Source organism: Nostoc sp. FACHB-892 (genome assembly GCF_014698795.1).
GTDB lineage: Bacteria > Cyanobacteriota > Cyanobacteriia > Cyanobacteriales > Nostocaceae > Nostoc.
In genome coordinates, this window is sequence record NZ_JACJTR010000015.1 from 1 (window position 1) to 115,343 (window position 115,343).

Sequence of the window (115,343 nt, forward strand, 5' to 3'; positions counted from 1 at the left end):
CTGATTATTAACAACAAACATCTCCAACCTCTATTCTATCGTCAAAACTATCTGGATTTCAAAACTGGCGATCGCACGCTATAAGCTAGTCACAGAGATACTTAGACAGTTTTCGGAGATGTCTTTTGATATTCTGGAGGAATTAGGGAGTTCAGAAATTAAAGAGAATTAATTATATTAATATGTGAATAAATTCCATAACACAATTAGATGAATTGCTTCAACCAGATTTTTGATGATAAGTTAGAATAAAATTAACCAAATTTTCAAGTAAAGCCATGTCTGACTCAGTTCAGTATGTCACTAACGCACAGGGAGAAAAAGTTGGAGTACTGTTAGATTTAGAAACTTACCAACAGCTAACTAACTTATCTGTAGATTCAGAATTATTGATTGGTTTAAATCTAGATGAGTTGCAAGCTTTGGCAGAAAGTTATTTATCTCCCAAAGCTCAGATACAGTTACAGGAATTATTAGTTAAAAATTCTAAGAATGATTTATCAGATGATGAAACTGAAACCTTAGACAGATTATTGGCACAGGTTGACCAATTAAATATTCTTAAAACTAGAGCTAGATATACCTTAAATATTTTTAAAAATAAACAGCAACTAGCGTGAGTGTTTACATCCCTGTTGAATTAAAAAAGGAAATTCGTAGTTATTTTGCTGATTGTTGTGCTTACTGTCGCACTACTGAAGGTCTAACAGTCACTACTTTTGAATTTGAGCATATCATTCCCTTGTCTGCCGGTGGGGGAACTATATTTGAAAATCTATGCTTGGCTTGTCCATCTTGTAATCGTTATAAAGCAACTAGCCAAACAGCAATTGACCCTAATACTCAAAATGAGGTTAAATTATTTAATCCACAACAGCAACTGTGGGCAGACCATTTTACTTGGAGTGAAGATGCTACAGAAATTGTAGGACTTACAACCCTTGGTAGAGCAACAATTTATACTTTGAAAATGAATCGTCTGCAATTAACTCGTGTGCGGAAAATGTGGGTGAAAATGGGTGAGCATCCACCAAATATTTGAGTAAGTGCAAAATATTGAAAGCAAGTTGTAGCGCTATAAAGAAAGTTGTAATAAATATTTAGAGAATTGGGAAAGTTGTTAATCAAATGCTGAACTTGAAAAAATCACGATCGCAGATTCTGCTAATGTATGCGCTATTGGGAGCGATCGCACTGGTAATGCTCTTTCCTTTACTGTGGCTGGTTAGTACAGCCTTGAAATCGCCTACAGAAAATATTTTGCAGTCGCCGCCACAGTTATTGCCTGCCTCACCTACACTAGATAACTTCTTTAGTGTATGGAACTCTTTACCTTTTGGACAATATCTCTATAACAGCACTTTGGTTTCAGTGCTAACTGTTGGCTTAAATTTATTATTTTGCGCTTTAGCTGCCTATCCGTTGGCAAGATTATCATTTGTCGGGCGAGACTGGATTTTTGTAGCGATTGTCTCTACAATTATGATTCCCTTCCAAATCGTGATGATTCCCCTTTATATTTTAACAGTCCAGTTGGGTTTGAGAAATAGTTATTTAGGGATGATTTTTCCGAGTTTAGCTTCTGCTTTTGGCATTTTTCTATTACGCCAAGCTTTTATGAGTGTCCCCAAAGAGATAGAAGAAGCTGCGCGGATGGATGGCAGTTCGGAGTTAGGTTTGTGGTGGTATGTGATGTTACCAGCAGTTCGCCCAGCGTTGGTAACTTTAGCTATTTTTGTATTTATTGGTGCTTGGAGTGATTTTTTGTGGCCTTTAATCGTCATCCAAGACGAAAATTTATACACTCTCCCCTTGGGAGTCGCCAAGCTGGCAGGCACATTTTCTCTTGACTGGCGCTTGGTAGCTGCTGGCTCAGTAATTGCGATCGCCCCAGTATTATTATTATTTTTGTTTTTACAACGTTACATTGTCCCCACAGAAACTGGTAGTGGGGTCAAAGGTTGAATAAGAAAGTGGAAATCAGGGAGACGCAAGAACGCAAAGAAAAGCTAATGACTAATGACTGATTCAATAAGCCCCGGTTTTTTTTAAAACTACCCAGATAGTTTTAACAATCAGACTCAGGTCATAAGTTATAGACCACTTGCATTGATAATCTATATCCATCTTGACAATGGTTTCAAAGTCTGTAATGCTAGAACGTCCATTAGCCTGCCATTCTCCGGTAATGCCTGGTTTGACTCGCAATCTATCCCAGTGGTGTGGATCGTAATTGCTGACTTCATCAGGAGTGGGTGGACGAGTACCAACTAAACTCATGTCCCCTATCAGAACATTCCAAAATTGGGGAAATTCGTCTAAACTAGTACGCCGCAAAAACTTACCAACAGGAGTAATGCGAGGATCGTCAACAGATTTAAAAATGTGACCTTTAGCTTGGTTTTCAACCAAATGCTTGAGTTTGTCGGCATCGACGATCATGGAACGGAATTTCCAAATGCGGAAAGTTTTTCCGTTCAAACCACAGCGAATTTGGGAATAAAATATTGGGCTTGGCTCATGAATAAAGGTAGCAATCGCCAAAGGAATTGCTACCATAAATGTAATAATCAGCCCTACAATGGCTCCAATAATGTCAATTAATCGTTTTCTTACGCTTAAGGTTGACGGGTGTAAAGGCTGTTGCGAACAATTAACTGAATAAAGATAAAGGTGATTCACAAGGACTAACTTATCTACAACAGGACTTTTTGATCAGTAGTGTAGACATGAACACAATGTTTAGTCGATTTTTACTGCTTTTGTCATTACCACCGAGTATTAACATACACAAAATTTAAACAATATAAAAACTAAAAACCTAAAGTTTACAGAATCTTTTAATTAAGGTGGTAGATCGTAAAATTACAGTATTTTTTTCATTCAATAGAAATATACAGAACTTACGCACTGTACAAAATAACCATCTTATGTGTCAAGGTAAATACGTTGTTTCAGGCTTTGATTAATAACTCTTGATTGGCTGCGATCGCCAAAATAACATTGAAAAATCTAGCTATAAGCCTTGAAAACTATACCTGTTACTTTGGGTTCTCTGTCAATGCGTAAGTTTTAATATTGTGTTCTGGATACACATCTAAAATATTACAGTGTTGAGAGCAGAAAGCCCATCAGGATGTGACCGACTCAGAAAGACACATCCATGATGCACTAATCTCAATGATTAACCTCTAAAGCAAAATTCACTAAGTATGGTTCCTCCAGTGATTGCTGATTACTAGCTTTGATCGCATCTAGATAGCGGCGCAAAGATAACAGTTGTTGGGAATTGGGACGATAAGTAAGACTCCCTTGTTTTTCAAAAAGTGGTGCTGTAGCGATCGCCTGATAGTCAGGATTTTCTTGCGAACTCTGAGTGAGCCAAGTTGAATCTGTAACTGAAGGTATCAAACCCGAAGGTAGTTCACCTTCCAAAAAAGCCAGTAGGCGTTGCTGACAAGTGCGAGTATTGATCCCACGACCCTCAAATAGCTGGATAACTTCACCAAAAGATAAAGGTCGGTCTGGTAGCAGCCGCAGCAATTCTGTAAATAAGAAATAATCCGTGTATTGTTGCCTGGGTATATCTAATATCTGGGGATGCAGAGGCAGCATCGCCAAACCATAAGCAACGCGACTGCAATTAGGAGCGCCGTTTTCGCCAAGATACAAATCTTGAATAATCTTGGCACCGGGGAGTTTTTGCCGTAACCATCGGTTTACCGTCCCGACACAAGCCAACCCACCAGTCAGAATCGCTTGATTAATGGATTCTGTGGGGATGCCACGAGCTACCAACAACTTGTTGAGTTCTCGGTTTAAGCGACGCACAAAGGGGACAAATACGTGGCTTTCTAAGTCTCGTCGCTGCAAAATCCATTGCTGATCGGCCAATTCCAGGGTAAAAGAATCTTGGTGTTGCAAAATCAGCTTTAGAGCTAGGGCGGCATCTAATACCGCCTGTCCCAGTAGAGAACTTTCTAGACGCTGCTGGAGGCGAATCCGAGCGGTGATATCTGGTTCCCCGACTCTTGGTAGTTCTAATTCTTCCAACCCTAAACTCTGCCAACGCATTTGGTCTAAACCGGGAATTGACGGTTGCCATTGCCAAGGATTACTGATGATAGTTTTGCCATCACTTGGTGTTTCTTGGCGTGATTGCCGAGATTTCGGTGGCAATAGCAGCTGGCAGATAATATCTTGTTCAATTCCCTTGCTAGCATAGGCAAAACTATGGAGCATGAAATCATTGTATGTCAATTGCACCAATGTTTCTGGGACATCAACTAGCAACATTTCTGTGGTAGATGTTCCAATGTTAATGACAAGGGTATTGCCAACAATGGGATGTTCACTGGTTTTTGCAGGATAAGAACCCTGAGGTTGGCTTAATTTTATTTGCTCACCGTTAGCAGCATCGAGTTCTGGGAGTAAACTAGCGATCGCTTCTTCTACAAAAAAGACTTGCTGCGGATGTTGGATGAGTTTACTGGTGAGTAAAGCTTCCCGTACATTGAAGCGGTATGGTTCCGACCAACTAGATGGACATGTGCAAATTACACCAGCAATATTATTGATAATCTTGGGAAAATCTTGTTCGCTGATCCCCACAGCAGCAGCCATTAAACTAGGGGTGGTACAAGTTTTTTCGGATTTGAGGGTTAATAGTAGCTTAGAGAGCGATCGCACAATCCAAATCAAAGGACCTGCCGAAAATTCATTTAATTGCAAAACAGGTTCCCATTTCTGCCGTTCACTCTTGTAGGGAATGGCTACTTGTAAATAGGGCTTTAACTGCGCCGAGTAGAGATTATTTGTTGTCGCATCTGCTGTTGATCTCCGTGTTGCAGGAGTAGTGACCGAGCGATCGGGCACTTTATCTTGGGCAACAGCCGCAGGTGCTGTCTGTTCATGTACTTCAATACTTTCGTTTTCTCCGTGGGGAACAGAAGCTGTAGGCAGATAAACTTCTGTTGGTAAACGAAATGATTGTTGAAAGGAAGTTGTTCCCGGCGGATTTTCTGATGACCAGTAGATAGGATGTACAACAAAAGTCGAGCGATTTAATAATGCGGCAGAAATTCCTGTTGTACCTAAATCAATTCCTAAATACCAGACTGATTCCAGAACATTGAGCGATTCTGGATTATTGATGGAGTTGGAAATTGGAGGTAAAGAACTTTCTTCAACAGGAGTTATAACTTCCTTTTTTTGTTCAGTTTCTACCTGGGGAACTGCCAAACTGGAGAAAGCAGCAGTTGAAGTATTTTCTACTATTTGAAGATTTTCTGTTTGCGGTTCAGGGGGAGTTGTGGAGATTGTGTCTTGAGTTTTATCATTTAGTTCTGAGAAAATATCCAAGTTGTTAGCTGGCTGGGACTCAGAATTTAGCTGCTGATCAAAATTAGCTAAATCCCGATCTAATTGCTGCAACTGTTCTTCATCTAAAGAAATATCAAGTACGGCTGGAGCTTGGTTTGACTCAACAGAAAGCAAATTTTCTTGTGGCGAAGCAGCAACGTAGTTATCTGAAGATAGTTCTGGTTGATCATCATTAATTAATACTTCTGGTGTGGCGATACCTTGGGTAGGCTTCTCTTCTGCTGCGCCAACGAGACGCTGCGCTAATGCCAAGGCAATTTCCTCTGCTTCTGGAGTAACTGGTGCTGTAATTATGGCATCCTCCGCAGAGAATGACACTTCTAGCAGTTCCTGATCATCGCCTGCATCAGGCAATAGGTCAGTTAGGGTATTAATAGTATCAACACTAGCTGGCTGAGTGTCGATTTGCGCGGGAAAACTGTCTGTTTGTGGCAGAGAGTTGCTAAGAGGCGAGTTTAGGTCAGTCTCCTCTGCAAAAAATAGTTCTTCCTGTGGTTCCGATGATGAATCTGTGGTTTCCACTAAAGTCTCTTGCGATGAAAAACCCATATCTGATGTCACAACAGGAGAATCCACGGTTGCAGGGACAGATGAACTTTCAGCGATGTTCAACGTTGATTCTGAGGCAGTGGCAACCTCAAGACTTGGATTATTAACATCACCAGTACCAAACAAACTGGCGTAAAGCTGATCTACTTCATCACCTATTAACGCAGAAATATCTTGCGATAATTCCGTCGGGGTTTCAGAAGATTCAGACGAGTCTAAGCCAAGCTGCAACATCACTGCATCTAAATCTTCTGTGAGAGTAGTCTCCTGTTGCTCAGAATTAATTGTGACTGAAGAAGAAGTTTCTGATTGTATAAACTCCAAGGGTTGGGCTGCAACTCCAGCAGGGATCTCGCCTGGGTCAACTAATGATGGTTGTGGATCAGATTCGACCTCAAGGAAAGATGGCTGGGAGCTAGGGGATTGTTGCTGCAAATGCTGGGTCAAATTGTTGATAAAGCTGCCCATCAACTGTTCGCCTTGCATTCCCTTGCTATGCATTCTTGCTAGTGCTTGCGACAGGGATTCGTCATAAGTATTAATGTTGCGCTGTAGTGCTTCAAATACTACATTCACAGTCCCATCTAGTGATAATAGGTGTTGATCCAACTCCCTAGCCAGCTGGGTTAACCGCTCCATACGGTCTGGTGATTCTAATAAAGGTTGAGTTGCAGAAGTTGCTGGTTCTGAGTTTGCAGTATTTTCTCCTGAAGAACTGGCGGAATTTTCCCACGTCTGTGCTAGTAGTGGTGTTAAAGTTGGCACAAGACGACTCATGAGTACCTGTAAAAACTCAGTAATCACCTGCTCTTGGTTGGTCAGCTGCTGCGCTAAGGAGTAATTTTGCAATCGCCTTTGCTCTAGCTGCCGAATTTCCTGTACAAGAGTGGCTCGCTCTTGCAAGAGCAATTCTAATTCCGATCGCAATGGCTGGATCAAGCTCGAAAATTCACTTTTTAATTGTTCTGCCCCAACAGTACTCTGTTCCTGATAGAATTCGAGCGGCGGCAATGGATACTGATTATTATCTTGGTCAAGAAGTTTTGTGAATAAAGGCGATGGCGGTTCTTCAGAAGATTGATCTGGGATGTCGCTCTCTAATGCTTCTTTTTCTTGTAGTCTCACCAAGAAGTTGCGAATTCGTTCTAAAACCTCTTTATGCTCCTGCGCCTGACCAGGCAGAAATCTAGACAGGCGCTTGCCACCACTGGCAAGTAAGTTGTCAATGTCTGCGATCAGCTTTTGAATTTCATCTGCACTGGAAGTCACTTTTATCACCTTACCTAAAAACGTCTGTCACCTAATGTGACAATTACTTTACAATCACCGTACCCCTACGGGGATCTTGCTACGCGCAGCGTCTCCCATAGGAGAAGTTTTGAATGGCAAAAGCCGCTGCTTGTGCTTGTGACTGTCATTATGTTATGGATTACCGGGAGTCGTGGCAATCTTCAGTCAGCGTTTGTTTAAGAAGCTTAGTTTTGCAGCTCATTAAGTTGCCTATTTTTGAAAATCGCTGAAATACCTGAGCAATAATTTACTCCCTTTAGTATCATTAGTATTGTTTGCCTATATTTTTAACTAAACCAGCAGAAGTCTCTCGCTTACCTGATAGGAGAGTGATAGGATAGCAGTTTTTTTAGGAACATCTAGCATAGTTTAGTTTTCTTTTTGAAAGGGAGCTGTGCTTTGATAGCTTAAGCTGAAAATGGCGGTCTTGTTTTTCGTGTGTATATAGCACCTTCAATAAAGATGTCGTAATGGAAGACCGATATAGCTTGCAAGCACAGGCTAATTCCTGGATGATCACGTCGTCGGCTCCCTTTTTTCAAGGGTTGCCAGAAACTGCTGTGGAATCAGCCCTGCTCCATCTTGCTACCCGCACTCACCCAGCCAATCAAGTGATTCTACTGGAAAATGACTGGGGTGGTTCTGTATATTTTATTCTGGACGGATGGGTAAAAATTCGCACCTACAATCTGGAAGGAAAAGAGGTAACACTGAATATTCTTGGCAAAGGGGAATTGTTTGGTGAAATGGCAGCGCTAGATGAAGTCCCTCGATCCACAGATGTGATTACCTTGACCCCAACGGTAATTGGTAGTATGCCTGCTCAGGATTTTGTCAAGTTACTTCATATAGAACCCTTGGCGGGAGTTCGATTGGCGCAACTAATGGCACGACGTTTGCGGCAAGTAAATCGCCGATTGCGGTTGCGGGAATCTGATAGCCAGTCACGAGTGGCAGATACGTTGCTATTTTTGGCAGAAGGACAGGGAAAAAAAGGGCAAACAGGAATCGAAATCCCCAATTTACCTCATCGGGAATTGAGTAGTTTGAGCGGACTGGCGCGGGAAACTGTGACACGAGTGTTGACAAGGCTAGAAAAAAAAGGCTTGATTAAACGGGATCAAGACACTATTTGTATTCCCGATTTGTCAGCCTTAGAAAGAATGATAGTTTAAAAACTTGTCAGATATGAGTATTTTAGATTCTCTGCCAAACGAGCCGGAGGAAGATCCATCCCCTGAGTCTCCAACTCCCCACAATCATTGGTTAGACAAAGAACAGCAGTTAATGCCTCCTCAAATCAAGGCTGATGCGCCCTTGAGGATGGTAGAAACGGCGTTTTTAGCCAGTACTGCGAGCTTGATTTGGTTTATTAATTTCTACTTTCCCTTAGGCCCAGTTTTACGGATATTTTTTCCGGTGCCGATCGCTCTAGTTTATCTGCGTTGGGGCAGACGTGCGGCATGGATGGCAGCACTCACTTCCGGGTTACTGCTAACGGTACTGATGGGACCAGCCCGCAGTTTGCTGTTTGTCATGCCCTACGCGTTCATGGGTGTGCTTTTGGGAGCGACATGGTATCGTCGTGTTCCCTGGATTGTTTCTATCACCTTGGGTACGTTGTTGGGTACTTTGGGAGTCTTTTTTCGGCTGTGGTTGCTGTCTGTTCTGTCGGGTGAAGACTTGTGGATTTATGGAATTACCCAGGCGACTAGGATCATAGAGTGGGTATTTTTGAAACTGAGTTTGTTGGCGAGTCCCAGTGTATTTTTGATTCAAGTGGTGGTGATCGCTCTAATTTTACTCAACAACTTTATTTACCTTTTTTTGGTACACCTAGCATCATGGTTGCTTTTTGATCGTTTGGGTAACCCCATTCCCCGTCCACCACGCTGGGTACAAGTTCTCATAGATTATGAAGGATAGTTATTGGTCATTAGTCACTTGTCATTAGTCATTTGTCCTTGGTTAAATAATGAGTCCTAACTAATCACCGAAGCTCCATGCCCAATTCCCAAATTCGTATTTATACCCAAAAAGCACAGGGTGAAGAATGGCTACGACGGTATAGTGGTTCTCTACCCATATTTGCCTGTGTTTTAGGATTTACTGAAACTGGTTTAATTCCAGCGATCTCAGCAGCAGGTCGCACTCCAGAAGATCGGAAATATACTGCTTGTGCCGATGCTGAGTTTTTGTACTATGGCCCAGAACATAAAGCCCAATATCCCCTACCACCATTAGCGGCTGGGGCTTCGCCTGTGCTGATTTCTCGCGCTGTCTTTGAGTCACTAAAAATACCAGTTCATTTGTTTAATGCTGGTTTACCCCAGCCTCCTGCTGTGCCAGTAATTGATTTGGGTGGCGCTCCTGCTCAGTGTTTAAGTGGAGGTGCTGCTATGGAAATAACAACAGTACACCACTTGTTTAAACAAGGGTTACTTTGGGGAGAACACCTTGCTGCCAATATCCAGCAGGGGTATCTGATTATTGGTGAGTGCGTCGTCGGAGGTACTACAACTGCCCTGGCAATCTTAACTGGTTTAGGTATAGATGCTGCCGGAAAAGTCAACAGCAGCCACCCTGTTTGTAACCACGCGCAAAAGTGGGCACTAGTGCAAGCTGGGCTGGAGAAGATGATGGGGAGCAGGGAGCAGGGAGCAGGGGGAGATGAGGGAGTAAGGGGAGATGAGGGAGTGGGGGGAGAAAATTTTACTTTGTCCTCGTCATCCTCCTCATCTTTTCCAGTTAACCCCTTGCAACTCGTCGCTGCTGTGGGTGATCCGATGCAAGTAGTGGTAGCTGGGATGGCGATCGCTGCTAGTCGTAGTTGTGGTGTAATGCTTGCTGGTGGTACGCAAATGCTGGCGGTTTATGCGCTAATAAGTGCGATCGCTCAAGCTTATGTCTTATCATGGCAACCAGAAGAAGTAGTTGTAGGCACAACTCGCTGGGTAGCAGAAGATCCTACTGGCGCTACAGTTGACTTAGCCCTCAACTTAGGAAAAAGTAACTTAACTCAAAGTGGAGAAACCCCTCCCCTATTAGCAACTCATTTGAGCTTTGCTGATTCTCGTTATCCCCAACTGAGAGCTTATGAGCAAGGCTTTGTGAAAGAAGGTATGGGCGCTGGAGCGGCTTGCATAGCCGCCCATCTTAGTCAAGATTGGCAGCAACAACAGCTTTTAGCAGCCATTGAAGCCCAACTTGAACGGCTAAGTACAGCATTTGATTAATTACATAGCGAATTAAATTCGGCAAGACTCTACGCCCCACCAAAGTTATGGGCGGAGGTTTCCTTTGCTTATATCTCTCTACGTTTAAAAACGCTACAATCTTACGCAAAGCTTTACTTAGCCAAATCAACAATTAATAATCTAATCGTTATTCAAATTGCATCTGCGTGTTTCACGAATTTTTGCTCTCAGGAAGCCAGAAACTTCTGACTTCTCTGTGCGTAAGAGTGTCTTTCTAGCAATTTGAACATGCAACTTTGTTTACCTTCTTGTTTTTCAGGAGAATTATCTGATGAAATTAGTAAAAAAGCTTGCTATTGCTAACGCTAGTGCTGTTATCGCTATTACTGGTGTCGGTGCATCTTCTACGGCACAAGCTGTACAGCTATTTGATTTTCAATACTCTTTTCCCAGTTATGAAGCAAATGGTACAGGAATTTCCGCTAGCGGCACTCTTACCACCACGGATTTAGATCCTATAAAAAACAATTACACAATCACAGGAATAACTGGAACAAGGACAATTCAAGGAATTTCCGAGACAATCATTGGCATACTCTCACCAGGTACATACGGAATCAATGATAATCTGTTGAATGCGAGTAGGCCGGTGTTAACCCAGAACGGTTTTTCTTACCTGGTTTCTGGAGGCGGAGAAGACGGAAATGGAAACGTTAACGTATTTTATAGTAGTTTCAATGAAGGTTATTCAGAGCTTTCAAGCGATGTAGATTATGGTAGCTTTAGTGTCATACCACGTCCTGTTCCCGAACCCTACACAGTAACTGGCTCATTGGTTGCTCTTGGTTTTGGCTGGTGGATGAAGCGAAAGCAAGCACTAGCTTCCCAGAAGAAGCCCCATAAAATATCTATCTGTTAGATTCATAGTGCATCTGCAATATAAATTGCATTAAAAAAATGGGTTTGCTATCCTACTTTTACAGTAATACCAAGTCGCGTTCATGATATCTCACTAGACGACTTGGTATTAACATAGGATATTAGCTGTAACTAAAATTAAAAGCTTCCTGGATTGTCATCAAGTGCTAGCAAGAAATTAATCAGGTCTGTTTGCTGGGTGGAATTATATCCAGACTGTCTATCTACGTAGAAGTAATGACCAGTGCCATCAAGGTTACTACGCACTAAACTAGGGTTAGCTTTGTTAGCTTTCACAACTTTTGCACGAAGATCGCGATCAACCAAGGCACGCAAGCTGTTAGCTGGATCGGCAGGTATACCTTGACTGAGAGTGCCAGAAAGCCCTAAGCCAGTCTTGTCAACAACCGCGATCGCATTTGAGTCAACTTTCAGGCTTCCTGCTCGTACTGCGACACCACCATCATGCAAATATGGTGCGCTTAAATAAAGACCACGCAAAGAAGTAGTTTTGTAACCGCCTTTTGGCAATATACCTTTGGGTAGAGTTGTGGGGCTATCGGAGATACCCTGTGTTGGTACATCCAGCACTTCAGCCTTAGCAGGTATGGGAACTGGAGTGTTGAAAGTATATAGCTTGGGTGGTACTAACAAATTACTCAGCCCCAAGCGAGATTGGGCACGAGCGGGGTTAGTACGAATTTTATCAATTGGATGAATTTTGTTGTCGGTGAAGAAAGGTGGAATATGGCAAGTTGCACAATTAGCTTTCTCAAATACTTTTGCACCACGTTTAACAGAATTGCTGTTCAAGGCTTGCCAATTTTCCGAAGTCTGGTTGGCAGGTGGTACTAAGCTATTTTGGAAAGCAGACATAGCGTTGTCAGCAAATAAGAAAGTGCCACTAGCAATATCACCAGGCTTTTGAGTATTTGGGCTGAAAACCAAACCGTTGTAAGTAAATAAACTGGGACGTAGGTTTGGGTAATTTCCTGTACCAGGAGCAGGAATTTGGTCTTCTAATTCTGCTTGTATAGGATTCGGTGCGATCTTCCGCAGCCATTCTGAGGGTTTTACTATCACTCCTTCTGGTAAACGTAGGCTGGGAATGGCAGCGTTTTGCAGAAATGTACCAATATAAACCTCTGGATCAATACCAAGGGTTTTTGCACTGAGTTGAGCAGCTGCCGACAGATTGATTTCCGAAGAATGAACACCATTGCTGACAGCGGTAAGTCCCGCAAACGGCCCCACAGCAAACTGTCCATCAAGGAAATAAGGATGATTCTTAAATGTGAATATACTGGGTATTTGAGTAGTATTGTTGAGACTATCTGATGAACTCTCAAAATTACCAAAAGGCACATCCAATACTGCATCGTCGAAAGCTTTTTCAAACTTTTCAGGATCGGGTAATTCTACTTTATTACCTTTACTATCCAGAATAATTTTTCCATTGCCTTTGTATTGTGGATCTAGGGGATTAAACTTTAACCGCGAAAACCCTGCGGCTGAATTTGGTGCTAAAGCAACCAGCAGAGGCGTAGCAATTTCGCCATTAGGTACTCCCAAAAGACGTTCACCCTTCTTTGAAAGAGATACATGGCACGCAGCACAGCTAATATCAATATTAGGTGTGATTCCTAGCCCAATAGGAAAAGTTCCTCCCTTTTCCATTTTTAAGCCTGTGTTTACAACAGTTCCTTTGGGAAAAGTTCGACTACCTAACGCTATATCTTTCTCAAGAATAATTTGTAAGTTCGTTGTCGGTTGACCTTGCAACTTAACTATTGCTGTCTGTAATTCTGGCAAAATTTTAGCAATGCCAAGTCCAAAACCAAATGCCCCTTGCAACCCAAATGTGTCACCAATCTTACGGTTGAAAAATATATCTTCACCTTGTGCTATTAATTCTTTAGTAATTTTAACTGCCCCTACCCGTTGATAAGAAATAGGGTTATTAGGATTGAGTCCCTTATTTGCAACTAGTTGTGATGCTTCTTGAGGACTCAGCAGTTTGCCGAAATAGTCGTAATAGCCTAGCGGTTGAGTTGGAGCAGGTTGTAAAAGGTTTATCTTAGCGAAAGCTGTTTGGCTTGTTGTCAACCAATTTGATCACAAAATGCCAAAAACACTAATGATAAAAACGCAGATTAATAAAAAAAGCTTGGTTTTTGAACCATACAGTACCCTAAGAGCGCCAGTCTTAGGGTTGTTTTTTTTATATTTCATAGTGAGGTACTCACTAAAAGCTATAACGTAGATATATCATACTCTTACGTAAATATATGTAAGAATGTGTTTAAGTTTTTTATCAATTTTATGGCTGGATTGGTTACTTATACTTGTAAGTATATAAATCTATCTTACTAATAATATTTATTGCTATAAAGCTTAAGCTTATTGAGAACTAAAAACGAAAAATTAAGGTTTTCAAGCAGATTTTACGAAAAGGAGTAGGAACTTTTAGAATAGTGGGATAGGTTCATGGACATAAAGCCATGATTTGACATTGAATCTAAAGGCTTGCCTTCCCTACCCCCAGCCATTTTTTTAATTCATTGAACTCAGGTGAAATTTAATAAATTCGGTGGGTTTAAGTCCCTCGGTTCTATAACCGACAAGTTTTGTGGCGGGGTCTAAATCCCCGTTACAAAACTGTACTTTCGACTTCCGACTTCCGACTTATTTAATGAATTCTCTCTCTAAGTAATTGTTCTTCCAAGGCAGCAATGCGATTGTATGCTGCTGTTAACTGTGCTGTGAGTCGTTGTATTTGAATTTCTGGTGTTATATTATCTCCACCTTGACGATGCATATCTAAATAAATGCCATCTATCAAAACATCCTTGTGTTCCATTTCTGGATTTAAATTGTTACGTCTGAACTGGTAGCCACCAGTTGCGGCATTTTCCTGCTCATTATGCTTTGCTTGTGTATTTGCTAAAGAACACTCTGAGAAAGCTTGAGCGACTTTACCATCAAGCTGCTCAATCACTTGGCAGAGCGCATCCAGTTTTTCGCTTAAAGTCAGGATTTGCTTCTGTAATGGCTCCATTTAATACCCTCATCCGTACATTTTCTATATGTTATTCAATTTAGTCTCAAGGTTAACAATACTTATGAATTATTTAAGTATTGATAATTTTTGATGGAAACGTGACATCTAAATCATTATTTCTAAATATAAGCAAAGTTTGACCATAAGCACTACTAAGGCTATTTATGGATAAAAATTCATCTTTAGATATGAGTTTGGCGAAAAACTCGTTAATTTGAGCCAATATTCAAAATTATCGGTATTAACAAGAAAAAATATCGATAATTTTCCAATTCCACTTTTTCAACTAGTCAGTCTCTGGTGAATCTCTGCTTAATATTAGGTATAATCTAAAATTTAAAAATCCAAAATCAATGGATCGAAGGTCTTTTTTGCTAGGTACAAGTACATTGGCACTTTCACAAGTGCTTTTTGGCTGTGGTGGAAACAACGAGACGGAACTCAAAGTACAGTTATTAAAAGGTTCTATACCTGGTCAGGTTGTTAATCAGTTCCAAAAAGGTTTGCAGCAACAGGTGCAGTTAAAGTTTGCTCCAGTTGAGCAGATACAAGATTTATTTCAGCAATTACAAAATTGGCAGCAGAAACCAAAAGCCACCGATGAACAGGGATGGAGGCGCTTTATACCTTTTAGGCAAGGTCAAAAACCGACTGATGCAGACCTAGTGACGTTGGGAGATTACTGGTTAAAAGCAGCTATTGAGCAAAAACTGATTCAACCACTCCAAGAGGTACAGGGAAACGAATTAAAGCAGTGGTCTGCTTTAGATGAAAGGTGGAAACAACTGGTAACGCGCAACGACCAAGGTAACTTAGACACTCAAGGAAAGGTGTGGGGTGCGCCTTATCGGTGGGGTAGTACGGTGATTGTTTATAACCGTGACAAGTTCCGAAAATTGGGATGGACGCCTAACGATTGGAGTGATTTGTGGCGAGATGGAGTAGATGGAGTGCGGCAGCGCATTTCCCTATTGAATCAACCACGAGAAGTTATTGGTCTGGTCTTAAAGAAGCTAGGAAAATCTTATAATACAGAGAATCTTGACCAAGTACCCGACTTGGAAAAGGAATTACAGACATTAAACCAACAGGTGAAATTATACAGTTCCAATAACTACTTGGAACCTCTAATTATAGGAGACACTTGGCTAGCAGTTGGTTGGTCAAGCGATGTATTGCCAGCTCTGGGACGTTACCCGCAACTTGCCGTAGTTATCCCCCAGTCAGGAACAGCAATCTGGGCAGACTTGTGGGTACGCCCCGCAGGTATCACTAAGGATACTTTATCAGTTCAATGGATTGATTTTTGTTGGCAACCAAGCACAGCTAAACAAATTTCGGTGCTGACCAAAAGTAATTCGCCAATTTCTACAAATATTGTCGCTTCCGATATTCAAGAACCATTACGGAGTCTGTTGCAGACCGATGACGAAGTTTTTGATAAAAGCGAATTTTTGCTTCCCTTACCCCCATCAGCAATAAAACAATACGAGTCTTTATTCGCCAAAATTAAGATTTAATTGGGGATTGGGAATTGGGTATGGTTGGTTATTCTCCTTGTCCCCTTGTTCCCCCATTCCCACTCCCTTTTCTACAAAGAACGCTGTAACCCTATCTTGTTCTTAAGATTCGTTTGGATACTGCATGAAGCTGGACTTGTACTAAAGTTGCAAGTGTAGGTTGCCAAGGGTTCTTTTTGATAATTAAATACCCGGACATTGTAGCCAAAGTTACGTGCAGCGCTACCCAAGCGATTTACGAACTCGTAGCGCTCTATAGAGTCTAGTAAGCTCCAAATTTGCTGGTTCACGAGCAAGTCTACTCTTGCAGGCTCTTTCTCAGAAGCTGGATATGCTATCCAATTATCCAATAGCTTTCTCTCAGAGTTTTGTTGTGCCCACCATAAACTGGGAACGGTTAATCGTTCTGGATTAATTGTGTTAGCTGTGATTACATAGTTTTTTGGCTTGGTCAATAAGTCTAGTTCTAAAGGCGCACTAGAAGGCGACGGTATTGGGGGGGTTTGCGCTAGTGAGGGCGGGACTAATAAAGTTGTGAGGCTAATGGTTAATAATGAAAATGATCTCTGACGATGGCTGCGCCAACGCCTGCCGTAGGATGCCCAAAGGGCTGTAGCGCAATCGCACAATTTAGGTATATGCATAACTAATTTGTAATTCGTAATTCGTAATTAAGGCATAAGTCAAAATTCGCACAATTTAAACTTTAATGGCAACGATGCGAATTCTTCGATAATCTGCTGTCCAAATTCCTTGTTGATACAACGTCGGTTTGAGATATTCGTTCACGACCCGAATTACTTGTATTTGTTGCTCATCAGTTAGTCCTACTAAAAAAGCACTGGCGAACATCTGAATCCAGTTTGCCATACCTGCTTCTCCTTCTGCTAAAGGAGTTGGGCGAGCAAAAAGCATGGCATGAATGACATCAAAGCCTTGCTGTTCCAGTAAGCTGGCGTACTCGCCAATACTAGGAAAATACCAAGGATTTAGGGCTTGTGCAGAAATATTAAGTGCTTCTAAGGCGCTTTCTAGAGCTGTGGCGATCGCTTGCACATTTCCCTTACCACCAAATTCTGCCACAAAACGGCCTCCGGGTTTTAGTGCTTGATGTATGGAAGCGATGGCACTATCTGCTTCTTTCACCCAATGTAATACAGCGTTGGAAAATACAGCATCCAATGGTTTATCTACTCGAAAGTTCCTAGCATCAGCAACATCAAAGCAGATATGGGGATAGTTTTGCCTCGCCTTTTCTATCATTGCGGGTGCATGATCAACTCCCAGTACTTCAGCCCCAGCTTGGGCAATTTTTTCTGTGAGTTGTCCAGTACCACAGCCTAGATCCAAAATCAATTCTCCTGGTTTAGGGTTGAGGAATTTTAGTAAGTCCTCACCATACTGCCAGACAAAGGCGTGTTTATCTTGGTAAAGGGCAGTATTCCAATCATTATTGGGTAAAGAAATATTAGTCATAAATAATAATGGTCGTTCTTATTAGATCATGACAGAAAAGAGTTTGCTATTTCGTATCATTTTGTAACTCTAATACTTGCTGAACATATTTTTATGCTAGGAAGAATCGCCTATCTAAACATAAATATCGCTTACTATAATAAAAGTGATTGCTTGATTAGATAAATCTTTTGTTTCGGCGATATATTTATAGCGCTTGCTGATGATAATTAATGGCTTTTTCCTTTTCGTCTAATTGCATATGCTGTTTTACAAGATATTAGGTTGACTTGTGTCAATCCCAGCAACCTTGGTTTGGTGCCGACAGTTATGCTTGAAATTTATTGCTTCATCGTCTTTAAACATTAACCGCAAAAAAGTTTATGAACACCGAACAAGATAATGGAAATCCGATTAAAAAAGCTACAGAATCCCCGATGGCAAAGCTAAAAGCCCAGAAAAAGTCCGCAAAAAAATTCAAAAAACACACGAGTGAAGGTGAAGGAAGTTCTAAATTATCCAGTCAGCTTTACGAAAAAAAAATAGCCAAGCTGCAACTAGAACTGGTGAAAATGCAGTATTGGGTGAAGTTTACAGGTGCCCGCATCGTGATTCTTTTTGAAGGACGGGATGCCGCAGGTAAGGGGGGTACGATTAAACGGATTGCGGAGCCGTTGAATCCGCGTGGTTGCCGTATCGTTGCTTTAGGAACGCCTAGCGATCGCGAAAAGACCCAGTGGTATTTTCAACGCTATGTGGCTCACCTGCCAGCTGCGGGTGAAATTGTTTTGTTTGACCGCAGCTGGTATAACCGTGCTGGGGTAGAACATGTGATGGGTTTTTGCACAGAAGAACAGTACAACAATTTCATCCAAGATTGTCCAGAATTTGAACGGATGTTGGTACGTGAGGGCATCATTCTACTGAAGTATTGGTTTTCTGTCAGCGATGATGAGCAAGAACGGCGCTTTCAATCCCGAACCACTGATCCAGCACGGCGGTGGAAACTGAGTCCAATGGATCTCGAATCGCGCGATCGCTGGGTAGAATACTCTAAAGCTAAGGATGTCATGTTTGCCCACACTAATATTCCCGAAGCACCTTGGTTCACCGTCGAAGCAGACGACAAAAAACGTGCTCGCCTGAATTGTATTTACCACATCCTCAGTAAGATTCCCTACGTGGATATGACCCCCGAACCTCTAGAACTGTCCCCCAGGAAGCCTGCTGATACCTATGTCAGACCACCCCTAAATGAACAGTTTTTTGTACCACAGATTTATTAGGGAACTCCAAAAAATAAATTTTCCTCCCCCTGCCCCCTTTCCTCTTTTATGACCGCAGTGCAGACACTCCCATAGGGCCACGAGTTACGCCCAATTGATTTTGCAGTTTCAACTCACGCCAGAGTTGGGAACCTGTAATCTCACCTTGCAGTAGTTGATTGTAGCAATCTATTGTTTTACGCACTTGTTCTGGGGTTTCATTCACAAACTCGATGCGAAAGTGACTTAATCCCAATTCTATGAGGCGCTGTACGTACTCTGCTCCCGTTTGAGCAGTGCCGTTAAATACAGTATTGCGGCAACCTACATCCGCCTTGAGGACGTGTTCGCTGCCAACGCGGTCTTTTAATTTTACTTCCTGCTTTTCACAAGGTCGTCCACAGTTGGTGTAGTCTGTACCCGTCGAGAGAAAGGCACAAAAAACACAATGTTCCATGTGAAACATCGGCATATGCTGATGGATTGTCACCTCAAACCACTGGGGCGGACAACTGGTGAGCAGGTCTTGTAGTTGGGTAATATTCAGGTCATAGGATGCCGTGAGTCGTTCCAAAGCAAAGCGTTGCTGAAAGTAGTCTGCTGTTAAGGGATTAGCAACGTTAAGTGAGAAATCTCCGATACAACGGTCTTCGGCAAAGAATTGCAGTTGATCATAGTTCCGTATCAGATAGCCATCTGCCTCACAGGCACGTACTTGCTGCAAAATCCAATTTTCTCCCGGTTTAGTAATTCGGGGTGGTGCAACCCAAATTGTGGGAAACGAGGAGTGGGGAGTGGGGAGTTGGGAGTTAGGAGTTAGAAGTGAAGAATTGTCTGCTTTGTTTTTTTGCTGTTGTTGGCGCACCATTTGCACGGCTTCTCGGTAAGCGCGGGGGTCTTCAAATTCACAGTACAGTGTTTCAATACCAGCTTTGAGTGCGGCTTGAAGTTGCTTGAGGTTTCGTACTAAGACTATGAGTGAAGGAGATGAGAGGGATAAGGGAGATGAGGAGGGTAGTAGGTCTTGAAAAGAGACATCAGAACGTAATTGCCAACGTTTGGGTTGACTTCGCAATTCTTCCATCTGCACCACAATTTCCCGCCGCATCCGGTTCAACTCACTTACGGGCAACATAATGGCACCGTTAAGGTGATTGGTTAGTCTTTCTAAAAAGAAAGGTGTGTTACCGAGACGACCGAATTGTTCTTGTAAACGGTCTGTATGTAAGGGTTTGGTGTGCGCCTCAACCAAAGAAATTGCAGACTCTACTTTTACAATATTACCGAGTTGATCACGAGCGATCGCAATCAGTGGCTGACCAACTTCTCCATAAACCTCTACATCAATCGGACGCTGAAATTGGGGATTCTCGCCTGCAAAACTCTGACGCAATTGCTTATCAAGTTCTGGATCGCTGGTTTTCCAAATGCGATCGCCTATATGCACTCGGCGCAGGTTCAAGTCATTTCGCCCAAAGGACAAGATAGATTCTTTACCTTTGGACACCACAGCATAAACCCGGCCGCCTTCTTCCTTTGCCTCTGGATGACCGCAGTCAAACACAATTCCATCCCCTGGTTTTACAGGCGCTTCCAGTTTGACTGTTACCTGTTCGTTTTGAATGCGGCTGACCTCACCTAAATAAACCCCACGTTTTTTACCAAAGCGGGCGTGAACTAGTTCCTGATTATTAATCCCGCCAAACCAGCCTGTGTAAAGTCCGCGAGAAAATGCCATTTCTAGGTTGTAGTGTTCTTGATCTGATTGACCTCTCCCCCAGCCCTTCTCTGTTTCGGAGAGGGGAGCTTTTATTTCCCCAACGCTATTAGGGAAGGGGGTTAGGGGGTTAGGTCTTTCCACTTCCTCCATCACCCCATCCAAAGCTTGCCGATAAATATGGGTGACATTAGCAACATATTCTGGAGCTTTTAGGCGACCTTCAATTTTAAGACAAGTTACTCCTGATTTGACCAAATCTGGCAGAACATCTAACCCTGCTAAGTCTTGAGGACTAAGTAAATATTTGCGTTCTTTTAAATTCACAACTTCGCCATCAGCGATTAAATCGTAGGGCATCCGGCAAGCTTGGGCACATTCACCTCGGTTTGCAGAACGTCCGCCTAAAGCTTCGCTAGTCAAACACTGACCAGAATAGGCCACGCACAAAGCACCGTGAACAAAGACTTCCAAGGGCAGCGAAGTTTCCTGTTGGGCAATCTGCTGCTGAATTTTATTGATTTCCTGAAGAGAACATTCACGCGCCAGCACTACCAATTGACAACCGAGGGACTTGGCAAATTCCACCCCAGCCGCACTGGTGATGGTCATCTGGGTGGAAGCATGAATGGGAAAATCGGGTGACAGGTGACGGATGAGCCGGCATATACCCACATCTTGGACAATTACCGCATCCACACCTGCGGCAATAATTGTGCGGAGATATTGCTGTGCTTCTGCTAATTCTTTGGGAAATATTAGTGTGTTGACAGTGACATAACCCTTTACGCCGCGACGGTGGAGGAATGCCATCAATTGGGGTAAGTCTGCCTCAGTAAAGTTTTGTGCCCGCATTCTGGCGTTGAAGCGATCCAAACCGAAGTAAATCGCATCTGCCCCATTTTCCACAGCAGCTTTAGCACAGTCCCAGTTACCTGCTGGCGCGAGTAGTTCAGGACGTTGAGGAGAGGTTTGGGAGAAAGGGCGATCGCTTTTCATCAGATTTAGGAGAGGTTAACTAGCACCATAGTGATTTTATCGAAGTTATTGGGGAAATGAGGGGAAGGGTGCGATGTCTAACGACAAGCCGCTTTGCGTCTACGCTATCTCCTCCGTAGCAATTTAATTCCTAGTTCAGAGAGGGCAAAAACAGCATATGATACTCAAAATAAATATTGTGTATACATTGCCCGCTAAAAATAACTATGCTGAAAGCGTAAATTAACTATGTTGAAAGAATCTAAACGTTTAGTGTTATGCGATTGTGATAGAGATTTGTTTATGTCAGTCATGCAAAATCCGCCAGAACTGAAAGGAAAACTCAAATCTGCTATTCACAAATATAGGCAGAAGTATGACAAGGGATTGAAAGCTGGTAAAACCTAGATATGTAAGTTAGGCGATCGCTTTTCATTAGACTTAGGGTTAAGTAGTACCATAGTGTTTTTATCGAAGTTGGTGGGAAATAATGGAGAGGGGGCGATCGCTGTCACTTTATCCCAAAGAAATACCACTAAATTGTTGGAATAAACTGGTAGCGTAAGAATCAGTCATACCGGAGATATAGTCTGTAACTCTAAGAATTTTATTATAGGTATCTTCGTCTGAATTCGGATTATTATATTCTTTGGGAAGCATATGATAAACCAAATTGCCTTTCTTGCTATTGTGCAGGACGGCATTAACAAATTCAGCAAATAGTTTCCCTAAAACTTCATACCCGGCAATCTGGATACTAACAACATCAGAATGTTGGAAAACAGCCGCGCGAGTTTCCTTTCCAATTTCTTCTAGGTGGTTTACATAAGTGCTTAGAGATAACAAGTCTTTATCAAACTCTCCAGAAAGTATATCTTCTTCATGTTTCAGGAAAATATCACTTGCCTCATTTATGAGTTTATTGATAGCTAAAGCCCGCAATCGCTTAACTATTTCTGTATTGCTTTCACCATGTCCTTGAATATCTTTATTTGCAATATTTGCAACTACATTCAGTAATTCCTTAGTTTTGTCAAAGGGGATGTAACCCATACGATGGCCATCTTCTACATCAACAATTGAGTAACAAATGTCATCTGCTGCTTCAACAAGAAAAGCAAGCGGATGTCGACACCACCATGCTGCATTATCATGACAGCGAATTAGACCAACCGTTTCTGCTACTTCAGCAAATAAATCTTTTTCTGCCTGGAAGAAACCATATTTTTTAACACTTTTACCTGAGTAACCGTTAAAAATAGATTTTGGTAGAGAAGATTCTCTAGGGTACTTTGTGAAAGCAGCTAAAGTTGGGCAGGTTAGTTGCATTCCGCCTTTTCTAGGGGGCATTTCAAGCTTGGTTAGAATACGAAAGCCTTGTGCATTACCCTCAAATGAATCAAAGTCAGCTTTTTGAGACTTGCTGAGAAGTTCTTCTCCTAAATGGTTAACAGTGTTGTACCACGATTCAAATACTGTACGAATAGCGTCCTCTCCAGAATGACCAAAGGGAGGATTTCCAATATCATGAGCTAGACAAGCAGCAGATACAATATCACCAAAGTCTGAAGCACGCAACCCATCCTGATTAAAGTCGTATTTTTTTACAATTGCCTCACCCACTATTCTGCCAAGGGAACGACCGACGCAAGACACTTCAAGGCTATGAATGAGACGAGTACGAATGTAATCATTTGTGGACAAAGAAAAAACCTGAGTTTTATCTTTGAGACGACGAAAAGGTGAGGAAAACACTAGGCGATCATAGTCTCTTTGAAAGGGAGTACGATCAAACTGAAGATTTTCTGCATCAGTTTTGCCAAGTCTTTTTGGTGTCAGGAGTTTCTTCCAATCCATCATTGCTGTGTTACGTGAAAGTAGGTTGGACAATGCCCCTTAGCTAGAAGCAATGGGCAATGCCACATTGTAACCATACTTATTCAAAAGTAAAATTTATTCTATAATCTTAAATTAATTTAAGTAATAACCACATTTACCATTACTCTAATCAAATCAAGCGATCGCACCTTACCCCAATTCCTCAAGATCAGCACTTTCCCCTTCCGACTCAACAGGCTCAAACTTCACCTTGTTGTATAAATCCTGTAAGGAAATCTCAAAGGGTACGGTTACAAGTGCGATCGCTTCATCTTCTTCATCATATTCACGAAGCGTCCATTGCTTTTTACCGATTTTAGAAAATTGATCTACATGAATCTGAGTTTGGTCAATTAATAGATATTCTTGGAAAGTAGAAAGAGTTCGGTAAGCCTGAAATTTATCTTCGCGATCGTAGCCTTTGGTAGATTTTGATAAAACCTCAACAATAATCTGTGGATTCAGAATTACATCCTTCCGGTTGTTAAAAAACTCTGGTTCACCTGCCAGAATCATCATATCTGGATAGGTATAGGTAAGCTTTTGAGGTATCCACAGACGAACATCACCCATGAAAACTTCGTAATCTTGCTGGCGAAACGCAAAATTTAAGGCAGCACTTAGATTCAGCGAGATTCGATTGTGATTTGCTGTTCCACCCGCCATAGGAATTATTTGCCCATCAATGTATTCACTTTTGTACTCAGCAGCTTCTTCTAACTCTAAATATTCCTCTGGAGTATAGTATCGCTGTTGTGTTCTTTGCATAATTTTATCGGGTAGCAATGTTTAACGATACGGAGCGTCTAGTGACCCATGTTTACCGAACAGGTTAACATGGTTTGATAGATGTGTTATGTGCTTTGTACAAAGTGAGCGTAGGCGCAGCCCACCGTAGGCATCGCTATCTCAATTTACAAAAATTTCTAGCTTCTTTTCCTATTGATAACCTGCTGCTTGTAACAGAAACAACTTGGCGTAACGTCCTCCTACCTCTAACAGTTCTTCGTGAGTTCCTTGTTCTATAACTTCCCCGTTTTCTATTACTACGATTTTGTCAGCCATTCTTACCGTCGAGAAGCGATGGGAAATCAAAAGTACCATCTGATTTTGAGTAATAGCGCGAAAATGATTGAAAATCTCAAACTCAGCTTGGGCATCTATTGCTGATGTTGGTTCATCTAACACCAAGATATCTGCTTGCGATCGCATAAAAGCACGAGACAAAGCAATTTTCTGCCACTGTCCCCCAGAAAGTTCCTGTCCTCCCTTAAACCAACGACCAAGTTGAGTCTGGAAGCTTTGGGGTAATTGGTCAATAAAAGATTGGGCCATGCCTTTTTCAGCAGCAGTTTGCCAACGGTTTTTGTTTTCAAGATGTTCTACGTCGCCCACGCCAATATTCTCACCCACAGTGAACTGGTAGCGGACAAAGTTCTGGAAAATCACACCAATGCGACGCCGCAGCACATCCACATCCCATTCCTGCAAGTCCAAGCCATCTAAGAAAATTCGCCCAGAATCTGGCGTGTAGAGTCGGGTAAGTAGTTTGATTAAGGTAGTTTTACCGGAACCGTTTTCACCGACAATTGCCAGTTTCTCTCTGGGTTTCAAGTGCAGCGAAATGTTTGTCAACGCTGGCTTGGAACTTCCTGGATAAGTAAATGATACGTTCTCGAAACGGATACCATCTTGCGGATTTAAACCAATGGTTGCTTTACCCCAAGACTTTGGTACTTTCTCTTCCAGGAAATCGTAGAGATTTGATAGATATAGGTTGTCTTCATACATCCCTCCAATAGAAGTGAGGGCATTGGAGAAAGTAGACTGTCCTTGGCGAAATACAGTGAGATACATTGTCATATCGCCCAAAGAAATCTTACCTCGAACTGTTTCTAGCACAATCCAAGCGTATGCTACGTAAAAAGCGCCAGTACTAACTAAACCTAAGAGATATCCCCACACTCCTCGCCGCAGAGTTAAATCGCGGTCTTCGCCATAGAGTTGATCAAACAAGTTGCGATAACGTCCTAGCAACATCTCTCCCAACTGGTAAAGTTTGACTTCTGTGACAAAATCTTCTCTTGCTAGCAGATTTTCTAAGTAGTGCTGTTGACGAGTTTCTGCCGCACGCCAACTAAACAAGCGAAAGCCTTCCCCAGCAAACTTTGTTTCGGCAATAAATACAGGGATAGCTGCCAAAATCAGCATTAGCACCGCCCAAACTGAGAAATTTACTAGCAAAATACCGTAGGTGAACAGGGAAAGAGCATTTTGCACTAACCCAAAGGTGCGGTTTACTAAAGAGAGGGGACGAACAGATGCTTCTCGTCGGGCATTGGTCAATTTGTCATAGAATTCTGAATCTTCAAACTGCCTGAGATCCAGTGTCAGCGCCTTTTCTAAAATGAGTACATTTACCCGTTGACCCAATAGCGCCCGCAATAACGATTGACAAATGATGATTCCCCGTTGACCGCCTGCTAGTAAAATTACAGCGATCGCTTCTAATCCTACATAAAATAGAGACGGATAAATATTGACAAAACCATTATTTTGTGAGTTAACTTGAGATGCAAATACCACTGCATCCACAATTAACTTACTTATGTAGGATATCGCTGCCGGTAAAAGACCAGCAACTAAAGTTAAACTAGCCAGAAGAATAGTAAGCGATCGGCTAGTAGTCCATACTAGGCTTATAGCCCGTCCACTGTAGCGGAAAACCGTCAGTGATTGCCGCAGGATATTTCTTTTTTTTTAATCTTCATCTTTCTTGCCGCGCGATACCCCAGGTTCAGCCGATCTTCCTAACTCTATATTAACGTGAGTCTCCAGAATCACGTTGGTATTACTGAGTCACGCTTTATGGCGTCAAGAAATCTAAATGGTCTCCGGATTTGGAGAGTAAATCTTTTAGGGTGCCTTGGAGAAGCAACTTGCCTTGATCGAGTAGCACAATCCAGCTAGCACGGTTAATTACTCTAGGACGGTGGCTAATCAAAATAGTGGTTTTGCCCTGCCGATAATACAAGAGCCTATCTAAGACTTGCGCTTCGCTCACTGGATCGAGTCCAGCAGTCGATTCATCCAAAATTAAGACTGGGGGATCTGTTACTATTGCTCTAGCGATCGCCAGTCTTTGACGTTGCCCTCCAGAAATATTTGCTCCAAATTCACCTAATACAGTTTGATATTTGTCAGGTAGTTTACTAATAAATTCATCAGCTTCAGCAATTTGACAAGCTTGGACAATTTGCTCAAACGTCGCATGGGGAGAACCTAAGCGGAAGTTTTCAACAATCGAGCGACTCCAGAAATGGGCCTCTTGAGGAACAAGGATAACTTGCTGCCGGAGGCTATCTAAGGATATATCTTGCAGATTATATATGCCAAAGCGAATATTACCAGACTGAGGTTGATATAAACCAGCAATCATTTTAGCGAGGGTACTTTTACCACAACCTGATTTACCAATCAGAGCGATCGCTTCACCACCAGGAAGTGTGAGGGACAATTCCTCTAGTAACTCCGGTCTGCCGGGGTAGTGAAAGTTGAGATTTGTGGTAATGATGTCTGCATCGCTAGGAATTTGAGTAAAAGGCTTTTTAATATCGCCTTGATTTTCCGGAGTGGAATCAATAACTTCTGCTAGACGTTCAGTAGCTGTTTTAACCTGAGTATATTCATCTACAAATCCGATGAGCGTCCCAATCAAGGATAGAAAATTATTATTCATAGCGTTAAAGGCAAGCAGTTGACCGATGCTTAATTCCCTGCTGATTACGAGACTACTTCCGAACCAAAGCAAGGCAACGCTGCCGATTCTAAAAACTAACCTTGAGAAACTGTTGTTGACAATATCAATTTGAATTGTGCGGAATGTGTGGTTTGCCAAGCGGCCAAATCGGCTTTGGAATTCTTCCCAAAATTGGGGTACTGCTGCTGTAGTTTTGAGTGTTAATGCACCCTTAAAAGTTTCTACCATAACGCCTTGGTTTTGTGCGTCCAAAACCAATACACTACGAACTTTTTGCTGGAGAGTAGGGAAGAAAATAAATGTAGATACCGTCATTGAAACAGCAATAATGATGGCAATGAGGGTAAGTTTTCCGCTGTAGAATAGCATGAAGCCTAAAGAAACTACTGCTATAAATAACTCACTTGGTAAACTTACAACAACTTGTGAAACTAGCTGGTTAACTTGTTGAATATCTCGAAGCCTGCTGACAATTTCGCCACTGCGACGGGATTCATAATAAATCAGCGGCAATCGCAGAATTTGTCGTCCAAATTCCAGCACTAACCCTAACTCTAGGCGTTGAGCAAAATGAGCTATCAGGTTATATTGAACTAATTCCAGACTACTGCTAACAACGTACATTACCACAACAGCGATCGCTACAGCATTCAGCAGCCTTATATCGCCTCGGATTAGCACTTCATCTGTCAAAATTTGGATCAAAAATGGAGAAGCTAAAGAAAGCAGACCGACTATTTGGGCTGAAACCAAAGCCTGCAAGATTATGGCTCGATAGGGCCACACGCGCTTAATAAACCGCTCTAAGCCGCTAATTTTATCGTCGTCTTGAGTATAAAAGCGAACGGAGTCTGGCTCTAGTACAAGCATCACCCAATTTATCCAACCCTCCATTAACTCCTTTTTCGAGAGATAACGGATGTTTGCAGCTGGGTCAGCGATCACATATTTACCGCCTTGCCTACCGTACAAAACAACCCAATGGATGCCTCTCCAATGCATAATCGCTGGCAGTGGCAATTCACCTTTGTCTACCATCTCCAGTGGTGCTTTGACTCCCCGAGCATTAAAACCCAGTGCCTCTGCTCCCCGCTTTAGACCCAGCAATGTAGTCCCTAGTTGCCCGGTGCCTACAGCCTCACGAGTGTGGTTGAGGGTAAAACTACGTCCGTAATGTTTGGCAATAGTAGCAAGACAAGCAGCTCCGCAGTCTTCTTCACTGTGCTGGCGAACATTTTTGTATTTCATCAAAGTCTTAAAACCTTTTTAAGCCCTCGATTAATGGACGAAAATTAACTAAGGGTAGATTAAATGATCGACAAATTATGCTTTGGAATAGCCCTTAAGGACGTTAAACCCAAAAATTAGGAGCAGTTTTATCAGAAATTGGTTTCAAGTTTTATTTATTTCTATCTAAACTGCAAAAATCTTTCAGCTAACACATCAATTTATATACTTTTGGGAGTGCAGCCCTGAGAAGTTGCACTCTCATAATGTTATGTTCTTGTACTTATACTGTTCACCTTTGGTGGTTCCAGCACCAGTACTGAAGGTACGCGTGTTGGCTCTGCCAATCGCAGTAGTCCATAGCCGATACCTGCCAAGCCTGTCATCAACCCAGGAGATTCCACACCTAATGGATTCCCACATAGCCAGCCTTGCTTGCTGATGCTATCGAGGATCGCACCTGCAAGGCGGTTCACTTGAGAACGCAACTGCGAATCGCCAAGAATTTCACTAGCCTGCAACAGCAACTCCAGATTGCCCAAATCGCCATGACATAAGGAGTGGTTGCTACCAAATCCCTCAGCAAGGGTAGTCTTGAGTGCTGTATCAATCTCGGCTCTGGTCTCGCTGTCATCAAGATGGTGCAGACAACGCAAACGAGCTAGCCCAATTCCTGGCGCACCATTACACCATGCTGTCATACAGTGCTGGTGATTATTGGTAGCTGCGTCTGATGTGTCTAATTCCCGTAGGTCTAGCCAATTCGCCTCCTCGGGACAAAAGAGACTACGTTCGTAGGCGATCGCATCCAGAGCTGCTGTCCGAAAACGTTCTATATTGGTTAGTGCAGCCAGTTCCAAAAGTGCCCACGCTATTCCGGCTGCGCCATGAGAGAAACCAGTCAATGGCTCTTTTGCCATTCCTGGTACAACCCAACCAATCCCCTTTTTCATTGACTGAGCACGAGCAATCAGATAATCCCCACATTTAATTGCAACAGCAAGTATACGCTCAGAGGAAGTGCAACGATATAAGACAAGCAAACTGCTAATACACCCACCTGCACCGCTGAATATGTCAAGTCGTTCATCTTTCTCAATTAGAGGCAATAGAAGGTCAACACCTGCTTCAGCTTCAGCTAGCAATGCTGGATTATCCCAAAGCACACCTAAATGAGCCAGCGTGTACAGCATTCCGCCCCAACCATCAAAGCCACCAATCCAGGTAATAGATGATTGACGACGCTCCCATTGACGGCGCATTGTCGCTAACGTTGTTTGTGCTAATGTGCTACAGCGTGACTCTTGGGTAATAGCACCCAAATACCCTAAGAATAGCGCCACCCCAGGTAGACCATCGTAAAGGTCTAATCCCAACGGCAACAAAGACCAGTAGCGTTCTTTCTCGAGTGTCAAGCCGAGCCAGTTGACATTGTTCTCGCTATGAAGCGCTAGAGCTTCCAGCCGCTCTCCAATGACTTGGGCAGCTGAGTACAGTTGCTCATAATCTGCAATGGTTTCTAGTTCAGTGAGATGATAGTGGCTTTGCTTTTGATCTACACCTACAAATAGTGTGGTCAGAGAAGCAGAGATAAACCAAAGTTGGCGTTCCAAATCCTGGTTACTGAGCTGCCGTATATGATTTTTAACAAATTCCAGCCCTGGTTGAGTCAGAATATCGTTAATCTGCTTGTTAGAACTGCTCCAGATATCGCTTGAGCTAGGGTGAGTCACGAACATGGGAATATCGCCCTGTAAGAGGTCTTCTAGTTCAGCCGGGATGATCTTAACTAGATCGGGGCTATTTTCGATTCCGCCCCAAAGGCGATCAAAATAGCGATCGCGCTCAAGTCCGTTACGTAAGACATCAGGATGAAAACTTTCTTCCAGTAGCCGAGCATAAGTCCGCGTTCCCCGAAGGATGATCCGAACTTCATCTTCAGCAAAGCAGTCCAAAGGTCCTTGCTTTGACAACAATTCATCCCGGTGCTTCAAGAGCAACTGATAAATAGCGGTGAATCCGGCAATGAGCGCTTCCGTGTAGTCGAGTAAATTTACTTCTGTGCCGTTAAGATTTGGTCGGTTCTGCCTCCCTGGCATTGCTACCCGTTCGCGCGCGCATTAGTCGCATTTCATCCGTACCCATTCCTTCCCAATAGGGGCGGCGATGTGGGGTTAGTTGGCCTTCTTTTCCACCCAATCCGCTAATATCAGTACCTTCATATTCTGCATTCGACCAAACACGCTCGGGCAGTAATCCCACCCGCAAAACTGAGTACGCCATCGAATCGAATGCAAATTCATCTGCTTCTGCGATATCAATTCCTTTAGGGTTCGGGTGGAAGAGTGATTCCAAGTCAATCAAGACGGGATTTTCACCTGCTGCAATCAAGTTTTCATAGTGAAAATCTGTTGCTTGTATTGCATATAATAATGCTAGATAACCGCCCTGCCGCTCGTAGAAGCGCTGAATCTCTTCTAAAGAAGTGCAGCCTTGGGCAGCAATAAATTCTACCCAACCATAAGTGCCGCGATCTAAGATTTTCAGTGTCCGAAATGGAGGGCGATCGCTTTTCTGGTTAATCCAAGTTAATAGCTCTTGAAAATGCACATCGACAGCTAGAGACTTTGGCTTATAAACTATCTGAAAGCCAGAACTAAAGTTTGCAACTAGCACTGCTCGTCCGCCCCGGTGCTGATCGCCTTCACCACCGTTTATTTCTACCAGCAAACCTGCATCATTCTCCGAACTAAAAGTAGCGCGGATAGCCTGCCAATCTGCACACAGGTGATATAAAAACTCCAGACTAAAATTAACCCAGTGATCGATGCGAATCTTTAATTGACGAGCTAGGACTGGGTACTCGTGGAGGAGGGCAATTGCTACATCTCGCTCTTGCAAACGCTGTAAAAAACTTTCAAATCTTTCTTCAGCCGTATCGCCATTGAGAAGTCCTTGCAGACGAGCCACGTTGAGTTCTAGCACCATTGTGCGCTCTAACATTGAGAGCAACGACCCTGGTAGATTTTCAAAAAGTACTTCTTCAATGGTGCTGGGATCGTAGGGCAGATCCGAGTACATTGACTCAAGTGCCTGTACCTCCTCATGCACGCGATCGCAAGCCTGGTTAATAAGCGGTTCAATCACACTTAAAAAACCACCCATTTCGTAATCTTCCAGTATTGTTAGTAAAGGAAGCTGATTTGAGCTAGGGGGACGAGAAAAAGCCTGGGCAAGCTCAACTAACCATGTTGGCGGTTCAGATAAGCGATCGCGCACAGCCTCAATTGGCTCCCCAAGGAGGTAGCGAAATTCATCCTCAGTCATGCCATCTATTGCCAGACGCTGCTCAAAGTAAGAGCTTGTTGTGAATGGGGGTTGCGATCGCCAGCGCTGCATACGTCGTTCAGCAAGATCGGCATTTACTTCCACATTCGGAATATTGCCTCGGACTGATCGCAACGATGCAAGGCGTTCTTTCAAGGTGAGCGCCTGATACCAGGCAGACACTTGAAATTCGGGTGAATTCATAACATTAATGTCCTCTTACAGGACATATCTGCGTGGAGGTTATTCACAACGCACTATCAACGTCAGTGGAAGGGGGTCACTGTGACCCCCTTCTAGCGCACTAATCAACTACGATGATTGGTGCGCTTAAGTACCTAGACAACCTGCTCTTGTTACTTAGTGGCTGCTATGGTGTTTGTGTTTCTTGTGTTTCTTGCCATCGGCATTACACATAGAAGTAGTTTTACCAGTCTTACCCCAGCCGCCAGGCTTACACGACGAGGAGCTACCCCCCCCTCCTGCAAGCGTGCTCATATCTATATCCGACAAGTTCAACCAGTCCAACTGGGGAGTCAGGTAGCAGCGCACGCTGGGAATCGCTCAGGCTCAACCGATAATCTTCATCTTTCCATGCACGAATGATATCTAAGGAAGACATGATATACTCCTTAATTAAGTAATGATGTTGTTGTTGCGTTGTTTCCTGAACTACGAAGTAAGTTTTTGGATATTAGGCACAGCAGCACCTGGAGGAGCACTCAAACACTACATCCCAGTGTTTAGAAGTGCTTCTTCCTTCCTCAACAAAAGCTCTTCTTCTCAACCAAGTGCTTTCTTACTTGGTCTGAAATTGAGAGAATTCATTAAGGTTTTATAGAACCTGAGAGTGCTTTTACATCTCTTTAGTTCTTACCTAAGTTCTTACTTCAAATTTCTTGAATACAACTGGATCAATTCGTCGCTTAATAAGAATTTTCTTGCCAAAACCTTCATTTATTGGGCTTGACAGCCTTTATTAAGCAACCAGGTTTGACCTCCCTTCAGATTAGCAATTACTTATACTCTGATAAAACTTATTTAGTTAAGAAAGATGTATATAAGAAGTTATTAATTATAATTTTTGAGTATAAAACTTACGATTAGCTTTTAAGTGTAAATGCTTATATATAATAATATTATGAGTTTTTTAATAAAAAACCTAATATTATTGAACTTTGTATAAAGAGCGTATTTTACTAAATCAATATAAACTTTGATATTATTTATACTCGTTATTATTAATATGTATAAATATATTTAATAAAACGATTTTTGCCAATAGTGAAATTCATCAAGCTTTACAGGCTTTGAAAAAATACTAATTCTTTGGGTATATAAGCTATTCTGATGAATAACCCTTTGATTAAATACATCTGCCTACAGACACACACTTTTGCCAGAAATACTCAAATAGCAAGTAAAGCGTTGAGATAATAGGACTTTCAGAGATTAAATTCTCCCAAATAATTATTAGCTGATTATCTAAGCAATAATGATAATCATTATTTTATAGGATGTTTTATTTTTTGGAAGTCCCTTACTCCTCTTTCCTTGCAGGGAAGCGGCTGTTCTTGTTAGGTCTGTATTCCATGCAATTAAGAACCGCTATAAAAATCAAAAATTGTCAACCCCACAATCTCCTACCTAATTTCCCACTTAATTTTTGGTGAGCATCTTCCAATAAAGCTGGAATATCTAACTTTTCTGGACACCGAGGCAAACAGTCACCGCATTCCGTACAGCGATTGGCTTTCATTCCGGGGAACCAGTGACCGGCATTTTCAAACATTCCGTAACGATATTGCCCATAATCTTTCATGTCGTATGCTACTACAAGATTACGTAACCGCAATACCTCTGGAATATTGATATTTTCTGGACAGGGCAAACAAGCATAACATTGGCTACACTTATCAGTTTCCAAAGCAACTTTTTGATGATTTTCTAACCGCTGAAAAACAGAATTTTCTTCTGATGTTAACTCTCTATCATCGTCAGCAACTTGCAAAGATTCTATTAATTCATCTGGGTTAGCTGGCCCTATACTCAAAGTATTAATACGGCTGTCAGCAAGTAAAAATCTATAGTTCAAGTCTAGGGGTGAATACGGAAGACACAGGTCTTTTAGAGTTTGGGGTGGTGTGTAGAGGCGTCCCCCTTTATCAGCAGGGGAAATAATGAAAATGCCCATGTCCTTCTCGGCAGCTAGTTGAATCGCTGGTGCGTGTCGTTGGAAAAAATAGTAATAATGCAGATTGACAAATTCAAAAAAATCTGTGTTGATTGCTGCCTGAATTAACTCTAATGGCCCGTGGGTGGAAAAACCAACGTGTCGGACTCGACCATCAGCAACAGCTTCTTCTACGGCTTGCATACAGCCATTTTTGGCTTTCACCCATTCTAAATGTTGCCAAGTATTTAAGCCATGAACTGCCAAGCAATCCAAATAATTTAGCTGTAATCGTTCTAGAGATTCGTCGATGCACCGACGCATGGTGTCAGCATCTGCTGTGGCTGAGATTTTGGTAGTGATGTAAAGCCTTGTTCGGGGTACTGACAACCCAGCTTTTAGTGCCCTACCAAGATACTCCTCACTTTTGCCGTAACCCCTGGCAGTTTCTAGATGATTAATTCCTAACGCTAAGGCTTGTTCAATGGTTTGGTGAGCATTTTCAAAAGAAGCCAGGTAGCGCATTGTTCCCAGAGAAAAAACGGAGAGGCGCAGATTCGTTTTCCCAAAGCGTCGGTATTGCATCTTTAACAAAGAGTTAGGAGGTAGGGAGTTAGGAGTTAGGAGTTAAAAGTTAGGAGTTGAAAGAAGTAATTCATAACTCTTAACTGCTAGCTTTTTTTGCTTAGGAGTTAGGAGTTGAAGCAAAATAACTCATAACTCATAACTCCTAACTCATAACTTATAACTTTTTTAGCTGTCGTCATTACCAAAGCGCTTAATCAAATCTTCAGGACGGAGATTGGAAATAAATTCACGGAAGGCTTGCTGTTCGGCTTCATCTGCATCACGATCAACAGGGATAGAAGCATCAGCAATCACTTCTTCCATTACCCAAATAGGAGTATTTGTACGCAGGGCAATAGCGATCGCATCGCTAGGACGCGCATCAATTTCTTTTTTGACCTCGCCTTGCTGGACGATTAAGGCTGCATAAAATGTATCCTTTTGCAGGGAATGAATAATCACCTTTTCTAGAGTCATGTTCCAAGTCTCTAGAATATTCACAATCAGGTCGTGGGTTAAGGGTCTGGGAGGCTTCTGATTCTCCAGCGCACCCATAATTGCCCTAGCCTGTTCCTGACCGATGTAAATTGGCAAAGCCCGCCGATCTGAAGAATCTTTCAAAAGGACAATTGGGCTGCGAGTTATGGCATCTAATGCTATGCCAGCGACTTTCATTTCAATCATTGCCTAAGCCTCTACAATGCTTTGAGAGCCTTGAATGCTGTGTAACAAATAGCACTCCTTTTTAGGCGGTTTGTTGACAGTAATAAACATAAGCATTCGTTCTCTATAATTGCTTCTATTAAACTCCGAACTTGTGGTGAAAACCAGAGTAAGTCAAATTGGTCTTCTTAGACAATAACCTTCTTACCCAAGTATGCCTTGTGAAGGATGCTAATGTGTTAATATTCCTATACGAAAAAAAGTCAGAAAATATACTTGAATGTCGGAGATTTATGTGATAAATACCAATTGATTTCAAGCAAAAATAGGCAATAAATAGAGATAGTTTGACAAAAAAGCCGTGTTTACAGGATTAATCCAGGCATTAGGAACGATGGAACCCTTGGGGGGCGATTCTTGGCAAATTACTTGTGTCAGCCAACCGGGTGAAGTAATTATGCAAGATTTGGCTTATGGTGACAGTGTTGCAGTAGATGGCGTTTGCCTGACAGTAGAAAAAGTTTTAAAAGACGGGTTTATTGCCACGGCTTCACCGGAAACTCTACGCCGCACGACGTTGGGAGGTGAGCAAACGCAACAAAGATATGTCAATTTAGAAGCGTCGCTAAGGGTAGGCAGTAAAGTTGGCGGTCATTTTGTGATGGGTCATGTAGACGGAATCGGTCGATTGCTAGTGGCAGAACAAACGGCTAGTTCTTGGGAAATGACCTTTATTGCATCCGAGGCGATCGCACGGTACATTGTCCCTAAAGGTAGCATAGCTGTTAATGGCATCAGTCTTACAGTAGCTGCATATGAACCAGAACTGTCTCAATTTAAGGTGGCAGTAATTCCCCTCACTTATGCCGAGACAAATCTTCGCTATTTGGTTTCTGGGAGTTTGGTAAATCTAGAAGGGGATATTCTCGGCAAATACGTTGAAAAATTCCTTGACCCTGGAAACTCACACACCAGAGCTACTGATGAAACTAGTATGGATGGCATTACACCCTCATTCTTAGCAGAACACGGGTATTTGTAACTAAAAAAGTTAGAAGTTAGAAGTTAGAAGTTAGGAGTTAGAAGTTAGGAGTTAGGAGTTAAGAGTTAGGAGTTTTAAATTCATAACTCTTCACTCCTCACTCCTAACTTTCTTCTAACTTCCTGGTTTTTGGCTTACCTGAGTGGTTTGTAAGCCTAGCACTAACTGACTGAGGCCGCTTTGTAACTGTACGCCTGGGTCAGTAGCAACCCACCCATTCGGTGACAAATGACGGACTTCAAAGTGCAGGTGAGGGCCTGTGGAGTTGCCGGTGCTGCCAACTCGCCCAATGACAGTTCCAGGTTCTACCCACTGACCGGGTTGAACAAAGATTTCTGACATATGACCGTAGAGAGTTTGTTGAGCCGATTTGTGATTCAGGGTAACGGTTAAACCATAACCGCCTAACCAGTTAGCTGTTTCCACTTGACCTGCTGCTGCTGCCAAAACTGGCGTACCTGCGGGCGCACCTAAGTCTGTACCAGTATGGAAGCGTTGATTACCTGTAATTGGATGAACTCGCCAACCAAATACAGAAGTAATGGAAGCCGGAATAGATAGTGGATACATCATTCCCGTACCACTATAGGCGACTCTCCCCACGTAGGGGATTTGCGGCAATACTGATGCTAGAGAGAAGTCATAAGCTACGTTACTGGGGCGGGGTGCAATGTTGCCATCTGCCATTGGTGGCGGTAAAGTCCCACCAATGGGTGCGATGGGAGTTGCACTCACTCTTGTGGGGCTAAATTCGCCGGGACTCGGGATAAACCGATTAGGGCGAAATGCACTCTTGCTGACACCGCTAGAACCACTTTGAGCAGCACGCCATCTGCTGGTGTTGCCAGTAGTTGCAACTTGCCGCACGGGTGGAACTACTGGTAATTTTGCGTTTTGACTTCTTTTAAGCCAATTAGGTGCTTTACCATTAGAATCAGCTACACTCCTTTGAGGTGCTTTGGCACAAACGCCGCCTAATACGCTTTGTCCTGACGGCAAAATGGCTCGACAACCACTGGAGCGTTCTGTGAGAATTACGGAATTTGGTGCTTGATAAGTAGCTGTGGCACCACTGTCATAACTATTAGGATCAATATAGGCGTTACTATAATCCTTGGTTTTCCCGGCCGTTGCACTGACAGCGCTGTTCGAGTTATTTGATGGTTGAGCAACTTCTGGGAGTTTTTCAGGTAAAGAGCGAATAGAGGTATTGGGTTTTTCCTGTCTTACCCTTGCAGGAGTAACCTGGGAAGCTTCTACTTTGGGTTTTGGCTGTCTGATAATAACAACAGGTTCAGCAGCTTCGATTTTGGGTGTAGCCTGCCTAACTGGCTGTTTTGATTGAGCAACCTCTGGCTTGCGTAATCTTTGTCTGAGTGTGGTTCGCCGTTGGGAAAATTCCGGTTGCGCTGGCGCTGCTTGGGGCGCAACAGTCTGTTTTTTAATTGGGTTTGTAACTGCTGTTGGCTGGAAATTTTCAACAGTAGGAACGATATTATCTATTTGTGTTTCAGTTTGGGCAAACACAAAGCCGCCGCTAAGGAGGCTGACGCTACTCAGCCAACAGAGGCTCTGGGCTGGTAGTGTTGAGGCAAAACGTTTTTTTGTTAGACCTTGCTGCCATAAGTAATGCAAACGATGATGGGCAGAATTATTGCGCTGCGTCATTTGTTCTCTCAGTTGTGTGTAATTAGCCTAAAGAGATGATGCTAGTGGTTTGTCTTGCCCAAAGAGCGAAATTTTGAACAAACCTCAAATTTAAACGGAAGATTTATGGTACCCCAAACTGATTGTACCGGGTTCAATATAAATTTCCGGTGTAATTAGTTGTTTTGTATCCTCTGTTTCCAAATCAACTCGTAAATTTCCTTGAGGAGTCACCCCAACTACTGTACCTGAAATATTATTGATGTACACCCGATCACCCATATTTATAAGCAAATCTAAATAGCGAGACAACAGTATGCTTACTCCTTCTTTGGCAAGGCACTCCATACCGGATTCTATTCCCAGTAAGACGATAGAGGTGAGCATTTCCAGACAAGAAATTGGTCTGAAATCTTGCAAAGCTTGCCACGATTCCAGATTTATTCCAGTTTCGGGTACTGGGTTTGTCCAGTTAATACCAACACCAATTACTGCTTGAGTGATTTGTCCTTTGTTTACTTTTGTTTCTGTCAAAATGCCGCCTAGTTTGCGACCATTTAAAACTAAATCATTGGGCCATTTTATCCCAACATCTACACCGCGCTGGCGCAATTGAGACGCAATTCCCCAAGCAGTAGCGAAAGTTAGTTGGTAACTTTCAGTAGCCTCGATTTTGTGATCGAAAGAAATCGCTACGGAAAGATATAATCCCCCAACTGGAGAAATCCACTCGCGTCCCCATTGTCCCCGTCCAGCAGATTGTACAGTTGCAATTACTACTGTTCCTGAAATAGCCCCTTGGTTGAGTAAGTTCCAGAGGGTCTGGTTAGTTGAGGAGACGCTTTCAAAAAAGTGAAGGGAAAATGGTAAATATGTATACTTTTGCCCTGCTTTCAAGGCTGTTTCCAAGTTTTGCAGATTAAATCCCACAGCAATTAACCCAAATTCCGTTGTTCAAGTTAGCATTGATTGGCTGATGAGTGATTTCTGTTTAGGTTTGGTTGAAGATGCACACTTGGCACTGGCACAATTGGGAAGGATTGCCCTATCTAACTTGTAGTATTCTGGAACGTTGGCATCACGGCTTCTTTACCCAGCAGTTTTGGCCGCGATCGCCACAAGTTATCACAGAAGTATTGCAACCAGAGGCATCAGTCTATCGCTTAAAGCAGGTTCATGGCAATACTGTTCTCACCCCCCAAGAAGTTGAGAGCTTCTTAAGCTCTGCTGGGGAGGATTTAGCATCGGCGGATGGTTTAATGAGTGAGCAGCCTCTACAAGCCGTTTGGGTAGCTAGTGCTGATTGTACACCCGTGCTGATGGGGGATGTGAAAACTGGACGAGTGGCAGCATTACACGCTGGTTGGCGGGGGACTGCCAAGAAGATTGTTCCCTTAGCGATCGCTCGATTACAATCTCAAGGCAGCAAACTCGATGATTTACGCATTGCAATGGGACCCGCGATCGCTGGTGAGGTTTACCAAGTCTCTGTAGAGGTCGCTGCCGAAGTTGGGGCTAGTATTATACCAGATGATGACAAACAAAAAATTGTTCAAGCATTGCATGAATTACCAAATTCACCCTTACTGGAAGATCCTAATCCGGGAAAGGTAAGGTTAGATGTGCGGCGAGTGAATACCTTACAACTAGAAAACATGGGGATTAGTGCAGAACAAATTGCGATCGCCCCTTATTGTACTTTCCAAACTCCAGAGCATTTCTTTTCTTACCGCCGGGAAAAAGAGAAAAAAGTTCAATGGTCAGGGATTGTCAGTGGTAAAAGGTAAAAGTGGTTTTAAACTTTAGTATCAATTGACTTCTGATGTTCTAAATTTCCACCCTACTTAAAGGTTCAAAGTTCATCATTTGTTTTTGAGGCAGTGAACTAATTGCTAAAACTAAAATACTTAGGGTGATTCCTAAAACTCCATAACTTGGTAGGGCGAAGATAGTTACTTTCATAATGTATGGCAATTCCCCTGCTTTCACGTTCCAACGGTTTGCTAAAGAGTGGATGAGCCAGCCATGAATAACTGCTGTTTGCACTGCAAGAGAGCAAACCCCTGCTAACCAAACAAAGATTCTTTTTCTAGAAAATTTACAATGCCTAATCTGAGCCAGTAAATCATTTAGCAAAAAAACAACAGCAGGTATTAACATCACAGAACTAGTTTCTTGCGAATAGATGATCGCAATACTCAAGCAAGAAACGAGTGCCATTTCTGGTAAATATATTTTTTTTGACCAACCTGTTAAAGATTGTTGTAGATACCAATACCAACCTACCAAACCAACAATTATCAGAACAAGTAAGTTTGACAATAGCTTGGCAAAGAATGGGTTATTGGGAAATAATCTCGGCCCCACAACCATTAAATCGATGCGACTGATTGAAATATAGGGGCTAACTGCGGGATCGTTTTGCCAGAGTGAAAATCCACGAGCGACATCCGACACGAATTGCGTCAAAGAATTGCCCGTCAAGGCTAGACCTATAAATACTAGAAAAGTTACTGTGACAACAGATACAAAAACTAGAGATAACCGTCTTTTAAGTAGAAAATACAGAACGAATAATGCAGCTAATGTTGGTTTACAAACGGCAAGTCCCAAGCAAATTCCTGCTGGAATATCTTGATGTTTTCTAGCCAAGATAAACATCCATAAGATAAGAACTGCAATAAAAATGGCAATATTACCAACTTGAAGATCGCGAACTACGCCATAAATTAAGGCAACCGAAATTGTGCAAATAGTTCTGAAGGCTCGTGACTTAGACTCTAGTAATATATTCGCTCCCCATAAGGCCAAAACGATTGCTAATACATGCATTACAACCCAGATTTTAAATGCAGTATTGATCGAAAAATAACCCAAAAACCAGATCAGAGGAATAATATTAGGTGGATATACAAACGGTGGAAGAGAGCCACACACCGTAGTTATAGTACAAAAATTCTGATTAAAAATCTCGACATTAAAAGGACTCAAATGCTGATGAGCCAATTTACTCGCCACATAATACCACTGGAAATCCCATAAAGGTGGATTTGGCTGGTTGAGGAAATGTATTAGCCAACCTGTATAACAGAGGAATCTTGTAACTACTAATACAACAACTGCTTGGACGAGAAAGTTAACAATTGGTTGACGAAAAAATTGTATCAACCTTTGGATCACAGGAGATTTTAAGAATAAAGAATTTTTCCAGGCTGCCTTTTCATCATCTAATCGCCAATTATTTTTGAGAACAAAAGCAACTACAATTACTATAATTAAATTCCAAAAGCCAAAGCTTATCATCGGAATAATCTCAATAATTATTTCTGTATTTTGCAGATAATATCACTGAAGTCAATCTCGATAATAGATACTTAAGTATTTTCATCGCTACTTCACAAAAATTTGATAATTACTCCCGATTATTTTCATAATTACTTCATAAAATTTTCATAATTACTCCCTTCCCGCCATAAAATTGGCAAAAAAGATGCATCTTTCCATGCCACTTGCTTGCCTGTAGGGGTAACTGGAAACTACCCTTTAACCTTTTAACTCTGCGTTCTCTGCGCCTCTGTGGTTAAAGAAAATACTTTTTAGCTGCTCCAGATGTGGAGGACGCAGAGAGAAAAAAGATTTTACCAGCCAACTTCAAAAGGTTAGTCTTCAAAGTTTTGCATTCTCTTCGCTCTATATTTTTTGGTCTTACTTATTACATAAAGCGTGGCTCAACAACTCGCGGTGCATTAATGCTCTATCTACTAAAGATTGTATTTGCTCTGGTGATAACGGATCACCATTAGCATAATGCTCCATCCAAGCCAGACTAATCAAATTAGGGTCATCTGGTAAACTTGCTAAATCCCATCCAGGCATTTGCAAGTCTTCCATGAGACGATTTACCTTGGGGTCATAACTGAGAGCAAAGCAGCGACAACCTTCAGATGCAGCCATAATCAAGCTGTGTAGGCGCATCCCTATTGCCATTTCCACACCGCGAAACACACCTTTCAAAAGTTGCGGATCTTCCAGACATAAAATCTTGCTAACATCTTTAAGGCGTGGTTGAATAGCTTCGGCAATACTTAAATCTTCACTTTTTTGAAACGGCAGTAGTAAGATAAAAGCCTGCGTAGCTTTTTGAAAATCAACCAAAGCACGAGTTAAATTTGCTAGGCGTGTTTCTGTAAGTTGAGGATGCGATCGCAACGTTACTGCAACTCTCGGCGCAGGTAAATCCCAAAGTCCTGGTACTGGTTTCGATTCCAACGCCCAAACCGGGTCAGGAGCTATGATACAAGGAATTTGCCAATCAGATAATAAAGCCGCACTGGCGCGATCGCGGACACTAACTTTGCTACAATTACCAAAGGTTTGCCGTGCCAACCAACGAGTTTGCGGACGCACTAACGGGCCAATACCCTGCGCCCAAGCAACAGTTTTCAAGCCCATTTTCTGCGCCAATGCCATCAGTCCCCCATAATAAAATGGGCTGATAGTGCTAGTAACATCCTGAATGAGACTCCCGCCGCCCCAAATCAAGGCATCACTTGAGCGTAAAGCTTGCAGTACAGGTAAAACAGCCATGCGATCGCAAGTTTCTACATTGTAGCGATCGCGCGTTTCTTTTGGATTACCAGAAAGCACCACAGGCGTTACGTGAGATGGTAACATTTGCAAAAGCGTTGCCAACAAAGCTTCGTCACCACCATTACCTTTACCGTAATATCCAGACAATAACGCCCGCATCTTTGCCATTTTAGATTTTGGATTAACAACTTTTTTAACGTAGCTATATATAAAGATGTGGAAACTCCTAACTCCTAACTCTTAACTCCCCACTCCCCACTCCCAACTCCCAACTCCCAACTTTTTTATGCACGCCCTATCGATTCCCACCTGGATTATTCATGTTTCTAGCGTTATTGAGTGGATTGTCGCCATTTGGTTAATCTGGACTTATGGCGAACTTACTAATAACCGCAATTGGTGGGGATTGTCCCTTGCCATGTTACCAGCTTTAGTCAGCGCCATGTGTGCTTGTACTTGGCATTATTTCGACAACACCGAATCTCTGGAATGGCTGGTAACGCTTCAAGCTACCATGACCTTAGTTGGTAATTTTACGCTTTGGGCAGCAGCGTATTTGATTTGGCGTTCTACCAAGTCTGTTAACACTGTTGAACCAAAACCTATCGAATCAGAACAATGATTTCTAAAGAAACCCTGTTTGCACTTTCACTGTTTCCCTATTTGGGTTTCTTGTGGTTTATCAGCCGCAGTCCGCAAATGCCGCGTTTAGCGCTGTATGGATTTTATGGCACTCTCGTCTTTGTTGCCATCACCATTCCAGCCGGAATTTATGCTGTATTGCATTATGGCAAGCCTTTGGCAGATGTGGATTGGTTGCACGGTGGTGCAGAAGTATTTTTGACGCTTTCTAATATTTTGCTTGTGCTGGGTTTTGGACAGGCTGTAAGGCAATTAAAAATGAAAAATACGAACCCCAGCGATAGCTAGGGTTTTGATTGCATTGAGTTATGAGGAAGAGTTAAATGGATGTAATTCCAGCAATTGATTTACTAGAAGGTCGCTGTGTGCGACTGTATCAAGGAGACTACGATCGCTCACAAGTTTTTAGCGATAATCCTGCTGATGTTGCTAAACAGTGGGTAGATCAGGGTGCTACCAGATTGCATATAGTTGATTTAGATGGTGCTAAAGCCGGTAAAGTAGTAAACCTGGGGGCAATCGAAGCGATCGCTCATGCGGTGTCAGTGCCCATTGAAATTGGTGGAGGATTGCGCGATCGCACCAGTGTGCAACAAGTATTCAATCTAGGGATACAGTGGGCAATTCTCGGCACTATCGCTGTAGAACAACCCCAGCTAGTGCAAGAACTCTGCCAAGAATTTCCCGAACAGATTATTATCGGTATTGATGCCCGTAACGGCCGCGTAGCAACTCGCGGTTGGTTAGAAACCTCAGAAGTTTTAGCAACCCAACTGGCTGTACAAATGCAAGAATTGGGTGCAGCCGCGATAATTTACACAGATATCCACCGAGATGGTACACTTATAGGTCCCAATTTAGAAGCTTTGCGAGAACTTGCAGCAGTAATTTCCATCCCGATAATTGCCTCTGGTGGGGTAAGTTCTGTCACCGATTTGTTGAGTTTGTTGGCGTTAGAACCTCAAGGGGTGACTGGTGTGATTGTCGGACGTGCTTTATATACTGGGGATATTTTACTCAGAGAAGCGTTGCGAGCGATCGGGCCTGGGCGGATACAGGATATTCCACCCAATCTAGGTTTTTCAACCTTTGCTTGACATTTTCAACCTTTGCCAAAAGGTTTTGCCTACGTTTAATGTACAGATGTATCTGTGTATACAGATACATCTTTAATATAGCTATTTCAAACCAAAAGTTGCTTTCTAAAAGCTTACTACTGGTATCAAATGGACGAATTGATTCAATTACCAAGCCTGTTATTCTTTTATTAAATAAAATTTCCGTGCTGACTGAAAGAATTTTCCTCTCAATGCATAGCGCTTCCAATTTCTCGTTAGTGGAAACAACACTAGTAGAATAATTCTACAAAATCTGTATAACTTGATTCTAAATTAAGTATCGTTCAGAGTTAAGATAACAAAATTATCTAAAATTGTGCTTCAAACTACAAAAATTGTTAAAACAACTGACTAATACCATATTTCCAGCCTCAGTCTTCCGACTAGACAGTGGTTTAACTTTTATTCATCAAGAAATTCCCACTACTCCTGTAGTTGTGGCGGATGTTTGGGTGCGTGCTGGAGCAAGCCTAGAGCCAGAACCGTGGTTCGGCATGGCACACTTTTTAGAACACATGATTTTTAAAGGTACGGCGACGCTACCCCCTGGAATGTTCGATTCCAAAGTTGAAAACCGGGGTGGCGTGAGTAATGCGGCGACAAGCTATGATTATGCTCATTATTCACTCACCACAGCTGCCCCTTATTTAAAAGATACTCTGCCTTACTTGGGAGAACTACTGCTCAATGCGGCAATTCCAGAAGATGAATTTAGCCGCGAACGGGACGTGGTGCTAGAGGAAATTCGCTCTTGTCAGGATGATTCCGACTGGATAGGATTTCAAGCTCTGATTCAAAGCGTTTATCCGCATCACCCTTATGGACGTTCGGTGCTGGGTACTGAGCAGGAACTGATGCAGCAATCACCAGAAGCAATGCGCTGTTTTCACCACGCCCACTATCAGCCGGAAAACATGACGGTGGTAATTGCCGGGGGTATAGCCCAGGAATCAGCTTGGGAAATGGTAAATCATTCATTTGCTGATTTTGCCGAACGCTCTAATTGTCCGCAGTTTGAGAAAGTGACAAAGCCAACGATAACAGGAATTCACCGTCAAGAACTGTGTTTACCACGCATAGAGCAAGCGCGATTGTTGATGGCGTGGCTGGTACCTGGAGTAGAAGAAATCCGCGCTGGCTTTGGTTTAGATTTATTGTCGGTGTTATTGGCAGAAGGTCGAACTTCGCGTTTAGTGCGCGATTTACGAGAAGATTTGCAATTGGTACAAGGAATTTGCAGTAATTTTTCTCTACAACGAGAATCGAGTTTATTTACAATTACTGCCTGGTTAGAACCAGAAAATCTGGAGGAAGTTGAGTCCTTGATTTGCGCTCACTTAGATGATTTGCAGACTAGAGGAATTAGCGAACAGGAACTTGCTCGTACACGCAGGCTGTTATGTAACGAGTATGCGTTTTCTACCGAAACGCCCAATCAGCTTACAGGGCTTTATGGATACTACAATACCATTGCCCAAGCTGAATTAGCTGTGACATATCCGCAGCAGATTCAGTCTTTTGATGCCCAAGAACTGCAAAAATTAGCTAAACAGTATCTTTCGCCGCAGAATTATGCGGTTACTGTACTTAAACCGTGTTAGCCATTGGAGATTGGGCATGGGACATTAGTTTTTGACAAATGACAAATGACAAAGGACAAAGGACAAATGACAACCTTGCTGCAAAAATCACCTATCCATCGCACCGTATTGAACAATGGCATTGTGGTGCTGGTGGCAGAGAATCCTGCTGCGGACATTATTGCGGCACGAATCTTTGTGCGTGCCGGTAGTTGTAACGAAAACCGGGAGCAAGCAGGGTTGGCACATTTGCTATCAGCAGTGATGACAAAGGGATGCGATGGACTTTCTAGTTTGGAAATTGCGGAAAAAGTCGAGTCTGTAGGGGCGAGTTTGAGTGCAGATGCTGGCAGTGATTATTTTTTACTATCTTTCAAAACGGTAACATCTGATTTTGGAGAAATTTTAACATTGGCAGGGCAGATTTTGCGATCGCCTACTTTTCCCGAAACTCAAGTGGAATTAGAACGGCGTTTAGCACTCCAAGATATTCGTTCCCAAAAAGAGCAACCGTTCAATGTTGCCTTTGAACAAATGCGGCAGGTAATGTACCAAAATCATCCCTACTCCATGTCAGTGCTGGGAGATGAAACCACCATGAGCCGCTTAACTCGTGCAGATTTAGTGGAGTATCACCAAACTTATTTTCGTCCAGATAATGTAGTAATTAGTATTGCTGGTAGAGTCACACCCACAGATGCAGCAGCGTTGGTAGAAGAAGTTTTTGCTGATTGGCAAGCGCCAGCCCAAGCACTACCAGTACTGAATTTACCTGAGATTAGGGTGGAACCGCAGGTAAGGATTAAGCCAATACAGACACAACAATCAATCGTGATGCTTGGTTATTTGGGAACCTCGGTGAGTTCTGTTGACTATGCCGCCCTGAAGTTGCTGTGTACCTACTTGGGAAATGGGCTTTCTAGCCGCTTGTTTGTCGAATTGCGGGAAAAGCGCGGTTTAGCTTATGAAGTATCCGCCTTTTATTCTACGAGACTATTTCCAGCCTCATTTGTGGTTTACATGGGTACAGCACCGGAAAATACCACCATTGCCTTAGAGGGACTACGTACAGAAGTAGATTTATTGTCTACCGTCGAAGTATCCCAAAGCGCACTCCAAGCTGCTAAAAATAAGATATTGGGGCAGTACGCCTTGGGTAAGCAAACGAATGGGCAAATTGCTCAGATATACGGCTGGTATGAAATTTTGGGTTTAGGAATTGATTTTGACACCAAGTTTCAAGAATTGATTGCGGCTGTGAGTGCCAAGGATGCGATCGCTTCAGCTCGTAAGTATTTAAAAGAGCCTTACTTGTCTTTGGTTGGTCAAGAAGAAGCAATTAATAGAGCGATCGCGTAACTGAAAATGTGGAATCGTAAAATGCAGCAGCTGTTTTTTAGAGCAAGCGGCTGTACTATTAGCATGAGAATATTCTGGGAGTAAATTCCATGCAAAGCAGCCTGACAGCAAGTATTTTGAGTTACTTAAAATTACTAGATCCAACTGTAAATCGCTGTAGAATGGAAAAACGGCAAAAGGGTAGGTGGGCAAAGAGGTTTAAATCGTTATCAGCCATTGAAATACTCTTGTTCTGCACTACGCCTCTGCTTATTGCCTCAACGGCTGTAGTATCAATAGCAGCGCCACAAAAAATTGCCCAAGTAAATCCTGGAAATACTATCAACCGCCCTATCCTCAAAGTTGGTAGCCAAGGTGAACGCGTGGCTGAACTTCAGGCAGCTCTGAAACTTTTGGGGTTTTACTCTGGTGTGGTAGATGGTACATATACTGAGAATACCGCCAGCGCTGTTTCCCGATTCAAACAAGCAGCTGGCTTAAATCCAGATGGCGTTGTTGATGCCAGCACTTGGCAACGACTTTTCCCTAATCAACCAGAAGTAGCATCAACTGTCCCTTCATCTCAGTCAAGATTTAACTCAGCTACGAATTTTCCTGTTCCAACTCAGGCTAGCAACCTCACCAATGTTACAAATCCCAGCCCCCCCAGACAAGCTGTAACACAAGTCCCGACTAACCCCGAACCAAGACCTACTACCACAAGACAAGTTCCGACTAGCCCTGAGCCAAGACCTACTACCCCAAAAAAAGCTGTAACACAAGTTGCGACTAGCCCTGAGCCAAGACCTGCTACCCCAAGAAAAACTACAACTCCAAGCACACAAAAAACGCCGAATCGTCCTACATCAACTACTAGAACTCAGCCAACTACACGGACTGGGCAAACTACTCGAACTCAGCCTAAAACAGCTACTCAGCGAACCCCTGGGATTCAATACACCTCAGAAGGATTGCCAATTTTGCGTATAGGATTACGTGGTTCTGAAGTTGTTAAGTTGCAACAACAATTGAAAAAGCTAGGTTTCTTGAAAGGCGATGCCGATGGAGACTTTGGCGAGACAACTGAGGCAGCTGTGAAAGCAGCACAAAAGCGCTATGGTTTAGAAGCTGACGGTGTAGTTGGTGGCTCTACCTGGGAGGCTCTTTTGCGGCGTTAGCCTTGCTAAGGAGCATCTACTTTGCCTGTAAATAAAGGCGCGGACAAGATGCTTTAAAGTTCTGAACTTATTTCTTTTTTAGAAATCCCCAAAGTACAGAGGTTTTTCAACTTCAATAAACCTCTGTAAAGATTTTGCGCTTACAGAAATTTTTATGAATTTAATGCGGTACATCCTGCAATAGGATAAAGATACACCGATTAAAAGTATTTCTCTATGCCAGCACTGAAAAATTACATTACTTTTGGGCTGAGAGAAAATAATGACAACTTTAAAAGTCAAGCACAAGAACATCTGATAGTGTTACAGATCACAATCGGTAACAGTGAAATTAATTAAACTTACTGCTAATTCCTCTAAAAAAACTTATGCAACACTTTTTATTAACTTGGCTCGGTACTGCGGTGGCCTTATTTCTTACTGCTAATATCGTTCCGGGATTCTTTATCAAGAATTTTTTGACTGCCTTGGTTGCTGCCCTTGTTATTGGTTTGGTTAATGCATTTATTAGACCAATTTTACGGATTTTGACATTTCCGATTACCTTGCTCACCTTTGGTTTATTTACATTAGTGATCAATGCTTTAACCCTTTGGTTAGCAAGTGCCTTAACTCCTGGTTCTGGTTTTGAGATTCGGGGCTTTTTACCTGCTTTGTTAGGTTCAATTGTGCTAGCTATTGTTTCTAGCGTAATTAACTATTTTTTGAGAGTTGTTGACTAGAAAAATTAGTACAGTTTTGTAATAAGCTGTTTCACGTTTAACTTGCATAACTATGGCGCTCATATTGCCCACCCCACAAGTTTCGACACATTAATTGTTTGTAAGGGCACAACATTGTTGTGCCCCTACCCATCTGTCGCATTCTTTTTTCAAATTGGTATTAGATGTTTTTCACTCTAGCAATTTGGAAGTGGAGGCTTGGACAACAGCTAGTGTTACCGCTCCTGGTTGCCCTTGTAGCTGGAAACTTTGTTTAGGAACTAAGAATCTCACTTCCAATTCTTCTGTGCTGGGAAAAGTGGAAGCAGTCAACAATGGGGTTTGAGTAGCTGCAAGAATAGCAGCTGCCTCTGCTACGCTAGGTGTACCTACTGTGTGGTCGGTAATTGTGGCAGGGTTGGGGACACAGACACAGCGAAGGATTTGGGCAGAAAAAGTTTTTAGGGGCAAGTTGCGGAGATGGCAAAGTTTTACTAAACCAACTTCTGAGGCTTTAGTGTCAATGGTAGCAAAACCTGCGAGCGCACTTTCACAAAGTTGATTTTCTCCAAAAGCTTGCTCTATTGCCCAATCAATCAACTGCCATGAGGTTCCATGTTTACAACCGATTCCTACCCATAAAACCTGTTGCACTTGGTGTATCTCCTGATTAAATTCGTCAGATTTTGATTCACTCCAACAGCCATCCAAATAAATCTCCTAATGTCAGCCTCAACTCACTTGCAAAATCTGGCACAGGAAGTAAAGCTTCTAATTCATCCAACATAACTGGCTGTTGATTGCGGATGTACACAAATACCGTTTGTTCTTCTGGATCAATCAGCCAACCCATTTGTGTTTCATAATTCAGGCAATGCAGAATATTTTTTGTAACTTTCGTTTGTCTTTGATCGGGCGATAAAATCTCAATAGTCCAATCGGGAGCTGCTTGGAAGACGTTGGCAACTTGGCCATTTTCATCACGAGGAATTCTTTGCCAAGTAAACACAGAAACATCTGGTACTATTGATCTTCCGCCAAAAGTACACCGCAGTTCTGGATACGCTCGTGCAATTCGCTTGGGCTTCACCGCTAAGTTTACAGTGCAAATCATTTCACCTCGGATTGTACTGTGCTTTCCCTGTGGCATAGGCTTTTGAATAATTTGACTATCTATGTATTCACTAGCGGGCTTGGTTTCTGGTAACATTAAAAACTTTGCTAAAGTTATGTTTTTTGATGGTGTCCGTACCATTTGCGATCGCCTCCAAGGACTTCCAATTAAAAAAATAATCAATTGCTATGTATGCAGGCGAGCAGGGGGAAAATAAAAATATCATCTGAATAAATTGGGTAATTTATTCTCTAGAAGTCCCCCAACAAAACGCTTTCTTCCAACTCCACCAATTACGAATTACGAATTAGTCTTACATCCTCTCCAGTACCTTAATTCCCAACAAAGATAATCCCAGCTTCAGGGTTCTAGCAGTCAAATCACACAGAATCAAGCGGGATGTTCGCTGCGGTTCCTCCGCCTCCAATACCTGAACCCCTTGATTGCGGTCATAAAACTGATTAAACTTCTTACTCAGTTCGTACAAATACTCACATAAACGATTAGGCATTAAGTCTTGCTCTACACTACTGATAACTTCATCCAGTTGAAGTAAATATTTTGCCAACGCTAATTCTGTTTCGTGCTGCAACACGATGGCATTATTTCCCAACTCCTTAAAGTTAATATCACCCTTGCGGCTAATCCCCTGAATCCGCGCATAAGCATACAGCATATAGGGCGCAGTATTACCTTTAAAATCCAGCATTTTGTCATAGCTGAAAATATAGTTGCTGGTGCGGTTTTGGCTTAAGTCTGCATACTTAACTGCACTGATTCCAACTACCCTAGCAACTTCATTAATGAATTTTTCAGTTTCTTGGCGTTCTTCTTCTTGTAATCTGGTTTTTAGGTCAGCATGGGCACGAGAAACAGCTTCATCTAATAAATCGCGTAACCGCACAGTATCTCCAGAACGAGTTTTGAATTTCTTCCCATCTTCTCCTAACACCAACCCAAAGGGTACATGCACTAATTCCACATCATCGGGAATCCATTCAGCTTTGCGTGCTACTTGGAAAAATTGGGCAAAGTGGTTTCCTTGTCCAGCATCTGTTACATAAACTATCCGCTTTGCTTCATCCTGCTGAATCCGGTAGCGGAGGGATGCTAAATCTGTTGTGGCGTAGTTATAGCCGCCATCTGATTTCTGCACAATTAAAGGTAAAGGTTCACCTTCTCTATTTGTAAACCCTTCCAGAAAAACGCATTTTGCACCTTGGTTTTCTACCAGTAAACCAGATTTTTCTAAATCTTCCACAACTTTTGGTAGTAAGGGGTTGTAGAAAGATTCGCCGCGTTCAGTTAACTTGATATCCAACAACTCATAAATTACTTGAAACTCTTGCCGTGATTGTTCGCACAGCAGTTTCCAAGCATGAAGTGTATCTTCTGCACCTGCTTGTAATCTGACGACTTCTTGCCGGGCTGTTTCTTGAAAAGCTGCATCTGTATCAAACCGTTGTTTGGCTTTGCGGTAAAAAGAGACTAGATCACCAATGTCTAAAGCATTAGCCGTAGTAAGCGCGTCTGGGTAAACTTCCCGCAGATAAGCGATTAACATGCCAAACTGCGTACCCCAATCACCCACATGATTTAACCGTAAAACATCGTGTCCTTGAAATTCTAAAATCCGGGCGATGGAATCACCAATAATCGTAGAACGCAGGTGTCCTACGTGCATTTCTTTGGCAATATTCGGACTGGAAAAATCCACAATTTCCCGTTTCGGCGTTTTCGCGGATGGAGCTCCTAACCGGGGATCAGCTTGTATATTGTTTAATTGTGCTTCCAGGTATGCTGTTTTCAGTTTCAGATTGATAAATCCTGGGCCAGCGATTTCCGGTGGTTCGCAGATTTCGGATACATCTAGTTTCAGGGCGATCGCACCTGCGATCGCTCTTGGTTGCAATCCTAACTTTTTACTCAGGGATAAAGCCACATTCGCCTGATAATCACCAAATTTAGGATTGCTAGCAGAAACCAAAATTGGATCTACTCCAGCAAAATCAGCGCCAAAAGCCGCAACTATTGCCTGCTCAAGCTGAACTTTTAGTTTTTCTTGTGTAGCGTTCATATATAAATTTTATCTGGGAGAGAGAGAATGTAGCTCTGGAAAAGCTTGATTATTAACTTTAGCATTTCATTTTGAGCCACTTACTCCCCATCACTTACTCTCCTTCTCTTGTAGTCTGGTAAACCAAATGTGGATGTGCCAATTGGTACTCTTAAAAATATCTGGAGACAAGCTCAATTAGAGGAAGACTAATGCGTTATACAGTTGTGATTGAAAAGGGAGAAACTAGTTACGGCGCTTATATCCCTGATTTACCCGGTTGTGTAGCTGTGGGTGAAACCTTAGAAGAAGTCAAGCAGATGATTGCAGAAGCGATTGAATTTCATCTAGAAGGAATGTTAGAAGATGGTTTACCTATTCCTAAACCTACAAGCATCGCTCATGAGGTTGAAGTTGCAAACTACAGCAAAACTTAATTATAGGAAACCGCTAAATTAGCTCTAAACAATCCTTCTAGAATATTGAAGTCTATGTGATCATGCGATCGCACCGCACTTTTAGGTTACATAACTCATTCACTGTGTAGCTGCAAGTCACACAATAAATGAATTAAGGCAGAGAAGATGAAAGAATCGAGTTGTATTGAAGTTTCTCTCCTTCTGCCCAAGCAAGGCACAACTGACGGAAGCGATCGCCCCGCACCTCAAAATTGGGGTACTGATCGAAACTCGCACAAGCTGGAGATAGCAACACCACAGGCGCTTCATACTCCTTAGCTAATTCCGCCGCTCTAGGAACTGCCCTTTCCATTGTTTCCACAATATGGTATGAATAATACCCCACCTCTTGGAGGCGTTGGGCGAATGCGGGTGCAGCAGAGCCAATTAATAATACAGCAGCAGCTTTGGTTTGAATTTGTTCTAGCCAGCCCGTATCATCACCTGCTTTGGCTTCTCCACCAGCAATTAAAATCGCTGGACTTTTCACAGATGCTAAACCAACTTCGGCAGCATCGTAGTTAGTAGCTTTGCTGTCGTTAATGAAATCAATACTTTCCCAAGTGCAGATATGCTCCAAACGATGAGCAACACCGGGGAATTCAACAATAGCACGTGCGATCGCATCACGATTAATTCCCGCTAATCGTGCCGTTGCTACTGCCATCAAGAGATTTTGTTGGTTATGTTCTCCCACCATTCGCAAAGTAGATACTTTCACAATCGGTTCTGGTATAGAGGTTGCAGTCAATTTCTCCACAACCCAGTCATTCTCGATGTAAAAGCCTTTTTCGCTAATCAGGAAATCTTTTCCTTTTACACTTGTCCAATAAGCATTAGGCCAAGCACTTAAACCTTGTTGCCTCAAGTAGGGATCATCGCCATTGAATACTTGCAATTCGGACTGACGTAACAGCTTGGCTTTGATGTTGTAATAATTCTCTAAAGTCTTATGGCGACTCAGATGATCCGGTGTGAAAGTCGTCCAAACACCGATGCGTGGTGCAAGAGAGCTTGAAGATTCTACTTGATAGCTGCTAACTTCCGCAATCACCCAATCGAGTGAAAAGTTAGGAGTTAGGAGTGAGGAGTTAGGAGTGAGGAGTGAGGAGTTAGGAGTGAGGAGTGAGGAGTGAGGAGTTAAAAGTGAGGAATTATCAAATGCTTCCCCTGCCTCCCCTGCTTCCCCTGCCTCCCCTGCTTCCCCTGCCTCCCCTGCTCCCTGCTCCCTGCTCCCTTCCCCTCTCCCCTTCCAAGATAGGGCAACATCACAAGCGGCGTAGCCAATATTACCGCAGGCGGGTGCATTTAAGCCTGCTGCTTGGAAAATGGCAGCAATCAAAGCTGTGGTAGTAGTTTTACCGTTAGTGCCAGTAATTCCTACCCAAGGTAGCGATCGCAAATTTCGCCAAGCGAGTTCCATTTCCCCGATGGTTTCAATACCTAATTGGCGTGCCTTGATTAATACGGGAATATCCCAAGGCACGCCAGGACTAACGACTATTAATTGGGGTAAATTAGCACCATTCAATTCTGGGGATTGGCCTAGTTTAACGGTTATTTGCTCGGCAGCGAGTTTTTGTTGTTGTTGTAGGAGGGTTTCGGAGGTGTTGCTATCACTTAGCTCTACCTCCCAACCTTCTCCTTTCAACAATCTCGCCGCAGCAACACCGGACTTTCCCAATCCAATTACAGTAGCTCTAGGCATAGATTGCAGCAGAGTCCCTGGTTAAGCACTCCCTATAGTAGCGTCTATTGGCAAAAATTACACAACTTTTTGTTGACCTACGCTACAGATTTTTGACGATCGCACCAAAGTCAGCTAGAACACGGGCATGATTGCGAACCAATCCCAGTAAGTGCAATCGATTACGCTTAATTTCTGGATCGGAGTCCATAACTAATACGCTATCTGGGCCATCAAAGAAGTTACTAACTGTTGGAGCAATTTTTGTTAGTGCTGCTATTAACAGTTGATAATTTCGTGTTTGCTGTGCTGTTTTGGTTTGCGGTACTGATTCGATTAAGGCATTATACAAAGCTGGCTCAGAGGGCTTTTGGAATAATTCTGGACGAACAACAGTTGTAGGTTCTAGCTGTTTTGTATCCAAATCTCCTTGGGCAGCTAATCGTGTGGAACGGTTAACGGTTTCGTAGATGTTCTCTAAGGTACGGTCATTGCGGATTTGTTGTAAATATAAGGCGCGATCGCGCACATCCAATAAATCCTTTAACGTCCGTTCTGTGTATTCTGGGTCATTTTCTCCCAAAACTGCATTTACCAAGTCGTAATCAATCTGCTTTTCTTCTTGCAGTATAGTGCGGATACGTTGTAAGAAAAACTCTTGTAATGCTGCGGTTAATGATGCCTGATCTTTGCGATATTTGGCTGCAAAGTCTGTGGATATTTGCGCTAATAAATCATCTAAATTTATCGGCAAATTATAAAACCAAATAATTTTAACTACAGCATTAGCAGCACGTCGCAAAGCGTAGGGATCAGAGGAACCGGAGGGAATTAACCCTAAACCAAAGATACTTACCAAAGTATCTAATTTATCTGCCAAACCAACAATTTGCCCTGTAAGTGTTTCGGGTAAATTGTCACCTGCTCCTGTTGGCAAATAATGTTGAAAAATTGCTTTTGCTACCTCGGCATCTTCACCACTGGCTAAGGCATATTTTTCTCCCATGATGCCTTGCAATTCGGGAAATTCATAAACCATTTGAGTTACCAAATCTGCTTTACACAATAAAGCAGCACGTTGGATCTTTTGGCTTTGATTTTCTGCTAATCCTAATTGGGTAGTAATTTGCTCGGCAATCTTAACTACTCTATCTATCTTGGTACGCACCGAACCCAATTCTTCTTGGAAGGTGACTTTTTCTAACTGGGGTAAGAAGCTTTCTATTGGCTTAGTTAAATCAGCTTCGTAAAAAAATCTGCCATCAGCTAATCTGGCACGAATTACTCTTTCATTCCCGACGGCAACAATATCTGATTTATTGGGATCAGCGTTAGAAATGGTGATGAAATTGGGCAATAATTCTTGTTCAGAACTATCTGGTTTGAATACAGGAAAATAACGTTGATGAGTCACCATAACTTCAGTAATTACCTCAGTTGGTAATTCCAAAAATTCTGGTTCAAATTTACCGACAACTGTAGAAGGATATTCTACAAGGTTGGTTACTTCCTCTAACAAATCGGGGTAAATTACTGTATACCCGCCTAAATTCTCTGCTACAGCCTTTACTTGCTCTTTAATAATGTTTGCCCGTTCTTCTGGATCAACGTTGACATAGGCAGACTTGAGGGCGGTAACGTAATCAGTCGCTTGAGCAATTGTCACAGGTGCAGGATGTAAAACCCGATGACCTTGAGAAATGCGATCGCTCTGAATCGTTTTAGAACCATTTACTAATTCTAGAGGTAGCAGCGTCTGATCTAACAAAGCTACCAGCCAGCGAATCGGTCGAGAAAATCTCCCATCTCCATCTCCCCAACGCATTAAACGCTTACCTTCTAAACCCCAAATCCATTGGAAAACCAGTTCTGTCAAAATTTCTGCCACAGGACGGCCGGGAATTCTTTTTTGCACAAAGACAAATTCCCCTTTGTCAGTGGGGCGAAGGAAGAGGGTATCTAGTTCCACACCTTGCTTTTTGGCAAAGCCGACAGCAGCAGCAGTAGGCTGACCATCTTTAAAGGCGGCTTGGGCGGGGGGCCCTTTGATTTCTTCTTCTCGGTCTGCTTGCTGGGATGGTAGACCTTTAATCAATACCGCCAAACGCCGGGGAGTACCGTACACTTGGACACTTTCACCCTGAAGGCTGTTTGCATCCAAACTTTGGGGAATTCGTTCTCGCCATTGTATTAAGGCATCACTGAGAAAGCTTGCAGGTAATTCTTCTGTACCAACTTCTAATAGAAACGCAGGCATAGGTCACTGTTTTCAACTTTGCGTAGCTCAACTTTATCAGTTATTATCAGGCGATCGCTCGTGATTTTGAGGCAACTAGAGTTTGAATGTTTCTCGTGAGTCTTTAAAATACCGCAGTTTTCATCTGCATTTTGTACCTCACTTAAAAAGCAAAGTGCTGTATCTACCATCTTTGCTCCACATCCAACAATAGTCGTAAACAGTTGACCAAGCTGGAAAATCAGTGAGTAAGCCTTGCCAGATACATCCCTAAAATGGATAAAGTCAAACTTAGGTTCGTTAGATAGACTTGGCATTTCTCCAAAACTTCACAAAAAAAGTGTTTATCTTCATTGATTTATTACATTTTTACAGCAATTTCATTCGGTATTTACTTATACATATTTTATAGTTAAGTTAGTGTTGTTTATAGATTGATATCTGCATGATTTAAATCAACTTTGGAGTTATCGCTCTTTTATATATCTGAAGAGAGAAAAATAAAATACCGACCTTGAATCTTTTTCAAAGCCTCACTTGATTGGAACCAAGTACGCAGAAACAAAATAATGTTCTAAATATTCTTTAACGAGAGTAATAAAAGAGCGTTATGACAATGAAAAATATTTTCGCCAAAATTGCCTTTAACACAGCAATCAACGCTACTTTTAATGTTACATAGGCTATCAATAACCGCGGCATCTAACAATCTAAATCAAGCTGTTGATTTCAACTTTATCTACCAAGGTGATGTTGCGTTGCATTACATTTGATGCATTACGGCTTTTTCCAGTCACAGATAGATAGATCCAAATACGAAGCTACTCAAGACACTAGCGCTAAAAAGTTAGTGCCTTTGAATTACTGAAAAAATCGGATGTTCACCCATGAATGCAATACTCATTACTTGGTTAAAAATACCTAATGTGCCAGTTTTCAAGGCGGAATGCGGGTTATATGCATGATATTAAATATCATGTTACAATCTCCTAAGTGTAAATTTAACAATTAAATTCGCTTTTAAATAAGTTAACGATTATTACATATATATAGTGGTATATAGTGGAAGCCTAAAATAATTGATCAGTTAAAAGCTATTATTAACACTGATAACTTTTTACTGTACGGTTAAGGGACTTTATCCAAGCAGAAAAATGAATATTTGAGAACTAATAACTGTTAAAATCTATTTAGAAAATTCTAAGCAGTGGTTATCGAAATTATGATTTTTTTAAATCATAATTTAATCACAATCTAAATTAAATAATTAAAGTAGCAGGCCCTACTGAAATTAGCAATAAATGCGCTTATCTCAGGCTGTCTTCACCAAATTTATAAATAGCCTATGCACATTCTGATATATTCTTACAACTATCATCCAGAGCCGATTGGAATTGCTCCCTTAATGACTGAATTGGCAGAAGGATTAGTAAAGCGAGGTCATGAAGTGCGGGTGATTACCGGAATGCCCAACTATCCTGAGCGTAGAATTTACGATGAGTATCGGGGTAAATGGTACGTTACTGAGCAAAAAAATGGTGTCACCATTCAACGAAGTTATCTCCGAATTAAGTCTAAACCTAACTTAGTAGATCGGCTATTACTAGAGTTAAGTTTTGTTTTCACGAGCTTACCCCAAGCCTTTAAAGGCGGACGGCCTGATGTGATTATCTTAACAGTTCCGCCTCTTTTAGCTATTTTACCAGCAACAATATTTAGTTGGTTATACAACTGTCCAGTAGTTCTAAATGTGCAAGATATTTTACCAGACGCTGCCGTACGTATCGGGCTATTGAAAAACAAGTGGATGATCCGAACTCTTGCAGCCTTAGAGAAATTTGGATATCGAACTGCACACACTATTACTGTCATTGCCGATGGGTTTCGGGAAAATTTAGTGAATAAAGGAGTACCTGTTAATAAAATCGTTTGTATTCCCAATTGGGTGAATGTAAATTTCATCTGCCCTTTACCAAAACAGAAGAATTCCTGGATATCTAGCCATCAACTTGATGGAAAATTTGTAGTTCTTTATTCGGGTAACATTGCTCTAACGCAAGGTTTAGAAACAGTAATAGAAGCAGCAGTTTGCTTACGTCATATTAGGGATATTGTCTTTGTCATCGTTGGTGAATCAATAGCATTGCAGAGGTTGCAGGAATATTGTCTTATAAATGGAGCAGATAATGTTTTGCTGCTACCGTTGCAGCCGCGAGAAAAACTACCTGAAATGCTAGCAGCATCTGATGTAGGGTTAATTGTGCAAAAGCGCAATGTGATTTCGTTCAATATGCCTTCAAAAATACCACTACTGTTGGCGAGTGGTCGCCCGATTGTGGGTTCAGTTCCTCCTAGTGGTACTGCTGCAAAAGCAATCCAACTCAGTGGGGGTGGGATAATTGTGAAGCCAGAATCACCCAATGCAATGGCTGCTGCGGTGCATGATTTATATGCTAATCCTACTCTAGGGGCGAGGTTAGGTAACGCAGGAAGACAGTTTGCCGAAGAAAACTATTCTTTGGAGCAAGCACTTGATCGGTATGAAGGGCTGCTTTCTCATGTTGTTACTAATCGAAAATCAACTGTACGTATCTTGCCGAAATTGAATTCCAAGAAATCAGTTGTCGATGGTTGAACATAGCAGGAGACTGAGGATTCTTATTACCAAAATGGGATGCTCTCTTAATTAGCTATTGTGAAAACAAAACCCTAATTAGAAAAAATTAAATCACCCAAATGGGTGAGTTAACAATCAACCGATCGGGTGACCTAAGTGTAGGAAGTTGAGATTGCTAAAAAATAGGAATCTAGAGAATACTGATTGATTGCACATCGTTCTTGGTGAGGATAACTCGATGAAACTTGCAACCTCGCTTAATAAAGCTAAACTAACACCTTAGGCGTAGCCTGCCGTTTGCGGGAGGGTGTCGCAGACAAGCCTCTCCAAGAGTTGGCATTGCTCCATACTCTTCTCTTCCCTAAGATCAGTATTCACTATAACTTAAGAGCGATAAACTGATCTGTAATTTATACTAATCTCAAGTTTTATGTGGTTATAATGCAAGCAAGCACTTGCAAACACTCATGGAAAACTCAGCATCAAGGACGGCACAAACCCATGCACGCTTGATAAAGGCAGCAACTAAAGTGTTTGCAACGGCTGGTTTAACTGGAGCTACAACACGAGAAATTGCTCGTGTTGCTGCGGTCAATGAGGTAACTTTATTTCGTCATTTCCAGAACAAAGAGCAACTACTAGCTGCTGTGATTACCGAAGCGATCGCTTTACAGGCGGAAGCTTTAGCCCATCAGGACAACTGGACTCAAGACCTATATATTGACCTCAAGAATTATGCAAGGCTTTGCAACCAGATCATGGAGGAGCATGAAGACCTGATTCGGACATTTATTGGGGAAGCGAAGCGACATCCCCAGGCTGCCCGTCTGGTCTTATACGAAACTGACAAATCATTGCGCGAACAACTGGTTGTGTACTTGCAGAAAAGTCAAGAGAAGGGCACGGTGTCTTCAGATATAGATTTGAAAGCATCTGTGGATAGTTTCACGGGTATGTTGCTTCACGGTATCCTGCGTTTTAGCGATATCCCTAGCACATTAGAATACAGTCGTGAATGCTACATCGAAACTTGTGTCAATTTATTTGTGCGCGGTATTAGCACTTTGCCATTGAAAGAGGCAGGATGTTCTGTTAATTTGCCCGCAACAAGATAAACCATGTTTTTCTTTGAGCTAGAGTCATGGGTTTATGCTGACTAAAAAAGTTTTATAAATTACACTTTAAAAAATTGCTAGGAGCCGAAAAATGTACAAAATAACCATAGTGTGCTAAAGGACATTGGCTCGTTTCAAGTGCTACACAACATGAGCGATCGCCCCAATACCTAAATTAATATTTGTCACCAACATCAAGAAAGAAGGGCTAAAAACTATTCAAACAATGCTTTTTTAGCAAAGAGTAGATTGCCCAAGTCTAAATCCACAAGACGAGAAACCAAAGATGTCCCATTCTGAGTTCCCTGATTCTCACCTGCCTGTTGAAATAGAACAGCCTGCTGTTAATGATTCGAGTCAAGAGTCCCTCCCAAAACTAGAGCGATCGCCTAAGCCACCTCAAAAACGGCGTTGGCCCATGATATTGGGAATTGTTCTGCTAGTTGCAGGTATTGGTTTTGGTTGGCGCTGGTGGCAAACTAGTAATGCTAGTAATCCAGGAGCAGGTGGGCCTGCTGCTGGTCAACCGATGGCAATTCCCGTCAAGCTAGCGACTGTGCAAACTGAAACAGTGCAGGAAAGTTCGGAGTTTATTGGCTCCTTAGAGGCTCCACGTTCGGCAATCATCAAGCCACAGGTTGATGGACGAATTACCAATATTTTCATTCAAGAGGGCAACCGTGTTCAACAAGGGCAAGCTATTATTAGCCTGGAAAGTGATAGTGTCCAAGCGCAATTATCACAAGCAAAAGCTGGACTAGCACAAGCTCAAGCACGTCTTGCTGAATTGGAAGCGGGTACACGAAAAGAAGAAATTGCCCAAGCTAGAGCGCAGTTAACCCAAGCTCAAGCTCGTCTTCGAGATGCCCAATCAGGATCGCAACCACAAGAAATCGCTCAGGCTGAGGCTCAAATTCAATCAGCTAAATCTGATGTGGAATTAGCACAATCACGAGCCAAGCGCTACGCACAATTGAGAAAAGAGGGCGCAGTTTCTCAAGATACCTTAGAAGGATATGTTAAAGAACAGCAAAGTGCTGAAGCTGCCCTTGTCGTTGCCCAGAAACGCCTAGACCAACTTCGCCAAAGCAGAAGTTCTAGTATCAATGAGCTAACTGCTGCCGTGGAACAACAGAAACAAAACTTAAGGCAACTTGAAAATGGTTCCCGTCCAGAAGAAATTGCCCAAGCGCGATCGCAAGTAAGTCAAGCAGCGGCTGAAGTCCAAGTTGCCCAAGTCCAACTGCAATACACAAAAGTTCTGGCACCTTTCACTGGTATTGTTGGTGATATTCCAGCAAAGGTGGGAGATTTTGTGGAAAGAGCAGATCAGCTCACTACATTAACTAGAAATGACTCTTTAGAACTGAATATTTCCGTTCCCCTAGAAGAAGCTAAAAAGTTACGCTTGGGATTACCAGTGCAAATGCTGAACGCCCAAGGCAAAACCACAGCAAGGGGTAAACTGAGTTTCATTTCTCCAGATGCAAGTTCAGATTCACAGACAGTTTTAGTTAAAGCCAACTTTGGTAATTCTAGAAGTCAATTGGTCAATCGCCAGACAGTGCAAACCAAAGTAATTTGGAACGAACGTCCAGGAATTTTAATTCCAGTTACAGCAATATCTCGCCTGGGTGGAGAAACTTTTGTATTTGTGGCTCAAACACCAACAGAAAAGAAAGCTGAAGCGCCAGCAGAAAAAAAAGCTGGAGCGCCATCTTTAGTTGCTCAACAAAAACCTGTGAAATTGGGAGCTATTGAGGGGAATAATTATCAAGTTATCGAAGGACTAAAAGCTGGAGACAAAATTGTTATTTCTGGTATTCTCAACCTAACTAATGGCGCTCCCATCACTCCAGCACCGGAACAAGTGGGTAGTATTCAGAAGCCTTAGCTGAAGGGGGTAGGGAGCAGGGGGAGATGAGTCAGACAAGGAAGATAATGCCTAGTTCCCAATTCCCAATTCCCAATTCCCAATTCCCAATTCCCAATTCCCAATTCCCAATTTTTAAATTATGTTTGTTGATTTCTTTATTAAGCGACCAATTTTTGCATCGGTCTGCGCGATCGTTATCCTTTTAGTAGGATTAATCAGTATTCCATCACTACCGATCGCCAGATTCCCAGAAATTAGTCCCACCCAAATCACTGTAACTTCCAACTATAGCGGAGCTAGTGCAGAAGTCGTAGAAAGCGGAGTGACAAATATCTTAGAAAGGCAAATCAACGGGGTTGAGGGACTAAGATATCTCACTTCCAGCAGCAGTAACGATGGTACTAGTACCATTACAGCCACCTTCGATCCATCGCGGGATAAAGATATTGCAGCTGTAGATGTGCAAAATCGTGTTTCTGTTGCCCAACCACAACTACCAGACTCTGTGCAACGCACGGGAGTGCGAGTATCGAAAGAATCTAGTAACATCCTTTTAGCGATTGGTTTATTTGCTGAAAATAAAGAGTACGACAATACATTCTTAAGTAACTATGCCGACCTTTACTTAGCAGATGCCTTAAAAAGAGTCAAAGGTGTAAGCAACGTTCAAATTTTTGGCGAACGCCGCTATGCAATGCGCCTGTGGCTAGATCCAACTCGCCTTGCCAATCGGGGGCTAACAACTCAGGATGTAGCAAATGCTTTATCCGAACAAAACTTGCAAGTTGGTGCAGGGAGAATTGGACAAGAACCTGCTCCTGAAGGACAAAGGTATCAACTTGATGTACGTGCTGCTAGCCGATTAGCAGAACCAGCAGAATTTGAAGAAATTGTCCTCAAAACTGGAGATAATGGCACATTAGTCAAGCTCAAAGATGTCGGTAGAGCAGAACTGGGTGCAGAAAACTACAGTTCATTTCTACGATTTCGTGCTAATGATGCTGTCGGTTTAGGGATTTATCAGGTTCCTGGTAGTAATGCCTTGGATGTAGCTAAGGGAGTCAAAGCCGAAATTGCGCGATTGGCTCCAAGTTTTCCCCCAGGCATGAAATATCAGGTAGCTTTTGACACAACCATGTTTGTCGAAGAGTCGATGGCAGAAGTGCTTAAGAGCCTGATTGAATCGGTGGTGCTGGTTGTAATTGTAATTTTTGTGTTTTTGCAGGACTGGCGAACTACTTTAATTCCCGCAATTAGTATTCCGCTTTCCTTTATTGGGATATTTGCCTTTGTTAAAGTTTTTAACTTTTCGATTAATAGTTTGACTTTGTTTGGTCTGACTTTAGCATCAGGGATGGTGGTAGATGATGCGATCATTGTAGTAGAGCAAATCAGCCGTTTTATTCAGGATAAAGGAATTAGTCCTCGCCAAGCCGCTAGTGAATCAATGAGGGAACTGTTTGGCGCGGTTATTGCCACTTCACTAGTATTGATGGCGGTGTTCGTACCAGTGGCGTTCTTTCCGGGAACCACAGGCGCACTTTATCGGCAATTTGCGCTGACGATCGCTTTCTCCATTGCGATTTCGACTTTTTTGGCTTTGACTCTGATACCTTCTTTGTGTGGAGTGTTGCTGCGTCAAGGACAAAGACCTTCAGGCTGGCTGGGTTGGATTTTTGGCCATATAAATCGATTTCTCGACTGGTTACAGCATAGTTATAAGCGATCGCTTACCTTTCTCGCACGCATCAAAGGTATTGTAATTGGGTTGTTTATTGTTTCTTTGGGAATGACTGCTTGGCTGTACATGACAGTACCGACAGCTTTTCTACCCGATGAAGACGAAGGTTACTTCATCACAATTATCCAAGGGCCGCAAGGGGTTTCGTTGCAATATACCAGCGATGTAATTGCACAGGTAGAAAAAGAAATTCTGCAAATTCCTGAAGTAGTGGGGACTTTTGCGATCGGAGGATTTGGTTTTAGTGGTAGTACAGCTAACAGTGGCATCATATTTACCACTTTAAAATCATGGGATGAGCGCTCAAAACCTGATCAATCAGTACAGGCGATTATTGGCAGCTTGCAAGGGAAGTTGTTGGCAATCCCAGAAGCCAGGGTTTTTCCTGTGAATCCGCCCCCAATTCAGGGTTTAGGTAACTTTGGCGGCTTCGTCTTTCAACTGCAAGACCGCAGAGGTAATAGTGGTTTAGAAAATCTAGTCCAGTCGATGGGTAAATTGCTGGGTCAAGCTAATCAAACACCTGGATTACAAGCTGTATTTAGTACCTTTGCCGCAGATACACCACAATTGCTTGTGGAAGTAGACCGCAATAAAGCTAAATCATTGCAAGTTTCTATAGATGATGTCTTCAGTACTTTACAAACTGCTTTGGGATCGCAATATGTAAATGATTTCAATCTCCAGCAGCGCAATTACCGGGTGTATCTCCAGGCAGATCAACAGTTTCGTTCTAACCCAAAAGATATTGGTAAACTATACGTTCGTTCTCAAAATAATCAAATGATTCCTTTGAGTAACTTAGTCACAGTTACTCCGACTGTGGGAGCGCAAACTATCAATCACTACAATCTGTTCCGCTCAATTGAAATTAATGGTGCCGCCGCCCCTGGCTCTAGTTCGGGAGACGCAATTAAAGCAATGGAACAAGTTGCTAAAGAAGTTTTACCAGCAGGTTATGGCTATGAATGGTCAGGGACTGCATTAGAAGAAATAGATTCTGGTGGTTTAGCACCCCTGATCTTTGGATTAGGATTGGTATTTGTATTTTTGGTACTAGCTGCTCAATACGAAAACTACATTGACCCCTTTATCATTCTGTTATCAGTTCCCTTAGCTATTTTTGGAGCGCTTGTTGCTCAATCGTTACGGGGTTTTTCTAATGATGTTTACTGTCAAATTGGTCTAGTAATGTTGATTGGTTTGGCTAGCAAAAACGCTATTTTGATTGTGGAATTTGCTAACCAATTGCGAGATCAAGGCCTTTCGATGACTAAAGCAGTAATTGAAGCTTCACAAGAACGGTTACGTCCAATTTTGATGACTGGCTTTTCTACTCTTTTAGGAATTTTCCCCTTGGCTAATTCTACAGGTGCTGGTGCAGGTAGTCGCCAATCTTTGGGAACAGCAGTTTTTGGTGGAATGTTAATTGCGACTTTCTTGAGTTTGTTTGTAGTACCAATTTTGTATATCGTTATTAAGACGGCGACAGAGCGCTTTATCAAACCAAATCGGCTTCAACAATTGCAAACAGAAGGTATGTCATTGGATGGTAAAACTGTTGCATATTCAGCAAAAGCTGAGGATTAATTCGTAATTTGTAATTAATTGTTCTCTGCCGTTTAGATACAGTTCGGTTAGCTTGTTTATCGAACGAAGATCCCCCCAACCCCCCTTAAAAAAGGGGGATATTTTTTACTATTTATTACCGTTAACAAAGTTTTAGGGATATGTGCAGCATTATGCGATGATGCTGAGACTGCATACGGGACACTGGAATCATGCGAATGTTCTTGTATTAAGTTTACGTGCGACTACAGTAACGATCGCAAACAAGAGGTCTATATTTTAACAAACCGCAGAAAAGCCAGTGCGCCCTTGCGGTTCCCCGACTTGTAGCAACTGGCGCGACACAGAGAAAAGAGAGAAAAGTAGTTTATTTCAGCAATCTTAGACCACTGAGGGTAACCAATACTGTAGAACCTTCATGTCCAATCACGCCGATGGGTAGATTAATATTTCCTAGAAAGTTGCCCACCAAAAGCAACATAATGAAACCCAACGCTACGACTATATTCTGTTTTACTATGGCTTGCGATCGCCTACCCAAATGCATCGCCACGGCAATTTTTTCTAACTTGTCTGCCATCAGTACTATATCTGCGGTTTCTAATGCCACATCGCTACCAGACACACCCATCGCTATACCTACAGATGCTTGCGCTAGGGCTGGTGCATCATTAATCCCATCGCCTACCATTGCGACAGTTTGATATTCTTGCTGTAGACGGCGGATAACATCTAGTTTATCTTCTGGTAAAAGTTGAGCATATACCCGATCAATTCCTACTGCTTTAGCAACACTGTGAGCAGTTTCCTGATTATCCCCAGTTAACATGACAATTTGTTCAATTCCCAGTTGCTTTAAACGGGTAATGGTTGCGGCTGCTTGCGATCTTACTTCATCTGCGATCGCAATTACACCCATCACCTCTGCTATATTTCCCTGTGCTACCCAAACGACAGTTTTACCTTCTTGCTCTAAAGATTGAGCCATTTTTCGTAATTCTTCAGGTAAATTTGTAACATACTGTTGCACAAAAATGGCATTGCCGACAATTACCTGTTGTTCTTGAGCAATTCCCACAATTCCTTGTCCAGGTATGGCTTGTACTTGGATTGCACCAACTACATCTAGATCACCAGCCGCCTGCACAATTGCCCTACCAATGGGATGTTCTGAATATGATTCTACACTAGCTGCGGCTTTTAATACATCTTGTTGAGTGTATTCACTAACTACAATTACTTGGAATACCTGCACCTGCCCTGTTGTCAGAGTACCAGTTTTATCAAATGCGATCGCTCGAACTTTGCCAATCTTCTCTAACTGCGCCCCATTCTTAAACAAAATCCCCTGTCTTGCACCATTCGCGATTCCCGAAAGCAGCGTAGGCATTATTGCAGCCATCAGCGCACAGGGAGAAGCTACCACCAGGAAAGTAAGCGCTCGATAAATGGTAGTTTCCCAATCCCAATCCCAAAGAAATGGCGGTAAAGTTGCCAGCAATATCCCCGCTACTACAATGACTTTGGCATATCCTTTTTCAAAGCGATCAATAAACTCTTGCGAAGGTGGTGCTTCTGTCTGCGCCTGTTCTACCAAGCGAATCACACGCTGAATTAAACTGCTTTGGGCTGGTTTGTGTACCTTAATCTGCAATGCACCATAGCCGTTGAGTGTGCCGGCAAATACTTCTGCGCCCACTGTTTTCTCTATAGGTAAAGACTCGCCTGTGATTGCAGCTTGATTGAGAGTGCTGTAACCAGATAAAATTATCCCATCAGTAGGAATTAGCTCTCCAGGTTTGACGATAATCTCATCACCGACTTTTAGCTGACTGATAGGAATTTCCTCTTCCTTTCCTTGAAGTAAAACCCTTGCTGTATCTGGTGTCAGGCTCATCAAACTTTTGATACTCCGCTCAGTTCGCGCCATTGCATAGCCTTCTAGTGCGCCACTGATAGCAAAGATCAGAATCAAAATTGCCCCATCAATAATTAGATGATATTCTCTTCGCCATAAGCCGAGGCTAGCAGCACCAATAGCCGCCACAATCATCAGCAAATCTACATCGAGTTCTTTTTCTTTGAAGAGGGTAGTTAATCCCTCCCGCGCACTTTCGTAACCACCGATTACATAAGCAGCTGGTAGCAGTAGCAACGCCAATCCCAACCAACCGAGATGTAAGGCGAACCATCCGAGAAATAACAGTAAGCCACACAAAAGGGCTGCTACGGTATCTGCGTGTTCTCTGGTGAATTGGCCCAAACGTTGGGGGTAGAGCATGAGAGGTGATTTTACAGGGACCCTCTTACGTTAAACCTTGACATTAATGTTAATGTCAAGGTTTATAATGATTTTGAAACGCAGAGTGGGTAGGTTTGCAGAGTGATTTTCTAATGGCACACAAAATTTTTGATCTTGTCGGAAAATACGCCATCAGCGCTGAGAATGGGCAGAAGGTATATGACCAAATTCATCCAGTTATGCTTGCTGGCAACCCTGTAGAATTAGATTTTACTGGAGTTCAGGCTTTTGCTTCTCCTTTTTTCAATTTTGCGATCGGTCATCTCTTGAAGGATATTCCAGCAGATAACCTTAATCGGCTGGTTGAATTCACAGCTATAAGTTCTGAGGGGTGGAATGTTCTTGAGCGTGTAATTACCAATGCGAAGCATTACTATTCCGACGAGCAATTTCGTAATGCGGTTGATGCAGCGATCGCAGATCAGGCTGCAACTTTTTAAAGCATGGTGGTCAACCTTAGAATTCAAGCTGATATCATCGACATTAAAACTGATAATCCCAAGCAGGGTGATATTTTCCTTTTAGATACAAACGTCTAGTTTTGCCAGACTTATACAAATGCTGCTTTTGGTACTAAAACCTCCAAATTCAGCAAGTTTAACTAAGCTAGATTAAAAGCGTAGGCACGCAGTCGCTTGTCGTCAGACATCGCCTTTTCTAAACGCTCCCTCCACAATAAATAATTAACCTTTATTAAGACGTAACTCGTGGAAATCAAAAGTAGCGATCTGACAATTAAGCAGTTAACGCACTTGGTAGGCGGCGGTTTAACTCCGCGGATGGTGCGACATTACCATCAATTGGGACTGTTACCGCAACCAGTGCGATCGCACAGCAATTACCGTCTCTACACCAAAAAAGATGTTCTCAGGTTGCAACGGATTGTAGCACTGAAGCAGCAAGGGTTTCAGCTAAATCATATCCGCAATATTTTGGAAGTGGAACCAGAAGCGGATACAACTACAAATCTGATGGCGCAACTTCAGCAGCAATATCGGGCGGTGATGCAACAAATTTCTCAACTGCGACAAACGGCATCAGCATTAGAAGGATTATTGGGGCGCGATCGCCATTGTCAAATTATGCAGGCGGAGGTTTTAGCACAACTTAAGTTACTCGATGTCGAAACTCAAGCTGGATTGGGGGGATTGGAAAATCTTTGGAGTGGTTTGGATGCAGAAATTCATACGCACTCGGAAGCTTTTTCAGAATCGCTACAACGCTTACTACCTGATTTGTCTCACCGTTCGGAAATTGAACAACACTTAATTTCTCAATTGGTTTTGGCTTGTGGCGATGTCAGTTTGGTGTCCTTTATCAAGTTGAGCCGAGGTGCGATCGCAGCTAGTCGAGAAGCCTTATCTTCAAGCTGTCAAATCGTTGTCGATACTCAAACGGTTGCGGCTGCTTTGGATCAAACTCGATTACTTCACTTGGGATGCCACATTGAAACCTTGATTGATAATCCTCACATTACTACTGCCACAGAAGCAGAAGTTGCTTTTTGGCAGCATCGAGAATGGCGAGAAAAATTGCTGCAAGTTAGTCAGGGTTGCGTGTTGGTAGTTGGTTATGCTCCCTCAGTCCTTGTAGAAGTTTGTGAAGCGATAACCAATCAAAAAATTCAGCCTGCATTAGTAATCGGAATGCCCATTGGCTTTAGCCATGCTCCCGCAGCCAAGCGACAACTGATGCAACAAGAGATACCTTTTATTACAGTCGCAGGGACTTTGGGAGGTGGCGCTTTAGCTGCTACTGCCTTAAATGCCTTGGTAGAGTCACTGATTGATAAGCCAGATTGTCATTGTTATCTCAAAAATGTAGTAAATTCTGGTGAATGCTGAAAAATTAGTACTCAGTACTCAGCACTACTGAAAATAATATTGTTAAATAATATTGAATTTGCTACACTTTACCAGTTTTAGTAATTCAATAATTCATAATTGTGGCCATAAGGTACAAACTTGGTATAAGTTGCAATATAAATTAGAACATTTTATAGTAAACAGACTCTAGCAATCAGAGTATAAATTATCATGCTATACAAGCTATTTGAAAGTATAGATCGATACAAGTGCATTGAAGAAACTTAGAAGTAAAGATAACTCAGATGTATAATTAGCGCGTCTCCTCCATAATCCTTAAAAAGATCGCTATTTAGGATTGGCAGGCTTTCTATTTTTTACTTTAATAAGGGGCTTATGTGGCAACAAGAAAAAAAAGATATTTCGATAGTTAGACTGGTATTATGGCTTGCCTTAGCTACAAGCCCTATGGCAGCAAATTTACTGGTGTCAGAACCCATGCTGGCACAATCTAAACCTGATTCTCCTGCTTTTACACTGTCGCAAACATTGCAAAATGAAACGACAGTAAGGATTGATGGTTCAAGTAGCTTAGGCGCAATTAACCAAAGCTTGAAAGAAAGTTTTGAAAAACAGTTTTCCGACAAAAAGGTTGAAATTGCCACTAACGGCACTGATACGGCACTGAAAAACTTGCTAGATGGCAAAATCGACATAGTAGCAATGGGGCGTGGGTTAACACCAGAAGAAAAAGCCCAAGGACTAGACCAAGTTCGCTTGTACCGTGAGAAGATTGCGATCGTGGTTGGTGCTGATAATCCTTTCAAGCAAAGCTTAACCAGTAGGCAATTCGCCCGCATTTTCCGAGGACAAATTACAAATTGGTCACAACTGGGAGGGCCTTCAAAGAAGATTCGGTTTATCGATCACCCGAACACGAGTGAGACTCGCAATACTTTTCGTACTTATCCAGCCTTTAAGAATGCCGAATTTGCTACAGGGGCCAATGCTATTCAACTGAGTGAGGATAATACCGCAGAAATCATCAAACAACTGGGTGAAGACGGCATTAGCTATGTCTTGGCTAATCAGGTGTCGAAGTTGCCAGGTGTGCGAGTTCTGCAATTAAATCAAGCCTTGCCAGATGATGAGAAATATCCCTTCTCGCAACCTTTAGTTTACGCTTACAAAAAAAATCCGAGTTTAAGCACAGTAGATTTTCTCGGCTTTACCCTTGTACCCTCAGGACAGCAGGCTATAGAACAAGGTAGAACGGCTGAAGCTGAGGCGATCGCAACTAACGTATTACAACCTGCTGTTACAGGTTCCCCCGATGCCCAGACGACACCTGCTGCTACGCCTTCCCCTGATGCAACTACTTCTGCATTTGGCGAACAGCCATTTGTGGCTCCTGCTACAGCACAAAGCAGTCCAATTGTAAATAGAGAAGCGCCATTTTGGTTGCTCCTACCTTTGTTTCTTGTAACTGTAGCTGCATCGTTTGGATGGTGGATTTGGGGAAAACGCCTATCGCCCACAGAAAAAACAGACAATTTACCAGAATCAGATCCTCATCCACCCAACACAGAAGATGGAGAAATGGCGGCGCTCAACGCCAGCACAGATCCCTCCCTTAACGGAGCGATGCATGAGGAACACCCAGTGCAGCAGTTCCAAGAGCCAGAAAGTCCAGAGCGCACTCCTTTCAACATCTATGCTCAAACACAATCTCACCTGACAGAAAATGCTACTCAAGGGACATCAAATTTAGTACAAGAGGGAACTAATGGTACCTCTAACTCTTATGAAGGCACAACATCAGGTGTAGCTAATGGCTCAGAAAATAACAACTTGGGAGCCGCAGCTTTAACCAATGGTGCAGCCCTGGCAACCGGCATCGGGGCGGCTAGCTGGTCTGCTTTTAACAACAAAAAAACAGAAACAGATGCCATTGATGAGACAGTTGAGCTAAACAATTATACGGAGACGAGCAATCCTGAGTCTGATTCTGATGAAATTGCATGGGACATAGAAGCCCCAGCAGCTGTAGTCAATACTTCATATCCTCACCTAGCTAATATTCCAGAAGAGGCATCTGATGTGGAACTACCTTTATCTGAGGAGACAACCCCACTCACGGAATTACCAGATGTAACAGAAATAACATCTAAATTTGGATATTGGGACACAGAAGTTAGTGAAGATCAGATAGATGACGAACTTCTAGATGACGAACTTCAGGCAGAATTGAATTGGCTAGAGAGTATTACCTCAACTGAAGATATATCAGTAGATGAAGTACCCTTACCAGAGTCTGACGAAGTGGCAGCCAATGTAGAACCCCCGGCTGCACAAACATCCTCAGCGCCGGATTTCCCAGAATTGCCAGAAGATTTATTGAATGTGGTAGCAGACGCAGCTGAACCCACAGTAGATTTGCCAGAGGAAGAATCTCAAGCAGAGCCTACTGTTGATGAAAGTATTGCCGAAACTGACTCCACGGATTTTGCTGCTGCTTTAGCAGCAGGTACAGGGATTGGAACCTGGGCTACTATTTCTGCATCAGATGCCGAAGAACAAACTGATACTACAGTTGACAATATACCCATTGCGGACGAAACAGCAATTGACTCCACAGATTTTGCCACTGTAGCAGCAGGCGCGGGGATTGCAGGCTGGGCTACTATTTCTGCATCAGATGCCAAAGAACAAACTGATACTACGGTTGACAATGTACCCATTACGGCCGAAACAGCTATTGACTTAGTAGATGCAGAAGAAGAGAGCAGTATTGTCCTCACACCACATACTTCTACATCGGCTCATGTCTCTTGGGAGATTTCCGAAACCAAGAAAGCAGCGCTACGCCAACAGGGCGGCTCTCAATTGGTAGTGCGGCTGTATGATGTCACTGGAATAGACTTGAGTTATCAAAGTCCCCAGCTTGTCCAGCAGTATGAATGTGACGAGACAGCGCACGATCGCTTTGTAGAAATTCCCATCAGCGATCGCAATTACATAGCTGAAATTGGCTATGTCGCTGATGGCGAACGCTGGTTATTCATCGCCCGTTCAGCAATTATTCGTGTCTTCAGTGCATTTTTTGCAGATCGCATAGTTGATGATATGCCGATTGCTGGTGAAACAGATATTAACTGGGATGTAGAAGAAGAGATTAGTGAAGAAGAAAGCAAAATACAGATCACACCTCGCACTCCTAAGTGGGCTTATGTTTCTTGGTACATTTCCAAGGCTCAGAAAGAAGCACTCCACCAACAGGGCGGCTCTCAACTAGTAGTGCGGTTGTATGATGTAACTGGGATTGACTTGAGTTATCAAAGTCCCCAGCTTATACAGCAGTATGAATGTGAAGAGGTAGCACGCGATCGTTTTGTGGCCATTCCCGTCAGCGATCGCGACTACATGGTTGAAATTGGCTATATCGCTGATAGCGATGCCTACGGCGGTAAACCACGTTGGTTACTCATAGCCCGTTCACCTAATGTTCGCGTTTTTAGTCGTTCCCACGAAGATTTTTGGTTTGTGGCAGATGCTGAGTTGATTATTCACGGAGCAACCCAACCAAATACAAGCGTAAACATTAGTGGTCATGCCGTCAAAATCAAACCCGATGGTACTTTCCACCTACGCCTTCCCTTTTCAGATGGTTTAATGGACTATCTCATAACGGTAGCTGCTGATGGGGAATCCACTAAAACTATCCATAAGAAGTTCTCTCAGGAAACTTCAGAAAGCTAGTACCGCAAGGCGGAAGTCAAAAGTCAAAAGTCAAAATGATTACAGCGTAAGCATTTCGTTGATTTGGAATTGGTTGTTTATTTCCACTGGTTGTACTAGTACTTACCTTTAGGACTTACGCAAAAGCTAATGAAAGTAGCGGTAATTCATGAATTACCGCTACGCAAGAATAAGGTTTTCGGCTACATCTTGCGTAATATCATGTCCGCTTGATTGCTTATTAAACCCGAAGAACCCCACCCCGCTTTTGTCTAGCGACAAAACCTCCCCTCCCCGTGAACGGGGAGGGGATTAAGGGGAGCCAGTGCGGTCTTCTCTGCGAGACGCTGCGCGATAGCGCCAGCGTTAGCGACGGAGGAGCGTCTGGGGTCTCCCCAAGTAGAGCATCTAGCGTGTGGGGTAAAACGCCTGTGGAATAAGCGTTTTAACTTAAGTTGACACCAATGGGCAAAGACAAGCCCCTACACCTTGCAATATAATCTTGTACCGCATCTGAATGGGAACCGCAATAGACACGCTGAAATAACAAATGGGTACGCCAAAATAGCAAATGGGTACGCCGAAATAGCAAATGGGTACGCCGAAATAGCAAATGGGTACGCCGAAATAGCAAATGGGTACGCCGAAATAGCAAATGGGTACGCCGAAATAGCAGATGGGTACGCCGAAATAGCAAATGGGTACGCCGAAATAGCAAATGGGTACGCCGAAATAGCAAATGGGTACGCTGAAATAGCAAATGGGTACGCCGAAATAGCAAATGGGTACGCTGAAATAGCAAATGGGTACGCTGAAATAGCAAATGGGTTGGCGTAGACCGCCGTAGGCATCGCCATGATTGCAACAATTTAGCTTTGTCACGCCAGCGTAACGCACAGCAATTCTTTGGTAGATGAAGTTTTTCCGACTTGTGTATACAACGTAGCCTAAAAGGAGAGAATAGGGACAGGGTTCATTTGCTAAAAACCTTGCTGTATATAAGTCAATACGCTTGGATTGTAGCAAGATACCGCAGAGTACGAAGTGAAACTGCCTTTACACTTGCGGAAAACACCAAAATGAGAAAGCAAACTGAGGTTTGAGTAAGTCAAAGGTCATTTTACTTGCGATAAACACCAAAATGAATAAGTTAATAATTGCGTATGAAACGGCTAAATCATTTTCTACTAGCGCTGTTGACTGCGTTTCTATGCATAGTTTTATCCCCTGTTTTGGCAAAACCTCCTGTTGTCTACTCTGCCATGCAAAATTTGCTTGAGCAAGAGAAGTGGGGAAAACAAGGAAATGCAGAAAACAGGGAATTGGTGAATGCTCAATCCCCTAGTCCCTACTCTCTACTCACAGTTAAAAGCCAAGCATCCCAAGCGGAAAGTTTAGTGGAGCAGGGAAAAACATTATATGAAACGGGACAATTTACTGAAGCGGTCAATGTTTTGCAACAGGCTGCTGCTGCGTTTACAGCCTCTAGGGATGAATTAAAGGAAGCGATGACACTGAGTAATCTCTCTTTAGCTTATCAGCAACTTGGCTTGTGGGCTGAAGCTGAGAAAGTGATCGCCCAAAGTTTAAAGTTATTACACCCAAGGGAAAATACGGACACTTCTGGTCACCAATCGCAAATTCTCGCACAAGCCCTAGATATGCAAGGGCAGTTACAACTGGCACAAGGACAAGCAGAAGCGGCCTTAACTACTTGGCAAAAAGCGGCTGATATTTATCAGAAAATAGGAGACAGGTCTAAATTAACTCGTAACCGCATTAACTCTGCACAAGCTTTGCAAGCTTTAGGGCTTTATCTTCAAGCTAACAAAGTTTTAAACGAAGTACAGCAAACCCTTACAAGCCTTCCAGACTCACTTCTGGTAGCTACAGGATTGCGTAGTCTTGGCAACATTCGCCGAGTTGTCGGAGATTTAAACGTATCACGCTTGGTATTGGGGAAAAGTTTAGAAGTGGCAAAGCGAGTGCAATCTCCAAAAGCGATCGCTGAGGCTCAACTCAGTTTAGGCAACACAGCCCGTGCCCAACAAGACACTGAAGCGGCTTCGCAATACTACCAGGAGGCTGCTGCTGTATCTGTTTCCTCCATCACCCGCATTCAGGCTCACCTCAATTTACTGAGTCTACTTTTGGAGAAAAAGCAAGATCAAGATGCATTGGCATTGTCGTCTCAAATCCAGTCGGAAATTAGCAACTTACCACCCAGCCGAACCTCAGTATATACTCGGATTAAATTTTCCCAAAATCTTACCCAATTAAAAGAAAAAACTAGCCTAGATACCCCCTCATGGCTGAACATTGCCCAGCAATTGTCCACCGCGATCAAGGAGGCGCAAAGCTTACAAGATCGGCGAGCAGAATCTTATGCTATGGGCAGCCTTGGTGAGTTGTATGAAAAAACCAGCCAGTTTTCTGATGCTCAAGAGCTTACCGAGAAAGCTTTATTCATAGCGCAAAGTATTAATGCATCGGATATTACTTATCAATGGGAATGGCAACTGGGACGCATACTGAAAAAAAAGGGAGATATTAAAGGCGCGATCGCATCCTATAATGTAGCCTACAAGACCCTTCAATCTCTGCGTGGTGATTTAGTAGCCATTAATCCAGACGTTCAATTTTCCTTCAGGGAAAATGTTGAGCCGGTGTATCGAGAGTTAGTTGAATTGCTGTTGCGTTCTGACGTTCGTGTTGGCGCAGGCTCTGGTATAGAAACGGAACGAAGTTCAGGGAGTATCGCTTCTTTTGAGGACGCTCCTTCACCTTTGGCATCTCCCCTTGGAAAAGGACTCGCTAACACTCCGCGATCGCCCCAAGAGAGTATCAATCAAAACAATCTAAAGCTTGCTCGTGATGTAATTGAATCTCTGCAATTGGCAGAACTGGATAACTTCTTTCGGTCAGCTTGTTTAACTCCTAGGCAGGAACTTGATCCAGTAGTTGACAAGCAAGACCAACAAGCAGCAGTGATCTATCCGATTATTTTGCCAGACCGCTTAGATATTATCCTCAAGTTGCCTAATCAAGACTTGCGCCACTACAAGACTGTAACAGCTCAAGCTGATATAGAAAACACAATAGCAGAACTAAGGAAAAACTTACTAAATGTCACTGCGACTGTTCGAGTTAAGCAGCAGTCCCAACAAATATATGACTGGTTAATTCGACCTGCACAAGCAGAATTAACCAAAAATGGGATAAAAACCTTAGTGTTTGTACTAGATGGTCAGTTGCGGAATATTCCGATGGCGGTTTTATACGACAAACAGCAGGAGAAATATCTGGTAGAGAAATATGCGATCGCCTTGACACCGGGTTTACAACTCCTTGATCCCAAACCTTTGCGACAGGTACAGCTAAATGCTTTAACTGCTGGAGTCAGTGAAAAACGCCCAGTCGAAGGCAGAGAATTTCCCGAATTGCAAAATGTCCCACGAGAATTAAAAGAAATTAAATCTGAGGTATCCAAGAGTGAGGAACTGTTAAATCAAGAGTTTACTCAAACAAACCTGCAAAACAAGTTGCAAACAGTTCCCTTCTCTGTGGTTCACCTAGCAACTCACGGTGAATTTAGTTCTGATGCTGAAAACACCTTTATTCTCACCTGGGATAAACTGATTAAGGTTAAAGAATTTGATAATCTACTGCGAGTTAGCGACAAAAACAGGTCTAACTACATTGAATTACTTGTCCTGAGTGCTTGTCAAACTGCTGAGGGAGATAAACGAGCAGCTTTAGGATTAGCTGGGATAGCTATGCGGGCGGGGGTACGCAGTACACTAGCAACATTATGGTCAATAGATGATCGTTCTACCACCGATGTAATGAGTGAGTTCTATCGACAGTTAAAAGCTGGGGTGAATAAAGCCGAGGCACTCCAGCGTGCCCAATTATCAGTTTTTGCTAACGAAAAAGCTCCATACTTCTGGGCACCTTACGTTTTAGTAGGCAATTGGCTCTAATGTGCCCCAGAAATCCGGTTTCTCTAAACTAATACCAATTTTAAAAAAGAATGTAACAGATTTAAATCTGGAAACCCACATGAAATCTGGCTTTCTTATTTTTGAATTTTGAATTGGTATAACCTGGTTTTTTTAGAAACAAGAAGCAGGAGTAAGCGAGGAACTATGAGGCAAAGCTGTAGGCGCATCAGCCGTGAGTACAACTTCACCTTTAGCATTTCTCACCCACCCTTGTGCTTCTACAATCGTTACTGGATTGGAGATACTTGCCTGAGTTGAAACAGTTGTACTAGAGCGGTTTTCAGTTTTAGGGTTGAGAGTTACCCAATCTAGTTGAAGTGCATCAGGAGTCAGGGGTTCGGTTCTAGGGTTGGGTGGTAACCCACCGCGTCCGGCAATGGTAAAACTGCTTTGATTTTGTGCTGTACGTGCTTGACAGACTTGCGAGACTTGAGTATCGACTGGTACGACTGGTAAGTTAATTAATCCTCGATAGGGATCAACATTGAGGGTATTGATATCTACAATGCCCCTTAAATCAGGTCTTGTTTGGGAAATTGCTGTAATATCATTTGTCGGAAGTTGACGCGGGTCTGGATCATCAGGGCGCAATCTTCTAAGGTCTTCGCTAGTTAGTGGCGCAATTCCAAAAATCTTAGTAGCATCGATTTTGACTGTTCCCCCATTACCATTGTAGGCATTGGCGGTGATGTCGCTGTTTTCATTTGGTTTGGCGACGATAAAGCCATCAGGCGCATCGATAGTAATATTACCGCCATTTCCACCAGCCCCTTGAGTGCCTGCTGAGGTAGAAACTTCACTGTTTCGGCCCAGTAACAATAAGTCTTGCAGGTTCAGCATAATATTGCCACCATCACCGGAGTTAGCTTGCCCAATGAGCTTACCTTTCTCATCCAATTTGATAGAACGAGCAGTGATTTCCAAATCACCTGCTTTTTTTGTGCCTTGACTGCTCACAGTTATGTCAGCGTTATTTAAGACATTTAATTCTCCAGCCTTAACTATGATGCTTCCCCCCTGTCCAGTAGACTCAGCAGAAGTGGAAGCTGAAATTCTTGCCCCATTTTGAACAATCAATTGCCCAGTTTCTATCTCTAAGTTTCCGGCATCTCCACTAGCTATAGTCCCAACAAATAAGCCACTGACACTTTTTAGGGAGGTTCCAATGAGTTGGATAGAGTCTGCGGTCACAGATAACCTTCCTCCCCTTCCCTGATTACGAGTATTAGCTGAAATCTGCGCTCCATCTTGAACAATCAACTGCCCAGTTTCAATCTTCAATTCTCCGGCTTTTCCAATGCCTTGTGTTACGGTAAACAAGCCACTAGCTCCAAGTCGCGAGGTTCCAATTAGTTGGATAGAGTCCCTTGCCTTGACAGATAAAGTTCCTCCCCCTCCTGTAGATTGTAAAGAAGTGGAAGCTGAAACCTGCGAACCATCTTGAACAATCAACCGCCCAGTTTCAATCCTTAATTCTCCGGCAGTTCCAGAGCTTGTTGTCTCAGTCAACAGACGGCTTCCTCCTAAGAGTTCTACTGACTCCGATCCGTTTACTACTAATGTTCCTCCTGATTTTGAGACTACGGTATTAACCGCAATCTCTGAATCATCGAAGGTAACGCGCCTGCCTTGTACCTGGATACCACCACCGCCTTCACCACTAGCATTTACTGTACTTAGATTGGTAATAGATACATCTGCTCGCGCTACACTATCAGGAAAACTTAAACGGAAATTGTTGTTATCAATATTCAACCCTACCGTTCCTACTCCCGCCAATCCTCCTAATTCAACTCGACCATCTGGAGCGTTTAGTATCGCTCCTTTTAAATTCACATCGCCTCCCAATAGCACTAAACTCTGACTTTCAGGAACGAACAGAATTGCTTCATTAACTTGAATCGGTTTAATAGGCTGAGATTCAATTTGATTGAATAGAAATGCAGAAGGATTAACTCTCAGCAAGGGGTTGAGCGGATTGACGGGTGAAGTCATGGAAAATTCTCCACCACCCGGAAACTGGATCGCACTAGCTGTTGTTCCGATAAATGAACCGTTAATATTTAATAGGGCATTTTCTCCAAAGATGATGCCGTTGGGATTTATTAAAAAGAGATTAGCTTGAGCCTGAAGTGTTCCCTGGATGTCAGAGGGATTTCCCCCTGTAACTCGCACCAAAATATTGTTGATGTTAGGGGCGTTACGGAAATTGACTGTCTCCTCACTTGAAACACTAAAGTTGCTGAAACTATGAAATAAATTTGTATTACCAACGGTTGTACCCCCTGTAATATTCAAGGTAGTGTCGTCGATTCGCTGCACTTGAGTTCCTACAGAGGGATCAGGAGTCACCTGAGCAAATGTGCGATCGCCTCCTTCTATTCCAATCACACCCACTAGAATCACTAAGCCTAACAACCTTAAGTGACAACCGTTACCAAACCAGCTTCTTAAACTCACAAAACTTGTCTCCTAACCCTTGAAAGTTATTTTATTGCAGCGTAAACTAGCAAAAATCACAGCGAAAACTCGAAGCGGCGGTTTCCGTCGCTCTGGTAGCGCAGCCTTAGCGGTAGCGTATACCTAACACCTACAGAGAAGTAAGCTACGCACAGCGTCTCATAGAGGAACAAGCGTCCGCAGGAGCGTTATTGTTAAAGACAGACATTGCAAAAAGGTAATTGAAAAATCTAATTAGAAGTCTTGAAAACCATACCTGCTATTTTGGCTTTTCTGTCACTGCGTAAGTCCTAAATCGTTAGGAAAGTAAAGGTTAGGAGGTAGCCAAGCTAATTGCCGATCCTCATAAAATAGAGCACCAGTGTTTCCGTCATAGCTTAAATAATTAGGAAGTTTGATACCCCTACCAAATATTGCTGATTGAGTTTCACCCAGAACTTGTTTTGATAGCAAAGCATTAGTTTTAGACTTAGTAACTTTAGTTTTAGACTTAGTAACTTTAATATCATTCTCAGAAGATTTAATAGAAGGAAAGGTGTTACTATCCTTGCCATCAGTGAGAATGTCATCACCAACTCCCTTCATTAAGTAGTCTTTACCTGATCTATCTATTAAAATGTCATCGCCTTCATAACCTTTAGAGCTGGAGTTACTTATATTAATAGAAGGGATAATGGGGGTAGTAATTTTAACAATATCGTTATTAAATGAGAAGTCTGTAATTGTATCAATACCACCACCTGAGTAATCCAAGACAAAAGTATCTCTACCACTACCACCAGTGAGAATGTCATTACCACCTCCTCCCACTAAGTAGTCTTTATCCGACCCACCTATTAGAGTGTCATCGCCTTCATAGCCGTATATTTGCTCGTTTGCTTGAATCGTAGTTAGATAGTCGTTTCCAGGGGTACCTTCAATTACCACGTTCTTCACTCCCGAAGAAATTAGTGTTTCTACTGATAATTTTAACCAGCAATTAGCATTGCAGATGAGATCGGTTAAGAAACAAAATAAGGCGATCGCACCTAGAACATCAATTCCGTAATCAAAGCGCGAATCCCTCGTTTTATACACAGTAGGAAGGGAGTTTGGCTCCCCCCAACATTAGTAGAAAACTCTGCTGGGGAGTTAGATTTTTTATTTATCAATATTATTAATTGAAACCACTACAACAGTTACTACAGTTGTATTCCAGCCAAGGTTACGAGGTAGCCAGCCTAGCTGCTGATTCAAATAAAATAGAGTACCAAAACTTGCAAAAAATAAATTATCCAAAATATTTTTAAATTTATAGGGGCGCAAGACCTTACGCCCCGGAGATGGAATGTTTTTTTAACTGTAAGTTCTTAAAGCGAAACGGTATAACATGGTTATTTTTAGAAGCAAGAAGCAGGAGTAAGCGAGGAACTATGAGGCAAAGCTGTAGGCGCATCAGCCGTGAGTACAACTTCGCCTTTAGCATTTCTCACCCACCCTTGTGCTTCTACAATCGTTACTGGACTAGAGCTACTTGCCTGAGTTGAAACAGTTATACTAGAGCGGTTTTCAGCCTTTGGGTTGAGAGTTACCCAATCTAGTTGAACAGCATCAGGAGTCAGAGGTTCGGTTCTAGGGTTGGGTGGTAAGCCACCGCGTCCGGCGATGGTAAAACTGCTTTGATTTTTTGCTGTACGTGCTTGACAGACTTGTGAGACTTGAGTATCGACTGGTACGACTGGTAAGTTGATTAATCCTCGATAGGGGTCAACATTGAGGGTATTGATATCTACAATGCCGCTTAAATCAGGTCTTATTTGGGAAATTGCCGTAATATCATTTGTCGGAAGTTGACGCGGGTCTGGATCATCAGGGCGCAACCTTTTAAGGTCTTCGCTAGTCAGTGGCGCAATTCCAAAAATCTTAGTAGCATCGATTTTAACTGTTCCCCCATTACCATTGTAGGCATTGGCGGTGATGTCGCTGTTTTCATTTGGTTTGGCGACGATGAAGCCGTCAGGGGCATCGATAGTGATATTACCGCCATTTCCACCTTGTTGATTAGTGCCTGCGGTAGCAGATATCTGGCTGTTGTCGCTTAGTAACAACAAATCTAGGTCGTGGAGTGTAATATCACCCCCATTACCAGATGCGGTTTCAGCAGTAATTTCCCCTTGATTCTCTAAGCGAATGAAACGAGAGCCTACCTGAAGTTTGCCTGCGCTCCCTGACCCTTGAGAGCGAACAAACAAGCCACTGTTAGCAGACTCATCCTCAACAAGGTTCCCATCAATTCCTCGGACAAGCCGTTTGAAGGTAGCCCTGCCAGATATAGTCACCCTATCAGTAGCATTAACTGTGATATCACCTGCAAATCCACTGCTGCCTGTGAAAGCATTAGCAAGGATTTGTCCACCATTAACCGCTTCCACAGTATTCGCGTTCACTGTGATATTGCCAGCATTTCCCTCACCTAGAGTGCGGGCATCTACAACCCCATTATCTGCTACCCGGAAAGCATTGGTATTAACAATGATGTTTCCTCCTTGCCCCCCTTGATTGGTACGTGAAAATAATCCACTTGCCGTTTTATCGCTACTAAATCCGAAAACATTAACAGCTTCAGTTGCATTAACTTCTATCTGTCCACCTTTTCCTTGGCCCAAAGTACCAGTAACTATCTGTGCGCCATTTCCCACAATTAACTGCCTAGTGTTAATCGTCAAATTACCAGCATTTCCAACATTGTCAGTCTGAGTAGATAAAGTGCTAGCGCGCTGCCCATTGGATGATATTCCTGTTCCTTGTAATTCCACCAAATCGCTAGCAGTCACAAATAAATTTCCCCCCTGTCCCTTGCCTAGAGTAAAAGTTAATATTTGCGCTCCATCTTGGACAACCAAGCGCCTGGTATCAATTGTTAAAGTTCCAGCATTTTTAGCACCTTGAGTAGAAGTAAACAAGCCGCTACCAAGACTAATAACTTCTACGGAATCGGTGGCAGTTACAGTCAAATTTCCCCCCTGTCCCTCGCCTGAAGTAGAAGTTGATACTCGTGCTCCATTTTGAGAACTTAACCTTTGAGTGGTAATTATCAAGTTTCCAGCATCTCCAGCACCTTGAGTTTCAGTAAACAAGCCGCTTGTTGTTGTTCCTGCTAGTTCCACAAACTCCGAGGCGCGGATGGTAAGCTCTCCCCCCCGCTCCTTGCCGAATGTGCCAGCTCTTATCCTTGACTGATCGCCTTGAATACTCAACTGTCCAGTTTCAATTGTCACGTCTCCTCCGGTTCCAGTCGCTTCTGGTAAAACATCAGCTGTAATCTGCGAACCCTCAGTGAGAATCACCGCCTTTGTCGTGTGAACGAGCACCTTTCCACCAAGCTCTGTACCTTCTGTATCGGCAAAAATCCTTGAGCCTTGAGTTAAACCCAAATTATTACTCTGAATCTGAACATCACCACCGCCAGCACCGCTAACAGCAACATACGCTCCGTCTTGCAGCCGAATATCGCCAAAATTATTTATAGAGGCGTACCCCAATACCCAATCGTTATCTTTTTGGTTCAAGCTCACTTCTCCAATACCAGCCACACTACCTAGCTCAATCCGTCCTCCTGGAGCTGCCAAATTCTGTTGTCGTGGTTCTAAAGCTGCTCGTTCACCTCCCTGCAACGTCACCTTACCGCCCACGAGTGCTAAAGTTTTACCAGGTTGCACTTTTAGGTCAGATCCTTCTACACCAATTTCTCCTACTGCTTCCTCAAATTGCAAGCCAATAGGAACACTTACTGTTAGTAGAGGTGGGTTTTGGGGAGGAAAGGCGCTAAACAGAGCGCCATCTGTAAATTTGAGGCGGTTTGCTGTAGTTGCGATGAACGAACCCTTGATGTCCAATTTGGCATTAGGCCCAAAAATAATCCCATTTGGATTGAGAAAAAACAAGTTAGCAGAGCCATTGCGATTGGGTTTAATCAGACCATCAATGAGAGAAGGAGAATTACCCGTGACGCGGCTGATGATATTTTGAATATCTAAAGCGTGGTTGAAGTCAGCTTGACTGCCAACGGGTACAGAAAACTGTTCAAAACTGTGGAAAAGATTACTTCCAGCTTGAGTTCCTCCTTCAATAATTCTGGTATTTCCCTCTAATTTGACTGTGGAATTATTAGGTAAAGTGCTATCGGGCGTAATTTGAGCAAAGATGCAATTCCCAGTATTAAGGTATACGCCACTAATAGTTAAAAAAATCATTAGCCTTAAAAGCCAGAACGAACCGCGTAAGTTTTCAGTCATTTGATGAATTTCCCTTAACAACAGAGATAAATGTGACTTTTTGTGCTGTTTGGATAGCAGAAACTATAAACTTTTATGAAGAAATGGCATAATTGGCAGAAAAATTTATATTGCAAGTTGGGTTCTAAAATAGAGGTGATTTTACCTCTAAGGAAAAACAATTAATTGGGTGATTACTATGTACCATTCCTTGAAAATAAAAATCCTGGATTTAGACCATATTGAATCAATTGTTGAGCAGGACATCACAGATGTGGAGGCTGAAAAAATTGTAGGAGGAACACTAAGTGTAAGTGAGCCTCAAGTAGTCGCTAAAAAAACTATAGTAAGAGTAGGAAGTGAACAAGGCTATGAATTACCCCCTCTGGTTATCCCTCTTCCTCCTCCCTGGCGTGTTGAACTCATAAGTTCGTTGCCCGATGCAGCTTTAGATTACATACAAATCGCTGAAAAACTTAAAGCATGAGGTATTTTACCTCTAATAAGTTTGCTGCGCAAAGCAGGTTTACGGTTACAAATCACTGTGTAAAAGGTTAATGTGGTCGTTTTTTAACCATTAAGTAGCCGCAAGGTAGAACTTAATACTTAAGAAAGTCTGAGGCATTTAAATGCGCTTGGCTTTGCCAGTTCTTTTGGATAATCGCTCCAAATCCTGCACAATGGAATAATAAGCACTCTAGCAATCCTTTGGCGGACATTTTATCATTTAAAAGCGGTCACTTTATTCTTTAAACCACAATTTTCTAAGTCATAACGCGCAACAATTGGCGTAAAGGCAAATTCTGATAAATCAATAGCTTTTAACAAATTAATCCAATCATCGCTGAAGGTGCGATCGCCTGAATTAATGCGGCAAAGATCAGCTAAATTATAAATCCTAATGAATAAGAGTAAGGTAGTGTCCTCACCTTACTCTTTCATATTTAAAACTTAAATCTGAAGTGGTTCCCGTTAACTCTGAAGCGACTCCCGTTAACTCTGAAGCGACTCCCGTTAGCTCTGAAGCGACTCCCGTTAGCTCTGAAGCGACTCCCGTTAGCTCTGAAGCGACTCTCGTTAAGTCTGAAGTGACTCCCGTCACGACTGATATCATGTCCGCTTAATTACTTACTAAACCACAAGAACCCTAAAGAGCCAAAGCTACGCTTCGTCTCCCCTCTACGGTGTACACACAAGTCGAAGTAAACTACGTATCTAGGCTTTGAGTGCAGGAGTCACTGAAAATTCATTTCTTTAGTTTATCTAAAGTCGCATCTAAGTTATCAAATTACCTTTCTAAGATAGAAGCAGCAACTATAAGTTGCCATACACAACTAAAACCCAACTAACAGCTAGTGGCTGCGGAGAACGTTAAAATGGCTAAAGCGGCAGATTCTTTAGATTTATCTACCTACGATGCTACAGACAAATCCCTTGATCGTGATTGTACAACCTTATCCCGTCACGTCTTACAGCAACTTCAGAGTTTTTCGCCAGATGCACAAGATTTAAGTGCGCTGATGAATCGCATCGCCCTTGCAGGCAAACTAGTTGCTCGCCGCATGAGTCGCGCTGGCTTAATGGAAGGTGTTCTCGGATTTACTGGGGAAGTTAATGTCCAAGGAGAATCCGTCAAAAAGATGGATGTCTATGCCAATGATGTATTTATCTCAGTTTTTAAGCAAAGTGGCTTAGTCTGTCGCCTAGCTTCTGAGGAAATGGAAAAACCCTACTATATCCCGGAAAATTGCCCCATTGGTCGCTATACCCTGCTGTATGACCCAATTGATGGCTCATCTAACACTGATAATAATCTCAGCTTGGGTTCTATTTTCGCTATTCGCCAACAAGAAGGAACTGATAGCGATCAAAAGGCAACTGACCTCCTCACCAACGGACGTAAGCAACTCGCTGCCGGATATATCCTGTATGGGCCTAGCACAATGCTGGTTTATAGTATAGGTAAGGGCGTTCATTCTTTTGTCCTTGATCCCAGCTTAGGAGAGTTTATTCTCACAGAAGAAAATATTCGGATTCCTAATCACGGCTCTGTTTACAGCGTGAATGAAGGGAACTTCTGGCAGTGGGAAGAATCGATTCGAGAATACATCCGCTATGTTCACCGCACAGAAGGCTACAGCGCTCGTTATAGCGGCGCAATGGTGAGCGACATTCACAGAATTTTAGTTCAAGGCGGCGTATTTCTCTACCCAGGCACAATTCAAAACCCAGAAGGTAAATTGCGCTTACTTTATGAAACTGCTCCTCTAGCCTTTTTGATTGAGCAAGCAGGTGGCCGTGCGACTACAGGACTAATGGATATATTGGATGTAGTACCTAAAAAACTACATCAGCGCACACCTTTAATTATTGGTAGCAAAGAAGATGTAGCAAAGGTGGAGTCTTTTATTCAAAACGGGCACTAGTGTAAAAAGGCACGGTTTAAAAGAAAACAAAGCTTGTAAATAAAGCTTTTTAAACTTTTTCAATTGATAGTTACTTTTTGCCCTGCTGCACTAGAAGACGGTAACAAGAGGATCAAGGATGCGTCTAGCATCTGGCATTAATTAAAAGTTAATCATGGTGATTTAGGATTGGCAATGCAGAATAGCAGTTCTTAAAGATGTATTAAAGATTATCTCAGCTGGCCGATGCGATAAGTAGTTGGCAACGCCACAATTCAAAAGTAACCATCAATATCTGATGCGTTTTGCCAAATTCACTTAGAAACATCACTATACAGGAGTGAAACAAATTAGAGCTATGTCTACCAATCATCTACTAGAAATTAACCAATACGGTCAAAGTATCTGGATGGATAACTTGAGCCGTGACATTATTCAATCAGGCGAACTCAAAGACATGGTTGAAAACCAAGGTATCTCTGGTATTACCTCTAACCCCGCTATCTTTGAAAAAGCGATCGCAGGTAATGTCATTTATGATGCCGATATTGAAGCCGCAGTTCGTGCTAATTTACCCACAGACAAAATTTACGAATCGCTAGTTTTTGCAGATATCCGTTATGCATGTGATATTTTACGCCCTGTTTATGAAGCCTCGAATAGACTAGATGGTTATGTGAGTATTGAAGTCCCACCAACTATCGCCCATGATACTGAAGCAACAATAACCGAAGCCCGGCGATATTTCCAAGAGATTGGTCGGGAAAATCTGATGATTAAAATTCCCGGTACAAAACCTGGTTTACCAGCAGTAGAGCAGGTAATAGCCGAAGGGATGAATGTTAATATCACGCTGCTGTTTTCTGTAGAAAGCTACGTAAACACAGCTTGGGCTTATATTCGTGGCTTAGAAAAACGGTTGGCTGAGGGCAAAGATATCAGTAGAATTGCTTCAGTCGCTAGCTTCTTCCTCAGCCGGATCGATAGCAACATTGATGCCAAAATTGATGCTAAGTTGAAAAAAGGCGTTGATGATATTTCTGTGGAAGCAAAGCTAAAAGCTGTTAAAGGGAAAGTAGCGATCGCTAACGCCAAGATTGCGTACCAAGAATACAAGAAAATTATCGAGAGCGATCGGTGGAAAGCCTTGGCAGAAAAAGGGGCCACAGTACAACGGCTACTTTGGGCTAGTACTAGCACCAAAGACCCCCACTACAACGACGTGATGTATATCGAAGAGTTGATTGGGCGAGATACCGTTAACACCGTACCCCCAGCGACCATTAAAGCTTGTGCCGATCATTGTAACGTAAGCGATCGCTTAGAAACAGATGTAGATAATGCCTACACGCTGATCGAAAACCTCAAAGATCCCGACATCAACGTTGATCTTAATGCCGTAATGGATGAACTGTTAGATGAAGGTATTGACAAGTTCATTCAGCCCTTCCAGTCCTTGATGAACTCTTTAGAAGAGAAGATCAAGGTATTGTCACCAGTGTAAGGGCTGGGGAGTGGGGAGTGGGGAGTGAGGGAGATGAGGGAGATGAGGGAGATAAGGGGAATAGCCAATGCCCAATCCCCCATGCCCTATGCCTCATGCCCCATGCCCAATTCTCCATTCCCCATACCTAATCCAAAACCCCTAATCCAAAATCCAAAATTCCTATGGTTAGTCTGCTAGAAAATCCCTTGCGCGTTGGTCTGCAACAACAAGGGATGCCCGAACCCCAGATTATAGTTATCTTTGGCGCTTCTGGTGATCTCACTTGGCGCAAACTAGTGCCAGCACTTTACAAATTGCGGCGAGAACGGCGTATACCGCCAGAAACTACTATTGTCGGCGTAGCACGACGAGAATGGAGCCATGAATACTTCCGTGAACAAATGCAGAAGGGCATGGAAGAGGCACATCCTGATGTCGATTTAGGGGAACTTTGGCAAGACTTCTCTCAAGGTCTGTTCTACAGTCCTGGGGATATAGACAACCCCGAAGGCTACAAGAAACTAAAAACCTTATTGAGTGAATTAGACGAAAAACGGGGCACGCGAGGTAATCGCATGTTCTACCTCTCAGTTGCCCCCTCATTCTTTCCCGAAGCGATTAAGCAGCTAGGAAGCGGCGGGATGCTAGAAGATCCCTACAAACATCGTCTAGTAATCGAGAAACCCTTTGGTCGGGACTTGGCCTCTGCCCAGAGTCTTAACCAAGTGGTACAGAAATATTGCAAAGAACATCAAGTATACCGTATTGACCACTACTTGGGTAAAGAAACAGTCCAGAATTTGCTGGTGTTTCGCTTTGCCAATGCAATTTTTGAACCCTTGTGGAATCGTCAATTTGTTGACCACGTGCAAATTACCGTGGCAGAAACCGTGGGAGTGGAAGACCGGGCTGGCTACTATGAGAGTGCTGGCGCACTGCGGGATATGTTGCAAAATCACCTCATGCAACTTTACTGTCTAACGGCGATGGAAGCACCCAACGCAATGGATGCCGATAGCATCCGTACAGAAAAAGTGAAGGTACTCCAAGCTACTCGTTTAGCTGATGTTCACAATCTGTCGCGGTCGGCAGTCCGTGGTCAATACAGTGCTGGCTGGATGAAGGGTCAAGCAGTACCAGGGTATCGGACAGAACCAGGCGTTGACCCCAACTCCAGCACACCCACCTATGTAGCGATGAAGTTTTTGGTGGATAACTGGCGCTGGAAAGGTGTTCCTTTCTACTTACGGACTGGAAAGCGGATGCCGAAAAAAGTGAGTGAGATTTCAATTCACTTCCGCGAAGTTCCATCTCGGATGTTCCAATCTGCTGCCCAACAGACAAACGCCAATATTTTGACAATGCGGATTCAGCCAAATGAAGGTATTTCCTTGCGTTTTGATGTCAAAATGCCGGGGGCAGAATTCCGCACTCGTTCCGTTGATATGGACTTTAGTTATGGTTCCTTTGGCATCCAAGCAACATCCGATGCCTACGATCGCCTATTCCTTGATTGTATGATGGGCGATCAAACATTGTTCACACGAGCGGATGAAGTAGAAGCAGCTTGGCAGGTAGTAACACCAGCCCTTTCCGTTTGGGATGCACCCGCCGATCCTACTACTATTCCTCAGTATGAAGCCGGTACTTGGGAACCAGCAGAAGCAGAACTCTTAATTAACCAGGATGGCCGTCGCTGGCGCAGACTTTAGAAAGTTAGGAGTGATGAGTTAGGAGTGATAAATTAGGAGTGATAAATTATGAGTAATGAGTGATGAGTGATGAGTTATAAATTATGAGTTTTTGAGTTAAAAATTTCAGTTAACTCTAAACTTAAAACCCATAACTTTCCACTCCTAACTCCTAACTTCTAACTTTTAATTCCTAATTTCTAAATTATTCAACAAACAAAGCTGACAACTCAAAACTACTATGGTTCTCCAAGCTTCTACAATTTTTTCACTTCAGGCACCGAAAGATATTTCGCTTAACGAAATAGATGCCGAACTCAATCAAATTTGGCAAAGTTACGGAATTACTGGCGAGGACGGTGGACTTCCTAGTGCTACTAGGGCAACGACATTTACTTTAGTGGTCTACGAACCAGAAGAAACTCAGTATTTGTTGGCTGCTTTGGGATTTTACAACGGCCCAATTGATGGGATTTTGGGGCCACAGATGGTGGCAGCATTGCGGGAATTCCAAAAGAAATATAGTCTGCCAGAAACTGGAACAGCAACACCAGAAACTCTGACTGTATTACGAGAAGAATTCGCTAAAGGCCAGCGAGGTGGATCTGGAGGAGAATATCCTGCTGCTGGATTAAGTAGCGGTAGCCCCAGAATTGCCGATGAAATCGCTCTCCGCAACCCCTGCCGCATCATTGCGCTATTTCCCATTGCTGGCGAAGATGAAGGGGTTAAAGCTCAAGTTTCTGCCTATTGCCCCATCCAAAAGCAATCATCAAGCACACTTATCTGCTGCGAATACATCACTCTCAGTGGAACTGCTGCTGCCTTAGAACGCATCGGTGGTATGATTCCGGCATTATTGATTGGCGGCTTGCCGAAATTTCTCTGGTGGAAGGCAACACCAGATCCTAACAACGGTCTATTTAAGCGCCTAGCAGCAATCTGCAATAATGTGATTGTAGATTCTTGCAACTTCAACGAGCCAGAAAGTGATTTACTCCGCCTACAAGAGTTGGTAGAAGCGGGTGTACCTTTAGCTGACTTGAACTGGCGTCGCCTCTCATCATGGCAGGAATTGACAGCTGAAGCCTACGACTCACCTAAGCGTCGCGCCGCCCTCAAAGAAATTGACCGCGTTACGATTGATTACGAAAAAGGCAATCCTGCCCAAGCTTTACTGTTTTTGGGTTGGTTGGCAAGCCGATTACAATGGCAGCCAGTTTCTTATGAAAAGGAAAGCGGTGATTACGACATCACTCGCATCCGTTTTATTGCTCAAGAGCAGCGACAAGTAGAAGCAGAGTTAGCAGGAGTTCCGGTTGCTGATGTGGGTGATATTGTTGGTGACTTGATTGCCCTGCGCCTCAGTTCGACAAATTCCCAGGCAGACTGTGGTACAGTTATCTGCTCAGAAACTGGTGGTTGTATGCGGATGGAAACCCACGGTGGCGCTCAATCGGCCGGTCTGTTTCAACAGGTGACTTCACTTTCGGAACAAAAAGCAGAAGCTTTGCTGAGTCAGCAGGTGCAACGCTGGGGCCGCGAGTCACTTTTTGAAGAAAGCCTGGGAGTGACAGCGAATATTTTCAAATCGGCGAATTAAAACAATTCGCAATTCGCAATTCGCAATTCGCAATGGGCTACGCTAACGCAATTACGTTTTGTGTTAGCGCAGCGTATACCCTTCGGGATGCTTCGCTTAGAGCGAGTCTGCGAGCGTCCGGGGATTTAGCTTAGGCATCAAAACCTGCTGCCTGTAGAGACAGGGGACTTAAACCCCCGCCACTTGTTAATTCAGTTCTAACCCTTTTACCCCCTTCCCGCATTGGGAAGGGGGGAATTTTTTTAATTACTAAAGTGAATGGCAAGGAAAATTTAATTTATAAAATAGTAAATATTGTTGATTAAAAGATTTTGTATCTTTCTTAAAAAAGAATTATGGAGTTTGAATTTGATGCTAACAAAAGTGCAACTAATAAAACTAAACATGGCATTGATTTTATTGAAGCACAGAAACTTTGGATAGATGCAAATTTTATTGAAACCCCTGCACGCACAACAGATGAGCCTCGGTTTCTAGTTATTGGTAAGATTGCCGGAAAATATTGGTCAGCAGTCATTACTTATTGTAGTGATAAAATAAGAATTATTTCTGTTCGTCGCTCTCGTGCTGAAGAGGTAAATATTTATGAAAGCTGAAGAATTTGATGCTAGGTTCGATAATGGAGAAGATATTACGGAGTTTATAGACTTATCTAACGCACATCGCCCACGCTATGAGCACAAAAGAGTTAATATTGACTTTCCCCTTTGGATGATTGAAGCCTTAGAACATGAAGCCAAGCGTTTAGGAGTGACATCTGATTCTATTATTAAATTATGGCTGGCTGAACGTCTTGATAGAAAAATCATTACTGATTAGCATAAAAGCAATGATTTTTATAAAATAAATATTTTTGTTTGACTTTGATTTAATTTAATCTTACTAAGATAGTCGACTATTTAGTTTAACCAATTAACAATTATCCATGTCTGTAATCATTGCTGGAGAACGTAGTGGGGTGGGCAAAACAACAGTTACGCTCACCCTTTTAGCATCTTTACGTCGTCGCGATCGCCTGGTGCAATCTTTCAAGGTAGGCCCAGACTACATTGATCCGATGTTTCATCAACACGTAACTGGTCGTCCTTGTCGCAATTTAGACCCAGTGTTGACTTCCGAAGCCTACGTTCAGCAATGTTTTGCCCGTCATAGTCAACTGAGCGAATATGCCCTAGTAGAAGGGGTGATGGGGTTATTTGATGGTATTTCGTCATTAGTCAATAGTCATTTGTCATTTGCAAAAAATAAAGAACTAATGACCGACTTTGCAAGTACGGCACACATCGCACGGCTTTTAGATTTACCTGTGGTGTTGGTGATTGATTGTAGTCGTTTATCTGGTTCTGTAGCTGCGATCGCTCACGGCTACCAGTCTTTTGATCCCCGAATTAAAATAGCTGGGGTAGTATTAAATCGTGTGGGGAGCGATCGCCATCTTTCTCTACTAAAAGATTCTCTACAACCCTTGCAATTACCCATTCTCGGTGTACTGCGCCGTCAAGATAACATCACAATTCCCGACCGCCATTTGGGTTTAGTACCTACAGCAGAACTTCCCGAACTTAATGCTTTAATTAATCGCCTCGCCGATTTAGGAGATACTTGCTTCGATTGGCAACACTTATTACCCCTGTTAAAATCAAAACCTCTCCCTCATCCCCCTCATCTCCCACCCTGCGGGAAGCTAAAGCTACATCTTCCCTCATCCCCAGTTAAGATTGCAATAGCCCGCGATCGCGCTTTTAATTTCTACTACCAAGACAATCTCGATTTGCTACAACAACTTGGCGCAGAACTGGTTTTCTGGAGTCCTCTAGAAGATGCTGCAATACCAAAAGATGTGCAGGGAATGTATTTTGGCGGTGGTTTCCCGGAAGTTTTTGCCCAGCAACTAGCAGAAAATACCAGCGTTCGTGATGCAGTGAAAACAGCAATTCTTCAAGGAATGCCGACAGTTGCCGAATGCGGAGGATTGATGTATTTATGTGAGCAAATTATCAATTTTGAGGGTAAATCTTGGTCAATGGCAGGAGTTTTACCGACATCTGCTGTCATGGGTGGGCGTTTAACTTTGGGCTATCGTCGTGCATTAGCTTTGCAAGATAATTTGTTAGTGAAAGCAGGTACAACTGTTTATGGACATGAGTTTCATCGTTCCCATTTAACCTTAACTCCCACTCAGCCCCTATTTGAAACTTCTCGCTACGATTGTGACGAAAATATGGGATGTGAAGGATGGGGTTTACCTGCAAATGTTCATGCTTCTTATGTTCATTTACACTGGGGAGAAAGTATAGAAATTCCCCAGCACTTTCTTAAAAAATGTCGGAAAGTAGCGTCTATAGAAACGTAGATTTAAACATGCACTCGCAATTCGCAATGGGCTACGCCCCGGTACGCTAACGCGAACGAGAGGCTTGTCTGCGACACGCTACCGTTTGACGAAATCTTCGCTGATAGAGGTTTGGTAACAGCGATGCCTACGGCGGCAAGCTACGCAAAGCTTGTGAGAAATCCGGGTGTTACGTATAATGAAAAATAAGAAAAGAACAGTAAAAATACTGTATATTTCTTGTGTAGCACAGTTTAGCCTAAAGCAAAGATATTTTGAGCCAGCAAATAAGACAAATAGTAATTAAAATTACCAGAATTAATTGCAGGCCAAATAAAAAAGTGAACATTTATTTCATCAATTAGGAGCCAATCATGATTCGGGAAACAAACAATCACTCTATGCAAAAACAAGAAAGCAATAGCTCAAAATTAAGTGAGGATGTCTCTGCTAGAAGCTCATTTCATCCTCCAAATATTAAGTCAGCAATTGATTGGGAAAAACCAGATTTTGATGAACTTGACTTGTGTATGGAAATTACCACATACATTCTCAATGAGCAATAATTGTAGATACTAAGTTTAATTGCTGAATTAAAACCTCTACCTGCTTTCTGTTTTTATGTTCTTCAAAATTCTTGGTACTGCCGCAGGTGGTGGTTTTCCCCAATGGAATTGTAACTGTCCCAATTGCCAAGCAGTCCGTACAAATCGTGCAGGTGTAAATTGGCTGAACCAGTCATCAATTGCAGTGAGGAAAAACAATCAGCCCTGGTTTTTGGTCAATGCCTCTCCAGATGTACGTCCGCAGTTGGAGAAATTGCGGGAAGGACAACCGTCTACAATTCGGTCAAGCCCGATCGCAGGTGTCTTGTTAACTGATGCAGAGATTGACCATACCACTGGTCTCATTATCCTTAGAGAATCTACAGAAAAGCTGCGCGTCTACGGTACAGAAACAGTACGTAAGGCTCTAACAGAGGGTTATCCCCTGCTATCTACGTTAGCAAGCTATTGTGGTGTGGAATGGTCTGTACTTGAACCTCATGTACCTATAAACCTGGGGTTGAATGGAGCAGATGGTTTGGAAGTGGAGGTATTTCCATTAGCAGCCAAACCACCAAAATATATGCGCCACCAGACAAATTTAGATGGAATTTGGGTTATAGGTTTGACATTTCGTGATCGCACAACTGGTAAAGTTGCTACTTATGCTCCAGGTTTAGCTGAACTTGACGAAAAAATCTTAGAGCGGTTTGAGTCTAGTGACTGCATTTTGGTAGATGGCACTTGCTGGGACAATGATGAGTTGTTGGCTTTAGGAATATCCAAGCTGCAAGCCCGCGATATGGGACACTTACCCCTTAACACTAGTTTAAAAAGCCTTGCTAAACTGAGCCGTCCTCGGAAAATTCTGGTTCACATCAACAACACTAACCCAATTCTTTTACCTGATTCAGAGGAGCGCAAAATTGTTGAAGCCGCAGGAATAGAAGTTGGTTACGATGGTCTGACCATCGAATTGTAATTTTGAGGTGCAAAAAAAGCGTGTTGGAATTAGTTAAAGAACCTCTCCCTTGGACTCAGACAGAACTAGAGGCGGTATTGCGATCGCAACATCGCCGCTATCATCATCTGCATCCATTTCATGCAAGAATGAACAGTGGTGATTTAACGCCAACAGAAGTAAGGCGCTGGGTAGCAAATAGATTTTATTATCAAAAAAGTATTCCTCTTAAAGATGCTGCTATCTTGTCAAACTGCCCTGATTTAGAAGTGCGGCGGGAATGGATTCAACGCATCATTGACCATGACGGTCAAGGTGAGGGCGAAGGTGGTATTGAGGCATGGTTAAAACTCGGTAAAGCTGTAGGATTGTCTCGTCAAGAACTCTTAGAAGACCAGCACGTACTGCCAGGAGTTCAATATGCAGTGGATGCCTACGTTAACTTTTGTCGCACTCGACCTTGGATTGAAGCAGTGGCTGCATCGCTGACTGAACTGTTTGGCCCAGATGCAATTCGAGTCCGCTTAGTTGCATTAGAACAGCATTACTCGTGGATCGATCCTGCTGGATTTGACTACTTCCGGGCACGTCTTCACCAAGCACCCAGAGATGCTCAATATGCCCTAAAGCAAGTCCTCAAACACTGTAGAACTCGTGAGTCTCAAGAGAAAGCAGTACAAGCTTTAGTATTCAAGTGCAATTTATTGTGGAGCCAGTTAGAGGCGATTGAACAGGGCGATACCAGACCTCAAGAAGGGCATAGAGAATAAATTAAATAGGGGCATAGGCATTGGGTTCTGATTTTGCTAATTACGAATTACGAATTAAATGAGTACTATAGAAAATCATGCCCAACCGCGCCTAGTTCGGGGTGTGCGTTTACGCTGGGATAACCTGAGAAAGCAGCATTGGCTCTTGGTTCCAGAAGGGGCACTAAAATTAAACTCCACAGCAGCAGCAATTCTAGCACTTTGTAACGGTGAGCGAACTCTGAATGCGATCGCAGCAAAGTTGGAGAAACAGTACCAAGGCGAAAATATGCTAGAGGACGTGCGCCATCTGCTCTCTCGAATTAGTGAACGAGGACTATTAATTGTAGAAGGCACTAGCCAGGAGGCAGAAGTTAGTTTAGGAACTGACAAATAATAAAAATATCCAACTATCTCTTGTGGGGTGAGCGTCTTGCCATTAATGTCAAGTTAAGGCAGAAGCCCAAATGTCAAAGGTATGTTCATCGAATTCGGGGTGTCGTTTGTTGAATTCGGGCAGCCGTTTATTGAATTCGGGGTGTCGTTTATTGAATTCGGGCAGCCGTTTATTGAATTCGGGGTGTCGTTTATTGAATTCGGGCAGCCGTTTATTGAATTCGGGGTGTTGTTTATTGAATTCGGGCAACCGTTTATTAAATTCGGGGTGTTGTTTATTATTTTTGTTCAATTTTAATTTTATGACAATTGATAGACCTTTAAGCTTAATTGCAGAATTAACGTATCGCTGCCCACTGCGTTGTCCGTACTGCTCCAACCCGCTTAATTATGGCGATAACCAGTATCGTCAAGAGCTTTCCACCGAGGATTGGTTGCGAGTAATTCAGCAAGCCTCGGACTTGGGTGTGTTACAGCTTGGCTTGACCGGCGGCGAACCACTACTACGAAAAGATTTAGAATTACTTGTGGCCGCAGCAGCCAAAGCCGAACTATATACCACTTTGATTACTGCTGCTACACTGTTAACTCCAGAACGAGCTACGCAGCTGCGTGATGCCGGACTCGATCACGTACAAATTAGTATCCAAGATAGTCGTGCTGCTGAGTCGGACTATATTGCTGGAACTCCCTCTTTTAAGCAAAAAATAGAGGCAGCAAGATTAGTAAAAGCTTTGGGTTTTCCGTTGACACTTAATTTTGTTCTGCATCGGCAAAATTTAGACAGGATTGATGAGATTTTAGAGCTGTGTGAGGTTTTAAAAGCAGACCGAGTTGAATTAGCGAACACTCAGTATTATGGCTGGGCATATCGCAACCGTACTGTTTTACTACCCACCCGCCAGCAGCTAGAACGAGCAGATGCCGCAGTGGCATTAGCTAGAAAGCGCAATATCTGCCCAATGGGCATCTTATATGTGCTTCCAGACTACTATGAAGATTATCCCAAACCATGTATGAGTGGCTGGGGTAATCGAGCTTTAGTTGTTGCTCCTAATGGCGATGTGTTACCTTGCCAAGCCGCCAGTTCAATTCCAGAACTAGAATTTGCTAACGTCCGTAACCATTCACTAGATTGGATTTGGTTTGAATCATCTGCTTTTAATCGCTTCCGGGGGACAGAATGGATGTCTGAACCTTGCCAAAGTTGCGATCGCCGCCATCTTGATTTTGGTGGTTGCCGTTGTCAAGCGTTACTTCTAACAAACAATGCTGCTGCGACTGATCCTGTCTGTCATCTGTCATCACACCATCACCTAATTACTACAGTTATAAAGCAGGCAAATCAGGAAAACTTGGATTCACCCCTACCTTTGGTTTATCGCTCTATGCAAATGTAATGGGCTTTCTCGCCGTCTTTTGTAAAAAGTTGCCAGGGCTAGTAAAAATTAAACTTTCCAAACATCCTCTAAGATTCATAACAAGAACCTTACAAGGTCAAGCGGTAAATGAATTCATCAGAAAGTTTGCCCTTGATACACTCTGCATTTCGATTTACTTTGTACAACTTGAACCCAAGTTTTTCGACCACTTTACGGGAGGCAATATTGCACTCGTTCACCGATGCGTGTAGTGTGCATAGACTAAAGCGTTGTTCGGCTTCAGCGATTGCTAAAGAACTGTATATTTTAGCGTATCCCTGGTTTTGGAAACCAACAAATGTCATAAAACCGATTTCTGCATATTGATCATCAAAAATACCTATCTCCACAACACCAACATATTGATTTTGGGGAGTTATCGCAACCCATTTCAACCAGATCATAGTCTCGTTATCGGGTGATTTTTCTAGCGCGGCAAACTTGAATTTTTGCTTAACTTCCATGAAAGTCGGAATTTGATCCTCAAGATATTCGTACAGATGTGGGTTGCTTATACAAGAGTAGAGGATCTCGGCGTGCTGTTCCGTAAGCTTTTCTAGGCGCAAGATTACCGCGTCTGCTGCCATGATTTTTCTGATTTTCTTCTATTAATTTCGTTAGATTTACTTTCTTTTGACTATTCAAGATTGACTGGATTATTAACTTCGCAAAGAAGTCACATTCATATCATCATTCAACTTCCGAATCAAACGGGATAACTCACGAATGATATTCACCGCAATTTCAGGAGTTTCTTCGATTGCATCATAAAGTTGCTCTTGCGTCAGTTCTAAAAATTCGCAAGGTTCCAAAGTCGTTGCGCTAGCGGAACGAGGTTGAGTATCAAATACTGCCATCTCACCAAAGTATTTTCCCTGTTCCACCTCTGCAAGTTGTTTATTGCCGATGTGAACTTTAACTTTTCCTGACACAACAATATAGAGCGATCGCCCTTCTTCTCCTTGGCGAAAGATGGTGTAATTAGCCGGAAATGACAATTCATTCATTACTGAAGTGAGCCGCACAATAAAATCATCCCGCAATTCTTTAAAAATTGGGACTCGCCGGACAAATAATAAACGGTCAACACTGGTTAGCATAATTACAACTTAAACATCAAACATTACTGTAAATTTTAAGACTTCAGCTAGAGCGCAATTAGTTATATTAACCGGTGTTTAACACTAGCCGCTAAGAATATTTCAATAGGAGCTTTTCAGATATTAGCTCAACCAGCGTGTAAATATATACTAATTTTCTCTATGTGTAGGAGGAAGTGGTTTTGTTAAAAACCGTGCAATCCCCGCTAAAGCAATGGCTATAAAACATACTGTTATCGGTCTAAGTTTGTTATTTAGCTGTGCAAACTCTAAATCATCGATACCGCCTCTTATCCAGTTCAAAAAGACAATATGAAACAGCAGCCAGAAGAATATCCCAAAAGGGGTAAGTATTGCCAACATAGTAGCTGTTTTATTTGCCCTACTGTGGCGACGTAACCGCAAAGCTACCCAACATCCTAGTACTTCTCCAATCCACCACCCGCTAACCTGTCCTATAAAAGGCGGGATAACTCCCTCTAGTTCAGCATTTGGCATAAATTTCTTTGCATAAACAATCCCTAGATAACCGCCTAAATTCAGCAATGCTACAGCCCCCGTTAGACCTCCTAGAGCTGCTGTAAGGTATCCATCCCACCAATTTCTTTGTAATGACATTTTTTAAACCAAGTTATCATAGCTTGCGATCGCAACAATAGTAGATAAAGGCACTTGGGCAAAATATTGTTGCTGAAATTGTTCTTCTCTGACAGCAGCTAAAAATCTTGCCACTGCTGCATCGGCAACGTTTTCTGCACTATCGCTTGGATGCCAGGTAATTTGTAAATAATTATCTTCTCGTTTGACTGTGAACCCTAAAGATTTTAAAGCTTTGATGCCTACAAGTAAGGTTTGGTCGCTAATGCCGATTTTCTCTAAAAGTTGGACGCGGGTAACTGGTTGATTAGTGCGGCTAAGATATTTGGCAATTCCGACAAGAGTTAGCCAAATTTGATTAGGCGATTGGTGGTTGGGTTTAGACCAAGCGATCGCTAATTGTTGCTGATTGTAAAGCGATCGCCGCAACCATACGCGTAAATTATCCCAATTGGTGGGACAATCTTCAAGAATCAATGCTGTTAGTGGGGCGTTGAGCCTGTCTTGACTTGTGTTAGTGTAGCAGGTCTTAGCCTTTTCTGAGTGTTCTTGATTTCGCAAGTCTAAGATGAGTGGTGAATGCTGAGTGCTTAGTGCTGAGTTAACACTTGGACGCACGGCAATTAATCTGATTTCATAACGTTTTTTGAAGGTGTTGTAATCTAATTCTGCTATGCAATCACACCTTCCTATGGGCAATTCATCTTTGTAGTGTCCCCACCATATACCAGGAAAAGCACTTCTGCCGGAATCATCTCGAATGTCAAACTCGGTTTTAATGTACTGTACCTTTTTCCCTTGCCAATCCTGCTGATTGCGATGCCAAGCATTTTCAAACCAGCAATTTTGAATTAGCAATTTCGGAACAGGATTACCCATTCCACAAGGTTCTAGCAGTTTCAGTTCTAAAAATAACTCTTTCCCCAAGTCTGCTACTGTTACCGTCAAGTCTGCTTGCACGGTTGGCGTTAGGGTTGTACTACCTAAAGATTGCCGCAACTGCTGATTAATCGCGGCTGTAAATAAAGGAATATTCTCCACCAACAAACTCAAACCTGCTGCAAAAGGATGTCCTCCAAAGCGATGTAACAGATGGGCTTGATCTTTCACCAGTTGGTATAAATCGACGGAGTTCACCGAACGGGCGGAACCCCTTGCTAAGGGAGTAGGGGCGGAATCTTCTTCCCCACTCCCTACTCCCGATTCCCCACTCCCTTCCGTACTTAACAAAATAGTCGGGCGACCTGTTTCTTGTGCTACCTGTCCAGCAACTAGACCCAATACACCCGCAGGCCATTGGGCATCTTCTAGGACTATGACGCTGGTGGTTGATAAGTCTAATTGAGTAAGTTTCTGTGCTACTTGCGCTTGCACATCTTTTTGCAAAGATTTGCGGCGGGTGTTTGCGAGTTCTGTAACTTCGGCTAGTTCGTTACAACGTTTGGTATCCCGGCTAGTTAATAATTCAACGCAAAAACTGGCATCGCCTTGGATGCGGCTGACGGCGTTAATTCTTGGCCCCAAACCAAAGGAAATATCTGTGGGGCGATCGCCATTTTTTTGGCACAATTCTAATAATCGCCCCACCCCCGGACGGCGACGCGCTGCTGGCGGCTGTTGAAAATCTGCTTGCAGTCGTTGAATCCCCAACTGTGCTAAATAGCGACAATCTCCGCTTAACTGCACTAAGTCGGCAATTAATCCTACTGCTACTAAATCCAATAAATCCTCTAACGGATGTTTTGCAATATTCGGCAGACTTTGATATAGTGCTTCAACTAATTTATAAGCTACCGCTACCCCAGAAAGATTAAACAGCTGATGTTCCCTTGGCAAATAGCGGGGATTGATAATTGCTGCAACGGGTGGGCGTTCGGCGGGTAAAGTATGATGGTCTGTAACTATTACATCTATATCTAGTTGTTTAGCATAGATAATTTCTTCAATGTTTGTGCTGCCTGTGTCGCAAGTAACAATTAATTTGCAACCTTGTTTTGCTAGGTTATCAATCTCTTGATTATTAAGTCCGTGTGATTCTTTCAGGCGATTGGGAATGTAGTAAATTAACTGAGTATTTTGTTTGAAAAATTGTCCTAATCCATCCCAAAGTACCGATGTGGCGGTAATACCATCAGCATCAAAGTCTCCCCAAATGGCAATTTTTTCTTTGGTATTATATGCTTGTTGCAACCGGGCGATCGCTAAGTGCATTTCTTGCCCAAACTCAAACGGACTCGCTGGTTGATAAGCTTTGTGATTGATAAAAGCTGTTAATTGTTGATGATCTTTAATTCCCCGTTGCCACAACAATTGCGCTGCATATATTCCACTTGATGCGGGTGTATGCTGTTTCACCGCTTGGATAAACCACTCCGGGGGTTGTTCGGTTGCTACTATAGTCCACTGCTGTTGTTCTGGCATTGTTAAATCGGAGATTGATCTTCGGTTGTTTGAGATTCACCTGCTAGGGGATTGAGAACTACTTCATTAGCGACGCTATCGGGTTTACGGGCGCGAATTGCTGGACGCGAGCGCTTGTAACCTGCTCTTTCAGCTTTTTGGTGTTCGTAATCAATCAATCTGCCATAATATTCATGCTTGCTTAAATTCATCGACAAGAAAATATGCTGGCGGATATTACCAAAACCTTTACGGTTAAAAAACTTTAATGCTGAAGTATTGGTGGGATCAGTGTCTACCAGCATAAACCGCGCCCCATCTTCAATCATCCGGGCGACGACTTTATCAACCAACTTGTCTGCTACTCCCCGACGCTGATACTTCGGACTAACTCCTAGCCATAAAATATATCCATAAGTCCAGGATGCTTTGGTGATGATGGTTCCTAAAATGAATCCTGCTAATTCTCCGCCTGTTTCGGCCACAAGACAATATTCTGGATCGGTGTTGTAAAGTCCAATTACCTCCCATTCGTCCCAGGTGCGGTATAAATAAGGATATAAATCGCTGGTAAATAACCCTTCTCCCAAATGGTAAATGGGAGCAATGTCATCAATTCCTAATTCGCGTACATAAATCGCTTCTGTTTCGTCAAAGCTTGACATAAATTTAGAAATTGTAATTTTATAGCCCTATTGGACTTGACAACATCCTTTATATGGGGTTGAGTGAGACTTCTTGAATGCTGTCAAAATTTGGCAATGAGTCTTTCACTGCTTCTTCAGTAGTTTGTGTGCGATCGCACCGTTTAACAAACTGACAAAAATTACAGTTTTTGCTACCCTCCACTACTTGAGGAAACTGCTGATTATTTTGGTAATCTTTCAACCAACGCGTTAACTGACTTAATAGTTGATTAAGTTTGTTTGCTATTTGTTTGTGTTGAACAGTATTGTAATTAAATTTAATATTTTGCGGCTTCCCCTCAGATTGGACAAACCAGTAAGTCATGGAAATATTTTCTGGCAAATAGTCGCTAGTTTCTGCCAATACATACAGATAAAGCCGTGTTTGCCAGTTGGATTCTAACTTGCGTTTATTGGGTGGTTTCGGATAAGTTTTCCAGTCGAGAATTTGCGCTTGTTGGTTATCTGCAATCAATAAATCATAGACAACCGTTAACAAATAATCTTGGACTTGCAGAGTCCGGTAGTGTTCACTCTCACGGAAAGTTTGATTATCAGATGCAGACGTTAAAATTTCTGGGGCTGCATCGGCAAAAGCTAACATCCAGCTTTGCAGTTTAGCATCTGCTTGCAGGAAACTATCAATTGGCAAACCCATTTCTCGCTGCTGCATTAGCAAGTGAAAACGACTACCCAAAGTTTGCCGTTCTTCTTGTTCTGGATTTGAGGGCGAATTGAGTTTTTCTAGATAGGTATGTTGGAATTTACGCGGACAAGCTTCTAGTAAGTTGAGTTGTCCTTGAGACAGTCGCAGTAGTTGAGTAGGAGTTGACAGCATTCTTCTATTTTAGAAGTAAATTCTGGTCTGTAACTCACCCTTGGCAGGCTATCTGTAAAAAAAAGGTATTTTTTACTGCATTCACAAATATATTAGGGCTAGTATTTGATTTTTGAAAAAAATCAGTACAACTAAGAAGCCTTCTTTCCCCTTTCCTATTGCCTATTACCTGCCTCCACAACTCATCTCACAATCTCATTTAGGATTGCTATAGTTCTCATGTCTGCTTTTGAAGCCCCTTTAAAATTAAGTAAATCATCTCATCTAAATCTTCACTCTCAAATAAAGCTCTATTTTCTGACTCCTCTAATTTATTGTTCATACCCTGTAAACCTGTATCATGAAAAGTCTTAATTAAAGCATTATAATCAATAGCTGGATGAGGAGAACCTAGACGAGAACGTTGGTTATAAAACTCAACTGTCTCAGCATAAGTCTGGCTTTGGGCAGCTTGCTCTTCCCATGTCAATACCAGTGGAGTAGCTCCCAGTAAAGCTTCTCCTACCGCCTTAGCACAGCCACCAAATGCACCTAATACAAACAAAGGCTTATGATTGCTTAGTGTTAGCGCTGCTTCTTCAGCAATACCGGGAAATACTCCCTTATAATTAGTAACCTGACCTCCAAGAATAATTCTTGCATCAATTTGTTTTGCCATTTGTTCTCGCATTGCTGTCAAAGAACGCATCCAAACATAGCAATTTTCTTTGCCTTCTGGCTTCAGAAACTCCTGGTCGTTAATCTCAAAAGGTTGCTGCTTGATATCTTCTGGAAGAGGAATTGCTTGAATTGAAATTTCATTCCTATATTGTGCCCGCCAGGTAACATCTTCTTTTACTTTTAAATGTAGTGGCCAAGCAAGAAAGCTGAGTATCTTCTTTTCAAGCTTATTATTTTCCTGCTGATTGTAGGCTTTGACCATCTCAATCAAATCCTGTGTAAAACCATCTTGGCGAAGGTCGCCACCGTATGCTACGCTTGCCCCTTGAGCAAGTAGATGACGACTGATTTCGAGCAAAGCACGTTTGAGATGATAATCACTAAAACCAAGCCTTGCCAGATCGGGACTATCGGAAATAGAAATACCAACAACTTTGCCTGAAAGTGGCTTTTTAAAATCATCTGTAGCAATTGAAGTTACAGGCTGAGAAGGAGTCCAAGCTTTTATATTTGAATTTACCAAGTTTAGTACGTTTATTTCATTATCCCCTAAAGGAGGATCAGGGTACATTATTAGCGTCTCCTCACGTTGTTTATTTTCCTGCCAATATTGTACTAAATTCAAAAGTTCAGGAGCAAAAGGTAAAACTATTGTCTCTTCTGGAATATTGCGAATTTTTTTCAAGTTATCCACATATTTTGGAAAATATTGATGCCGCAATACTTCAAGTAATATTTTTCTAATTATTAAATATATTTGAGATTCTTGCCAAGTAACAGTAGGAACATTTCCTAAATACGGAAAGCTGCGTTCTTCTCCTGCTTTAATAGCATTAATTACCAAAATAGGAATTTTATATTTTTTAGCTGTCAAAACTTCCCAATGACACCAATAACGTGAAGCATAGGCATCAGTCTGGAAGATCAGCATAGCACAAGATTTTAAAACTTTTTCAATCTCTTGTACAAAATTATATCCTGAATGAATATCTTTAGTATCTAAAAAAGTGTTCAAAATCTGATCTTTGTTAATCCAGTCATGAACTTTTTTTGTAATTTCATGTCCATCATGTCTAGTATAACTAAGGAATAGTTTTACAGGTGCTGTTATATCATTATCTAAAGAAATATTTTCCTCAATTTGTTTTATTTGTTTCATTTGTCTACAACATATATGTAGAATATTCCTCAGTAACTTTTCTTTTTGTTGAGTAACATCACTTTCCCCATAAATTCCTTCTATAAATTGAATTTTATTCAGTTTTTGACTCAAATTATAGAAATATTCTGTAAATGCTACAGGATAAATGTGGTGGTAGGGATTTATTAAATCTTTATTATCATAGAGTTGTTCAATGTATGCTCGCCAATTGTCGCAAACTACCATATTGTTATCTACAAATATGAAAATGGCAGAATTGAGACATTTTTTGATGTTTATCGGCTTGGGTAAAGTAGTTTCTTCTGTAAATGGTACTGAACAAAAGTGAACCGGAATTCCAAGCCCCTGTAATAAAGGATGCTTTGGGTCTCCACAAATGTTGCTAAAGAGATGTTTTGCAAGCTCCAAACCATTAAAAAACTTTTGATGCCAAACAATATAGATTCGGAAATACGGCAAATAATTAATATTACTAGACATTATTCTAATCTCCTATCAAATGAGACTTTTAAATATTATCAGAGTTTTGTTTTAGTAGCTTTGGTATGGTCGTAAACCAATTTGAACACCCAAATTAGGAATCTAAATTAAATTTACTACAAATTGGGTAAGGAGGAGTAACCATTGGCTGCTCCTCCCTTTAAAAACGATTATTATTCTATTTATTGCTAGTTTTATTTTTTGGAACTCCCTTAAGTAAATTTCAAGAGCCTAAATTACTTGAGTAAGTCTGAGCAAATCCAACCAACCTTATTATTCGCTTCGACTTCATACCAAGTTTCTTTAACAGAATTTATTTTTTCATTCAGGATGGTTATAGAACTACCATCTCGTATTTTATCTAGCAAAGTTCCTTTAATACTTGGAGTGCCCCGCAAGTTTATGAACCCAGTTGATGTTTTAGTAATTAAAGTTTTGATTGGATGAGAGATATAGCCACATTTTTTATCCTGCTCCTCACCCTGGCATACATAAGCCAATCTTTCTGAAAAATTATTAGCTTGAGAAAACTGTGGTTGAATGACAGGATTACCTTGACGGTCAATATAACCCCACTTACCATTCATGTATATAGCAGCTAAACCTTCTGAAAAGTCGTGCTTATTATCTAAATGTTTACACTCAGCCTTGTTACTGATTATGTCTGTGGCATCACAGTCAAATCGTCGACGGGTATCTCTAGGTTCATCAAATTGTGGTTGAATGACGATATTACCTTGACGGTTAATATAACCCCACTTATTATTTTGTTTTACAGCAGCTAAACCTTCTGAAAAGTAACTAATCTTATCAAATTTTCCTTCAATTATAGGTTTTCCATCTTTATCAATGTATATCCATTGATTATCTTTTTTTACTGGTGCTAGACTTTCTCTAAATTGGTAAGCTTCGTCAAAAGATTGACGAATTGAAAAAGTACCAGCTTTATTGATGTACTCCCACTTGCCATCAATTTTAACTGGGGCAAGTCCTTCAGAAAATTGACCAGCACCTGTAAATTTTCGTTTAATAACTTCGTTGCCACTAGTATCTATATATCCACAAGTAGAAACATGGCATATATATGCTTTACCTTCAGAAAACTGGCCAACCCTATTATAACCATACTGAGGTTTAATTTGGTATTCGCCTTTTTTGTTAATAAAGCCTCTATTTTCTCCATATTTCCATGCTAATGCTAAATTATCTGGTTTAGAAAAGTCTAAAGCTCCATCGAAATTTGGCGGAATTTGAGTATTACCTTCTCTATCTATATAACCTGCCTTACCATTAATTCTTACTCTTGCGAGTCCATTATTAAAATTACCACCGCGCTCTATTCTTGGCTCTAAAACAAATTTAAATTCAGGAGTATGACTGGGAATTATTGGATCTATAGTTTTATTATTTTTAGGTATATTAGGAGGAATTGCAAATGATATACTACCTAATAAACCTATGACTGCTAATACTAACCCTCCAGATATAACATAAGGCATCCTTATAGTAATGTTATCCTTTAAGTCATCTTTACAAGCTAATTTGATAGCTTTTTCTAATTCACTAAAAGCCCATAATTTCCAAATAAACGGAAGTGCTAACTTAATTTTTATTTTTCCCAAATAAAATTCATGTTCTTTTATTTTTATCCAATGATAATCTTGTAAAAAAGCTTGAATTCCCTTTTCTATGTTTTCTATATTTTCTATATTATTAAGATTGTTAATGTTATTAAATTCTGTTTTTTCTTCTTTGCTTTTTTCACTAGTGTTATCAAATGCTATTTTAATATCTTCATATTTTTCAATGCCTCGAAGAAGAATTGGAATTACTCTTTTATCACTCTTATTTTTTTGGTCTTTTTTTACCTCTTTTTGTATATCAAATATTTCTTTTATCTGAAAAGGACCTAATCCATTTTCACTTAAAAAAATCAAAATTATTTTTGATTCAGTGATTGCGTCACTAATATTTATTTTATACTTATCTCCAGGAGTAATTCTGTGTTGATCTAGCCATGATACTACTTTTATAGTTTTAAAAAAATTCAAAGAATAGCGTTTATTATCAAGATAAGTATGAAACTTATTTACCAAGTTTTTATCTTTACTGTTATGGCATAAAAATATAGTTACTGATACTGTCTTCATGTTTGTATAACTCCTTTAAGTTTCAGTAGTACTGCTTAGTCTCTGTACAAAGCTACAAATGTACAGAGTAGAATTCCAGAAAATATATCAATTTAATTAGATTTTTAATAGCTATTTTATACTTTGGAAAAAGAAAAATATGTCTTTAGTGTGAATGTATCTATAGTTAAGAATTTCAGCTTTAAATTAATAAGTTGTACACGAATTGCTAATTTAAAAAGCTAGGGCAGAGATGGTGTTCTGTTCATCTCACTCACACTCAAATATCGCTTTAGAGCTGCAAGAGAGCGATGACCGCTAATTGAATGAGTAAACTCTCCCACTTGCCTAATGTCTGAGGTGGGAGTTTTCAGCAGCCGTAAAAGTGGCGAAAGTGTTTCTCCACCAAAGCCGTTGCTGTTGTTGGGCATGATATAATATGCCAATGAAAAGTTATAAAGCCTTTGACTGAATGAAATTTAGCCAAAGGCTATTTAATAAGTTTGAGCATTAGCCTTGAATAGTAACCCTGTTCTGTTAACCCCAAGACTCAATAATCATGGCGATCGCAAATAGACAGACTAGGGAAATTGCTATCCTTGCAACCCATATCCAGACAATTTCGGATAAAAGCATCGCAACTATCGTGATAGCCCCAAAAGTGTGAGACACAACAAAGACTACTGCAAGACCCAGCAGGGCCAGTAGAAAATACTTGAGTCCTTTAAAAAACCACCTCAACAGCAGACTATCATTGTCTTTAAAATTGGGTTTCATCCTTTTTTTCCTGTTTTGAAAGTTGAATCTAGGTAGCAGGTAGTGCTTCCCCGACCACACTAAGGAAACAGCTAATACCCACAGTGTTGCTCCCACCAAGTCAAGCTAAACAACAGTCCTACTCAAGAGTTACAGTTGGAATGCTGCGGAATGTGGGCTTGATATTTGCAGATAATGAAAAATTAAACTCCTTGAATCAATTGCCAAGGCAATCTTGATATTAAAATTAGGCGTTCAATGCCCGTAATCGCACATAATACGCACTACGCGCATTGAACCCTCGCAATTCTCCTTTTTAAGAATCGACGTTTTCTACCTTTACTTATTACTCACAGGACTTACGCAAAATTATGAAATAAACCTAGTTCCCGTTCACGTTGGTGTTCGCGTTAGCGTCTCTGAAAGAGAAGTTTCTCGTAGAGAAGCGTAGAAATCAAAGTTTCAAAAAAATATTGCGTAAGTTTTGACTTATCTAAGTCTCTTTTTTGCCCGTAGCCTTACTAAGTTACTATTTTAAACTGTTAAATTCACTATAAAGTAACTAAGTTACTTAGGTCAAGGCAAACTAGAGAGAAAATTATTTAAACAGCATCAAGATGCCACAAATATGCCTGAAATCAGATCCCTCATAGACGAAGTTTCCCACCGCGTTCAATGAATACTCACTTTTAGCAGTAATGTTGTCTCACCTAGTGAGGTAACATTGGTGTGTAGCGAGTGTGAGTGTAAAGGTGAGTGTGATTTCTGAAAACGTTCTTTTAACTTTAGCCCAAAAACGATGCTTGTCTAGCAGCGAGGTAGAGGTCTTTTTGTATGCTGTTCAAGGACAATCGCCAAATGCGATCGCAAAGGAATTGACAATCAGCGCCGAGGCTGTACGCAAAAGATTAAGCGAAGTTTACAAAAAATTTAATGTTACTGGTAGCGGTCCAGGTAAGCTCACTAAGTTACAACAAGTTATCGAATTTGAATATCAAGCATCTTCACTGAATGAGAAACTCATTGCCAAACACCACCAAGATTGGGGGCAAGCGCCTGGTATCTGCGTTTTTTATGGACGTGTAGCAGAATTATCTCAGCTAACGCAGTGGCTAATCAAGGATAACTGCCAAATGGTGGCAATATTGGGCATGGGTGGAATTGGCAAAACTGCCTTATCTGTGAAGTTAGCAAAGGAAGTTCAGGAGAATTTTGAATACCTGATTTGGCGAAGTCTCCGCAATGCGCCACCCGTATCAGAGATGTTGGCAAACTTGATCTATTTTTTATCTGATGAGAGAGAAACGGAGTTAGCAGAAAATGTAGATGGTCGAGTAACTCTGCTGATTAATTATTTACGAAAGCGTCGTTGTCTTTTGGTATTAGATAATGCAGAGACTATTTTACAAGAAGGCGATCGCGCCGGAGAATATAGACATGAATATGAAGATTATGGTCAACTACTCCAACGGATAGGGGAGGAACCACATCAAAGCTGCTTGGTGCTGACTTCTAGAGAAAAACCAAAAGAATTTGCCCCTTTAGAAGGAGAAGCATCACCAGTCAGAACATTATCCTTAGTTGGCTTGGGAGAAACAGAAGGGCAAGAAATCCTCCAAGACAAAGGATTATTTGGTTCACAGCAGGAATGGGGCAAACTGATTGAGAAGTATTCAGGTAATCCCTTAGCATTAAAACTCGTTTCTGAGCCAATTCGGGAGTTATTTGATGGTGATATCGCTGCCTTTATTGCTGAAGGGGAGATAATTTTTGGCGACACCCGGAAATTATTAGATCAGCAATTTGAGCGGTTGTCAGAGATAGAAAAAGAAATAATTTATTGGCTAGCAATCAAGCGTGAGTTAGTTTCTCTGGAAGAATTGCTAGATGATACTGTGCGTCCCTTGCAAAAAAGGGAAGTAATGGAGGCGCTAGAATCACTACGTAGGCGATCGCTAATTGAACAAAGAACGGCACTTTTCACCCTCCAGTCTGTGGTGATGGAGTATATGACTGAGCGATTAGTTGAAGAGGTTTGTCACGAAATTACCACTAGTGAGATTAGACTATTTCTGAGCCATGCTTTAATGGAAGCAACGGCCAAAGATTATATTCGTAACGCTCAATTTACCCTTATTATTAAGCCAGTTATAGATAGGTTATTAACAATTTTTAGATTTACTAAAAATCTAGAAACTCACCTATCTAAAATTTTATTTTCCCTACAAAATCAGACTCCACAAACAGCAGGATATGCAGGTGGAAATCTGCTCAATATGCTTTGTCAGCTACAAACTGATTTAAGCGGCTATGACTTTTCTAATCTAACTGTTTGGCAAGCATATTTACAAAGTGTGAATTTGCATCAAGTGAATTTTGCCAACGCTGATTTAACTAAGTCCGTTTTTGCAGAAACATTAGTTAGTATTTCGTCAGTGGCATTTAGCCCAGATGGAAAACTTTTAGCTACAGGTGATGCTGATGGCAAGACTTACTTATGGCAAGTTGAAAATGGAAAGCTACTTTTTACTTTTACTGGACATAGCAGTTGGGTAAAATCAGTTGCCTTTAGTCCCGATGGTCAAATTTTAGCTAGTGGCAGTGATGACCAAACAGTGAAGTTATGGGATGTCCAAGATGGTAAGTGTCTCACAACTTTGCAGGGACATAGCAATTGGGTAAGGTCAGTTGCATTCAGTCCCGATGGTCGAATTTTAGCTAGTGGCAGTGAAGATCAAACAGTGAAGTTATGGGATGTCCACACGGGAAAATGCCTCAAAACTTTGCAGGGAAATACCAATCGAGTCAGGTCAGTTGCCTTCAGTCCTGATGGTCAAACTTTGGCTAGTGGCAGTGAAAAGCAAACAATAAAATTATGGGATGTCCAAACGGGAAAATGCCTCAAAATCTTGCAGGGGCATAGCAGTTGGGTAAGGTCAGTTGCTTTTAGTCCTGATGGTCAAATTTTAACGAGTGGTAGTGACGACCAAACAGTAAAGTTATGGGATATCCATACAGGAAAATGCCTGACAACCTTGCAGGGACATAGCAATCGGGTGTGGTCGGTTGCCTTTAGCCCTAATGGACAAATTTTAGCTAGCGGTGGTGACGACCAAACAGTGAAGTTATGGGATGTCCAAACGGGAAAATGCCTCAGAACCTTGCAGGGGCATAGCAATCGGGTAATGTCAGTTGCTTTTAGCCCCGATGGTCAAACTTTGGCTAGTGGTAGTGAGAACCAAACAGTGAAGTTATGGGATGTCCACACAGGAAAATGCCTGACAAGCTTGCAAGGGCATACCAATCGAATCAGGTCAGTTGCTTTCAGTCCCGATGGTCAAACTTTGGCTAGTGGCAGTGAAAAGCAAACTGTGAAATTATGGGATGTCCGTAACGATAAATGCCTCAAAATTTTGCAGGGGCATAACAGTTGGGTACGGTCGGTTGCCTTCAGTCCCGATGGTCAAATTTTAGCTAGTGGCAGTGAAAAACAAACTGTGAAATTATGGAATGTTCACACTGGAAAATGCCTCAAAAGGTTGCAGGAACATACCAATCGAATTAGGTCAGTTGCATTCAGTCCTGATGGTCAAATTTTAGCTAGCGGTAGTGACGACCTAACAGTGAAATTATGGGATGTTCACACTGGAAAATGCCTTAGAACCTTACAAGGGCATACTACTTGGGTAAGATCGGTTGCTTTCAGTCCCAATGGTCAAACTTTGGCTAGTGGCAGTGAAAACCAAAGAGTCAGGTTATGGAATATTCATACAGGACGATGTCTCCAAATTTTGGAGGGACATAGTAATCGGGTCAGGTCAGTTACTTTCAGTCCCGATGGTCAGATTTTGGCTAGTGGCAGTGACGACCAAACTGTGAAGTTATGGGATGTCCATAATGGCCAGTGCCTCACAACTTTACAAGAACATACTAATCGGGTATGGTCAGTAGCTTTTAGTCCCGATGGTCAACTTTTAGCTAGTGGCAGTGCAGACCAAACGGTAAAATTATGGGATGTCCATACTAGTAAATGCCTCAAAACCTTGCAGGGAGCAAATTGGGTCAGGTCAGTTGCCTTTAGCCCCGATGGTCAAACCCTGATTTGCGGTAGCCAAGATGAGACAATTAAGCTTTGGGATGTATTGACAGGTGAGTGTAGAAAAACACTGCGATCGCTAAGACCCTATGAAGGAATGAATATCACCGGGGTAACAGGGTTAACCGCAACGCAGTTAGTGACCCTAAAAGCTTTAGGCGCAGTGGAAGATACAGAGTAAAAATAAAAGGTAAAAGGATAAACTTTGCCTTTGTTTCACCCTTTTACCTTTTTTATATACCTGATGCTTATTTCATGTTAGCCCTTGCGTCCTTCACTGCGGCAAAGAAAAATAATCCTGTGAGTGGAATGCTCAATGCCAGGATAATCGCAGTGGCTGTGAAACCAAAATCTGGCCGTCCGTAGCTGAGTTCAAAAATCGAACCGACAGCTGCTATTGCACTTACACAAGAACCACCCAGAAATAAACCGCTTTTTGGAGTTAAATACACTACTAATCCCCTATGCTATTGGTTTCACCGCTTGATACGAGAAGCCATTCTTAGATAGCTCCTGGGCTAAAGTCAAGGAGTTTTCTACACGGTCTACAAATACCACGCCGTTAAGGTGATCCATCTCGTGCTGAATGCAGCGTCCTAACAAGTCATTAGCCTTTAATGTCCGGGGACGACCATACTCGTCTTTATAGGCGATTTCCACGACTTCGGGGCGCTTTACATTTAGATATACGTTGGGAATGCTCAAGCATCCTTCTTCGGCAACAGAGATGTCGCGGCTTACCTGTTTGATAGTGGGGTTAATCAACACCAAGGGCTGATTAGCGGCATTTTCTGGTTCCAGGTCGATAACAATTAGTTGTTTGTGAATTCCCACTTGGGGCGCAGCCAAACCAATGCCATCTTTGCTGTACATGGTTTGCAGCATTTCGCGCACCATCTGGCGAAGCTCGTTATCTACTTTCGAAATTCGCTTTGCAGCTTGACGCAGCACGCGATCGCCTAAATAATGAAGCTCCAAAGGTGGATTTTTTAACTTTTTTTTCTCTACAGCAATTTCAGAGGGCATGAGTCTTGATGGCTAGTGGTGAAAATTCTTACTACTCTAATTCTATCAAGCTGGGAATTGGGAATTAGGAATTGGGAATTATTAATTACGAATTACGAATTACGAATTATGTTTAAGTCTTTCACCAAACTTGACTACCTGCTCAAAGAAACTTTCCTCGGTTTATTGCGGGGAGGTTGGATGAATTGGGCAGCTGTAAGTACTGTTACGGTGTTACTGTTTTTATTTGGCTTGAGTTTGCAAACCTCTTGGCAAGTTGAAAAACTCCTCTATCAGTTCGGTAGCCAGCTAGAAGTTTCAGTTTATCTCGAACCAGATAGGCAAGCCGAAAGCATTGAACCACTGATCGCAAAAATGCCAGAGGTAGCGACGATGCAAACCATTACCAAAGAGCAGGCTTGGACTAAGTTAGTTAAGGAAATGAGAATTTCTGATATTGAAGGTGCTACCGAGCAGCTAGGTGAGAATCCTTTGGTTGATGAGATAAAGGTGAAAGCGCGTAATTCTCAAGTTGTACCAACTTTGGCAACGCAACTGGCTAAGTTAACAGGAGTTGAAACGGTGCAGTATGTGGATGAAGCAGTCAAACGCATTGCCCAATTGCACCAAGGTCTGAACTGGATTACTTTAACAATTACGATTATTCTGACTTTAACAGCGATCGCAGTGACTACTACGACAATTCGGCTGATTGTCATGGCGCGACGGCAAGAAATTGAAATTATGCAACTAGTGGGAGCAACTTCGGTTTGGATTTACCTGCCATTTATTTTACAAGGGATTGCTTTTGGTTTAGTTGGTGGTGCGATCGCTTGGAGTTTTATTTCTGTAATTCAACAGTTTATCGGTAAGTTGCTAGCTAATCAACCTGAGTTTATTCAAGCTATTACCAACGGGGTGCAACTCACTCCAAGAGAAATATTACTATTGCCCCTAATTCTCTTAAGCTTTGGTGCAGCTGTAGGATTAATAGGAAGCTTATTCGCTGTCCGACGTTTTGCCAAAGGTTAATCATTAATCATTGCGGCATTGCAAAGGACAAATGACAAATGACAAATGACAAAACCTTATGAAATCGCAATGGGAATGTTTGCTGCAAAATCTCGGTGTATGGGAAGGTTCATTTACCAACTTTTCTGCCGAGGGTATACTTCTGAACGATACTCCTAGCCATCTTTCCCTAGAAGGTTTGAACAATAACCAAACAGTGCTATTAACTTTGTGCCGTTCGGGACGAGATGATTTAGTTAAAGAATATAGTTCAGTGGGAGGGGGCTTACTATTTTTTGAAAATGGTTCTTTTTCTGAAGGTTTAATTCAGCTAGCGCCATTTTCCGAATTCGGTGCAGAACTCGCTTTTGTTCATGAAAATCGCCGCTTACGTCTGGTGCAACTGTTTGATAAGGCTGGTAATCTAAGTAGATTAGTTCTAATTCGAGAACATTTAGCAGGAACCCCAGCAACAGAACCTCCACCCTTGCAAGTAAATGACTTGTTGGGTGAATGGCAAGGACAAGCAGTGACAATATATCGAGATTTGCGTTCGCCTGATATTTACTCTACAACTTTGAAAATACAACTTGATGATACTGGGCAATTAATTCAAAGTACCTCTTTTGGGGAACGTACAATTACCTCAACTGCTACTATCAAAGGTTCCATCATTCTTTTTGACCAAGATCCCGAAAAGCAAGTACAAGTATTATTGTTACCTGATGGCGCTTCTGCAACTTCTCCCCTCAAGGTGCAATTACGTCAACCATTATTTTTGGAAGCGGGTTGGTTAATCCAGTCAAATCTGCGTCAGAGGATGATTCGCAGCTATAACGATAAAGGTGAATGGGTTAGTCTGACATTAGTTACTGAAGAAAAAGTGTAAGGGATTTGAGAGTGCGATCGCTCTATCCATCTCAGAGAGATTATGCTGATAACAATTACAGCCTTCCAAGCTCTCGCAGATTTTTCAAATCCAATTCCAAGTCATCAACGTCATAAGAGTAGAGAGGGATGTTTCGCTGCTTGAGGAGTTG

General features: G+C 42.2%; 89 protein-coding genes (1 of these 89 running past the window's edge). 46 read left to right on the forward strand and 43 right to left on the reverse strand.

Annotated elements, in window-relative coordinates:
• The first annotated feature begins 278 nt into the window (after positions 1-278).
• The 3 genes from H6G96_RS19825 (at position 279) to H6G96_RS19835 (ending at position 1,965) form a co-directional block, all read left to right on the forward strand.
• Positions 279-620, forward strand: coding sequence for a hypothetical protein (locus H6G96_RS19825; protein WP_190913047.1), 342 nt, complete (start codon positions 279-281; stop codon positions 618-620).
• Positions 617-1,042: an HNH endonuclease gene (locus H6G96_RS19830; RefSeq protein ID WP_190913048.1), complete on the forward strand. Its 426-nt coding sequence runs from the start codon at positions 617-619 to the stop codon at positions 1,040-1,042. The genes H6G96_RS19825 and H6G96_RS19830 overlap by 4 nt, the downstream gene beginning before the upstream one ends.
• Positions 1,043-1,128: 86 nt before the next feature.
• Positions 1,129-1,965 (forward strand): carbohydrate ABC transporter permease, encoded by an 837-nt coding sequence (locus H6G96_RS19835; protein ID WP_190913049.1) that lies wholly within the window; start codon positions 1,129-1,131, stop codon positions 1,963-1,965.
• A 63-nt stretch (positions 1,966-2,028) separates the two neighbouring features.
• Here the strand turns inward: H6G96_RS19835 and H6G96_RS19840 are convergent, their stop codons facing one another.
• Together H6G96_RS19840 and H6G96_RS19845 are read right to left on the reverse strand one after the other, a co-directional pair.
• Positions 2,029-2,682, reverse strand: coding sequence for a sugar transferase (locus tag H6G96_RS19840; protein ID WP_190913050.1), 654 nt, complete (start codon positions 2,680-2,682; stop codon positions 2,029-2,031).
• 495 nt (positions 2,683-3,177) lie between these two features.
• On the reverse strand, positions 3,178-7,200 hold the full coding sequence (locus tag H6G96_RS19845) for a hypothetical protein (RefSeq protein WP_190913051.1): 4,023 nt from the start codon (positions 7,198-7,200) through the stop codon (positions 3,178-3,180).
• A gap of 491 nt (positions 7,201-7,691) precedes the next feature.
• Between H6G96_RS19845 and H6G96_RS19850 the strand changes: the two genes are divergently transcribed.
• The 4 genes from H6G96_RS19850 (at position 7,692) to H6G96_RS19865 (ending at position 11,337) form a co-directional block, all read left to right on the forward strand.
• Positions 7,692-8,396 (forward strand): Crp/Fnr family transcriptional regulator, encoded by a 705-nt coding sequence (locus H6G96_RS19850; RefSeq protein WP_190913052.1) that lies wholly within the window; start codon positions 7,692-7,694, stop codon positions 8,394-8,396.
• A 13-nt stretch (positions 8,397-8,409) separates the two neighbouring features.
• Positions 8,410-9,147 carry a DUF2232 domain-containing protein gene (locus tag H6G96_RS19855; protein ID WP_190913053.1) on the forward strand — a complete coding sequence of 246 codons (738 nt, stop codon included), beginning with the start codon at positions 8,410-8,412 and terminating at the stop codon, positions 9,145-9,147.
• A gap of 77 nt (positions 9,148-9,224) precedes the next feature.
• Positions 9,225-10,457, forward strand: coding sequence for a nicotinate-nucleotide--dimethylbenzimidazole phosphoribosyltransferase (locus tag H6G96_RS19860; protein WP_190913054.1), 1,233 nt, complete (start codon positions 9,225-9,227; stop codon positions 10,455-10,457).
• Positions 10,458-10,749: 292 nt separating this feature from the next.
• Entirely contained in the window at positions 10,750-11,337 is a 588-nt protein-coding gene (locus H6G96_RS19865; RefSeq protein ID WP_190913055.1) for a PEP-CTERM sorting domain-containing protein, read from the forward strand.
• 137 nt (positions 11,338-11,474) lie between these two features.
• Here the strand turns inward: H6G96_RS19865 and H6G96_RS19870 are convergent, their stop codons facing one another.
• On the reverse strand, positions 11,475-13,442 hold the full coding sequence (locus H6G96_RS19870) for a di-heme oxidoredictase family protein (protein ID WP_242063340.1): 1,968 nt from the start codon (positions 13,440-13,442) through the stop codon (positions 11,475-11,477).
• A 583-nt stretch (positions 13,443-14,025) separates the two neighbouring features.
• On the reverse strand, positions 14,026-14,394 hold the full coding sequence (locus tag H6G96_RS19875) for a hypothetical protein (RefSeq protein WP_190913056.1): 369 nt from the start codon (positions 14,392-14,394) through the stop codon (positions 14,026-14,028).
• 356 nt (positions 14,395-14,750) lie between these two features.
• On the opposite strand from H6G96_RS19875, the gene H6G96_RS19880 reads away from it, so the two are divergent.
• Positions 14,751-15,917: an extracellular solute-binding protein gene (locus H6G96_RS19880; RefSeq protein WP_190913057.1), complete on the forward strand. Its 1,167-nt coding sequence runs from the start codon at positions 14,751-14,753 to the stop codon at positions 15,915-15,917.
• Positions 15,918-15,988: 71 nt separating this feature from the next.
• Here the strand turns inward: H6G96_RS19880 and H6G96_RS19885 are convergent, their stop codons facing one another.
• A complete protein-coding gene (locus H6G96_RS19885) occupies positions 15,989-16,561 on the reverse strand; it encodes a hypothetical protein (protein ID WP_242063341.1) in 573 nt (190 codons plus the stop codon).
• A 55-nt stretch (positions 16,562-16,616) separates the two neighbouring features.
• On the reverse strand, positions 16,617-17,393 hold the full coding sequence (locus tag H6G96_RS19890) for a class I SAM-dependent methyltransferase (protein ID WP_190913058.1): 777 nt from the start codon (positions 17,391-17,393) through the stop codon (positions 16,617-16,619).
• Between the two features lie 362 nt (positions 17,394-17,755).
• On the opposite strand from H6G96_RS19890, the gene ppk2 reads away from it, so the two are divergent.
• The gene (gene ppk2, locus H6G96_RS19895; protein ID WP_190913059.1) at positions 17,756-18,658 is read left to right on the forward strand and encodes a polyphosphate kinase 2; all 903 of its coding nucleotides are present in this window, start codon (positions 17,756-17,758) and stop codon (positions 18,656-18,658) included.
• Between the two features lie 46 nt (positions 18,659-18,704).
• On the opposite strand, the gene H6G96_RS19900 is transcribed toward ppk2, so the two are convergent.
• Positions 18,705-21,353 (reverse strand): U32 family peptidase, encoded by a 2,649-nt coding sequence (locus H6G96_RS19900; RefSeq protein ID WP_190913060.1) that lies wholly within the window; start codon positions 21,351-21,353, stop codon positions 18,705-18,707.
• A gap of 228 nt (positions 21,354-21,581) precedes the next feature.
• On the opposite strand from H6G96_RS19900, the gene H6G96_RS19905 reads away from it, so the two are divergent.
• The gene (locus tag H6G96_RS19905; protein ID WP_190913061.1) at positions 21,582-21,740 is read left to right on the forward strand and encodes a hypothetical protein; all 159 of its coding nucleotides are present in this window, start codon (positions 21,582-21,584) and stop codon (positions 21,738-21,740) included.
• On the opposite strand, the gene H6G96_RS42425 is transcribed toward H6G96_RS19905, so the two are convergent.
• From H6G96_RS42425 to H6G96_RS19945, 9 genes are all read right to left on the reverse strand, one after another.
• Entirely contained in the window at positions 21,737-21,868 is a 132-nt protein-coding gene (locus tag H6G96_RS42425) for a hypothetical protein (RefSeq protein WP_277932938.1), read from the reverse strand. The two genes, H6G96_RS19905 and H6G96_RS42425, sit on opposite strands and share 4 nt — an antisense overlap.
• Positions 21,849-23,192, reverse strand: coding sequence for a deoxyguanosinetriphosphate triphosphohydrolase (locus H6G96_RS19910; protein ID WP_199339630.1), 1,344 nt, complete (start codon positions 23,190-23,192; stop codon positions 21,849-21,851). The genes H6G96_RS42425 and H6G96_RS19910 overlap by 20 nt, the downstream gene beginning before the upstream one ends.
• A gap of 168 nt (positions 23,193-23,360) precedes the next feature.
• Positions 23,361-23,978: a Uma2 family endonuclease gene (locus H6G96_RS19915; RefSeq protein WP_190913062.1), complete on the reverse strand. Its 618-nt coding sequence runs from the start codon at positions 23,976-23,978 to the stop codon at positions 23,361-23,363.
• Between the two features lie 171 nt (positions 23,979-24,149).
• Positions 24,150-25,958, reverse strand: a complete 1,809-nt coding sequence (locus H6G96_RS19920; protein WP_190913165.1) for an ATP-binding cassette domain-containing protein — start codon at positions 25,956-25,958, stop codon at positions 24,150-24,152.
• A gap of 118 nt (positions 25,959-26,076) precedes the next feature.
• Positions 26,077-28,218, reverse strand: coding sequence for a peptidase domain-containing ABC transporter (locus H6G96_RS19925; protein WP_190913063.1), 2,142 nt, complete (start codon positions 28,216-28,218; stop codon positions 26,077-26,079).
• A 248-nt stretch (positions 28,219-28,466) separates the two neighbouring features.
• Positions 28,467-30,296 carry a type 2 lanthipeptide synthetase LanM gene (gene lanM, locus H6G96_RS42850; protein WP_347242256.1) on the reverse strand — a complete coding sequence of 610 codons (1,830 nt, stop codon included), beginning with the start codon at positions 30,294-30,296 and terminating at the stop codon, positions 28,467-28,469.
• Complete coding sequence (locus H6G96_RS42855) at positions 30,265-31,728, reverse strand: type 2 lanthipeptide synthetase LanM family protein (RefSeq protein WP_347242257.1); 1,464 nt, start codon at positions 31,726-31,728, stop codon at positions 30,265-30,267. The genes lanM and H6G96_RS42855 overlap by 32 nt, the downstream gene beginning before the upstream one ends.
• 1,423 nt (positions 31,729-33,151) lie before the next feature.
• The gene (locus tag H6G96_RS19940) at positions 33,152-34,282 is read right to left on the reverse strand and encodes an aldo/keto reductase (protein ID WP_190913064.1); all 1,131 of its coding nucleotides are present in this window, start codon (positions 34,280-34,282) and stop codon (positions 33,152-33,154) included.
• Positions 34,283-34,450: 168 nt separating this feature from the next.
• Positions 34,451-34,948, reverse strand: a complete 498-nt coding sequence (locus H6G96_RS19945) for a bifunctional nuclease family protein (RefSeq protein WP_190730096.1) — start codon at positions 34,946-34,948, stop codon at positions 34,451-34,453.
• Positions 34,949-35,288: 340 nt separating this feature from the next.
• On the opposite strand from H6G96_RS19945, the gene H6G96_RS19950 reads away from it, so the two are divergent.
• Complete coding sequence (locus H6G96_RS19950; RefSeq protein WP_190913065.1) at positions 35,289-35,969, forward strand: riboflavin synthase; 681 nt, start codon at positions 35,289-35,291, stop codon at positions 35,967-35,969.
• Positions 35,970-36,083: 114 nt separating this feature from the next.
• Here the strand turns inward: H6G96_RS19950 and H6G96_RS19955 are convergent, their stop codons facing one another.
• Positions 36,084-37,637 carry a M23 family metallopeptidase gene (locus H6G96_RS19955; RefSeq protein WP_190913066.1) on the reverse strand — a complete coding sequence of 518 codons (1,554 nt, stop codon included), beginning with the start codon at positions 37,635-37,637 and terminating at the stop codon, positions 36,084-36,086.
• A gap of 90 nt (positions 37,638-37,727) precedes the next feature.
• A complete protein-coding gene (locus tag H6G96_RS19960; RefSeq protein WP_190913067.1) occupies positions 37,728-38,546 on the reverse strand; it encodes a biotin--[acetyl-CoA-carboxylase] ligase in 819 nt (272 codons plus the stop codon).
• A gap of 77 nt (positions 38,547-38,623) precedes the next feature.
• Between H6G96_RS19960 and pgeF the strand changes: the two genes are divergently transcribed.
• The gene (gene pgeF, locus H6G96_RS19965; protein WP_190913068.1) at positions 38,624-39,403 is read left to right on the forward strand and encodes a peptidoglycan editing factor PgeF; all 780 of its coding nucleotides are present in this window, start codon (positions 38,624-38,626) and stop codon (positions 39,401-39,403) included.
• 40 nt (positions 39,404-39,443) lie between these two features.
• On the opposite strand, the gene H6G96_RS19970 is transcribed toward pgeF, so the two are convergent.
• Both H6G96_RS19970 and csaB read right to left on the reverse strand, forming a co-directional pair.
• Positions 39,444-40,919, reverse strand: coding sequence for a glycosyltransferase family 87 protein (locus tag H6G96_RS19970; protein WP_190913069.1), 1,476 nt, complete (start codon positions 40,917-40,919; stop codon positions 39,444-39,446).
• 402 nt (positions 40,920-41,321) lie between these two features.
• Complete coding sequence (gene csaB, locus H6G96_RS19975; protein ID WP_190913166.1) at positions 41,322-42,365, reverse strand: polysaccharide pyruvyl transferase CsaB; 1,044 nt, start codon at positions 42,363-42,365, stop codon at positions 41,322-41,324.
• Positions 42,366-42,492: 127 nt separating this feature from the next.
• On the opposite strand from csaB, the gene H6G96_RS19980 reads away from it, so the two are divergent.
• From H6G96_RS19980 to H6G96_RS20010, 7 genes are all read left to right on the forward strand, one after another.
• On the forward strand, positions 42,493-42,828 hold the full coding sequence (locus H6G96_RS19980) for a DUF2499 domain-containing protein (RefSeq protein WP_190913070.1): 336 nt from the start codon (positions 42,493-42,495) through the stop codon (positions 42,826-42,828).
• Positions 42,825-43,136 (forward strand): DUF3593 domain-containing protein, encoded by a 312-nt coding sequence (locus H6G96_RS19985; RefSeq protein WP_190913071.1) that lies wholly within the window; start codon positions 42,825-42,827, stop codon positions 43,134-43,136. The genes H6G96_RS19980 and H6G96_RS19985 overlap by 4 nt, the downstream gene beginning before the upstream one ends.
• Before the next feature lie 35 nt (positions 43,137-43,171).
• Entirely contained in the window at positions 43,172-43,945 is a 774-nt protein-coding gene (hisA, locus tag H6G96_RS19990) for a 1-(5-phosphoribosyl)-5-[(5-phosphoribosylamino)methylideneamino]imidazole-4-carboxamide isomerase (protein WP_190913072.1), read from the forward strand.
• Positions 43,946-44,325: 380 nt separating this feature from the next.
• Positions 44,326-45,567: an insulinase family protein gene (locus H6G96_RS19995; protein ID WP_190913167.1), complete on the forward strand. Its 1,242-nt coding sequence runs from the start codon at positions 44,326-44,328 to the stop codon at positions 45,565-45,567.
• 66 nt (positions 45,568-45,633) lie between these two features.
• Positions 45,634-46,905 (forward strand): pitrilysin family protein, encoded by a 1,272-nt coding sequence (locus H6G96_RS20000; protein WP_190913168.1) that lies wholly within the window; start codon positions 45,634-45,636, stop codon positions 46,903-46,905.
• Between the two features lie 89 nt (positions 46,906-46,994).
• Positions 46,995-48,062: a peptidoglycan-binding protein gene (locus H6G96_RS20005; RefSeq protein ID WP_190913073.1), complete on the forward strand. Its 1,068-nt coding sequence runs from the start codon at positions 46,995-46,997 to the stop codon at positions 48,060-48,062.
• 368 nt (positions 48,063-48,430) lie between these two features.
• Positions 48,431-48,784: a phage holin family protein gene (locus tag H6G96_RS20010; RefSeq protein ID WP_190913074.1), complete on the forward strand. Its 354-nt coding sequence runs from the start codon at positions 48,431-48,433 to the stop codon at positions 48,782-48,784.
• Positions 48,785-48,955: 171 nt separating this feature from the next.
• Here the strand turns inward: H6G96_RS20010 and H6G96_RS20015 are convergent, their stop codons facing one another.
• The 3 genes from H6G96_RS20015 to argS all read right to left on the reverse strand — a co-directional run bounded on the left by H6G96_RS20015 (position 48,956) and on the right by argS (position 51,954).
• The gene (locus H6G96_RS20015; RefSeq protein WP_190913075.1) at positions 48,956-49,417 is read right to left on the reverse strand and encodes a cobalamin biosynthesis protein; all 462 of its coding nucleotides are present in this window, start codon (positions 49,415-49,417) and stop codon (positions 48,956-48,958) included.
• Positions 49,418-49,454: 37 nt separating this feature from the next.
• The gene (locus tag H6G96_RS20020) at positions 49,455-50,018 is read right to left on the reverse strand and encodes a Uma2 family endonuclease (RefSeq protein ID WP_190913169.1); all 564 of its coding nucleotides are present in this window, start codon (positions 50,016-50,018) and stop codon (positions 49,455-49,457) included.
• Between the two features lie 172 nt (positions 50,019-50,190).
• Positions 50,191-51,954: an arginine--tRNA ligase gene (argS, locus tag H6G96_RS20025; protein ID WP_190913076.1), complete on the reverse strand. Its 1,764-nt coding sequence runs from the start codon at positions 51,952-51,954 to the stop codon at positions 50,191-50,193.
• Positions 51,955-52,145: 191 nt separating this feature from the next.
• Here argS and H6G96_RS20030 point away from each other — a divergent pair, with 191 nt between their 5' ends.
• Positions 52,146-52,370 (forward strand): type II toxin-antitoxin system HicB family antitoxin, encoded by a 225-nt coding sequence (locus H6G96_RS20030; protein WP_190913077.1) that lies wholly within the window; start codon positions 52,146-52,148, stop codon positions 52,368-52,370.
• A 133-nt stretch (positions 52,371-52,503) separates the two neighbouring features.
• Here H6G96_RS20030 and murD read toward each other — a convergent pair whose 3' ends face one another.
• The 3 genes from murD to H6G96_RS20045 form a co-directional block, all read right to left on the reverse strand.
• Positions 52,504-54,099: a UDP-N-acetylmuramoyl-L-alanine--D-glutamate ligase gene (gene murD / locus H6G96_RS20035; protein ID WP_190913078.1), complete on the reverse strand. Its 1,596-nt coding sequence runs from the start codon at positions 54,097-54,099 to the stop codon at positions 52,504-52,506.
• An 82-nt stretch (positions 54,100-54,181) separates the two neighbouring features.
• On the reverse strand, positions 54,182-56,335 hold the full coding sequence (gene glyS, locus H6G96_RS20040) for a glycine--tRNA ligase subunit beta (protein ID WP_190913079.1): 2,154 nt from the start codon (positions 56,333-56,335) through the stop codon (positions 54,182-54,184).
• Positions 56,317-56,631, reverse strand: a complete 315-nt coding sequence (locus H6G96_RS20045) for a hypothetical protein (RefSeq protein WP_190913080.1) — start codon at positions 56,629-56,631, stop codon at positions 56,317-56,319. Before H6G96_RS20045 ends, glyS begins: the two co-directional genes overlap by 19 nt.
• Positions 56,632-57,659: 1,028 nt before the next feature.
• Here H6G96_RS20045 and H6G96_RS20050 point away from each other — a divergent pair.
• The 4 genes from H6G96_RS20050 (at position 57,660) to H6G96_RS20065 (ending at position 65,253) form a co-directional block, all read left to right on the forward strand.
• Positions 57,660-58,949, forward strand: a complete 1,290-nt coding sequence (locus H6G96_RS20050; RefSeq protein WP_190913081.1) for a glycosyltransferase family 4 protein — start codon at positions 57,660-57,662, stop codon at positions 58,947-58,949.
• 449 nt (positions 58,950-59,398) lie between these two features.
• On the forward strand, positions 59,399-60,046 hold the full coding sequence (locus H6G96_RS20055; RefSeq protein ID WP_190913082.1) for a TetR/AcrR family transcriptional regulator: 648 nt from the start codon (positions 59,399-59,401) through the stop codon (positions 60,044-60,046).
• Positions 60,047-60,332: 286 nt separating this feature from the next.
• Positions 60,333-61,940 (forward strand): efflux RND transporter periplasmic adaptor subunit, encoded by a 1,608-nt coding sequence (locus H6G96_RS20060; protein ID WP_190913083.1) that lies wholly within the window; start codon positions 60,333-60,335, stop codon positions 61,938-61,940.
• Between the two features lie 121 nt (positions 61,941-62,061).
• On the forward strand, positions 62,062-65,253 hold the full coding sequence (locus H6G96_RS20065; protein WP_190913084.1) for an efflux RND transporter permease subunit: 3,192 nt from the start codon (positions 62,062-62,064) through the stop codon (positions 65,251-65,253).
• 346 nt (positions 65,254-65,599) lie between these two features.
• Here H6G96_RS20065 and H6G96_RS20070 read toward each other — a convergent pair whose 3' ends face one another.
• Positions 65,600-67,513 (reverse strand): heavy metal translocating P-type ATPase, encoded by a 1,914-nt coding sequence (locus H6G96_RS20070; protein WP_190913085.1) that lies wholly within the window; start codon positions 67,511-67,513, stop codon positions 65,600-65,602.
• A gap of 113 nt (positions 67,514-67,626) precedes the next feature.
• On the opposite strand from H6G96_RS20070, the gene H6G96_RS20075 reads away from it, so the two are divergent.
• The 5 genes from H6G96_RS20075 to H6G96_RS20095 all read left to right on the forward strand — a co-directional run bounded on the left by H6G96_RS20075 (position 67,627) and on the right by H6G96_RS20095 (position 77,060).
• Positions 67,627-67,974, forward strand: a complete 348-nt coding sequence (locus tag H6G96_RS20075) for an STAS-like domain-containing protein (RefSeq protein ID WP_190913086.1) — start codon at positions 67,627-67,629, stop codon at positions 67,972-67,974.
• Between the two features lie 273 nt (positions 67,975-68,247).
• Positions 68,248-69,378, forward strand: coding sequence for a precorrin-8X methylmutase (locus tag H6G96_RS20080; protein ID WP_190913170.1), 1,131 nt, complete (start codon positions 68,248-68,250; stop codon positions 69,376-69,378).
• A gap of 357 nt (positions 69,379-69,735) precedes the next feature.
• Entirely contained in the window at positions 69,736-73,098 is a 3,363-nt protein-coding gene (locus tag H6G96_RS20085) for a DUF4912 domain-containing protein (RefSeq protein ID WP_190913087.1), read from the forward strand.
• Positions 73,099-73,566: 468 nt separating this feature from the next.
• The gene (locus tag H6G96_RS20090) at positions 73,567-73,914 is read left to right on the forward strand and encodes a hypothetical protein (RefSeq protein ID WP_242063342.1); all 348 of its coding nucleotides are present in this window, start codon (positions 73,567-73,569) and stop codon (positions 73,912-73,914) included.
• 326 nt (positions 73,915-74,240) lie between these two features.
• Entirely contained in the window at positions 74,241-77,060 is a 2,820-nt protein-coding gene (locus tag H6G96_RS20095) for a CHAT domain-containing protein (protein WP_199339635.1), read from the forward strand.
• A gap of 132 nt (positions 77,061-77,192) precedes the next feature.
• Here the strand turns inward: H6G96_RS20095 and H6G96_RS20100 are convergent, their stop codons facing one another.
• From H6G96_RS20100 to H6G96_RS20110, 3 genes are all read right to left on the reverse strand, one after another.
• Positions 77,193-79,541, reverse strand: coding sequence for a filamentous hemagglutinin N-terminal domain-containing protein (locus H6G96_RS20100; protein ID WP_190913088.1), 2,349 nt, complete (start codon positions 79,539-79,541; stop codon positions 77,193-77,195).
• Between the two features lie 276 nt (positions 79,542-79,817).
• The gene (locus H6G96_RS20105) at positions 79,818-80,618 is read right to left on the reverse strand and encodes a calcium-binding protein (protein ID WP_242063347.1); all 801 of its coding nucleotides are present in this window, start codon (positions 80,616-80,618) and stop codon (positions 79,818-79,820) included.
• A 302-nt stretch (positions 80,619-80,920) separates the two neighbouring features.
• Entirely contained in the window at positions 80,921-83,815 is a 2,895-nt protein-coding gene (locus H6G96_RS20110; protein WP_190913089.1) for an S-layer family protein, read from the reverse strand.
• Between the two features lie 178 nt (positions 83,816-83,993).
• On the opposite strand from H6G96_RS20110, the gene H6G96_RS20115 reads away from it, so the two are divergent.
• From H6G96_RS20115 to pqqE, 14 genes are all read left to right on the forward strand, one after another.
• On the forward strand, positions 83,994-84,281 hold the full coding sequence (locus H6G96_RS20115; RefSeq protein WP_190913090.1) for a hypothetical protein: 288 nt from the start codon (positions 83,994-83,996) through the stop codon (positions 84,279-84,281).
• 889 nt (positions 84,282-85,170) lie between these two features.
• Positions 85,171-86,220 (forward strand): class 1 fructose-bisphosphatase, encoded by a 1,050-nt coding sequence (fbp, locus tag H6G96_RS20120; protein WP_190913091.1) that lies wholly within the window; start codon positions 85,171-85,173, stop codon positions 86,218-86,220.
• A 337-nt stretch (positions 86,221-86,557) separates the two neighbouring features.
• Positions 86,558-87,703, forward strand: coding sequence for a transaldolase (gene tal, locus H6G96_RS20125; protein ID WP_190913092.1), 1,146 nt, complete (start codon positions 86,558-86,560; stop codon positions 87,701-87,703).
• A 164-nt stretch (positions 87,704-87,867) separates the two neighbouring features.
• Positions 87,868-89,397 carry a glucose-6-phosphate dehydrogenase gene (zwf, locus tag H6G96_RS20130; protein WP_190913093.1) on the forward strand — a complete coding sequence of 510 codons (1,530 nt, stop codon included), beginning with the start codon at positions 87,868-87,870 and terminating at the stop codon, positions 89,395-89,397.
• 220 nt (positions 89,398-89,617) lie between these two features.
• Complete coding sequence (opcA, locus tag H6G96_RS20135) at positions 89,618-90,979, forward strand: glucose-6-phosphate dehydrogenase assembly protein OpcA (RefSeq protein WP_190913094.1); 1,362 nt, start codon at positions 89,618-89,620, stop codon at positions 90,977-90,979.
• Between the two features lie 335 nt (positions 90,980-91,314).
• Positions 91,315-91,575: a BrnT family toxin gene (locus H6G96_RS20140; protein WP_190913095.1), complete on the forward strand. Its 261-nt coding sequence runs from the start codon at positions 91,315-91,317 to the stop codon at positions 91,573-91,575.
• A complete protein-coding gene (locus tag H6G96_RS20145; RefSeq protein ID WP_190913096.1) occupies positions 91,565-91,798 on the forward strand; it encodes a CopG family antitoxin in 234 nt (77 codons plus the stop codon). Before H6G96_RS20140 ends, H6G96_RS20145 begins: the two co-directional genes overlap by 11 nt.
• A gap of 106 nt (positions 91,799-91,904) precedes the next feature.
• On the forward strand, positions 91,905-93,332 hold the full coding sequence (locus H6G96_RS20150; RefSeq protein ID WP_190913097.1) for a cobyrinate a,c-diamide synthase: 1,428 nt from the start codon (positions 91,905-91,907) through the stop codon (positions 93,330-93,332).
• Positions 93,333-93,685: 353 nt separating this feature from the next.
• Positions 93,686-93,877 carry a pyrroloquinoline quinone precursor peptide PqqA gene (pqqA, locus tag H6G96_RS20155; RefSeq protein ID WP_190913098.1) on the forward strand — a complete coding sequence of 64 codons (192 nt, stop codon included), beginning with the start codon at positions 93,686-93,688 and terminating at the stop codon, positions 93,875-93,877.
• Positions 93,878-93,932: 55 nt separating this feature from the next.
• On the forward strand, positions 93,933-94,838 hold the full coding sequence (pqqB, locus tag H6G96_RS20160; protein ID WP_190913099.1) for a pyrroloquinoline quinone biosynthesis protein PqqB: 906 nt from the start codon (positions 93,933-93,935) through the stop codon (positions 94,836-94,838).
• A gap of 23 nt (positions 94,839-94,861) precedes the next feature.
• Positions 94,862-95,587 (forward strand): pyrroloquinoline-quinone synthase PqqC, encoded by a 726-nt coding sequence (gene pqqC / locus H6G96_RS20165; protein ID WP_199339653.1) that lies wholly within the window; start codon positions 94,862-94,864, stop codon positions 95,585-95,587.
• Positions 95,588-95,645: 58 nt separating this feature from the next.
• A complete protein-coding gene (gene pqqD, locus H6G96_RS20170; protein WP_190913101.1) occupies positions 95,646-95,963 on the forward strand; it encodes a pyrroloquinoline quinone biosynthesis peptide chaperone PqqD in 318 nt (105 codons plus the stop codon).
• Between the two features lie 81 nt (positions 95,964-96,044).
• The gene (locus H6G96_RS20175; protein WP_190913102.1) at positions 96,045-96,260 is read left to right on the forward strand and encodes a hypothetical protein; all 216 of its coding nucleotides are present in this window, start codon (positions 96,045-96,047) and stop codon (positions 96,258-96,260) included.
• A 4-nt stretch (positions 96,261-96,264) separates the two neighbouring features.
• Entirely contained in the window at positions 96,265-97,362 is a 1,098-nt protein-coding gene (gene pqqE / locus H6G96_RS20180) for a pyrroloquinoline quinone biosynthesis protein PqqE (protein WP_190913103.1), read from the forward strand.
• An 89-nt stretch (positions 97,363-97,451) separates the two neighbouring features.
• Here pqqE and H6G96_RS20185 read toward each other — a convergent pair whose 3' ends face one another.
• The 10 genes from H6G96_RS20185 to H6G96_RS20230 all read right to left on the reverse strand — a co-directional run bounded on the left by H6G96_RS20185 (position 97,452) and on the right by H6G96_RS20230 (position 108,212).
• Entirely contained in the window at positions 97,452-97,970 is a 519-nt protein-coding gene (locus tag H6G96_RS20185; protein WP_190913104.1) for a GNAT family protein, read from the reverse strand.
• A gap of 72 nt (positions 97,971-98,042) precedes the next feature.
• Positions 98,043-98,483 carry a cyclic nucleotide-binding domain-containing protein gene (locus H6G96_RS20190; protein WP_190730140.1) on the reverse strand — a complete coding sequence of 147 codons (441 nt, stop codon included), beginning with the start codon at positions 98,481-98,483 and terminating at the stop codon, positions 98,043-98,045.
• A gap of 150 nt (positions 98,484-98,633) precedes the next feature.
• Positions 98,634-99,101: a hypothetical protein gene (locus tag H6G96_RS20195; RefSeq protein ID WP_190913105.1), complete on the reverse strand. Its 468-nt coding sequence runs from the start codon at positions 99,099-99,101 to the stop codon at positions 98,634-98,636.
• 3 nt (positions 99,102-99,104) lie between these two features.
• Positions 99,105-101,501 (reverse strand): single-stranded-DNA-specific exonuclease RecJ, encoded by a 2,397-nt coding sequence (gene recJ, locus H6G96_RS20200; RefSeq protein ID WP_190913106.1) that lies wholly within the window; start codon positions 101,499-101,501, stop codon positions 99,105-99,107.
• Between the two features lie 2 nt (positions 101,502-101,503).
• Positions 101,504-102,145, reverse strand: a complete 642-nt coding sequence (locus tag H6G96_RS20205; RefSeq protein ID WP_190913107.1) for a GNAT family N-acetyltransferase — start codon at positions 102,143-102,145, stop codon at positions 101,504-101,506.
• Between the two features lie 49 nt (positions 102,146-102,194).
• Positions 102,195-103,004: a PD-(D/E)XK nuclease family protein gene (locus H6G96_RS20210; RefSeq protein WP_190913108.1), complete on the reverse strand. Its 810-nt coding sequence runs from the start codon at positions 103,002-103,004 to the stop codon at positions 102,195-102,197.
• A 217-nt stretch (positions 103,005-103,221) separates the two neighbouring features.
• On the reverse strand, positions 103,222-105,306 hold the full coding sequence (locus H6G96_RS20215) for a TIR domain-containing protein (RefSeq protein WP_190913109.1): 2,085 nt from the start codon (positions 105,304-105,306) through the stop codon (positions 103,222-103,224).
• Positions 105,307-105,542: 236 nt separating this feature from the next.
• Positions 105,543-107,456 (reverse strand): WG repeat-containing protein, encoded by a 1,914-nt coding sequence (locus H6G96_RS20220; protein WP_190913110.1) that lies wholly within the window; start codon positions 107,454-107,456, stop codon positions 105,543-105,545.
• Between the two features lie 221 nt (positions 107,457-107,677).
• On the reverse strand, positions 107,678-107,866 hold the full coding sequence (locus H6G96_RS20225) for a hypothetical protein (RefSeq protein ID WP_190913111.1): 189 nt from the start codon (positions 107,864-107,866) through the stop codon (positions 107,678-107,680).
• 106 nt (positions 107,867-107,972) lie between these two features.
• Positions 107,973-108,212 (reverse strand): hypothetical protein, encoded by a 240-nt coding sequence (locus H6G96_RS20230; protein WP_190913112.1) that lies wholly within the window; start codon positions 108,210-108,212, stop codon positions 107,973-107,975.
• A 731-nt stretch (positions 108,213-108,943) separates the two neighbouring features.
• On the opposite strand from H6G96_RS20230, the gene H6G96_RS20235 reads away from it, so the two are divergent.
• Positions 108,944-112,468, forward strand: coding sequence for an NB-ARC domain-containing protein (locus tag H6G96_RS20235; RefSeq protein WP_190913113.1), 3,525 nt, complete (start codon positions 108,944-108,946; stop codon positions 112,466-112,468).
• A 67-nt stretch (positions 112,469-112,535) separates the two neighbouring features.
• On the opposite strand, the gene H6G96_RS20240 is transcribed toward H6G96_RS20235, so the two are convergent.
• Both H6G96_RS20240 and def read right to left on the reverse strand, forming a co-directional pair.
• Positions 112,536-112,739, reverse strand: coding sequence for a hypothetical protein (locus tag H6G96_RS20240; protein WP_109011114.1), 204 nt, complete (start codon positions 112,737-112,739; stop codon positions 112,536-112,538).
• A 10-nt stretch (positions 112,740-112,749) separates the two neighbouring features.
• A complete protein-coding gene (gene def / locus H6G96_RS20245; RefSeq protein WP_190913114.1) occupies positions 112,750-113,313 on the reverse strand; it encodes a peptide deformylase in 564 nt (187 codons plus the stop codon).
• Between the two features lie 108 nt (positions 113,314-113,421).
• Between def and H6G96_RS20250 the strand changes: the two genes are divergently transcribed.
• A complete protein-coding gene (locus H6G96_RS20250; protein ID WP_190913115.1) occupies positions 113,422-114,324 on the forward strand; it encodes an ABC transporter permease in 903 nt (300 codons plus the stop codon).
• Between the two features lie 58 nt (positions 114,325-114,382).
• Entirely contained in the window at positions 114,383-115,192 is an 810-nt protein-coding gene (locus H6G96_RS20255; RefSeq protein ID WP_190913116.1) for a DUF3598 family protein, read from the forward strand.
• Between the two features lie 55 nt (positions 115,193-115,247).
• On the opposite strand, the gene H6G96_RS20260 is transcribed toward H6G96_RS20255, so the two are convergent.
• Positions 115,248-115,343: the end of a UPF0175 family protein gene (locus H6G96_RS20260; RefSeq protein ID WP_190913117.1), read on the reverse strand. Its footprint extends 153 nt past the window's final position; only the last 96 of its 249 coding nucleotides appear in the window; its start codon lies beyond the right edge, outside the window; its stop codon occupies positions 115,248-115,250.

Coding starts and splice junctions, on each gene's coding strand:
- H6G96_RS19825 (WP_190913047.1), top strand. CDS start 279: ATGTCTGACTCAGTTCAGTATGTCACTAACGCACAGGGAGAAAAAGTT.
- H6G96_RS19835 (WP_190913049.1), top strand. CDS start 1,129: ATGCTGAACTTGAAAAAATCACGATCGCAGATTCTGCTAATGTATGCG.
- H6G96_RS19850 (WP_190913052.1), top strand. CDS start 7,692: ATGGAAGACCGATATAGCTTGCAAGCACAGGCTAATTCCTGGATGATC.
- H6G96_RS19855 (WP_190913053.1), top strand. CDS start 8,410: ATGAGTATTTTAGATTCTCTGCCAAACGAGCCGGAGGAAGATCCATCC.
- H6G96_RS19860 (WP_190913054.1), top strand. CDS start 9,225: ATGCCCAATTCCCAAATTCGTATTTATACCCAAAAAGCACAGGGTGAA.
- H6G96_RS19865 (WP_190913055.1), top strand. CDS start 10,750: ATGAAATTAGTAAAAAAGCTTGCTATTGCTAACGCTAGTGCTGTTATC.
- H6G96_RS19875 (WP_190913056.1), bottom strand. CDS start 14,394: ATGGAGCCATTACAGAAGCAAATCCTGACTTTAAGCGAAAAACTGGAT.
- H6G96_RS19880 (WP_190913057.1), top strand. CDS start 14,751: ATGGATCGAAGGTCTTTTTTGCTAGGTACAAGTACATTGGCACTTTCA.
- H6G96_RS19885 (WP_242063341.1), bottom strand. CDS start 16,561: ATGCATATACCTAAATTGTGCGATTGCGCTACAGCCCTTTGGGCATCC.
- H6G96_RS19890 (WP_190913058.1), bottom strand. CDS start 17,393: ATGACTAATATTTCTTTACCCAATAATGATTGGAATACTGCCCTTTAC.
- ppk2 (WP_190913059.1), top strand. CDS start 17,756: ATGAACACCGAACAAGATAATGGAAATCCGATTAAAAAAGCTACAGAA.
- H6G96_RS19900 (WP_190913060.1), bottom strand. CDS start 21,353: ATGAAAAGCGATCGCCCTTTCTCCCAAACCTCTCCTCAACGTCCTGAA.
- H6G96_RS19905 (WP_190913061.1), top strand. CDS start 21,582: ATGTTGAAAGAATCTAAACGTTTAGTGTTATGCGATTGTGATAGAGAT.
- H6G96_RS19910 (WP_199339630.1), bottom strand. CDS start 23,192: ATGATGGATTGGAAGAAACTCCTGACACCAAAAAGACTTGGCAAAACT.
- H6G96_RS19915 (WP_190913062.1), bottom strand. CDS start 23,978: ATGCAAAGAACACAACAGCGATACTATACTCCAGAGGAATATTTAGAG.
- H6G96_RS19925 (WP_190913063.1), bottom strand. CDS start 28,218: ATGAAATACAAAAATGTTCGCCAGCACAGTGAAGAAGACTGCGGAGCT.
- lanM (WP_347242256.1), bottom strand. CDS start 30,296: ATGCCAGGGAGGCAGAACCGACCAAATCTTAACGGCACAGAAGTAAAT.
- H6G96_RS42855 (WP_347242257.1), bottom strand. CDS start 31,728: ATGAATTCACCCGAATTTCAAGTGTCTGCCTGGTATCAGGCGCTCACC.
- H6G96_RS19940 (WP_190913064.1), bottom strand. CDS start 34,282: ATGCAATACCGACGCTTTGGGAAAACGAATCTGCGCCTCTCCGTTTTT.
- H6G96_RS19945 (WP_190730096.1), bottom strand. CDS start 34,948: ATGATTGAAATGAAAGTCGCTGGCATAGCATTAGATGCCATAACTCGC.
- H6G96_RS19955 (WP_190913066.1), bottom strand. CDS start 37,637: ATGACGCAGCGCAATAATTCTGCCCATCATCGTTTGCATTACTTATGG.
- pgeF (WP_190913068.1), top strand. CDS start 38,624: ATGCACACTTGGCACTGGCACAATTGGGAAGGATTGCCCTATCTAACT.
- H6G96_RS19970 (WP_190913069.1), bottom strand. CDS start 40,919: ATGATAAGCTTTGGCTTTTGGAATTTAATTATAGTAATTGTAGTTGCT.
- csaB (WP_190913166.1), bottom strand. CDS start 42,365: ATGCGGGCGTTATTGTCTGGATATTACGGTAAAGGTAATGGTGGTGAC.
- H6G96_RS19980 (WP_190913070.1), top strand. CDS start 42,493: ATGCACGCCCTATCGATTCCCACCTGGATTATTCATGTTTCTAGCGTT.
- H6G96_RS19985 (WP_190913071.1), top strand. CDS start 42,825: ATGATTTCTAAAGAAACCCTGTTTGCACTTTCACTGTTTCCCTATTTG.
- hisA (WP_190913072.1), top strand. CDS start 43,172: ATGGATGTAATTCCAGCAATTGATTTACTAGAAGGTCGCTGTGTGCGA.
- H6G96_RS20000 (WP_190913168.1), top strand. CDS start 45,634: ATGACAACCTTGCTGCAAAAATCACCTATCCATCGCACCGTATTGAAC.
- H6G96_RS20005 (WP_190913073.1), top strand. CDS start 46,995: ATGCAAAGCAGCCTGACAGCAAGTATTTTGAGTTACTTAAAATTACTA.
- H6G96_RS20010 (WP_190913074.1), top strand. CDS start 48,431: ATGCAACACTTTTTATTAACTTGGCTCGGTACTGCGGTGGCCTTATTT.
- H6G96_RS20020 (WP_190913169.1), bottom strand. CDS start 50,018: ATGGTACGGACACCATCAAAAAACATAACTTTAGCAAAGTTTTTAATG.
- argS (WP_190913076.1), bottom strand. CDS start 51,954: ATGAACGCTACACAAGAAAAACTAAAAGTTCAGCTTGAGCAGGCAATA.
- H6G96_RS20030 (WP_190913077.1), top strand. CDS start 52,146: ATGCGTTATACAGTTGTGATTGAAAAGGGAGAAACTAGTTACGGCGCT.
- murD (WP_190913078.1), bottom strand. CDS start 54,099: ATGCCTAGAGCTACTGTAATTGGATTGGGAAAGTCCGGTGTTGCTGCG.
- glyS (WP_190913079.1), bottom strand. CDS start 56,335: ATGCCTGCGTTTCTATTAGAAGTTGGTACAGAAGAATTACCTGCAAGC.
- H6G96_RS20045 (WP_190913080.1), bottom strand. CDS start 56,631: ATGCCAAGTCTATCTAACGAACCTAAGTTTGACTTTATCCATTTTAGG.
- H6G96_RS20050 (WP_190913081.1), top strand. CDS start 57,660: ATGCACATTCTGATATATTCTTACAACTATCATCCAGAGCCGATTGGA.
- H6G96_RS20055 (WP_190913082.1), top strand. CDS start 59,399: ATGGAAAACTCAGCATCAAGGACGGCACAAACCCATGCACGCTTGATA.
- H6G96_RS20060 (WP_190913083.1), top strand. CDS start 60,333: ATGTCCCATTCTGAGTTCCCTGATTCTCACCTGCCTGTTGAAATAGAA.
- H6G96_RS20065 (WP_190913084.1), top strand. CDS start 62,062: ATGTTTGTTGATTTCTTTATTAAGCGACCAATTTTTGCATCGGTCTGC.
- H6G96_RS20070 (WP_190913085.1), bottom strand. CDS start 67,513: ATGCTCTACCCCCAACGTTTGGGCCAATTCACCAGAGAACACGCAGAT.
- H6G96_RS20075 (WP_190913086.1), top strand. CDS start 67,627: ATGGCACACAAAATTTTTGATCTTGTCGGAAAATACGCCATCAGCGCT.
- H6G96_RS20085 (WP_190913087.1), top strand. CDS start 69,736: ATGTGGCAACAAGAAAAAAAAGATATTTCGATAGTTAGACTGGTATTA.
- H6G96_RS20095 (WP_199339635.1), top strand. CDS start 74,241: ATGAAACGGCTAAATCATTTTCTACTAGCGCTGTTGACTGCGTTTCTA.
- H6G96_RS20110 (WP_190913089.1), bottom strand. CDS start 83,815: ATGACTGAAAACTTACGCGGTTCGTTCTGGCTTTTAAGGCTAATGATT.
- H6G96_RS20115 (WP_190913090.1), top strand. CDS start 83,994: ATGTACCATTCCTTGAAAATAAAAATCCTGGATTTAGACCATATTGAA.
- fbp (WP_190913091.1), top strand. CDS start 85,171: ATGGCTAAAGCGGCAGATTCTTTAGATTTATCTACCTACGATGCTACA.
- tal (WP_190913092.1), top strand. CDS start 86,558: ATGTCTACCAATCATCTACTAGAAATTAACCAATACGGTCAAAGTATC.
- zwf (WP_190913093.1), top strand. CDS start 87,868: ATGGTTAGTCTGCTAGAAAATCCCTTGCGCGTTGGTCTGCAACAACAA.
- opcA (WP_190913094.1), top strand. CDS start 89,618: ATGGTTCTCCAAGCTTCTACAATTTTTTCACTTCAGGCACCGAAAGAT.
- H6G96_RS20140 (WP_190913095.1), top strand. CDS start 91,315: ATGGAGTTTGAATTTGATGCTAACAAAAGTGCAACTAATAAAACTAAA.
- H6G96_RS20145 (WP_190913096.1), top strand. CDS start 91,565: ATGAAAGCTGAAGAATTTGATGCTAGGTTCGATAATGGAGAAGATATT.
- H6G96_RS20150 (WP_190913097.1), top strand. CDS start 91,905: ATGTCTGTAATCATTGCTGGAGAACGTAGTGGGGTGGGCAAAACAACA.
- pqqA (WP_190913098.1), top strand. CDS start 93,686: ATGATTCGGGAAACAAACAATCACTCTATGCAAAAACAAGAAAGCAAT.
- pqqB (WP_190913099.1), top strand. CDS start 93,933: ATGTTCTTCAAAATTCTTGGTACTGCCGCAGGTGGTGGTTTTCCCCAA.
- pqqD (WP_190913101.1), top strand. CDS start 95,646: ATGAGTACTATAGAAAATCATGCCCAACCGCGCCTAGTTCGGGGTGTG.
- H6G96_RS20175 (WP_190913102.1), top strand. CDS start 96,045: ATGTTCATCGAATTCGGGGTGTCGTTTGTTGAATTCGGGCAGCCGTTT.
- pqqE (WP_190913103.1), top strand. CDS start 96,265: ATGACAATTGATAGACCTTTAAGCTTAATTGCAGAATTAACGTATCGC.
- H6G96_RS20185 (WP_190913104.1), bottom strand. CDS start 97,970: ATGGCAGCAGACGCGGTAATCTTGCGCCTAGAAAAGCTTACGGAACAG.
- H6G96_RS20190 (WP_190730140.1), bottom strand. CDS start 98,483: ATGCTAACCAGTGTTGACCGTTTATTATTTGTCCGGCGAGTCCCAATT.
- H6G96_RS20195 (WP_190913105.1), bottom strand. CDS start 99,101: ATGTCATTACAAAGAAATTGGTGGGATGGATACCTTACAGCAGCTCTA.
- recJ (WP_190913106.1), bottom strand. CDS start 101,501: ATGCCAGAACAACAGCAGTGGACTATAGTAGCAACCGAACAACCCCCG.
- H6G96_RS20205 (WP_190913107.1), bottom strand. CDS start 102,145: ATGTCAAGCTTTGACGAAACAGAAGCGATTTATGTACGCGAATTAGGA.
- H6G96_RS20210 (WP_190913108.1), bottom strand. CDS start 103,004: ATGCTGTCAACTCCTACTCAACTACTGCGACTGTCTCAAGGACAACTC.
- H6G96_RS20215 (WP_190913109.1), bottom strand. CDS start 105,306: ATGTCTAGTAATATTAATTATTTGCCGTATTTCCGAATCTATATTGTT.
- H6G96_RS20220 (WP_190913110.1), bottom strand. CDS start 107,456: ATGAAGACAGTATCAGTAACTATATTTTTATGCCATAACAGTAAAGAT.
- H6G96_RS20225 (WP_190913111.1), bottom strand. CDS start 107,866: ATGCCCAACAACAGCAACGGCTTTGGTGGAGAAACACTTTCGCCACTT.
- H6G96_RS20230 (WP_190913112.1), bottom strand. CDS start 108,212: ATGAAACCCAATTTTAAAGACAATGATAGTCTGCTGTTGAGGTGGTTT.
- def (WP_190913114.1), bottom strand. CDS start 113,313: ATGCCCTCTGAAATTGCTGTAGAGAAAAAAAAGTTAAAAAATCCACCT.
- H6G96_RS20250 (WP_190913115.1), top strand. CDS start 113,422: ATGTTTAAGTCTTTCACCAAACTTGACTACCTGCTCAAAGAAACTTTC.
- H6G96_RS20255 (WP_190913116.1), top strand. CDS start 114,383: ATGAAATCGCAATGGGAATGTTTGCTGCAAAATCTCGGTGTATGGGAA.